Origin of the sequence: Parabacteroides chinchillae, assembly GCF_900108035.1 — a bacterium.
Classification (GTDB): domain Bacteria; phylum Bacteroidota; class Bacteroidia; order Bacteroidales; family Tannerellaceae; genus Parabacteroides; species Parabacteroides chinchillae.
Map to the genome: position 1 here is coordinate 57,672 of NZ_FNVS01000009.1, position 115,343 is coordinate 173,014.

Genomic DNA, 115,343 nt, shown 5'->3' on the forward strand with positions numbered 1-115,343 from the left:
TCTTCGGCGAAATCCTGGTGCCCGGGGGTATCCAGAATATTGATTTTATGATCATTATAATCGAAAGCCATTACAGAAGTCGCGACAGAAATACCACGTTGTTTTTCTATTTCCATCCAATCGGAAGTTGCTGTTTTTTTAATCTTATTAGATTTAACTGCACCGGCAACATGTATGGCACCTCCAAAAAGCAATAATTTCTCCGTTAACGTAGTCTTACCAGCATCCGGGTGGCTGATGATAGCAAATGTTCTTCTTCTCTTTATTTCTTCTGAATATTGACCCATTGTTATATCTTAAATTCGTTTTGTTATTTTCAATCTTACTAAAAAGGGAATTTTTCTATTTTACAAAAACAACCGCTCTAAACAATTCCGTAAACTTTCTTCCCAATGTGGAATAATAAGGCCATAAGTTTCTTTTATTTTCCGCTTATTCAACACGCTATAATGAGGGCGTGGGGCACGTACCGGATAATCTTTCGTTTCTATAGGAACTACACGGGGCGTTAAACCTGCCAATTGTATAATTTTTACTGTAAAATCATACCAACTGCATACGCCTTCTCCTGAAAAATGATAAATACCGGGACAATACGCATCATCTTCTCCCTGTTTTATGACCTCTAATATGGCAATAGCCAAATCTCCGGCATAAGTAGGCGAACCGATCTGATCAAATATAAAACGTAATTCATCACGCTCCTTACCTAAGCGAAGTACTGTCTTTACAAAGTTGTTTCCATATTCCGAATACAACCAGGCTGTACGGATAATTACTGCGTCTGTACAAACTTCCTGTAAAGCTATTTCACCCTCCAGTTTGGTACGGCCGTAAACAGATACCGGGCATGTCCTGTCTGTTTCTATATAAGGACGGAAATTTGTTCCGTCAAATACATAATCCGTAGAAATATGAATCACACGGGCACCAACAATACTGGCAGCTTCACCTAGATAACGTACGGCATCCCGATTAATACGGGTACATAAATCTATATCATCTTCAGCTTTATCAACAGCCGTATAAGCAGCACAATTCACAATATAATCGACAGCATGAGTCTGCACAAACGAACAAACAACCTCTTTATTACAGAGATCTAATGTATCGACATCCGTGAATAAAAAATTAAACCGGGGATATTTTCCAGAAAGTTGACGGAGTGAATTACCCAATTGACCATTGGCACCGGTTACTAAAACAGTCTTCATAACAATTTAATCTTCTAGTTTCAGTTCTCCGTTCATATCTTCACGATACTTTTCGGCAAGCAAAGCTAAAAAAGAACTGATTTGTTTTATAGCTTCCATCGTTTCCGCACCCACTTCTTTTCCTTGCATCTTCAGAAGCAGATAACCATAAACAGCAGCAAAACAAGTTTCAATCTCCGGTAAATCCTGTCCACCCGATTTTGCACGCAATTGTACAATATAAGGAAGGGTTTTATAATAAGCGCCATTATAAACCATCTCTTTCGGAGACTTCAACAACCGTAAATGCAGATCAGTAAGTGCTATAATGACATTTTTGTTTAATTGGATATGCCCATTTTCCATAACACCTTCCGAACGCATCATTTCGATCAATTCTTCATACCACTGTTCTATTTCTTTCTTCACTTCATCCGATTGGTCATAATGGGCTATCACCGTACGACGAATTGAATCCATATCAAACTTGTTTGCACGAATCAAATCTTCTACCTGCCACATATAAAGCAGATATTCGGCTATATTTTCTTTTCTTTTTTGTCTGGCTACAATCATAGCTGCAAAGATAAGCTATATTCGGATAATGCCTTATAAAAATCAGTATCTTTAACTCCTAACTGCCGGCAAGCCAAGCGTGCAGCATTCAGATTTATCAAAAAATATGTATCCGGAATATAAACGGGAAAATCTCCATAACGCGTACTGAGAAAAACCTGCCCGTCTTTTTCTATTACCTGATGGCTGTCATAAGGAATAGCCGTAATATCAGTTCGTACTTCTTCTGCCAACCGGGTTACTGCAGAATCTGCACTGTAATAGATTAGTTTTCCTTCCCTTTCAATAGAGGTAGTAAAAGCCTGATAGGTACCCAAATAATCTTCAGAGGTTGCATGTCCGGTCTTATCCGACCATGACAGATTGGTCAATACGGCTATATGAGGACGATAAAATTCAAGTTGGCCATGTTGATCCAGGACAGAAGTAACATGTTCATCACCCTCAACCAATGCTATACGCGACTCATAACTCAGATGCACGCGGCTGGGAAGCAATGGAACTTCACTGGTAAGAGCATAATCGAAAGCTAACTTTTGTTGCTTCAAGGCACTTACCATCATGGAAATAATTGTTTTTTTCCCTCGACTTCCAGCTACCACAACCCGGGTTTTAGAACGTGTACGCTGATAAATAAATTCCGGAACCGACTGAATAAGCAACCCTAATTCTTTTGCTCTTACCAGTTCTGGATTATTCTGTTCCACATTAGCCCCCAGTACTACAGTATAAATATCTTTTGTTAATCTCTCCGGAAACCATCCGTCTCCGTAGCAGGCACAACCAGATTCACTCAATTTTATAAAAGCAGTGTCTGATATTCCTGTTCCGGAAACTGTCACGTCATAACCTTTTTCACGAATTGCTAAAGCTAAGTCCAATATTATCGGTTCGGTTACGGAGATCAAATGAACTTTTCGCATCATATATAATTTGCGGCAAATGTACGATAAATTAACCGATATGCGATTTCAGGTTTTGTAAAAAGTTGTTCCATTTTGACAAAAACAGAACAACTCCTTATGAAAAAGATCGGGATGATTACAAAAAATGTTCCCGATGATTTTAAAAAAAGATCGGGATGATTTTATTACTTCCACACACATTATAGTATAACCCAAATTATCTTCAATAAATCCTTTTTATGTTTTTACCTTTTTTTATCAGTATAATGGACGTATCTTTGTAGTCGGAATTCAAGAGAAAAGCGTTAATTCAGAATGCTCGGAACGATAACAAAAGGTTTAATAATAGGCATATTAGTATCGGCACCAATGGGACCGATAGGTATGCTCTGCATACAAAGAACGCTAAACAAAGGACGATGGCATGGTTTTATTACAGGTTTGGGAGCTGCCCTTTCAGATGTATTATATGCGGCTTTCACATGTCTGGGAATGGGAGTTGTTGTAAACTTTGTTGAAGCCAATCAAGCTCCGTTACAAATTATAGGAAGTATTGTTCTGGGCATTTTCGGCTATTATATATATCAAAGCAACCCAGTAAAGAACATAAAGAAACAAAGAGAGAAAAAATTATCGTTTACGCAGGATTTCATTACAGCCTTCTTACTCACCTTTAGTAACGTCTTAATCGTATTATTATATATAGGTTTGTTTGCCCGTTTCGGTTTTGTTTTACCGGACTCTTCCATATGGATGTTGGCCGGAGGAATCGGTTGTATCGGAGTAGGCGCCATATTATGGTGGTTCGGCATAACGTATATAGTAGCAAAACTAAGAAAATGGTTTAACGTAAGAGGTATATGGATGTTAAACAGAATAGTAGGTACCATAATTATTGTATTATCGATTATAGGCGTATTATCCGTATTACTCACTTCCTATTTCCACGTGCCATTAATCCAAATCTATATTTAAAATGAAAAGTCTGAAAGTACCTTATTTGGAAATGCTGGATGTATTATCACCATCTTCCATTGATCCTGTATTGGAAAAATATGCACAACGCGAATATGTCGACGTGCTTAACTGGAAATCAGAATACGGTTACAAACCAATTGTCGCATTCGACATAGCCCGTTCCAAAACACATTTGTATATCCGCTATTTTGTAAAAGGCAATAGTCTCAAAGCGGAATACGGCATAAACAATTCTCCTGTCCACCAGGATAGTTGTGTAGAGTTTTTTATGCAGAAGGCTGGAGATTCCAACTATATGAACTTTGAATTCAATTGCATTGGGACTTGTGATGCAGCCCGGCGCGAATCCAGAGAAAATAAAAGCTCATTATCCCAGGAAGAATATGCATCTATCAAAACCTATTCTTCCTTAGGAACTAAACCTTTCCCGGAAAAAGAAGGTGTGTTTGCCTGGGAACTCACTGTTGTTATTCCTTTTACCTTAATGGGGCTAGACCCAAATAATCTTCCACAAAAGATCATGGGAAACTTCTACAAATGTGCAGATAACACACAATTCCCTCATTTTGTAAGTTGGAATCCGATTGATTTACCGGAACCCGATTTCCATTGTCCAAAATTTTTCGGAGAAATTTATTTATAACAAAAAAGCCCGCAGATCAATGATCTGCGGGCTTTTTTGTTCCATTTATCATTTCTTTCCCATCTTCAACTCTATAACAAAGGCTACTATTAATCCTATACCGCCAAAAAGAAGAACAGAAGCACCATAAGCAGTACCAGCCATTTCATTTCTGTACCAATCGTCTGTCCCATTTAACACGAATAAAGTATTCATTATAAATCCTACCAACATTCCCAGCCCAAGACCTGAGAGTAGACATCCTATCTTTAAGCTGCTGAATGAAAAACAAGGAGAATAAGCCGACAAATGCAATTTATCCTCTAAAGAAGACATACCCTGTTTGTCGCTTAATTTTTCAATAATGGCCATTCGTTCCTTACGGCGTAAAAACAATTCGGACAAGCCATATATCCCGGCAAACACAATACCAACGATCAGCGGAGTTGTAATAAAGTTCATCATACCTTTCTCTATTTTAGTAAATAATTTGTTTATCTATTTGACGCAAACAAATTGATTCGGTTACAATTTCTTCTTAAAATTCACTCCGAAACCAGCAAAAAACTATGACAGACAAAAATGTTACAGTTCCGGGGAAGTTCCTCCACAGGGATGAATAAGAACAAACCGGGCGCCATCAGTATAAGACGAATCAATAAAAATAGAACCACCTAACCGCTCAGCTATAATACTGCAAATAGATAACCCTAAGCCTGTTCCTGGTTTATAGTCATCTAATTTTTCAAACCGCTTAAATACGGCAGCTTGTTTATCTAAAGGAATACCACACCCCGTATCTGTTACAGTAATTCGGACATTCTGCCCGTCCGCCTCTTGTTTATATGAAAGGTTTATTTCTCCTTCGGTTGTAAATTTTGCGGCATTAGTCAATAAATTGGTTAACAACTGTTGCAAACGTAGAACATCAGTATATACCACAACACTATTTTGATCAGGAGTAAAAGTAAGCCGGACACCTTCAGGTATACGGTAACGTATACTATCAAGTGCTTTCCTGCAACATTCCAACAAAGAATAACGTTTCATCTTAAAAGCCATATCTCCTGTTTCCATCTGGGATAAATCCAAAACATCATTAATCAATGTCAATAACAGGTCCGTATTATTCCTGATCACCTTAGAATATTCTTCCTTTTCTTCAAAACTCGATTCTCCATCTATCAACAAACCCGAAAATCCTACAATTGCATTTAACGGAGTACGTATTTCATGACTCATATTCGCCACAAAAGTACTTTTCATCTGACTGGCTTCTTCTGCACTATTTCTCTCCTGAATTAACCGGTTTTCCGACTTTAACAATGATTTTTTTTCATGCAGCAATTCATTTTTAAGACGTTGGGCACGACGAATATAGACATATAACACATAGAGTAGCACCAACAAAATAATAATAACAGACAGTGACAACAGCAGTTGATCTTGTTTATGGCTCATCCGCTTGTTCGCGTACTCCAATTCGCGACTCTGCGACTCCCGCTCATTTATTTTATGCAAAGTCCGTAGCTGATTTACCTGGCGCAAAAAAGTTTCTGTATTCTTTGCCTGGTCATAACTATAAATCTCATCATACAAAAACATGACTTCCTTTAGTTTTCCCTGTTCTTTTAAGATATCAGCCTTCAATTGAAGTTCATCAGGAAGACGTTCTACTTCCAATATTTTGTCTATATAATAAAGGGCTAATACATGATCTTTTGTCGCTTTATAATAAGATGCCTTCGAAAACAAATAAACCAATTCTGCATAATCGCCGTCTGTAAATATATTTCCGGCATACACATTTGCGCTATCCAAAGCTTCTTTAGCCCGGTCAATTTTACCTTCACGCGTATATAAGTCCACACACAAACTATAATATAACCCATATTCCCGTTTAACCGGATATGTATCTCCGATCTCTTCATTCAACTTTTCCTGTTCTTTAATAAGGGCTAAATATTTATCCGCTATTTGTTCTGCCTGTTCAAACAGGCGAACCCGATAACAAGATTCTAATTGCAAACTAATCATACGTAATTGCATGTCTAATTTGTCACTTAATGAAAAATGCAATTGTTCACATTGTTTTTCAGTCATATTATTCAGTAAATCAATACCTTCCTGATATGCAACAACAGCATCGCTATCACGGGAAACAGCTCTGTAAATAAGTCCCAGACATTCGGAACTACAAATCAATCCATATTCTTTTTGCTTTTCACTAGCTATACGATATAGCTCCATAGCTTCTCCCATAGCTGTTTCGTAGTCTTTTTTCCAAATAAGATCTTTACAAGAAAAGCTTTTCGCAATAAACAAAGCCTTGGGATATTCATTATTTCTGTGTGCAACCGAATCAATCTTACGAATCCAAAACAAAAGGCTATCCCTCTGATCCATTCTATTATAATAATAATTCGATATATTCTCCAATGCATTATATATATCAGCTTTGGAATCTATTCGTACAGATAAATCATATTGCCGGAGCAGATATTGCAAACGTTCCGGTTTAAAATCATTCAGCTCGGCAAGCCTCTTCAATATAGGTATACGATTCTGCGGTTTTGATTCTCTTTCCAATATTCGATTCAAACTATCAATTTCCTGCTTAAATTTCTCATTAGCAAATACAGGCAATACAGAAAAAAAGCTGATACTTAAACACAGCCACAAATTTAACCAATTACGCCTATATATATTATTTGTTATCATACTCAGGAATTCATTATAACAGGGTGGACAAAAATAAAACGGGCACCTTCCGTGTAATCCGGATCAACATAAAGTTGTCCTCCTAATTTTGTGGCTATCAACCAACATATAGGCAACCCTAATCCGGTTCCCTGAGCAAAATCATTCAATTTTTCAAAACGCTCAAATACTAAACCTTGCTTCTCTATAGGTATTCCACATCCCGTATCAGTAACTATAAAACGAATTATTTGCTTTTCTTCTGATATTTCTATCGAAAGATTTATTTCTCCCTTAGTTGTAAACTTTGAAGCGTTAAGCAACAATTTATTCAATAGTTGACGAATGCGATTCATGTCAGTTTTTAATTCAAAGGACTCCACGGAGGAAGTAAACGTTAATTGCACCCCATCTGAAACTTTATCCTTTATATATTCAAATACTTCCCTGCAACAAGAAACTATGTCGCAAAAGGTAAATGAAAAACGGAAATTTGCAGATTCTAAGCAGGACAAATCAAGAACATCATTCACTAAATTCATTAATATTTCCGAATTCTTACCAATAATAGCTGCAAACTCCATCCGATCTCCTTCACTATAATTATTTTCAGCCATAAGCTCGGAAAAGCCAACTATCGCATTTAGCGGAGTACGTACCTCATGACTAATATTGGCAATAAACGCGCTTTTTTGCCGATTGGCTTTTTCAGCTTCTTCTTTAGCCATCTGTAATAATTTTTCAGAAGCCACCAAAGAATCTTTTTCACACAACAATTCATCCTTTAAGCGGCAAGTCCGCCGGTAATACCGGATAAGAAAATAAAGCACTAATAATAAAATGATAACAAACAAAACAGATATAAACAATAATCGTTGTTTTATCAAAATCTGTTCATTCTGATACAGCAAAGCACTCTCCTGTTCATTTTGATCGTTTAAATCATTTAAAATACGGAGTTGTTTTATCTGGCGATTAAATGCATCATTACTAATTACGGAATTGTTCTTTAGCAATTCTTCATAAACAGCCATTGCTTTTTTTATCTGACCATCAGCCCTCAAAACATCCACCTTTCTTTTCTGCATTTCCAAATCCAAATTCAGTGCCAAAGCATTGTCTATTGCTTTCAAAGCCAGGGCCGCGTTGTTTATTTTCTGATAATACATAGCCTTGGCTCTATAGTAGACATATCTCACCCATTCATCTGTTTCCGATTCGATAGTTTTTGTTGCTTCGCCTAATGCTTTTTCAGCTTTATTTAATTGACCGGAGACTGTATACAATTCGACATAATACGAATTGATTAATCCCGAATGCCAGCGCATCGGATATGTAATACCTATAGCTTTATATTTTTGTTGTTCATCTTTGTAGATGTTCTGATATTTTTTCAACAAATCCTCTGACTCTTCAATGTCATTCATACGCAAAGACGAGACGAGCATATCAGACAAATACTGCATAAAAAAGCCACGCTGAATACTTCTATTTTCCCATTGCAAACCCTCCCTAAAGACATTCACAGCCTCTCTATCACGCTTAACTGCCTGATATATCAGTCCTAAATTCTGTTTTGAGCACATAAAGCCAAATGCATACTTCTCTTTTTCGGCACGTGCAAACTGCAATAGGGCTTCGTTCATTGCTAACTCATAATTAGCCTCCGACAAATATTTCCTACATATAAGATTACCGACTTTGAAAAAGGCTTCAGGATATTTTTGTTTTGCCAAGCATAAAGAATCCAACTGCTTTTTCCAATATATCAAACTATCAGAAACAGATAAATTATAATAATAACGGCACATTCCGGCTATTGCATCATATACAATTCCTGTAGAATCTATCTTATTGGCAACATCTATAATCTGCTTCAAATAGGCAATCTCTTCAGGTTGCTGCCAATACTGATTAACTAATATTTTTAAAACCGGGATTTTTTCGGCATCAGTAACACAATTCTTTAGTGCCACATCAAGGCTATCCTTTGTTGTTTGACCAGGAATAACTTGCGCCTTCATCTGCGTGCCACAAAACAAATGGACAAATACAAAAATAAAGATATATATATAAACAAACGAACGCGTAGTTTTCATGCTTTCCTCTTAAAGCAAACAAACATACGAATTTATTCAGAATTGATTCAAACAAATGGTTATATTTTTTCACGAAACTTCGTAAAAATAAAGATGTTCCAGAATCACCTTCAAACTTGTCATTCTGGCCTGATACAACCCAACAGTACTCAATTTAATCTGCACACACTATAAAAATAGGACATTAGACATAAACTCATTCTTTTTTCATTCGAAAAACACTTGGGTATCAGAAAAAAGCATTACCTTTGCCCCGATTTTTTGAGAAATGACAACATAATGTCTAACTTACTAATTAAAACAAACTTAGTATTAACAATTAAAGAATGGAAAATTTAAAGAACATTCAGCCGGTTGACGATTTCAACTGGGATGCCTTTGAACAAGGTGAGTCTTACGGTGACGTAAGCAAGGACGATCTTGTAAAAACGTATGATGAGACCCTGAACACTGTAAAGGACAAAGAAGTGGTTATGGGTACTGTTACTGCAATGAACAAACGCGAAGTTGTAGTTAACATTGGCTTTAAATCTGACGGAGTTGTTCCAATGTCGGAATTCCGTTACAATCCGGATTTGAAGATCGGCGACGAAGTAGAAGTTTACATCGAAAGCCAGGAAGACAAAAAAGGACAATTAATCCTTTCACACAAGAAAGCACGTGCTACACGTTCTTGGGATCGTGTTAACGAAGCTCTTGAAAAAGACGAAATCATTAAGGGTTACATTAAGTGTCGTACAAAAGGCGGTATGATCGTTGATGTATTCGGTATCGAAGCATTCTTGCCGGGTTCTCAGATCGATGTTAAGCCTATCCGCGACTACGATGTATTTGTTGGTAAGACAATGGAATTCAAGATTGTTAAAATCAATCAGGAATTCAAGAATGTTGTTGTATCTCACAAAGCTCTTATCGAAGCAGAACTTGAACAACAGAAGAAAGACATTATCTCTAAACTGGAAAAAGGACAGGTATTGGAAGGTACCGTTAAAAACATCACTTCTTACGGTGTATTCATCGACTTGGGTGGCGTAGACGGTTTGATCCATATCACAGACCTTTCTTGGGGTCGTGTTTCTCATCCGGAAGAAATCGTACAGTTGGATCAGAAGATCAATGTTGTTATCTTGGATTTCGACGACGAAAAGAAACGTATTGCTTTAGGCTTGAAACAACTTACTCCACATCCTTGGGATGCTTTGGATGCTAACTTGAAGGTTGGCGACAAAGTAAAAGGTAAAGTTGTTGTTATGGCCGACTACGGTGCATTCATCGAAATTGCTCCGGGCGTAGAAGGTTTGATCCACGTATCTGAAATGTCTTGGACTCAGCACTTGCGTAGCGCTCAGGACTTCATGAAAGTTGGTGACGAAATCGAGGCTGTTATCTTAACACTAGACCGCGACGAACGCAAGATGTCTTTGGGTATCAAACAGCTTAAAGCTGATCCATGGGAAGATATCGAATCTCGTTTCCCTGTTGGTTCACGCCACACAGCTAAGGTTCGCAACTTCACTAACTTCGGCGTATTTGTTGAAATCGAAGAAGGTGTTGACGGCTTGATCCATATCTCCGACTTATCTTGGACTAAGAAAATCAAACATCCGTCTGAATTTACTCAGATCGGTTCAGAAATTGAAGTCCAGGTACTTGAAATCGACAAAGAAAACCGTCGTTTGAGCTTAGGTCATAAGCAATTGGAAGAAAATCCTTGGGATGTATTCGAAACTATCTTCACAGTAGGTTCAATCCACGAAGGTACAATTATCGAAGTTCTTGATAAGGGTGCTGTAGTTTCTTTACCTTACGGCGTAGAAGGTTTCGCAACTCCGAAACATTTGGTAAAAGAAGACGGTTCGCAGGCTGTAGTAGACGAAAAGCTCCAGTTCAAGGTAATCGAATTCAACAAGGAAGCTAAGCGTATCATTCTTTCTCACAGCCGCATCTTCGAAGATGAACAAAAGGGTGCAAAGAAAGAAGGAGCTGCTGACAAAAAATCATCAGCAAAACGCAACAAAAAAGAAGAAGATTCAGCAATGGTAACCGGTTCTGTTGAAAAGACAACACTGGGGGACATTGAAGAACTTGCAGCTTTGAAAGAAAAATTGTCTGGTAAATAATCGACAACTTTCAATATAAACAAGAGCGGCAGGTTAATTATAACCAGCCGCTCTTTCTTTATCTGGCATCTTTATCTTTCAATTCACGTCCTTGTTCCTTCTCTCCATAATAATCATAGCTTTCATCAATATGAAGCAAACGATTTATCTTATGCCGCTTATTTAAATCGACAAAATAAGATTCCACCACTTTATATAAATTAAAACCATCTGTAGAACCGGCAGCTAAACTCAGTTTCTCTATTAGCTCCTCTACGGCTTTATGAATTTCATTCTTGTTCACCAAATGAAACTCATTATTATGTACCAAAGGTTTGCTATTCATAAGGCTTATTTTTAAGTTATTCTATCTTTATAACCACCCATTCATGTGATATGTTTTAAAGATATCGATAATACCAAAAGAACAGCAAGAACAACTTGTGTGCAAGAAATTAGAGAAAACAAAAAAAGGAATTAAGTTTACCAACTTAATTCCTTTTACTCAGCAGGTCGGGATGACTGGATTCGAACCAGCGACCACACGCCCCCCAGACGCGTACTCTAACCGGGCTGAGCTACATCCCGCTTTATTTTTACGGGTGCAAAAATAGAGTATTATACGGGATTTTACAAGTTTTCCCCTCCATTTTTACAGAAATTTGTTCCCCATCATCTAGAATAAAGAATAAAACACTGGTTAATAAATACTTAACACATATAAAGGTCTCTATTCTATTATCCTCGCTATCACTTATTATTTTAGGAATGTTTTAGGAAAGAATTCATACGATTTCAAATTGTTAATAATTGCTAATCAAGAGTAAGAACTATAACCTACTTTTGGTGATAAAGACAAAGCATCCATCTATTTTTGTAATAAAAAAAAGTTTATGGCTTCATTTAAGTTAGTGCTTCATAAGCCAAATAAGAGAAAAGACGGTACTTATCCCATCTCTTTACGGATAATAAAAAATATGAGAACTAAATATTTTAATTTAGGTCTTTACACGACAATAGAAGAATGGGATGAACATGCTGAACGTTTCAAACAGGACAAAAAGATATGTCCTATGTATAAGGAGTATAATGCAAGATTATTAGAATTGCAAGCACGGGCACAAGCTCTTGAAATTAATTTTGACAGAGAAGGTATCGATTGGACTTTGGAACAATTCAAAAATGCCTTCTTTCATAAAACTAAACAAGGAAAGTTTATAGAATATACAAATAAATGTATTAATGATATGAAGGGAACAGGACATATTGGAAATGCGAAAGTATGGGAAAGCTCTATCTACAATTTAAGTTTATATGATAAACGATTAAAGTCAAGGTTACTATCCGAAATTGACATTAAATATGTGAATAACTACAATATTTTTATGGAAAAAAAGGGATGGTGTGGAAATACAAGAAAACATAATATAAAAACATTGAGAGCCATTTTAAACAAAGCGATACAAGAAAAAGAATGCTCACCTAATAATTATCCTTTTGGGAAAGGTGGGTTTTGTGTTTCAGCTTTAGGAGAAGAAACACGTAAAAGATTTTTATCCGAAGAATCTCTATCCAAATTAATGAATACACAATCAAAGTCAATATCCAAAGAAATAGCACGTAGGCTATTTATATTTTCTTATTTGTGTTATGGTATGAGTTTTATTGACATGGCTAATATCAAAAAAGAAAATATAATATTTGAAGGAGGTAAAGAGTATATAATGTATAAGCGACAGAAAACCGAACATTGTAAAGGTTCTAAGTATATTAAAATATTGATGAGTGACGATATTAAAGTATTAATAAAGTGGTTTACTGAAAACACCAATCTAATCGGGAAGTATTTATTACCAGTCGTAACTATTAACTATACAGGAGAGAAACTGTATGAGCATCAAAGAAGACGATTAGCCAAATATAATAGCAATTTAAAAAAATTAGGAGAAGAATTGGATATTCCGGAAAAGTTGACAAGTTATGTAAGCCGTCATTCTATGGCTATGAGTTTACAAAAGGATGGAACTCCTAGGGAAGTAATCAGTCAGATTATGGGACATAAAGATCTGAGCACAACTAATACATATTTAGACAGTTTCAGTAATGATGTAATTGAAAAAGCAACAAATAAATCACTATATAAAAATAAAATAGTATTATGAGAACAGCTGTTTATGAAAACTTCTTCACCAAACTAATTGCTACAACAAAATGTTTGGATATTAATGAAATAGAAAAGTATATTAGTAAAAGTACTGGTAATGATATTCTATTAGTTAACAAACAATTAGATAAAGCCAACAAACTATTAAATGAAAGGTACGGACGCTATGGGGTTATTTCGGAACAAGATAATGTGAAAGCGCTACAGAAAGGATACTATGATTTAAGTATGATTAAATTAAGTCTTAGTGACATTAGACGAAAAATAGATCAATATAACATTGAAGAAAGTTCACCGTTGGGACAACAAATAAGTAAAGATTGGGATAATGCTGCTTATTTATTACAAGATCTTTTACAGTTGGAGAATATGAATTTAATAAATTATTTAAGACTATTAGAAGATCGAAGTTCTGAATTATGTCAGAATAAGGAAACAGAGAAAAGAAAACGATGCAGCAATCAGAAACAACACAATTTAAAGCAAATCTCGAACAATAAAATTGCTACGGAAATGCCTTGCGACATCATAACAATAGAGGAAGTATGTAAAATAACAAGACTATCAAAAAGTAAAATTTACCATATGGTATGTAATCACGAAATACCGCACTACAAGCTCAATCCTAATAAAAAAGGACGCTTATTCTTTTTTTATTCTGAAATAGAAGTATGGCTGAAAAGGAATAGGATAGGCACTATAGAGGAATATCTTAATCAATTTGAAAATTAATAATAAAGTAAAAATTATAAATGTTTTATTGATATTAATAATATATAATTATGTATGATACCATCCATTTAATATTAAAGGAAAATGATTTAGACATTCCTATTTCATTTAAAGAAGAAGTAGCTTGTAATATAGAGATAGACGAAAAGAAAAGTACTATATCAAAGATTTATGGTCATATCGATAATATGAGTGTAATGATTACAGGGAAGACTTTATCTGTTATAGGGAGTTTAACTAGTTATACTAAGGGAAATAATATAAAAGGGATGGTTTTTTCCGAAGTAAAAAAGGCAATTGAAAGTTTAAGTAAAACATTAAACGTGCCATTAGAAAAGGCGAAAGTAAAAAGGATTGACATTGCACAGACTTTTACAATGCAATTTGAACCTAGACTTTATTTACCAAAATTATATTATTTAAGTGGATTTAGTAGGTCTAACATTAGTGGTACAAGTTTATATTTTGGAAAAGAAAGTAAAAGGAAGAGCGGTGAAAATTTGCAATTACTTTTTTATGACAAAAATGCTGAATTAAGAAATTCAGATGGATATCCATTAGTACAGAAATCACGCAATTTATTAAGGTATGAATTAAGAATAAAGAATGTAAAATATACTTTTAAGCGCAAAATTCGATGTTTAGAATTGTTTTCAGAGGATTTTTATCGTGAATTGATTAATTTATGGTATAGCATGTATAAAAGCATTGAAAAACGATTAGAATCACTTGAAGACTATTGTGAGATAAAATTAAACGGAAAAAAAGATTTATATGAGACTTGCCTGCGTTTATGTGTAATGGCTTTCAATATGGAAGAAGAAGTAGAAATTGCATCAAAAAAAGGAAAGGTCACAGCACAAAACAAGAGTAATGTTCTGAAAAAGATAAAAGAGATAAAGGAGGAATTAAGGAAGAAGCATCCGATTTTGTCTATGATTGATGAATTGAATAAGAAAATAAAGAAAGAATATGAAGAACAAATAAAAGGATTAGAAAAAGAAGCATAAGCTTTGCCAAGAAAACGATTATTTATACATTTGTTCTGTCCGTAAGGAACGGACAGGGCGTTTAGAAAATCCTTATTATTGAAATCTGGACAATTTCATACACACGAGGAGAACAATGTAACGTCCATGCTTTGTATGTACGTACTCTATAAAGAGTGTTGTAGATATAGGCGTGGACTGTTACGTTTATCCTGTGTGTAGAGCAGTCCAGAGCTTCAATAATAGGATAAACTAACAGTTTCACGCTTGAACCGAAGTGTGATTTATATCAGTTTGATATACAGTTACTATATATCAGATTTTATTATATTTGATACCACTAAGTTCCCGTTTATTATTTATTTTCTTCCAAATCAACCACAAGATTCCACAATCTGTTTTATCACTATCTCACGTCACAATGAGAGAATTTATATCGGCATTGATAGTCTCTAAGATGGGTATGATTGAACCCACCCCATAATAGTTTTGTAACTATTGTGCTGGGCTTATCAAAAAATAGATAAAACCCAGTAACAGGATGAAACTCATTTAACCACCAAATTATACTAAGCATACTGCATATCTGAAGATTGTAGTAGTTTAGCAGTTGTTGGTTGAAAGTAGATTCTCACGGAGTCGAAAATATTTTTGCCACATCCATTGCGGAATCAAATAAAAGTATTACCTTTGCACTTGATATGACCTCCCACGCTTCCCGTAGAACAGCGCACCCGGGGAGGTCTTCGAGTTTTTATATAGTAGCTTCTGATAAAATTGACTGACAAAACTGATTATACAAAGAAGCCGTTGACCCTCGCCGAGCAAGTTGCGAGACTAAAACAACGGGGACTTGTTTTCGATGATGAAAGCGAGGCATCCGCTTATTTGTTCAATATCAGCTACTACCGACTTCGTGCATACACTTATCCGTTCCAGGAGAACAGTGAAGATTCTGAACACAACTTTACTCGCAAAGATATTCACTTCAAAGACATAATAGACCTCTATTGTTTTGACCGCAGACTGCGTTCGCTTATTTTCAACGCCATTGAAAAGATAGAAGTGGCAGTACGCACAAAAATCGTACAGGTATATGCCGAAAGCACAGGTGATAGCCATTGGTACAATGATGAAAGTTTATATCGTTTCGGCTACGATGATTTAATGGATCATATTGAAGCTGATGTAAACCGCAGCAACGAAGATTTTATCAAGCATTACAAATCAAAATACAACAATCCTCCGATGCCGCCAAGTTGGATGGCACTCGAAGTAGTATCGTTTGCCACATTGAGCCGCTTGTTCCAATCCTTAAAGTTGGATAGTCGCAAAGAGTACATTACCGAACAATTTGGGTTGAAGAAAGTGGCCATATTGGAGAACTGGCTGCACGCTATTTCCAATCTCCGCAATTGTTGCGCTCACCACAGCCGTACTTGGAATCGCCGTTTTATGGTTAGCGTAACATTGCCATACAATACTCTTTATCCGTTCATGGATAGAGCAACAATCGGACAAATACGCACAAACAAACTGTTTGCTGCACTCTCTTGTATCGCGTATATCCTTGATATTATCAGTCCCGGAAGTGATTTCAAAAAGAATATCAAGGAATTGCTCAAATCCGATTGCCGTCTGCTAGATCTTAAAGATATGGGATTCCCAAAGTATTGGCAATCGCTTCCTGTTTGGAGAGAAAAATAGCAAACTCTACGTTTTTATTACGCTACTAATAGTTTATCAAGTGTCCCGGCAGCCCCTGATTCGTCAAGCTATCGGGTTTGTTGCCCTATATACCTTCATCCTTTGTTTTGAAGATTAAAATCAGCAAAACACAACTTTCCTTGCATGCATTGCTCGCACGCGCATACTAAATATTTCTGAAATACACAAGAATTTCCAATAAAAATCACTACCTTTGCACAGCGGTATACTATATATTGTATACCGCATTATTTATATGATTTTTAACCCTTAAAGATAAGATATTATTATGCCTCATTATGGTGTAGACATATTTTCAGGAGCTGGCGGTCTTAGCTTAGGAGCAGAGATGGCTGGTATTACTATGCGTTTTGCCATAGAGGTGAATGAAAGTGCAGCCAAGACATACAAAAGAAATCATAAACACACCGAAGTACTTTGTCAAAATATAAAAGAGGTCGATTTAAGAAGTCAATTCTCAAATGAACCGCCTTTTATAATTATGGGTGGACCGCCTTGCCAAGGCTTTTCCTTATCGAATACTCGGAATCGAAATATGGAAAATGAGAAGAATTTCCTCTTTCGTGAATTTGTGCGTATGGTTAAAGAGTTACATCCCAAATGGTTTCTTTTTGAAAACGTTTCAGGAATTGTTCATATGAACCATGGAGCAGTAGTTGAAATGATTGCCGATGAATTTAAATCATTGGGCTATAGCGTTAAATACACTGTCCTAAAAGCCTCTGATTATGGCGTTCCTCAAAATAGGGAACGCTTTTTCCTTGTTGGAAATTCGCTTGGAATTGACTTTCATTTTCCCTCACCTAATGACACTAAAATTTCAGTTCAAGAAGCTATTGGAGATTTACCTGCCTTAGAAAATGGAGACAATTACAATGAGTTAGATTATCTTATGCCAATCTGCGAAGCGTCTAAATACGCTCGCAGAATGAGAGAAAAGTCTAATAAATCTCTCCAGAACTTTGTGTCTCGGAATAATGATTTGGCTATTAAAAGATATTCCTATATTCCGCAAGGTGGTAATTGGCGAGATATACCTGAAGAATTAATGGATAATTATGCCGACAAATCAAGATGCCATAGCGGTATTTATAAACGATTGCGAGCAGACCAACCATCGGTAGTAATTTCCAATTACCGAAAAAGTATGTTGATACACCCCACGCAAAACAGAGGGTTATCTGTTAGAGAGGCTGCGCGTATTCAAAGTTTTCCTGACCATTTCGTTTTTGAAGGTCCTATATCTCATATTCAACAACAAATCGGAAATGCAGTTCCACCACTCTTAGCAAAAGCAGTTGTAAAACAAATATTAGCACTAACAAAATGAGTAAGTTCAAAGAAAACATACCACAAGCAGATATGCTCATGGGGTCAATGCGTTCAATGGGCTATTCTTTTGAAGCAGCTATCGCTGATGTTATTGACAATAGCATCAGTGCGCAATGCTCATTTGTAAAATTGTTATTCCCGACAACTTACACTGACGCTAAAGCCGTTGGTGTTCTCGATGATGGTGTGGGTATGGATGCAGAAACGTTATTTGAAGCCATGCGCTATGGAAGTTCTGATTCTTCGGACGAAAGAGACGAAAATGACCTCGGTAGGTTCGGACTTGGAATGAAATCCGCTTCTATGTCCCAATGTCGTATTCTTACAGTAGTCAGTAAACAAGGTAATGATTATTGTTGCTATACTTGGGACTATAACATAATCTGCGAGCAAAAGCGTTGGATTGTTATAGAGCATACTCACAAAGAAATAGAGGCATTGCCTTACATTGAAGAACTGGAGTCAATTGAAACCGGCACTTTAGTTATATGGCAAGATTTTGATGTTATCGAAAAATCCAATGATGGTAGAGTTTTTGATTTTCTCAATGACCAAAAAGATATACTGGATAAATATCTTGGGCTGATATACCACAGATTCCTTTCTGAAACCAAGAAAAGCAAATTGAAAATTTTCATAAATAACGGTCGAGTTAAGCCTCTTGATCCATTTCTTGAATCACACCCTAAAACGACAGCAAAAAAAGAAAGGACAATAGAGATAAACGATAGCAATGGTTTTGAACGACTTATTACAATCAAGCCGTTCATATTACCGTATGCAACAGACCTTTCAGATAAAGATAAACAGTTAGTAGGTGGAATCGAAAATTTGCGTTCAAAACAAGGCTTCTATATTTACAGAAATAGACGCCTTATTATTTGGGGTACTTGGTTCGGCATGAAGCCAAGAGCTGAACTTACAAAGAATGCAAGAATACGTGTTGATATACCCAATACTCTTGATGATATTTGGGGTATTAACATCATGAAACAAAAAGCCATCATACCCAAAAGCATACAGCACCGAATGAAGAAAACTGTGCTTGAAGCTATGGAAATCTCTGTTGCAAAGCAAACACATCGAGGTCGGAGAGAAAATGTTGAAGACCTTGACTATATATGGGATAGAATGGAAGGACGTAATAAGACCTACTTCTATCAAATCAACCGTGATAATAAGGTCTTTAAGATGATTCGAGAGAAAATGTCTGACGAAGATTTTATTTATCTTGATATGCTTATCAGTGAGATTGAGAAGAATATTCCAATCAATCAAATGTATATAGACAAGTCTAATGAAGCGATTTTCGTTGAAGAGGACAATGATCGATTCGATGAGGTATTTCAACTTGGTATAACTATGGTTGACTTAATCAAAGAAACTCGACCTTTTGCTGAAATAATAGAAGACCTTATGAAATCAGAGCCTTTTTGTAGATACCAAAAGGTTCAAACTGCATTACTAAAACATTATGAGAATGAGCCTAACTGAAGCACAATATGGAATGCTTTCCCAAATAGCGACTCAACTGATAAATGTTGAGAGAACGCAGGGAAAGTCAATTGACTTTGATAACTTGATGTCATATATCGACAGGGCTATTACCTTTTGTGGTTTTACTTGCGATGAAGATACCAAGAATAAACTTTTTGTGGAATTAGAATACCAATTTGCTATTAGACATACTTCATCAGAATGTATCTTTGATGACTATGACCTTAAACAATGGTATGACAATAAAAATATAAAAGATGCTTTTTTCTGGAATAGATACCGCCGTTATCTTTCTGAAAAAACTTCTATTGACCCCGTCAGCATAAATAAGCTGGACGAAGAAACATTACCGAACATTATGAACTGTTTGGGTGACCCGAATGAAATATTTGAGGGAAAAAGGCTTCGCCGTGGGTTAATTATCGGAGACGTTCAATCTGGGAAAACAGCTACTTATTCAGGCTTGATATGTAAGGCAGCTGATGCTGGTTACAAGGTCGTTATTCTCCTTGCCGGTATTACCGAAAGTTTGCGAGGACAAACTCAAGAACGAATTGATGATGGCATTGTTGGGTTTACATATCGCAAAGTTGATAAAATTGTTAAAAGTGGTCTTGTCGGAGTTGGACTTGATAACAAGCCTCGCCGTGCTACTTCATTCACTACTTGTATAAAAGACTTTGTAGGAGATTGCGATAAGATTGCCACTACATTGAACGAGCATAATTCTTTAGTTATATTTGTCGTGAAGAAAAACGTTTCGGTTCTAAACAAGATGTATAAATGGCTTAGCGATAATAATATGGATCCAGTTCTCCAATGTGTTAATCAGCCTATGCTTCTTATTGATGATGAAGCCGATAACGCTTCAGTCAATACAAAAAGGGACGAAACAGACCCAACGAAGACTAATAAAATAATTAGGCAGATTTGTAACCTATTTAAGAACGCTAACTATGTAGGGTTTACGGCAACCCCTTTTGCCAACGTCTTTATTGACCCGGATTCTGTGGATAGCATGAAGCATGCAGATTTGTTCCCTGAACATTTTATCTATGTGCTTCCAACTCCTTCTAACTATATTGGAGCAAAACAGTTATTCTTTGAAAACGAAAAATGTTTTTCACAATTAAGATATATTGTTGATATAGAAGAACCAGATTACGATTCTGACGAATATAAGGATTCTTCTAAAAATGATATTGACACACTTAACTCAGGACCATTTTATTCTCGGCATAGAAAAGAATGGGACGGAATACTTCCTAAATCGTTAAGAGAGGCTGTAATATCATTTTTTATTGCCAATATAATTCGAGACTTGCGTGGACAACAATCGACACCAAGAAGTATGCTTGTTAATATGTCGCGTTTTATAAAGGTTCAGAACATTATACGTGAACATATTCAAGCCATATATGATTCTGTGCGTAATGCAGTGGAACACGACTTTTCAGGAAAAATAAAGGAAGATTCTAACTTACCTCTATTCCAAGAAATCAAGTCCGTTTTCGAACGTCATTATAGTAATGTTAGCGATATAGCTTTTAGCCGAATTTGTGATAAACAAAACATATTGAAAGCCATTGATAAAATCAAAGTGATTGTTGTCAATGGCGGAAAGAGTAGTGCCAAATTAGACTATAAAACCAACAAATCGTTACGAGTAATTGCTGTCGGTGGTTTAGCTTTATCACGAGGACTTACGCTCGAAGGGCTTATCACGAGCTATTTTTATCGCAATACATCTACTTTTGACGTTTTAATGCAAATGGGACGTTGGTTCGGTTACCGAACTGGATATGAAGACATATTCCAAGTTTGGACGAGCCGATTAAGTGCTGATTGGTATGAAGAAATTGAATCAGCCACCATTGAATTGAAAGAAGATATTAAGCAAATGTTTGAGCAACATCTCACGCCTAAAGATTTTGGTATAAGAGTCAGAGACTATTGTGATGAGCTTAGTATAACATCAGCTAATAAAATGAGGTCAGCATTTGAATTATATGAAATGCAATCTTATTATGGTAACATTTGCGATACGCCATACCTTAGTACTAATGTAACACAAAATGCTCATAACAAAGAACAAGTTATTGCATTAACTAAGTATCTTTTTGACAACAATTTCGATTTTAGATTTGCGGACAGACCCAAACACGAGGGTGAATCTGTTCTTTCAGATGACCCTTCTTCAAGGTATTTCGCCAATGTTCCTAAAAATGTAATCATTGATTTTCTCTCTCGCATTAAATGCTCTATGGTTAATATGAGATTTAATACAGACAACATCCTTGATTTTATGCAAGATAGTAAAACAACTGGTATAGATAAATGGGATGTGGTTTTTGAGGGCGGTGATGGCACTATCTATTATGATGTTCCCGGATTAGAAAAAATAAGGTGCGCTAACCGTGCAATAGAAGAACATGGCAATGTTATTCAAATTAGTTCTCGCCGTAGAATGTTAGGTCTTCGCGAAGGTAAATTTGCTTTACAGAAAGAACAAATAAAGCTTGCGGAAGATTTATGTAGAGCGGCATGGAAAGAAGAAGATCCAGATGCCACCGATGAGAGCCTTAAAAATAGAAATGTACCTCTTAAAGCATACTTCCAGTATCTACCTAAGAGAAACCCTGTGCTAATCATATTTCTATTACAACCAAATCCTCCCGTTCCGAACAAGGAAGAAAAGCCAAAACTGAAAGCTTTTAGAAAAGAACTCGGTGAGGAAAGAATTGTTGCTTTTGCCATCGGATTCCCCGGAGTTAAAGAGGCTGAAAGCGCGAAGAAATATAAAGCTAATAAAATATACATGCAGTTACACATGCAAGACGAACCTGAAGAAGTTGACGATGAAGAACAAATTATTTGAAATATTCTCTCAGAATTTTCAGCCAAGTCACTTTATTAGATTTGGCGAGAATCGCGACCTAAATCTATATTTAGGTCGTGATGACAAGAATAATTTCGCTCTTGAATTTAGAGGGAAATATGTTCCTGTAAAGATAGTGGGTTCTGATGTTATATCCGTATATCAAGGTAAAAGTGCAGACCATTATGTACTCCGTTTTTCACTTGAAAATGCCGAACTTTTAGAGTATTTCTGCACATTTTGCCAAGACTTATTGGATTCTACCGTAAATTTAAAGATTGACGATATAGCATATAAAACACTTTGCTCTCGTTATTTTGCTTGGAAAAAGCTGTTTAAGCCGCACTCGGGTTCTTTATCCGATACTGAAATTATCGGACTTATTGGCGAGTTGCTGTTTATGAAAGAGTATATGATACCCCAATGGGGCATTACTAAATCTTTAGAAAGTTGGATGGGACCAGAACGCTCCCATAAAGATTTTTCTACAGAAAGCGAATGGTATGAAATAAAAGCAATAAACACCGGCAAAGAGACTGTTAGAATTTCCTCAATCGAACAGTTGGATGGAAATGAAGACGGTTGTCTTGCTGTATATTGTCTTGAAAAAATGAGTCCCTCATTTAGTGGCATAAAATTGAATACACTTGTCTCTGAACTCATGAACACTATGGGATCTCCTATAAACCGCGAAACCCTACTATCAAAACTATCGTTGTATAATTTTGACTTCTCTCCCGAATATGACAACTTTGTGTACTCAAAGGTAGGTTTCTCAATGTATAAAATCACAGAACATTTTCCTCGGCTTTGTCGGAGTAGCGTACCAATGTCTATTAGTAAAGTCCAATATGACATCGTTCTTTCTGAGATTGAGGAGTTTAAAGTATAAATCCGAACACTATGCAAATCGAAGAATTTAGAACCCAATTTATAGACCAACTTAGGTTTAATGCTGAGCATGATGGGACAGACCCGGAAACACAGTTTATAACTCGATTACTTGACGAGCTTGAAAGTATTGGAGAGTTAAACGACCCAATACCGATGTCAATAGAAATGCGAGGTAAAAACCGCCGCCTTATGGCATTTGACGCTTACGCTTACGATGAAGCAGACAGTGCTTTAATCTTAATCGCAAGCGATTTTGTCAATGAGCGAGACACCGTACCGACATTGACTAATACCCGAATAAATGATTTATACATTCATATGAGAAATTTTCTTGATGAATGTATAAATGGGCACATTCATGACTATTGTGATGATTCAGACCCTGCAATAAATCTTGCAAAAGAATTCCGTCACAAAATTGGCAAAGGAATGATTGAAACCGAAATACTTCGCTTCAAGTTCTATATCCTTTCCAACTCTGTACTTAGTAAGCAGGTAAAAAGTATTAGTCAAGAAGATTTTGAGGGTCGTCCAGTAGAACTTAATATTTGGACTTTAGAACGTATCTTCCAAACATTTACTTCCAATGTTAGCGAAATAATTGAGTTCGACACTAAAGACTTCGGGTGTGATGGTGTACAATGTCTCCAAGCTGATTTAGGTATTGATACTGATTATGATGCCTATTTAGGCATTGTCCCTGGAAATTTCTTGGCTAATCTTTATCTGAAATACGGAAGCAAGTTATTGCAGGGTAACGTACGCGCTTTTTTAAGTGTGAGAGGAAAAGTAAATAAAGGTATCAGAGATACGATTATTAACCACCCGGAAAATTTTTTCACATACAATAATGGTATAGCGATAGTAGCAAGAGCAGTTCGCTTTTCTGCGGACAAAACAAAAATCATACATTTCAAAGACCCGCAAATCATAAACGGCGGTCAAACGACAGCGTCTTTGGCTAATGCCATAATTAAAAAGGAAGACAAAAAAGGGATGGACACTTTGTTCGTTCCTATGAAATTGACTGTTCTTAATGTTGAAGATGATATGTCCGAGGAACAAGTTGACCGTTACAATGAGATAACCAAAACCATATCTCAATGCGCAAACTGTCAGAACCCAGTTTCCGATGCGGACTTTTTCTCCAACCACCCTTTCCATGTCGCTATGGAAAAACTTTCTCGTCAGGTAATGGCACCGCCAGTAGATGGGAAACCATATCAGACAACGTGGTTCTACGAACGTTCACGAGGTAAATGGGAGCAAGAGCAGATGAAAATGACGGTTGCCGAGAGAAAGAAGTTTGGTGAAATGCACCCCAAAAATCAAGTCATAAAAAAAGAAAAACTTGCCAAATGCCTTAATACGATATATATGAATCCTCATCAAGTTTGCCAAAGTTCTGCAATCAACTTTAGCAAATTTGCTTCTATCGTAGAGAAGATGTACGATGAATCAAGAGATAGCATTAATGAGGAATTTTTCAAGAAAGCGGTATGCTCTGTAATTATATTCGACACTCTTGATTCTCGAATAGGTAGGTCCTCTTGGTATCCTAAAGGTGGTAATAAGGCACAGATTACACCTTATACTATCGCCAAACTTATGACCCTTATTCCTAAAAATAAGGATTTAGATTGGAAGACCATATGGCAAAGGCAAACTTTATATCCGGCATTAGAGTACGAACTTCTACGACTTGCCGAATGTACTCACCATTTCCTTATGGAACAAGCAAACGGTGGTATTGTAAGAACTATTTCTCGTACCCAAGGTGTTTGGAATGCTTTTCAAGAATATAAGTTCCAGTTATCAGATGAGTTTATCCAAACACTTATCTCTATGGAAGAAACTAAGTCTATTGAAGCAGCTGCCAAACGAGCACATAAATTTAATTCTAACATTGATGCCTCCATTGAAATTTTCAATCTTGGAGCGACTTATTGGTTACAAGTCTATAATGACCTTTTGAAAGAAAAGGTTTTGTCTTATGGCGACCTTGATTTTATAAAGGGAGTAGCTTCTTATATTCAACGTGGCAACCTACCTTCTACCGCTCAATGTAAAAGACTTGTTAAGATTGTCGCTAAAGCAGAAGATAAGGGCTATATTATGCCATAAGTTTACCAGAAGTCGTATGCTGATATATATTCATACAAACCTGGCTACAAAGTCTGGCTTGTGTTTTCTTTTTTTAGGGAATGGGATATTTGCTTCGTGAAGCTTACTACTCAACATAGAGGCTACTTCTTCCATCGGACTTATTTGTTTGAGCATTGTGGCTTACAGATTGACATCATCGCCTTGTTGTTTGTTTCTTGGGGTATTTATCATTATCTCCCCACGGTAGTTCAGAAGACGAGCCATCGGAGCCAGTGCCGACATGCACTTGTGCCTGTCCACCTATGGCAAGTTCAAATGCAGCACCAAGCAGATTTGCTTGTACTTCGTTGACCTGCTCCCAAGGCTCGAATACAGCATTGGCAAGTTCATATATGGTAGCTTCACCTTTGGTAAAACTGCCCCAAATCGGATTGAGCCAGTCGACGGACTTTGAGTCGTCATACTCCTCATTACCGACCTTGGTCCAGATGTGCAGACTGGGATAGTTATAATTGGGAATGAAGTGATGGACGAGTTCTGCCCCGGATGACAGCCTATAGCGTTGGGGATTGGCTTTGCGGTCAAGTTGGTCAATGCATTGTTTCTGCCTGTCTATAACCGCATCTTTTTCTTTTGACTGTCGCTCCGCCGTTTCCGCCCGGCTGATAGCCTTGTCTATCTCTTTCTGATAACCGTTCCGTAATTGCTCGATGTCTGTTTTGTATTGTGCCTGTAATTGCGCTTTCTCTGCTTTGAGTGTCTGGATTCGAACTTTCAGTTTAGCTATCAGCTCGTCCTTTTCCGCAAGTTCCTTTTTGGCCTTGGCAAGATCGCCTTTGCCGAACCATGACAGAATGGTGCTCTTGCCTTCCTGTGCTTTCTCTATATCAGCTTGCAGTCTGGCAATGTCCTCCTCGTATCTGTTCACCTGTTGCTTATAGTATTCCGAATTCACCTGATGTTTGACGGTAGAGCCAACAATGCCACGTTGCAGCCCGAACGGTTTCATTGCCGCTGCATAGCTGTTCTGGTATTCATGCAACCTTGTGCGCCGCATCATGTCATCCGCTGACAAACGTGGACCGGATTTCGTTTCGTACTTCTTCTCTCCTTCCCGTTTCTTGCGAAGGCGTTCCGTGGTAACGATAGGCACAATGGTGGCGTGCAGATGCGGAGTTTTCTCGTCCATGTGCAGCACGCAGGAAACAAGGTTCTCGTTTCCGAAAGTCTCCCGAAGCCATTTCAGATTTGCATCTATCCAATTGTCCAGCTTGCCGTCTTCGACAATCTTCATCATCTGCTCGTGTGTCCCGGTTAGGATGATGCGAATGGCTTTCGTCTGGTTCTTGGCCACCTTGCGGTGCAGTCCTGCATTGTCGATACGGTACTGTATGGCATCCGTCCGGTTCTTCACTCCATCCGGTAATGTAATCAGCTCCCGGTTGAGCGGTGTCCGATTTGCATCGGCATTGTCAGGAACATAAACCTTTCCTTTGGCATCCTTTCTTTCTATATGGCATGACATTCCGCTGTCATTGCCACTGCCACGTTGCAGGTGGCAGACCGCATATTGTGTATTGCTCATATCTTTTGCGTTTTTGCGATTATTATTTCTCTGATATGGTTTGTAAAATCCCGTCCAAGTGCCACAGGCAGACATGGGTGTCGAGAGGGCGCCCCTCCGCTTATGGGCTTTTTGACTGCCGCTCGGGGAGTGAAGGCGGTGAAAATGCCCTAATAAGCTACGGGATTTTACAACCCCTTTTCACATAGACAGCAAGCTGTCCAATTCATATATGACATCATATTTTCTCTGCACTTACCAGTTCCAAATCCAATGTATCAATCAAGGTTTGCAAAGCTGGATTGCGCTGTATCATCTTCTGAAGAATCATCTGCGGTGTATCTTCCATCAGAAGGAAGTCGGCAATGTCCAGTCCTGCCTCACGCTGTCCATCAGTCGCCATTTCTTCCAACAGGTCGGAACAGGTGGCAGATTTACAAATGGATTGAAGCATTCCGGCTTTGCGTTGCCATTCATAAGTTGCCTTGAGGTCGGGAAAGAGAACGACATTACGCCCTCGCAGCACCTGTATGGCCTCGCTGTTGAAACTGCCGTGCATCCCTCCGGTGGCGAGCCATACCAAATCTGGAATGAACAATGCTGCAACCAGTGCCGTCTTCTCGCTTTCGACGATGGCGACTGTTCTTTCCGAGGATGAAATATCAGCCAACAGATGCTCACCGAACAGGCATTGCTTCATATGAAAATCCTGCATCTTTCTCACCGAATGTACCCAACTGACCTGATTGAAAGGCTGCTTGATACGATGCCCGGTCTTGGCATCATAGCCCATAATCTTGCCAGCCCGAACATTTCCGTCCCGGTCTATCTGCCAGAACACGGTCGCACCGTTCCACATCTTGGAAGTACCGACCTTGTAGAGATTGAACAGCCGATCCGTTTTCTCTTTGCCTGCCACGGTGGTAAGGTATTGATATAATGGGTTGATGTCAAACCTCTTTATGGACTGTTCCACCCAATCATAGGGAAGATAAGAAATCTGTGGCTGCGGCTTAGGTGATGGCTTTACTGTCGGTTTTATAACTGTTGATATGCCATTGCCATTTCCATCTTGCCCGGTCAAAGTCTCCTTGACAGTAGGGTTATCATTAAAATATTCTTTGGGAGTATAGTGGTAGCCGCAACTGTTGATGTGATCGCACTTGCCCACATTGTCGGGAAAAGAAATCTGTCCCTCCCCGTCAATGTATCGGGTAAAACAGGCTTTCCTGCCGCATTTAGGACAAGCGGTCTTGCTGCCCGTCCGATATTTCTGAAGGTGGAATCTGTATTCACTCATAACTGTCTCTTTATAATTCCTGCAAAGTGAAACACCATTTGCAGTCTGCAGTCCTTGCAGTTTTGCAGAAAAACATCGCTTCCAATGTCCCGAAACTGCAAGACTGAAGAAACTGCAAGCTGCAACAGAGGTCATTCTTTGCAGTCTTTGGTTGATTATTCTTTTTCGCTCATGGAAGATTTTCCGGTTTCATACACGATTTTCTCGTAATGCCCAGCCTTTGCTTTCCGCAGAAGCCGGCTGTGGCATAACTCTTTCAGGTAGTTCATTACTGTCCGCTCACTGATACCCTGCAGATCTTTGCCTATGGCAATGGCCGTCTTTGTATCGAATGTGTCGGGTAGCAATGACAACAACACCTTTGGAGGTTCTTCACAAGTGTCGTTCGCTACAAAGGAACGGATACGGATATAGGAATCCTCGAAATAGTCATTCAGGCGAATGGCTCCTTTCACCGACGTCATATCCACAAACTGCAGGTGGCTTTCATCGGAAGCATACCGTAGAACCTGAATTATCAAAGCCAACCGTGCCACATGAGCCGGATGTTTCATCTCCCGGCTGTCCACCTCAGCATCGTCCTCTATTTGGTTGATACGTTCTACCTTTCTGTTCCACCATGCGAAGAAGTATTCCTTGGCCTCCTTGTCCATGGACAATATATGGGGTATCCGCTCTTCCGCATCGGTATCATAGTCCAAGGCAAGCACCTTATTCAATATACGCTCCCACCGTGTTGCAGCCAAGGAAGTCATCTCCCCGTCATCGTCCCGATTTATCCACTTTGACATTTCGGGGGACTTGGGCATGACGAACAAGATGCGGTCAAGCAATCCGTTTTCCTCGAATCCTTTCCTGAGAAGCTCATGCACACGTTTGGTCTGTGTACTCCCGATGATGTTGATGCACGGATGCTCTATATGTACAGGAACGGCATTGCTTACCCTTGTCACGTCCAGAGCCCCACCGCTCCATGCGGTAAGCAACTGTTCTATAAGCTGTCCGTTCGTGTAGCGGTTGGCGGAATTGAACATGCCCATAATTTCATCAACTAAAATGACCACGCTTCTCGGATTGTTGTTATGCGTCAGCAGAAGGGATTCCGGAGTGAAGTCGGACACGATTGTACGTTTCAGAACAGGTCTCTTTCCATTTTCTCCTGCCGCTTTCCATGTTTCCATCTCTGCCGCATACGCCTTGAACAGGGCATAGTCATGTTTTCGGATCGGGCGGAATGCCGCCTCTAACGGTGGAGTCTTGCCCAGTCCGGGTCTGCCTACCAGAATGATGTATAAAGCACTGTTGCTCTGCCAGTCGCCCTTTATGCGGATGCGGTATGTGCCGCCCAAGGCAGCGGACACGGCCGACAGCATGGACGTTGCGATAAACTCAATTTTGTAGTTCTCGTATGTGGCCATGTCAAGTATGATTGACTGCACGGTCTGGGGAAACACATCCAAGGGGAATCCCGTGTCTCCGGTATGCTCCGCCTCCATGCGTATCCGGTTGCACAGTTCAAGCCGGGTGTTCTTCATTTCATCCATTTCTCTTCTTGCAATAGGATGTTACACTTTCTGACTTGCCTCCCGTCTGTACACGGCGCACATCGGACTTGGCATACATGTTCTTGTTACCCACCTTGACGGGAACGAGGTAGCCCCGCTTCGCCCACTGGTTGAGCGTACCCTCGCATACATTCAGCAGTTCACGGACTTGCTTCGTATTGAGATAGGATTCTTCCGCTTCACGTTGTATGGCAGCTTTCTGTTCTTCCTGCTGTGCCATGATGGTGCGCTGCACGATGGATTCCGCAAACATTTTAAGGTCTGTGGGAGTGACTTCCAGTTTCACATTCGCTCCCTGCTCGACCAGACTTTCTATGGTTATCATAAATATCAATTTTTGAAGTTTGTGACGACCATCTTCATAGAATTCCCTGATGCTCCGCTTCCGATGGCTTATAAAAGAGAAGCACCGCCGACCCTCGGGAAAGGATTGACGGTGCAAAGGTATATCGGAATTGAAAGTGATTGAAAGAAAATGAGTTGGCATATTTGTCATGACAGAAAAGACAATTATGACAACTCCAGACAACCTTATTTTACCCTGTTTCTCCTGATTCGTCCGGGTCGGGAAGAATTTCCATAAGGTCGGTTTTGAGTTCGTCCAGCAGGGTCTGGCAAATGTCGCCATTAATCATCACGCACATTCTGTTCACTCCGTCTTTTGCGACGTGCTGTGTTGTCGTCAGCGTGTGGATGGTCTGCCGGTAGGAACTTTCGCTTTTTATACCGCCCATGCCTTCAAACTGACAGGTAAGGGCTGCGGCAAATTCTTTTGCGCTACTCATACCGGTTAACAGCCCAAGCTCATTCAGGGCATAATAGGTCAGTGCCTGCTCTGTTGCCGTATCATATTTGGATATGAATTTCCGGATAACCCCGATGACAGCGCCTTTGTCGTTACAATCAAGATAATCTATAAGTGGCTGTACTTTCGCTTTCCTGCGTCCGCGTGTTTTTTGCGCATCATCAACAGTCCGGGTATTGTCAGATGTTTGCCCTGTTCCTGTATCATGTCCTTCCTCTGTTCCGCTGTCCATTTCCTCTGTCACGGACTGTAACGCCCACTCTCCGACATCGCCCTTTTCAATGGCTTCGTTCATGGAAAAGTACCTGTCCCAGTCGGTCTGGGTACGGAAACCGCTCTTGATGGACACATCTATAATCTGTCTGATGACAAAAGAACAGCTCATTTTGTCCGCCTTGTCTGCTTTCGGGTTCTTCATCTGCCTGTCTACCATGCCGACCATTGCCTCGAAGCTCTTGCCGTAATACAGCCAGCTCAACACAAGCGGTGCCGACAGGGTTATACCCGGATCTTTGGACTTACCGCTAAAAAAGGATTTCATTCTGCCCCAAAGTGTGGTAGGAGGTGTATCAGGCAGAGGGGAACTCTCTTCCCTCTGTTTCCTGTACAGCTCAACTATCTGTCCGGGCACTGCATTCTCCTTGAACTGCAGGTCTATATTGTCAAAACCTTCCGTGCTGTCATCGTTCCATGACAATTCCCATTCCCGCTTGATTCCGGGCAACTGCCTGAATATGGCCCGGCAGATGGCAAGGTACTGCTTTTCGTCACCGTTTGTCATCAGACGTGCGAAACGGCTGTATTCCTCCCTGTGCGTGTTCTTCCACCGGAGAATGTCCGCCTTGAACTGTTCGTAGGTCAGTTGTTGTTCATCCATATTCATGCTGTATTATCGGGTTATAAATATAAAAGGGGATAGAAATGAGGGAAACCGTCAATCCAACAGGTTGACCAGCTCTTTCTTCATCTCGTCGTCAATCTTGCGGTATCGGGCGAAAGCCCTGCTGCCTTCCGAGTGTCCCGACATGGAGGCAATCAGGTTCGGGTCCTTGACCTGTTTGTAGAGGTTGCCTATAAAGGTCTTCCGTGCCGTGTGAGTGGTCGCTACCTCGTATAGAGGCCGTGCCACATCCTCGCGCGTCTTCGGGTCAAGCACCCTGACCATGCGGTCGATGCCCACATACTTGAGAATCTCCTTTATCTTCTTGTTGTAGCCGAAGTGCGAGAACCTTGGAAGCAGTGCGTCTTCAAGATCCTTGTAACGCTCTAATATATCCAGCGCCTTCTGGTTAAGTGGTACACGTACAGTATTGGCGTGTTCCAGCTTGGTCTTCTGTGGGATGTACTCCACACAACCGTCAACGATATTCGCCTTGGTCAGTCTGTTCAAATCACTCACACGACAACCGATAAGGCACTGGAACATGAATATGTCACGATAGACCGGATAGGTGGCACCCATTCCGCTCAAATCGGCATAGTACACCTTGTCCCTCTCTTCAAGGGTGAGGTAGAACGGGTCGCCGTACATGGGCTGGGCAATCTGGTACTGGTCAAACGGATTGTTTTTTGTCAGTCCGCGCTTGATGCACCACTTTATGACGGTACGGATGCGGTAGAGGCTTCCCGACATGCTGTTCTCGGAGCGTTTCTGCTTGACATTGCGGCGTAGCTCGTTCCGATAGAATACCGGATACATGTCCACATACCTGTATTCCTCCTGCATCCAGAACTTGAAGTCCCTTATGTCGTCTGCCGTGATGGAGTCGATGCAGAGGCGGAATCCACGCTGGTGCATGACCTCGTGCTTGAACCGTTCGTAACGCAGTACCTTGTTGAGATTGTCCTGATGGTGCTTCATGCTGTCATGAGCAAGCGGAGTCTCGTAGATATATTTCTGAATCTGGTAGGACAGCAGGTATTCATCCGCCTTGTTACCGCCCCTTGCGTTGATGTTGGGGTGGTGGTATTCCTCTATCAGCCCTTTGAGCCAGTTGCCGTCCACGCCACGATGGTACTCTTTAGTTATAAGGTGGGTTATCTGCTGGATGTCCCTGTCGAAGTTCATCCGCTTCTCTTCCGATACCAAAGCCACACGGGGCTTGTACCCCTGTTTCTCCGCACTCCAGTGATTGGGATTGATGGACAACTCGCTTGCCGCTTTGATGTCCACTCCACCAACATCCCGGACACGAAAATAGACACGTGCCAGATCAGTCACGTTGTTCTTGGCCGATGTCTTTCTGATGAATGCCGTTACTTTCATATATGTATCCTTTTTGAGTTTCCTAATTTATCATTTCCACTAGCTTGCGCTTCATGTCGTCATCGATGGTGCGGTAGCGGTTGAATGCCCTGCTACCCTCCACATGTCCCGACATGGAGGCTATCAGATTCGGGTCGGGCACTTGCCTGTACAGGTTGCCTACAAAGGTCTTTCTTGCAGTATGGCTGCTGGCCACCTCATACAAGGGTCTTTGCACGGTGTTGTAGCCGTGCGTATCAAGAATGGTGACCATACGGTCTATGCCACAATGCTTCAGCAATTCCCTTATGCCGAGATTATAAGTATTTATAGGCTTGAACGGAAGTAATTTATCCGCATTTGCATCGTAGCGTTCCAGTATCTTCAATGCTTTTTCGTGCAAGGGTACTCTGACGGTCTTTGCCTGACACTTCTTTGTCTTCTGCGGCATATATTCTATAAAACCGTCCCTGATATTGTCCCTTGTTAGCCGGTAGAGGTCACTGACACGGCAACCGATATAGCAGTGGAACACGAAAATGTCCCGGATGACTGCCAGTTTAGGGGTGTCTCCCAAATCCGCATCGTACAAAATGTTCCGTTCCTCTGATGTAAGGTAGAAGGGATCGCCGTAGGTCGGTTCCTTGCATCCGTAGAGGATATAGACCTCGTTGTCGGAATACTTCATCCTCTTGCACCAGTGCAGGAACGTGCAGAAAAGGTTCATCGTATTAATGATTGTCGTATTGGAAAGCGGCTTGGGTTTGTGGTTGATGAGCATACGGGGAGCGTAGAAGTCGGGATGTTCCTGACGAAGTAAATGTTCATTGATAACATAATCCCGAAAATCATTCATCTGTTCCAGCGTGACGGTCTCCACAAAGAGGATGAAATCAGTGTTGCCCAGTATTTCCCGCTGGTAGTCGTGGTAGCGTGACATCTTGCGCTCAAAGTGTATGATATGTTCCTTGGTTCTCTCAGCACCGTCAAACTTCTCCAGATACTCACGGATGCGGCAGAGCAGGTTCGGGTGGTTGCGTTCGAAAGCGCGGGCAGGATACAGTACATCCTCAATGACCTGTTTCAGCCATTTGCTGTCCGCCTTGTCCGAAAAGGTCTTTTCCACTCTCTCGATGATGGCGGCTATCTGTTCGGGCAGGCGTTTCTGTTCTGTGGCAGGTACTATTGTCGTGCGTTTGTAACAGAGGGTGTCGGCATCCCAATACTTGTCATAAACTACAAGGGGCGAAACGACCTTTATGTCCACGTTCTTCTCCCTGACCCGGAAACAGATGTTCGAAGTCAAGGAACCGTTCTTTTTCAGATATACGGAAACTTTCATCGGCAATGCGTTTTTGATTCACTCTGCAAAGGTACAATAATTCCCGTATATGTTCCCATATATCCCGAAGAAACTTGAAACGGATTAAAACAAATTAAGATGACTATCCCGAATCTGATACCACATAAAGTATTGTATATTAGTGGTTATATTTGCAGTTGTTATGCTTTTGTTTTCATTTTCGACTTTCCCGGACACATATCAAAACACATATTGCAGTTCCACGCTTTTTTGTTAACCTTCCTCTTCGAAACTGGGTGGAATTTCTTTGTATTGATTGTAAATATCCAGTTTAGTAATCTTATAAAATCAAGTTTGTAGTATAGTAGTATAAAGGTCTGTCTTTTATGTGTAATTACCTACATTTAAAAGAGAAAAAATTATGTATGGTCAATACGCAGAAAAGTGATTATATTGATTTTATAAATTATCCAAACAATGATTTTACATATTAATACACTGATTAATAGTATAATAAAAATATGGAAAATCAAAAAGAAGAAAATGTAGGTATTGTTTACGCTCTCACCAACCCAGCCATGCCAGGTCTTGTAAAAATAGGTACGACTTCACGAATGGAAATAGCTCAAAGAATGAAAGAGTTATATAGTAGTACTGGAGTTCCATTACCTTTTGAATGTGTCTATGCTTGTGAAATAACAAATTTTGCTAGGACAGAGAAGGCTTTACATGTTGCTTTTGCTCCTGACCGTATTAATCCTAATAGAGAATTTTTTAAAATGGATATAGAACGAGTTATAGCGATTTTAGAATTATTAGGTCCAAACAACATAAAAAAAGAAATAAATAATGATTTGGATGCTGACATCAGTACAGAAGAAAAGGTTGCAAGAGAAACAATGAAGAAAAAGAGACCTGCTTTTAATTTTGAGAGAATGGGCATCCCTATTGGAGCAAAATTGACGTATAAAAACAATAATAATATAGAAATAGAAGTCATTGAAGGAAATAAGGTAAAATATAACAATGAGATTATGTCATTAAGTGCCGTAACACAACGGTTATCACCTAATATAACTCATCCGACTCCTTATTGGATTTATGAAGGAGAGACACTTTCCAATTTATGGGAAAAGTCTTTAGTAGAATGTTGATTAAATAAATAAAAGGTTAGACCTTTAGAATATTTAAATTAAAAGGATATGGAAACGACAGAAGAAAAAAATAGTAAAGAATTACAAAACCAAAAAATTTGTCCTAACTGTAAAATAATATATCATAAGGAGAGATCCGAGAATTGTTCCAATTGTGGATCAAAACTGATCCACTTATACAAAAATTGTCCACATTGTAAAAAAAGAATAGAAGAAAACGCTAAATTTTGTCCTAATTGCGGATATAAATTAATAAAAGAAACCGGAAAGAAACAAAATGTCAATTTACTATCTTTTATATGCATACTCATTTTAGGTATTCTCTTTTGGGGAATTATTCTATCGGATAATAAGGACACTAATAACACTACAACAAAGCAACAACCTGATAGTATTCAATTATCAATAATTAGTGATGCAAATATTTCATTTGAAGACTTAAATGCTCTTGAAGAAACTTTTCAATTAACAATTACAGAAATAAAAACAGGTATTATTCCTGTTAATCCCTTTCAAGAGGCACCAATGTTTGTCATATCATTCCAAAATAATAAGGACAAAGATGTCATTTGGAATAGTGATAAAGATTTTTGTAAATGGAGAGTAGTAATTGGAAACGAAGCATCTCCTTCATACCATATGTATCATGGGCCAAGTTTGGATGATCCTATTTCTCCAAACCGATCTACTTTTATTGATAATGCAGGATTACAGGTACGTATAGGATCTGAAAAAATAAAAAGGGAAGATGTTCTCATTGAAATTTTAAATCGCGACAGCAAGAAGGTTGCCTCTTTTCCCGCAAAAAAAGAGTTTATAAAGAATATGAAGTCTTTAGGATTATAATGATGGAAGAAAAGATAAAAGCAATAATAGACCACTTGAAAAAGGTTGGATTTGATGATGAACGAATAGAGAAGATTTTAAGTATAATCTCTATTGAAGAAGCATATGAGAATTTGCAAAGAAATAAAGTATTAAAGAATGTCATCAATATCATAGGTATTGATAGAGTTGACAAAGGTGCAAAGAATATGGGAGTAACAACCGATGTTTTTGCGAAAGAATTTGACCGTTGGAATGATAGTGGGAATGTCCAGATAATAGAAAGGGCTTCTAAACAAGAGCAGGAAAATCTCACAAACAAAATGTTTGACACGATGATTAAAAATGCGAATGAACTTAAAAGAAAAAATTAAAAATAGTATCAAAACATATATTGTATGAGATACATTAACGACTTTTTCACTTGCGACATTCTATTTATTAGTGTAAAGAAAGGGTTCTGAAAAATACAGAAAGGATTCATTCCAAAAAACAATACCTTTCAAAACAAAGGAAAACATCATAAATTCTACAGATATTCAAAAATCTGTAGAATATTTTGAAAAATATTTGCTCAGAAAGTCTCTAGAACAAGATTTGATGAAAGTTGAAGGAGGATTTTTTGAAAAAGGGAGAAAAGCAGAGATTGGTGAAATTAGAAGATTTGGAGATTCTGATTGGAAGAAGACTGCTGAAGGATGGGAATATCTTAGAAAGAACAAATTATATCAAATAAACGAAAGGTTTAATGAAGATCTTGAGAAACAAATAAAAGGAGAACTTCCAAAAGGGTATAAGTACAATATTGGTTATCCAGAAGATAAATTATTAAGTGCTGGATTTCCGAAGAGAGAAATTCATATGATGGCTACATCTTTATCTTTAAAATCGAGCGATAAATATAAGAATAAACATCCTTTCAATTTGAAAGACATAAAGAATTTACCTCTTGCTCTGAATAATCCTATATTTGTATTAAATAGCAAAACACAATCAACATCAAAAGTTGTTATTACTGATTTAACAAGTAATGGTATAAATATTTTGGTTGCATTACAAATAGATTTTAAAGAGAAAGATGCTATCGTTATTTCAATTAGGAGTATTTATCCTAAAGAAAGTCTTAATGCAATTAAAGATTGGGTTATGAATGGATTGCTTATATGGAGAGATAAAGAAAAGTCATTGAAATTTTCATCCAAACTGCAGTCCAATTCCGCAGAAGTTGGAGAAAACAACAATGACTTTCAACAGAAATTGAAGAGATTTATTAATCCTTCCTTTTCTGAGCATAAAGATATACTAAAAAAGTCGATGGAGCAACAGTTTGGTCCTGAATATTTTGAAAAGGCCAAGAAAGGAGCTGAAATTGGTACAATAAAGGAATTTGGAGGAAAGAAGTACATCAATGATTCTTTGATATTTTGTTGTCCCTATCAATAAAAGGTCTGACCTTTATACTAAAATAAAACAAAATATAAATATGGAAAAAGAAAAAATGAATTTGCATTCATTTGCAACAAAATATAGCAAATGTTTTATGAAAGTGGTAGGGAGAAATAAAAAAAGAGCTAAACAATCAAGTCTAACTCCTTATATATCAAAGCATAATAAGTTTTTTAAATTTATTTTTGCTCCCTTCCCCCAGACGCGTACTCTAACCGGGCTGAGCTACATCCCGCTTTATTTTTACGGGTGCAAAGGTAAACTATTTTAGTTACACTCCAAAACTTTCACGGTAGAAATCCAACGACTCGAGAATCTTTTCCTTCTCTACATCCTGGTTTATGCGGACATCACCAATATTTGCAAGCAAAGTAAAGTTGATAACACCGCCTTCATTCTTCTTATCATGCGTCATTAATTCGTATAAGCTTTCATAATCCTTACAATCAAACATAAAAGGCGGATAATACTCTTTGATATAATAAACGACCTGGCTTAATTTGTCCATAGGGAAGTTGCAAAATTTATGAGACAAATACAATTCGCTAACAATACCTGCAGCCACAGCATGGCCATGCAATAACGGCTTGTTCTTTTTAAACGACAAACTTTCGTAAGCATGGCCTATTGTATGCCCGAAGTTTAAGGCCTTCCGAATACCTTTTTCTTTCGGATCTTCCTCCACTATTTGTTCTTTAACAGCCACCGACTGAGCAACCATACGATTAAGGAATGTATAATCTAATTTCTGATCCAAATCAAAAAGCATAACAGATGCATACGTGTCCATGGAACTGATTAATCCATGTTTTATCATCTCTGCATATCCGGACAAAAGATTATTCCTGTCCAACGTACTCAAAAATCCGCAATCAATAAATACACATAACGGAGGATAAAAAGAACCTATCTCATTCTTCAATCCATTGAAATTAATCCCGGTCTTTCCTCCTACAGCCGCATCAACCGAAGCCATCAATGTAGTTGGAATATTAATAGTATGTATTCCACGTTTAAATGTCGCTCCGGCAAAGCCTCCCATATCCGTTATCATGCCTCCGCCTAAATTTATAAGTAATGAATTACGTGAGGCCCCTTCATTAGACAGCCGTGTCCAGATATAAGAAATTTGTTCCAAATTTTTATGCATATCTCCCGCCTCAACAGTTATAACCGGAGCATCTTGTATTGCCGGAACACTTTGTATTAAAGGGAAACATTTTTCCTGCGTATTTGTATCCGTCAGGATAAAAAGTTTATCATAATTCAGAGAAGACAGAAATTCCTGTAATTCAACTTTCAGATTTTCGCAAATTAAAACTTTTTGATCTGACATACTTATTCTTATTTAATTGTAGCTTTTACGACAAAGGTATTATTTGTATTCTTATTATCCAAAGAGGCATAAAAAAATCCTCCGGACGCAAACTGTAAATCAGAGGTGCATCCGAAGGATTTTTTATTTTCTTCCGAGAGAAATCTAAATTTCTTCCGAATAAAACTTCTTTTACATTAATCCAGCAGCTTCGATGACAGTATTTACTGCAATAGACAGGCCATTCAGATTCTTACCTCCTGCTGTTGCAAAGTGAGGTTGACCGCCACCGCCACCCTGGATATGTTTAGCTGCGTCTTTTACCATCTTTCCGGCATTCAAACCGTCAACAACCAAATCATCGCTAAGCATAACCATCAGTGTGCATTTGGCATCGTCTACGATTCCAGCAACAAAAAGGAAACTACCTTCTGTCTCACTTTTAATCTGAAACGCTACATCTTTCATCGCATCCGGGTTACCTTTGCCTATAAAAGTCATTAACTTCACACCATTACGTTCGATCGCTTTAGCTACAATATCCTTTTTCAATCCGGCAGCTTTTTCCTTGATATAATTGTCCAGCTGCTTCTTCATATCTAAATTTTCTTCGATAGATTTCCTGATAGCCAGTGAAATGTTTGGCATATTATTAAATAAGGCACGAACTTCATTAAGCAAATCCTGCTGTGCATATACATAATCTTCTGCACCTTCCGCCGTTACAGCTTCAATACGACGAACGCCTGCTGCAATAGAACTTTCGCCTATAATACGCAACGAACCTATCATACCTGTAGCAGGAATATGTGTACCACCACATAGTTCCACCGAGCTTCCATATTTTACAACACGAACCTCATCACCATATTTTTCTCCAAACAAAGCCATGGCGCCCATTGCTTTTGCATCGGCAATCGGCACATTCCGATGTTCTTCCAGCGGATAGTTTGCACGAATCTTTTCACTAACCAAACGTTCCACTTTACGAAGTTCTTCATCTGTTACTTTCTGGAAATGTGAAAAGTCGAAACGTAAAGACTGGGGAGACACATAGGAACCTTTCTGTTCGACATGCGTACCCAACACTTCACGCAATGCTTCATGCAACAAGTGAGTAGCCGAGTGGTTACATTCACACTGCACACGTTTCTTTTCATTGATCTTTGCCGTAAATGTTGCTGTTACATCGTTTGGCAATTTAGCGATCAAATGAACCGGTAGATTGTTCTCACGCTTCGTGTCAATTATTTCAATCTTCTCGTCATCCGAAATCAACCAACCGGTATCACCTACCTGACCACCCATTTCGGCATAAAAAGGCGTCTGATCCAAAACAATCTGATATAACGTCTTATTCTTTTGTTTGATCTGACGATAACGAAGAATTTCGGCTTCACACTCAAACAGATCATAACCAACAAATTTACTTTCTCCTTCTTTTATAGTGATCCAGTCGCCAGTCTCAATAGCAGCCGCGTTACGTGCACGTTCTTTCTGCTTCTGCATTTCAGCATTGAACTCATCTATATTGACTTCCATTCCGTTTTCACGCAAAATCAGTTCAGTCAAGTCCAACGGAAATCCGTAAGTATCATATAAAGTAAATGCGTCCACTCCGTTCAGGACATTTGTTCCGGCAGCTTTAGTATCTTCCATCTTCTTATCCAGCAAACGAATACCTGTTTCCAATGTACGTAAGAAAGATTCTTCTTCTTCCTTGACAACCTTTTCTATCAATGTCTTCTGTGCAATCAATTCAGGATAAGCATCACCCATTGTCTCAATCAAAACAGGCAACAATTTATACATAAATGCTTCGCGCCGTCCCAGGAAAGTATATCCGTAACGAACAGCACGGCGCAAAATACGACGAATTACATAACCGGCCTTGGCATTAGAAGGTAACTGTCCGTCAGTAATAGCAAAAGCAATCGTACGGATATGGTCGGCAATTACACGCATTGCCACATCTTGTTCCTTATCATTGCCATATACAGTTCCAGCCATTCCGGCAATTACCTTGATAATAGGCTGGAATACATCTGTATCATAATTAGACGTCTTGCCTTGAAGAGCCATGCACAGGCGTTCAAATCCCATTCCTGTATCAATCACCTTTGCCGGTAGTGGCTCCAGAGAAGCATCTGCCTTGCGGTTAAACTGCATAAAAACCAGATTCCATATCTCAATAACCTGAGGATGGTCTTTATTTACCATATCCTGGCCGGGAAGTACCTTGCGTTCTTCTTCCGGACGGAGGTCTATATGTATCTCAGAGCATGGACCGCAAGGACCCGTATCTCCCATTTCCCAGAAATTATCATGCTTGTTACCATTGATAATATGATCTTTCGGCAGATATTGTTCCCAATAGCCGGCTGCTTCATTATCACGTTCAAGCCCTTCGGCAGGGCTACCTTCAAATACAGTAGCATATAAACGTTCTGGATTCAGTTTCAACACATCCACCAAATACTCCCATGCCCAGTTGATGGCTTCTTTCTTGAAATAATCGCCAAAAGACCAGTTTCCCAACATCTCAAACATGGTATGGTGATAAGTATCATGGCCTACTTCTTCCAAATCGTTGTGCTTGCCACTTACACGAAGACATTTCTGTGAATCCGCGACACGAGGAGATTTACGAGGAACATTCCCCAGGATTATATCTTTAAACTGATTCATTCCTGCATTGGTAAACATCAATGTAGGGTCACCTTTTACCACCATCGGTGCAGACGGCACAATCTGGTGATCCTTTGAGGCAAAGAATGCTTTAAAGGACTCACGGGTTTCTTTTGCTGTCAACATATCTATTATATAGTTCTCGTTAATATTCTGAAAAACAATTTGCAAAAGTACTGCAAATTATTATTTTTGCACACATCCAAGTAATAAAAAAATCAATGGGACTATTTAAATCTCGTAAAACATACTATTTTTATAACCCAAACACCCTCAATTATGAGCGCGTTTATCCCTCTGGCAGAGACCGCTTTTTTACAGTAATCCGGCATTTAAGCACCGGCATTGTTTTTGGTGTGGCAACATTCTTTGCCATGATGTACTTAGTAGATTCACCCATGGAATCGCAACTAAGGAAAGAAAACAAGTTGATGCAAACGCAATATGAAGTACTTTCATTACGGCTAAGCAATGCATTGGAGACACTTGATGACATACAACAACGAGATGAAAATTTATACCGTGCTATCTTCCAGGCAGAATCAATTCCGGAATCGGTACGTAAATCCGGTTTTGGCGGCAGTAATCGATACGAGCATTTAATGAATTTATCCAATCCGGAGCTTATTGTTTCAACCACTCAAAAGATGGATATGTTGCGAAAACAACTATATATTGAATCCAACTCTTTGGAAGAACTCATCTCTATGGGCAAGAATCTGGAAGAACGGAGCAAATGCATCCCCGCTATCCAGCCTATATCAAACAAAGACCTTAGGCGTACAGCTTCGGGTTATGGCGTACGAATCGATCCGATTTATCGTACTCCGCGTTTCCATGCAGGTATGGACTTTTCCGCTAAAATCGGGACAGAAATTTATGCTACCGGCAATGGAGTTGTGACTTCTGCAGGATGGAAGCAAGGTTATGGTAACTGTTTGACTATAAATCATGGTTATGGATTTGAAACATTATATGGCCACATGAGCAAATTCAAAGCCCGTGTAGGACAAAAGGTTACTCGTGGAGAAGTTATAGGGGAAGTAGGCAATACAGGGAAATCCACCGGGCCTCACCTGCATTATGAGGTAATTGTACACGGTAAACACGACAATCCTTCCAAATATTACTATATGGATCTTACACCTGAAGAGTATGACCGTATGATTCAGATTGCAGAAAACCATGGTCAGGTTATGGATTAATTACTTGAAAGGCTATGGGACTAAAAAAAAATAAAAACCAAAAGCTATACTTTTCCATAAGCGAAGTGGCACAGATATTCGACGTCAATGAGTCTACGCTACGCTTCTGGGAAAAAGAGTTTGATATCATACGTCCGAGGAAAACCAGTAAAGGAACCCGTTTCTATAAGCAGGAAGATATCGATGCAATACGCCTTATTTATCACTTGGTAAAAGAACGGGGCATGACGCTTGCTGGTGCACGGCAGAAACTTAAAGATAACAAAGAAACAACCATAAACCAAGAAGAGATCGTAAACCGGCTCAAGCAAATAAAAGAAGAACTACTTACCCTAAAAGCCGCTTTTGATCTCCTTGACCCTATAGATATAGACCAGGTTGTTGATAAAAACGAACCAAACATCTAGCATGTTACAGGTAAAAAGGGTAACTTCGCAGTCAATTAATAAAACGATAAACATGGAAATTACTGGAAAGATTATTGCCGTACTGCCAGAGCAAGGCGGTATAAGCAAAACTGGAAACGAATGGAAAAAACAAGAGTATGTACTAGAGACACACGACCAATACCCTAAAAAGGTATGCTTCCAACTTTTTGGGGCCGACCGGATTGCACAGGCAGCCATACAGCCAGGAGAAGAACTGACTGTTTCTTTCGACATCGACAGCCGTGAGTACCAGGGACGTTGGTTCACCAACATCAGTGCATGGAAAATCGAACGTGCAGGAGCAGCTGTAACCCAAAACCCGGCGGAGACTATCACTCCGGATAATTTCGCTCCGGCAGCAGCACCGATCGCATCACCTGAACCTGATTTCGGACCAGCCAACCCGATAGACGATTTACCATTTTAAACTAATTGTATGAATATCGTCCTGCTTCTTGGCGGCTTAGTACTTATTCTCGTAGGAGCAAATGCTCTTACGGATGGTTCGGCTTCAATTGCTAAACGCTTCCGCATATCCAATTTGTTTATCGGGCTTACGATCGTTGCTTTCGGAACATCTGCGCCTGAGTTAACCGTAAGTGTCGTATCGTCTTTGAAGGGAAGCGCTGATATAGCAATAGGTAACGTAATAGGCAGTAACATTTTTAATACTTTAATGATCGTTGGCTGCACGGCAGCCATCGTCCCGATCAATATAACAAAAGGGACATTAAGCAAAGAAATCCCGTTGTGCATCCTTGCCTCCATAATTTTATTTATTTGCTCAAACGACATGCTCATAAATAAAGCCCCGGCAAATATCATAAGCAGTAGTGACGGGTTAATTTTACTTTGCTTCTTCCTTATTTTCTTAAGTTATACATTTGCCATTGCACATAATAGAAATGCAGAGACCGAGACATCTATTAAAGAATTGCCCGTCTGGAAATCTTCTTTATTCATTCTGGGAGGATTAGTCGGGCTTATCTATGGAGGACAATTTTTCGTAAACGGAGCGTCAGGCATTGCGCGCAGTTTGGGGGTAAGCGAATCTGTTATCGGACTTACATTAGTAGCCGGCGGAACTTCTCTGCCCGAACTGGCAACATCTATAGTAGCTGCCCTGAAAAAGAATCCGGAAATGGCGATTGGAAACGTTATTGGTTCCAACTTATTCAACATATTCTTTGTACTGGGATGCAGTGCAGCTATCAGCCCGATGAGCATACAAGGTATTACCAATATGGATTTAGGAATCTTGATTGGCTCCTGCATTTTACTTTACATCTTTGGGCTACTTTTCAAAAAACGGACAATAACACGGTGGGAAGGTATCTTCATGGCTATATGTTATGTGGCCTACACTGTCTACCTGATATACTAAATAAAAAAAGTAAGCATCCAGACCGATCCGAATGCTTACCTTTTTTTATTTGAATGCCTACCCTTTCTCATGTTCAATCGGCCACGCGTCCTACCGACTTGACATTATTGATTTTAGAAAGCGTAACACACATTTTCTGTATATCTTCCACATCGTGTACTTTCATTTTGATCTTACCTTCAAACACTCCGTCTTTTGCCTCTATCAGCAAACGCTGGATATTAACATTAAAATCATCGGAAATTATTTTAGTTATCGTATTAAGCACTCCCATCGAATCGATACCTTTTATTTCTAATGTGGCCTCAAAAGAAGCATTCTTATGACTACTCCACTCTGTATTCAGAATACGTTCACCAAAACTGCTCTTCAAACGCATTGCTATCGGACACGAACGCTTGTGTACAACAACGTTTCCGTCATCATTAATAAAACCCAGTGCTTCGTCACCCGGAATAGGTTTGCAACATTCTGCTATAACATAGTTACGTTCAAAAGCTTCTTCCCGAAGAATGTATGGCTTCGATTTATCAAATCGAGGTTTTTCTTTCGGTGTTTGTTCTATCTCGGCCTCTTTAGGTTTAGTGCCTACCCGCAAAGCCTGCTTTACATATTTAAACAGAACATTATCAGTCTTCTCCTTCAATAACTTCTTTATATTTTCAGGAAGAACCACATCACCTTTTTCCACAGCACAGAAAAATTCTTCACGCTTGGAAAAACCAAAATACATACAAAGTTTGTCCAGATTAGAAGTGTTCGGCTCCATATCTGCACGCTTAAATGCTGCAATAACCTTTATTTCTCCAGCCTTTGCTGCTTCTTTACGTACACGTTTCAGTACAGCGTCAATCTTAGCTCTTGCCTTCGCTGTTGTAACAAAATTCAACCATTCTGCCTGCGGTTCCTGAGATCGAGAAGTAAGTATTTCCACCTGATCTCCACTAGCCAATGGATGACTTAAAGGAACCAAACGATGGTTTACCTTTGCCCCTATACAATGATTGCCAACATCAGTATGAAGAGCATAAGCAAAATCCAAAGATGTAGCGCCTTGCGGCAAAGTTTTTATGTCGCCTTTCGGAGTAAATACAAATATTTCGGAAGTAAACAAGTTCAGCTTAATCGTATCAAGAAAATCCAAAGCATTCGGATCCGGACTTTCCAGTATTTCCGTAATTGTTTGAAGCCATTTATCCAATTCGGTATCTTCTTCAACATGATGCTCTTTATACTTCCAATGAGCAGCAAAACCTTTCTCTGCTATTTCATCCATACGACGGCTTCGTATCTGGATTTCCACCCATTCTCCATCCGGCCCCATCACTGTAAGATGCAGAGCCTGATATCCATTTGCTTTCGGACGGCTCACCCAATCACGGATACGATCCGGACGAATACGGTATATATCCGTAATAGCCGAATAAATATCCCAACACTGATTCTTTTCATCTACGCCGGGAAGCGGATCAAAAATGATACGAACAGCATAGATATCATAGATATCTTCAAAAGTCACCCCTTTACTTTCCATCTTATTCCATATAGAATAGATAGATTTAACCCGGGCACGCATCTCATAGCTAAGCCCCATAGCTTTTAGTTTCTTATCTACAGGCTCTGCAAAATGTTGAAACAAAGCATTACGGGCTGCTTCGGTAGATTTCAGCTTCTCTTTGATGAATTCGTACTCTTGGGGATGTTCATATTTAAAGCTCAGGTCTTCAAGTTCGGTCTTAATAGAAAAAAGTCCTAAACGATGAGCCATAGGTGCATAAAGGTAAAGTGTTTCGCCGGCAATCTTGAATTGCTTTGCCGGTAGCATGGAACCCAGTGTACGCATATTATGCAAACGGTCTGCTATTTTAATCAGAATCACCCTGATATCATCACTCATGGTAAGAAGCAACTTTCGGAAATTTTCGGCCTGCGCAGAAGCCTGTTCCCCAAATATACCGCCCGATATCTTTGTCAGGCCGTCTACAATCTGGGCGATTTTATCGCCAAACATATCGCGAATGTCATCTACAGTATATTCCGTATCTTCTACAACATCATGCAAGAGGGCGGAGCAAATAGAAGTAGATCCCAGCCCCATTTCCTTACATACAATATGGGCTACAGCTATCGGATGCATTATATAAGGTTCACCCGAACGACGTTTTACACCGGCATGTGCTTGATTAGCAAAATTGAATGCTTTTGTGATACGTTCCACCTTACGGCGGTGATTAGAAGCTAGATAATCTTTCAGAAGAGCATCGAATCCTTCTTGAATCATTTGCTCATCAGCCGATAAAGCAGGTTTCGCCTCGCCTGCACTCTGTATATCTTTTGTGTCCTTTGTATTATCCTCCATGATCACCTTTCCTCCTGTTTATAAAAACATCTCTAGCCACAAATATACAAATATTCAGAAGAAGGGCATCACAAAGCAAGGAAAATAGCAGGTCAGCCCACAGGAATTTTCAACACTTGTCCGGGGCGAATATCAGAACCAGACAACCCGTTAACCTTTTGCAACGACGATGCTGTAACACCTGGATACTTCTGTGAAATTGAATAAAGCGAATCTCCGGACTTCACCTTATAGGAAACGAAGTTTTTCCCCACAAGCGGCAAACTTGCCTGCTTTGAGTTAGAAGCATCTTTATCAACCATGGTCTTCCGTGCAGCAGTTGTTGCTGTATTTTTATTGTCTCTCTTTGAATTTTGGCTGGAAGCAATTGCTACGCCGCCATTATCTACAAACAATTTCAAACGCCTTCCTTTTGCAACTCTATTCGATTTCAGACCGTTCCATTTACGAATATCCCGAGCGGTCACTCCATAACGATTAGCAATCGTATACAAATTTTCTCCTGCACCTACAATATGAGTAATCTTTTCCTGAGTTACCGAACGTGATAAATTCTTGCTTGCACCGGTTACAGGAATACAATTTGCCAGTAAATCTTCTGCACGATGAGTATATACAGTGTCCTCTTTGTCTACAAAAGCATACGTTTCAGCAGCAGGAAGCTTCAATACTGAAGCTTTTGCATTCCCTGGAATAATATCTCTTTTATATTGCGGATTCAAGGCACGCAGTTCTTCTATACTCAGATGAAGCAAATCTGCAACCTGCTGTAAATGCAACATTTTATTAACCATTATCGTATCGGTAGCCAAAGGAAGACTTGTCTGCATCGGGCAGATATTATGATCACAATAATAATTCATTATATAGTTGGCTGCAATAAATAACGGCACATACGAACGGGTTTCTTTTGGCAAATATGGAAAAATATCCCAGAAATCCGTTTTTCCACCCGAACGTCGAATTGCTTTGTTCACATTACCCGGACCGCAATTGTAGGAAGCAAGCACCAGATTCCAGTCTCCGTAAATTGCGTACATATCCTTAAAGTATTGACAGGCTGCTTCGGTTGCTTTTAAAGGATCACGTCTTTCATCAACCAAACTATTAATCTCCAAGCCATAACTTTTGCCGGTTGGCAACATAAACTGCCATAGTCCGCAAGCTCCAACTCTCGACAAAGCCACCGGATTCAAGGCACTTTCTACAACAGCAAGATATTTTAATTCGATAGGCAAGCCATGTTTATCTAGCACTTGTTCTATAATAGGGAAATAAAAATCGGCCATACCCAACATATAGCGTACCAAATCTCGTTTACGATCTGCATATAAATCAATACAATCGCGCACGATCTTATTATATGGTAAAGAAATCACGCGGGGTAATCTATCCAAACGCTGAATATAGATAGAGTCTGGGAAATAAACATTTTCAACATCATCATGGCAATATTCATCTACCTTAGAAAAATATTGCACATGCCAGGTACGGAACAGACTGTCTACATTTGCATCCAGACTCTCCGGTATCAAGCCCACCTCCTCAGCAATAGAATCTGCTGACAAGGCCGAATATTTTTGTTCGCCGTCTGTCTGTGTTTGGGCATTCACAGGTCCAAAAGCACAAACTAAACATAACAGGGCAGTAAGCAGGTACGTTTTCATTTATAATTAATCAGAATGTTAAACTGCAATTCAAGCCATACGTCCGGGGACTATAATGTGTCTTCGGAGTAACAGTAGGTTCAAGATGCATTGACAAATCCGGGGATATGTCAAAATCAAACAATTGGGCATCAATATAAGCATCTATAATACTCAGGAAATAAATACCGACCGTAATAATAATGCTCAAATCACGATAACGCCGGTAAAAGTCCTTCCTGCTCTTCAACTGACTATGAAACTGTGTATTTTTCACATATTCAGCCGCATCACGCCCGTTAGGTAAAAGCAAAGTCCAACTATCATGCCAATCTTTCTCCGGCAACGGATTCCCATTATTATAGTCAATCAAAATATCTTTATAAGCCGCAGAATAATCCTGATAGTTCTTATTATTCCATGTTATAGCATAAAGACATCCCATGAAACCTCCATATACGATAGGCAGTTTCCAGTATTTACGATTATATATCTGTCCCAATCCGGGAACTAATGCTAAAAGTGTTGCTTTGGTAGGGCTCGGTTTAAATTCCATCTTCATTTTCGTAGCAGCCGGAACAACAATCGAGTCGGCACTTTTTAATACAGCCATGACAGACGAATCGGGAGCAGCTTCAGGCAGATTTTCCTGCGCACGCATCACACACGGGCAGCCTAACATGAATATTAAAAAGTATATGATTATATCTTTCATTTTAACTTATCCAATAAGCTTATCAACTTTTCCAGTTCTTCCTCCGAAGCAAAAGGAATAGTAATGCGCCCTTTACCTTTTTCATTACATGCTAACTGTACTTTTGTATTAAAGAAACGGGAAAGATGATCTTTCAGCAGATTAAATTCTTCCGGCAACATAGATTTCCGGGAGGGAGCAATCTCATTCTTCTCCCGTTTACCTCCTTCTGTTGCGTTACGAACCAAATCTTCTACATTACGAACAGAAAGCCCTTCGGCCAATATTTGTTCATATAACGCCAACTGAATCTCCGGATCTTCTACCGAAATCAGAGCCCGTGCATGTCCCATATCAATCTTTTTATCCTTCAGTCCCATTTGTATTTCTGCAGGAAGTTTCAAAAGACGCAGATAGTTAGCAATCGTCGCACGCTTCTTACCTACCCGTTCACTTAATTTTTCCTGAGTAAGCCCGTAATTATCTATCAATTTCTGATAAGCCAAAGCAATTTCAATGGAGTTCAGGTCTTCGCGTTGTATATTTTCTATCAACGCCATCTCGACAACATTCTCGTCGGCCGCCGTTTTAATATAAGCTGGTATTCTATCCAAACCAGCCTTCAAAGAAGCACGGTAACGACGTTCTCCGGAGATAATCATATACTTATCTGTCCCGGTTTCTTTTAAAGTAATCGGTTGAATAACGCCAAGGGCACGGATAGAAGTTGCTAATTCTTCTAAAGCTTCTTCTTCAAAAACAGAGCGAGGCTGGTTTGGATTAGGCTGTATTTTACTTAATTCTATTTCACTAATAGAAGAAGAACCACCTGTTTTCAGATCGTCCATCGTAATCAAAGCATCCAATCCGCGGCCTAAAGCCGATCGTTTCATTACTGCCATAAATCAAAATACTATTTGTTCTTATCTATCAATTCCTGGGCTAATTGCATATGGTTAACCGCTCCTTTGGATTCGGCATCATACAACAAAACGGGTTTACCATAACTAGACGCTTCGCTCAACTTTACATTCCTTTGTATTACCGTAGTAAACACCAAATCGCGGAACGGACGCTTTACCTCTTCATATATCTGGTTTGCCAGACGAAGGCGGGCATCATACATTGTAAGTAAGAAGCCTTCTATTTCCAACGCAGGATTCAGTTTAGATTTAATAATTTTAATCGTATTCAACAGTTTGCTGATTCCTTCCAGGGCAAAATACTCACATTGTACAGGAATCATTACGGAATCGGCAGCTGTAAGCGCATTCACTGTAATTAGTCCCAATGACGGCGAACAATCTATCAGAATAAAATCATACGAATCTTTCAGCGGAACTAATATCTGTTTCAATATCTGTTCCCTGTTTTCCATATTCAACATTTCAATCTCCGCACCTACCAGGTCTATATGAGAAGGAATAATATCCAGTCCTTCTACTTCCGTAGAAATTATTGCTCTTTTTGAACCCTCTCCATTCACCAAGCATTCATAGATAGAAAGTTGCACATTGCGTATATCCACGCCCAGTCCGGACGAAGCATTCGCCTGCGGATCGGCATCTACAACCAGCACTTTTTTCTCAAGAGCAGCCAGAGATGCAGCCAGATTAATCGTAGTAGTAGTCTTTCCAACACCACCTTTCTGATTTGCCAAAGCGATAATCTTTCCCATATTATATACAATTAATTCGGGGCAAAACTAAACATTAAAAACCGAACCAAATCATGTTCAATCAAAACAATGCCTGTTTTGTTGATAAGTCACCCTAACTGTTGATAACTTACAAAGATAACCAGAATTATTTGAATAAACAGTTACAAATTAAGCAACTGGGCGTTTTTTTGGAAATGATAACGAAGTTTTAGGAATAAGAAACGGGCAATAATGCGGATATTAAACTGAAATAATGAATATTGTTTATAATACAATCCAAAAAACAAACGATAAAAGAACGACTCTTACACACGATTTAAACCATTCATTATTAGCAATATTAACACACAAAACGCACTTAACCACCAACCATTATTAACATATCAAGACCTCTATTTTTACCTTTTTTGTGTAAATATTAAACTAAAACACGCGTTATTTGTTACATTATTAAGAGATATGATTTGATATGAGGAAGTCGACAATTTGGTTGCTTGCATTAGTAATGGCATTCGCCTTCACCGGCTTGCTTTATTTACAAATAAACTATGTAAGCATACTATTAAAGGCGCGTAGCGAGCAATTTAATGAAACTGTAAAAAGAAGCTTGCACCAAGTATCTAAAAATCTGGAATTGGATGAAACAAGAAAATATCTGGAAGAAGACGTAAGTAGGGACCAAAGCAGTTTTATGTATCAGAACGCACCCGATGTACAAAGTCTCGGACAGGTTATTAATCAGGAAAAATATCAATTACAGATTACGGAGTCCAACGGTGCAGTGCAACATATAGAATTACACAGCTTCAGTAGTCAGAAAATAAAACCGTTATCATCTTTATCCGGAAGGGAATCATCCAACAGTATTGTAAACACTTCGAAAGACTTACAACGGACACTAAAAAGACGTTATCAATACCAAGGCGGATTGATTGAAGAGGTGATTCTGAATATCTTATCTACTGCCAGTCTGAAACCAATAGAGGAACGTATAGATTTTAAAAAGCTGAATAATTACTTAAAAACAGAATTTATTAACAACGGATTGAACCTGCCGTTCGTTTTTTCTGTTATTAACAAAGACGGAAATACAGTATACCAAAGTGGTGAGATTCCGAAGGATCCAATTGCATCCGACATTTTTACAAGAGCTTTGTTTCCTAACGACCCACCATCCAAGCTAAATTATTTGAAAGTGTATTTCCCGACAAAGGGAGACTATATATCCAGTTCGGTCACATTCATTGTGCCATCGGTTATCTTCTCGCTGCTATTGCTGGTAACATTTATCTTTACCATATATATAGTATTCCGTCAGAAGAAACTATCGGAAATGAAAAACGACTTTATCAACAATATGACGCACGAACTGAAAACACCTGTTTCTACTATTTCACTCGCCGCTCAGATGTTGAAAGACACGGATATAACGAAAAGTCCGGATGTATTTAAACATATTTCCGGTGTCATTAACGATGAGACGAAACGATTAGGCTTCCTGGTTGAAAAGGTTCTGCAAATGTCATTGTTCGAAAGACAAAAAGCAGCCTTGAAACTAAAAGAAATAGATGCTAACGATCTGGTAGCAAACATAGCAAACACGTTTATTCTGAAAGTCGAAAAGTATGGTGGTACAATGGATATAGACTTGCAAGCTACCGAATCGGACATTTATGTGGATGAAATGCACATCACCAATGTACTGTTTAACCTAATGGACAACGCCGTTAAATACCGTCGTCCGGAAGTACCGCTTACATTGATGGCGCGCACATGGAACGAAGGCGGGAAACTGCTCATTTCCGTGGAAGACAATGGTATCGGAATAAAGAAAGAATACCTCAAAAAAGTATTCGACCGTTTCTTCCGTGTACCGACAGGAAACGTACACGACGTAAAAGGTTTCGGCCTGGGGCTCGCTTACGTACGTAAAATTATAGAGGACCATAAAGGCACGATACGCGCCGAAAGTGGACCCGGGAATATTGGTACAAAATTTATTATTACTTTACCTCTTATAAAAAGTTAGTTATGGAAGAAAAACTGAAGATCTTCTTTTGCGAAGACGACGAAAATTTAGGAATGCTGTTAAGAGAGTACTTACAAGCTAAAGGTTATGTTACGGATCTTTTCTCTGATGGAGAGGCCGGTTACAAAGGTTTCACAAAAGGCAAATACGACTTATGTGTACTGGATGTGATGATGCCTAAGAAAGACGGTTTTACGTTAGCTCAGGAAATTCGTTCCATTAATCCGGATATTCCTGTTATCTTCCTTACTGCCAAAACAATGAAGGAAGATATTCTGGAAGGATTTAAGATTGGTGCAGACGATTATCTGACAAAACCATTCAGTATGGAAGAGTTATTACTTCGTATTGAAGCAATCCTTCGCCGTGTGAAAGGCAAAAAAATGAAAGATATTCCTTTCTACAAGTTAGGGAACTTCTTATTCGATACTCAAAAACAAACATTGTCTATCGGAGATAAAGTGACCAAACTAACAACCAAGGAATGCGAATTGCTGAGCCTTCTTTGTGCCCATGCAAATGAAATACTGGAACGTAATTATGCACTGAAAACAATCTGGGTAGACGATAACTACTTCAACGCCCGTAGTATGGATGTGTACATCACTAAACTTCGTAAATTGCTGAAAGATGATCCGGGTATCGAAATCATCAACATCCACGGTAAAGGCTATAAGCTGATTACCCCTTCAGGAGAAGAACAAGCGCGCGAAGAAGGCATACAAGTATTGTAAGAACGTTTTCTACGCAATAGTATTACCTAACGCAGGTGCAACGGTTGATTTCTTTGCACCTGCGTTTTTTTAGTTGCCTACCCAAATACAGCCAATATCAGAATTTTACAATTGAGGGACAGCCCTCTGGTGACAAAGTGGAAAACATACCCCATCCGTATTTACGGAACATGGACGTCTCTTTATCTGGATACCCTGCGTTTCCAGACAAAGAACACAACAGTTACTATCAATGTAATACATATACCTATCAATTGAGATATATGAGGGGACATTCCCAATCCTTCTGGGGCTACGAAAATATATGTGGAACATACGGCCGTCATAAACAGGGCAGGAATAAGAGTAACCCAATATATTTTCTTGGCATTAACCAAGTAGACTGTCAGTGCCCAAAGCGTAAATACGGCCAATGTCTGGTTGCTCCATGCAAAATAACGCCATATCATATCAAACCCGTCTTTATCTTTCAGGCTATACAAAAGCAGACCGATGGCGATTAAGAACAATGGCAAGCAAATCAGCAAACGCTTTACCACAGTTTTCTGCTCCATATGTAAAAAATCAGCAACAATCAGGCGAGCAGAACGAAAAGCAGTATCGCCGGATGTTATTGGAGCCGCAATTACTCCTAATATAGCCAGAATTCCTCCAACCGTACCAAGCCATTCCTTTGTGATACTATCAACTATAACAGCCGCATTATTTTCAGACATACCGTTATTCTGATAAAAATAAGTGGCAGCAGCAGCCCAGATAAGAGCAACTATACCTTCTGTAATCATAGCTCCGTAAAAGACCGGTTTAGCATGCTTCTCATTCGTCAGGCAACGTGCCATCAGCGGGCTTTGTGTAGCATGAAAACCAGAAATAGCACCACAAGCAATACTCACAAACATGATCGGGAAGATAGGCAAACCCTGAGGATCCGTGTTATGCATTCCATCCGTTATTTCCGGCAGTGGAGGATAATGAACAAACAGCATTAACAGGATTCCCACGGCCATGAATAAAAGAGCAATGGCAAAAAGAGGATATATCTTACCTATAATCTTATCAATTGGCAATAAAGTAGCCAATACGTAATAAATAAAAACAACAATAATCCAGAAAGTAGTATCCAGGTGTTCCGGAGTAAGTTTTGCCAACAAGCCTGCGGGACCTGCAACAAACACGGATCCCACAAGTATCATCAATATTACCGTAAAAGCGCGCATAAACTGACCGAAATTATTTCCCAGATACCGGCCGATCATTTCAGGAAGGCTTTCTCCTTTATTCCGCAAAGACAACATACCTGCCATAAAATCGTGCGTTGCACCTGCGAAGATACTACCAAAAACGATCCATAGGAATGAGGCTGTACCGAACTTTGCCCCCATAATAGCTCCGAAAATCGGACCTAAACCGGCAATGTTCAAAAACTGAATCATAAAAACTTTCCACGTTGGCAACGGGATATAGTCTACTCCATCCTGTTGTGTGTAAGCGGGTGTTTTACGAGACGGATCAATTCCGATAATACGCTCAATGAAAGAGCCATAAACAAAATAGCCAACGATTAGGGCTACAAGGCAACAAATAAATGTAATCATGGTTTTTTTAATTGAAGATTGAGAAACAATAAAGCCAGATCAGATAAAGCTGGGTAAAAAAGAAAAAAGAAATATACCAAAAGCTATTACCGAACGCAAATGACACAAACAAAGCAAAGATAAACGCAGGCCTTATTGATTATTAATAGAAAAGTCTACGATACTCTACATATTCTGCGTCATTTGCGCCCCTTAATCCTGACTTTTGACACACCGGCTTTTATAATACTAATTTAATAAACGTTTTACTATATCGGAAATTAAGCGTCCTTCTGCTTTTCCTGCAAGAGCTTTTGAAGCAGTGCCCATAACTTTACCCATATCCTTTGCACTGGTAGCGCCAACCTGGGCAATTATAGTTTTAAGCTCAACCTCTAATTCTTCGGCAGACATTTGCTTAGGCAAATAAGCCTCGATCACATTTACCTGAGCTAATTCAGCATCAGCCAAATCCTGACGTCCCTGTTGTACATAAATAGTAGCAGAATCCTTGCCTTGTTTAACCAATTTCTGCATAATCTTTAATGCATCAGCATCTGTCAATGTATCATTGGCACCCGGAGCAGTTTTTGCTTCCAGAAAAAATTTCTTTACGTTCCGAAGCGTATCTAAAGCTACTTTGTCTTTCGCTTTCATTGCGTTTTTAATGTCTTCGCTGACTCTTTCAAACAAATCCATAATGACGATGTAAATATCTTATTAATTAATTATCTGAAACTAATTTTCGGCTTCCCGTTAGCAGATGTATTAGGACGTGCCGAAGAAGATGCCGGTTTTGAAGATGCACCGGATACCGTAATATCTTCTCCCGAAACTTTTGCCCGTACGCGGGCAACCACCTTCGGATCGCGATTATATGTCGGATTCTCCTCCATAAAGGCAATCAGCACATCATCATCCAATTCTTCCTGAGTAAGGACAATTGCAGACGCTCTGGAAATAAAACGCCCTACTTGTTTGGCCGAACTGCCATAATACTTACCGATAAGCTCCTGCTCTTTCTGCTCTTTCTGGATTCGTTCCTCTTCCTGACGAATCTGTTCTTCCGTCATCTGCTGATCTTCAAGACGACGTTTTTCAGCAATCTGAGGGATATCATCCATTGCAAATCCTGTAGCCAGAATTGTTATCTTGACTTTATCGCCTAGTGTATCATCAATTGCCGTACCCCAAATAACTTCTATATCCCGGTTAAATTCGGCCATAAAGTTATTTACGTAATTCATTTCCTCCATGCGAAGTTCACATTCTTTGCTGAAATAAACATTGAATAATATCTTCTTCGCATTCTTTACGTTATTATTGCTCAACAACGGAGAGTTTAATGCATCTTCGACCGCCTGATGAACACGATCTTCGCCTTCACCATAACCATTACTCATCAAAGCAACTCCACCATCTTTCATTGTTGTATTAACATCTGCAAAGTCCAGGTTTATTATACCGGGCAGAGTGATAATTTCGGCAATACTTTTCGCTGCAACCGTTAATGTGTCATCGGCTTTCCCGAACGCATTCATAACAGTAAGATCGGCATATATTTCACGCAAACGCTCATTGTTAATAACCAATAGAGCATCTACATTCTTAGCAATTTCTTCTACGCCATTCAGAGCCTGGATAATCTTACGTTCACCTTCAAACAAGAATGGAATAGTAACAATACCCACCGTAAGTATTCCCATATCTTTGGCAATACGCGCAAGAACCGGAGCAGCACCAGTCCCTGTACCTCCACCCATTCCAGCCGTGATGAAGACCATTTTCGTTCCATCACTTAACATCTTACGGATATCTTCCATACTTTCTTCGGCAGCCATCATGGCACGCTCAGGCTTGTTGCCCGCACCCAACCCTTGTGTGATTTCGCGCCCCAGCAATAATTTATCAGGCACATCCAAACGATTTAAAGCCTGCATATCCGTGTTACATAATACAAAGGCTACATCATGTATACCCTCTTTATACATATGATCAACGGCATTTCCACCACCACCGCCTACACCTATTACTTTAATGATTTTCGGTGTATTCGTAGGATAACCGAAGTTTAATATTTTATCGTCCATATCGTCCGGTTTTATTACGTTGCTGATTATCTTTCTTCATCGTCAAACAAATCACCCGTCATATTATCTATGTTCTTCTTCAAACGGTCGAAGATTGAGGGCTTCTTTATCTTTTTCACTTTTTTCTCTTCCGGTTTGACTTTAACCTCTTCTACAAAAGATTCCGGTTCAGGTTTAACTTCCGGTACAGGTTCCGGTTTCGGAGGAATATATGCAGCACAATTCTTGGTACCCTGCATCAGTAATCCTACAGCTGTAGCATACCCTGGATTGGAAGCTATCATTCCGCCACCTTCAACCAAGCCTTTCCTAACAGATGTATATCTGACATCCATTTGTAACCGGCTACTTATCACTTCCTGCAAATTCTTTAAAGCTGCCGCTCCGCCTGTAACGATAACACCTGCTGCTAAAGATCCCAATAAACCGGTATCTTCAATACGTGCATAAATATTTTCCAATATTTCTTTTATACGGGCTTCAACTACATTATTCAATTCGGACAACTTAATCTCACGAAGTCCCATACCATCAGCAGAGTTAATACTGATCATTTGGTCATTATCTTTATCCGTCATGGCACTACCATAGGTTAGTTTCACCCTCTCAGCCTCAGCTTCTACCAAATGTAGGCTCATTATATCTTTTGTAATCAGATTGCCCCCGAAAGGTACTACCGAAAGATTCACCAAGTTACCATTTTTATATACAGAGAGAGATGTCACACCTGCTCCAAAGTTAATCAAAGCGCAACCCAACATCTTCTCGTCTTCCGTCAAGATAACATCAGCAAGAGCTAACGGAGATACAACTATATCAGCAATCTCTACTTTAGCCCGTTCGGAAATACTGTTCATGATATGGCGCTTTAACGAAGGACGTCCCACTATCAATTGGTAATGGGCATCAATACGTTTGCAGGGTATGCCTTTCGGATTCGCTTCCGGTTTATCATCTAAAAAATAGGTAGGCGAAGTAATTGCCAGTACATCCAACATCTCCGGGTGATAGTTCTTACACTCTTGATAAAGAGCGTCCAGCATTTCCTCCGTAACTTCTCCATCCTCTGGTAGTACCTTCGGAACAGTATGTTCCAATGAACGAATAGATTGTCCTCCTATGCCAACATACACCTTCCCGATCTTAGCATCTCCCAATTTATTTTCTAACTTAAGAATGAGACGTTTTATCTTGTTAGCTGTTTCTTCCACATTATATACGCATCCTCTCCGTATACAATTAGCGGAATTTTCAACTTCGTAGGCAATGATCGAAAGAGTGCCGGCAGCATTCTTGGTCCCCACCATACCAACCATTTGGGAAGTCCCCAGGTCGATGGTTGCTATAAAGTCAGTGTACGCCATATTATCTATTTTTTAGTACAAACTATCTGGTTGTTATATTTTAAATTTATCACATTATACTTCTTCCAACCTACTTTAGGAATGGCTTGTTCATAGAAAAGTTGCAAATTATTAAGCTTCTCTTCAAAATTATCGAACGTACCCAGTATAATACGATGGTCTCCCACCCTCGGAATAAGCTCTATTTCATTATCCGGTTCCACATAGATTTGTTCTATCTGGTTATTCCAGAACTCATTCTTCTGCAAAAATAGTGCAAATTTATATAAGTCGGTTACCGCCAACTCTTTTTCCACATATCCACTTACAATTGGTACATGAGCTACATAACGGGAACTGACAGGCATAACGCTTCCCAAATTATCCACATAGTAATTCCCGGAAGTACCGATAATGCGCAAGATAGGAACTTTCTGCTTTACTTCCAACTTTATAATACCCGAAGGTGTTTTATAAGCCTCTACGGAAGCGATCATCTGATTTTTCAGCAATTCATTTTCTATCTGGTCGGTATTTACCGTGTTCATCTGCTTATCTATAGGGTTAAGATGGGCTTTTTTTAATAAGCCAATCAAATCACCTTCGCTCACAAAATGCTTATCCAGACTATCTTTTACTACAACCTGAAGATCATGGCAAACATAATCCCGTCTCATTTCCCGAAAGAAAAAAGTGATAAACACGATGTAACAAAACAACAGCGTAGCTACTACTATGGAGATAATCCGTATCACAATCTATTTCTTATCTAATATTTCTTTTACCGGTTCCACCAAACGATCAATATTGCCTGCACCAACCATTAACACAACCTCCAAAGATTCCTTTTCCGATTTTATCAAATCCAGTAATTCATCCTTGCAGATCAGCCTTTTTGCAGAAATAGTTACCTTATCTAAAATCACTTGAGAAGTAATACCAGAAATCGGTTTTTCGCGTGCCGGATATATATCCAGCAAAATCAATTCATCCAACAATGACAGGCTTGCCGCAAAATCAGCTGCAAAATCTCTTGTACGCGTATAAAGATGGGGTTGAAATATCCCGGTTACCTTTTTATCCGCATACAATTCCTTTACAGATAATATACTTGCTTTCAGCTCTTCAGGATGATGAGCATAATCATCTATTAATACAATATTATCTTTCTTCAAATGGTAATCAAAACGACGGACAGGGCCGGCAAAAGAGGCCATCCCTTTTTTTATTTCGTCTGCAGTAACTCCATTCAACCATGCAAGAGCAATAGCTGCTATACCATTTTCAATATTAACTTTAACAGGAACACCTAATTGGATATCGGCTATACGAACATCCGGTGCCACAAAATCAAAAAAGATTTCGCCATTTCCTATACGTATATTTTCCGCATGAAAATCTCCTCCGTCCGTAGCAGAATAAGTATACAGACGTACACCTTTTTGTAATCGGGGCGTTATACTTATTCCTTTTTTCATTATCAAAATACCATCCGGGCGGATCAGTGACGTGAATTTTTCAAAACTTTCATGATAAGCTTCCGGTGTTCCGTAAATATCCAAATGATCAGGATCGGCAGCCGTAATAACAGCCATATAAGGAGTAAGCCAATGAAACGAACGGTCAAATTCGTCAGCCTCGATTACAGTCAAATCACTTTTGTCCGACAACATCAGGTTGCTATTATAATTTTTCAGGATTCCTCCTAAAAAAGCATTACAATCCACTTGGGATTGTTTCAGCAAATGAGCCGTCATAGATGAGGTAGTCGTTTTACCATGTGTTCCGGCTACACAAAGTCCACGGGAACAATTCGTAACCTCTCCCAACACACGGGCTCGTTTCACCACTTCAAATCCATTTGTATGGAAGTAAACAAGCTCTGTATGCGACTCAGGCACAGCTGGTGTATATACAACCAATGTATCGGATAACGATTTACATACCTCCGGAATCAAATCAACATTATCTTCATAATGAATAGCAGCACCTTCTTTATTTAACTGTTCCGTTAAAGCAGAAGGAGTTTTGTCATAACCGGCTACAAACTTCCCCTTAGAAAGAAAATACCTGATCAGGGCGCTCATTCCTATACCGCCGGCACCCACAAAATAAACTGCTTTTACAGTGTTTATATTCATATTAAATCGTCTTCTGTTACGCTTTTTCTTTCTCTATAATCTTTACAATTTCATCTACAATCAACTCCGCACTTTGATGATGAGCCATACAAGTGATATTAGAACTTAACGCATGAAGTAAATCATCATTATGTATAGTTGCCAGTGCCGTCGTTACCAATGAATTTTCGGCCTCTTTATCTGTCACCATAATTGCAGCATTTTGATTTACCAGAGCTTGAGCATTTTTAGTCTGATGATCTTCCGCCACATTAGGAGAAGGCACCAGAATCACCGGTTTCTGCAACAAGCAGAGCTCCGATATGGAACTGGCTCCTGCACGGGAAATCACCAAATCTGCTGCCGCATAGGCATAATCCATACGGGTAATAAAATCAGAACACCATACCGGCATACCGCGATACGCCTTCAAATGTTTTAAAGCTTCATCCTGATAATAACGTCCCGTCTGCCAGATCACCTGCACATCCGATGCAAATAATTTATCAAGATCACCCATGATACTACGATTTATAGTTCGCGCACCAAGGCTTCCGCCCACAACCAATATTGTTTTTTTATCAGAAGAAAGACCGAAAAAATCCAACGCTTCTTTCTTCTTGTCCAAAGCCTCTTCCAAATCCTGACGCACCGGATTACCGGTTATAACAATCTTTTCTGCAGGGAAAAACTTATCCATACTTTGGTATGCTACACAGATACGGTCTGCACGCTTTGCCAGTAATTTATTTGTCACTCCCGCATACGAATTTTGCTCCTGAATCAATGTAGGTACACCCAAAGAAGAAGCCATCCATAGTGTCGGACCACTAGCATAACCGCCTACACCAACAGCAATATCCGGTTTGAATTCGCGGATAGTCCGTTTTGCCAGGCGAAGACTTCTAATCAGCCGTCCCATCACTTTTATATTATTTGCCAAATGAACACGATCGAAACCACTCACCGGCAAACCTATAATATTATACCCCGCAGACGGAACCTTCTCCATCTCCATACGGTCTTCAGCTCCAACAAACAATATCTCCGCCTCAGGGAAACGTTTCTTGAAAGTATTGGCTATAGAAATAGCCGGAAAGATATGCCCCCCCGTACCTCCGCCACTTATAATTATCCGATATTGTTTCATACTTTCGTTTCTGTTATAATTTCTACATTTTCTTGCACGGTAGCCATTGGAGACTCTTGTATTGCAATTTCCCCTTCTGGAAGTTCGGAAGAATTATTGTTTTCTTCATTTTCCAAAACTTCATCGTCTTCTTCCTCGCCCATATGTGCACCAAACCTGCTTACACTCAGGATTATTCCGAAATAGATGCAAGATATCACCGTAGAAGTACCACCACGGCTAACCAATGGCAAAGGCTGACCGGTAACAGGTATTAAATTAACAGCCACCGCCATATTGGCAAGAGCCTGAATACCAACCAGAAGCCCACACCCTATCACCAGGTATTTAGCATATACTTTATCACACTTCCGGGCTATAATACCAACCCGAACCAGCAACATTATATACAACATCAACACAAATACACCTCCGGCATATCCCATCTCCTCTATAATAATAGCATAAATAAAGTCGGAATATGCTTGCGGAAGAAAATCTCTTTGCTGCCCATGTCCCGGCATATTGCCTATAACGCCACCACGTGCTATAGCTATTTTCGCATGCGAAACCTGATAGTTTTTATCATTAATTTCATACGTTTCCGGATCTATTTTATCTTCTCCGTGCAAATGCTCCTGAATACGGTACTTCCATGTCAAACCGCGATCCAGATATTTATGCATCGTATCTTCAGGAGTAATAAATAATACAGCAAGAATAGTAGCACCGAACAGAACAACAATCCCCGCCAGTATCAATAACTTCTTTATTGCAACTTGCCCGATAAACATCATCAGGTAACAGAATCCAAAAAGCATTGCAGCAGTAGAAAAGTTTTCCGGAAAAATCAACACACAAGCCAACCCCACGCCACCTAATATCCACCAGAATATCTTATCAGGAGGAACCGTATCTTTCTTGCTCAACCAATAAGCCATATAGCCGATAGAGGCAAGCTTAGCAAGCTCCGAGGGTTGTATACCCCATAGCCATCGTCCGGCTCCGTTAATTTCTTGTCCCAGAATAGGAGTCAATATCAACAGGATAATAGAGATGGGAAAAAGCAACACTAAGAAACCGGCAATCTTCTTATACGGTACATGGTGCAGAAAGACAATCAAACAAACACCAAAAGCCAAAATCATAGCATGCCTGCGGATAGGTACCCACGGACTTGCCTGTTTATAGGCTAAAGTGCTGGTTGCACTAAACACCTCCACCAACGATATAACACAAAGGAACATAAAGATGATCCATATCACCATATCTCCTTTTAATAATTTATTTACCAGTTTCATCCTCTAGCAGACCTCGTTATTAAAGGTTACGTACACAAGCTTTAAACTGGTCGCCACGATCTTCATAACTTTTAAACAGATCGAAGCTGGCACAACAAGGGGATAATAATACAGTATCTCCTTTTTCCGCCAATTTATAGGCTTTTGTTACTGCTTCTTCCATAGAGCGGGCATCCTCGATCTTCTCTACTTTGCCATCAAAAAAAGCATGCAGTTTATTATTATCAACTCCCAAAAACAGTAAAGCACGGGCTTTTTGTTTTACCAACTCTTCTATTTCCGAATAATCATTGCCCTTGTCCGTACCACCTAATATGAGTACAACTTTAGTTGTCATACTCTGTAAAGCATACCAGCACGAGTTTACATTCGTAGCTTTAGAATCATTAATATAATCCACGCCTCGTATACGGGCAACTTTTTCCAGACGATGTTCAACTCCGGCAAAATCACTCAACGAAGCACGAATCTTCTCATCATGAATATCTACGACTTTAGCCGCAATACCCGATGCCAATGAATTGTACAAATTATGTGTACCTGTTAATGCCAATAAGTCTTGTTCCATTGTAAATGTTCCATTTGACGTTTCAATTTTCACTTGCTTATTATCAGTATATCCCTTCACACCTTTTTCATTTGTTTCGGCGAACGGGTAAAGAGTAGCTTTCGGATTACGCTTGGCAATCTCACGAGCTATGATAGGATCATCATTCCAGAAAATAAAGACATCTTCTTCGGTCTGATTCTGCAAAATACGTAATTTTGCATCCACGTAATTCTGCATTTCATAATTATAGCGGTCCAAGTGATCCGGTGTTATATTCAAAAGAATCGCAATATCCGCCTTAAAATCATACATATTATCCAATTGAAAACTGCTCAGCTCTATAACATATACTGCATGTGGACTTTCTGCCACCTGCAAAGCCAGGCTATTTCCTACATTTCCGGCTAATCCTACGTCTATACCTGCCTGTTTTAATATATGATAGGTAAGCATCGTTGTCGTAGTTTTGCCATTACTACCAGTAATACAAATCATTTTAGACTCGGTATATCTCCCCGCAAACTCTATTTCGGAGATGATATGCGTCCCCTGTTCTTTCAATTTCCTAATGACAGGAGCCTTATCAGGAATACCCGGACTCTTTATCACTTCGTCGGCATTCAGAATGTCGGCTTCGGTATGCTGTCCTTCTTCCCAACGAATACTATGGGCATCCAGCATCTCCTTATACTTAGGTTTGATAGACGAAAGATCGGAAACAAACACATCAAATCCTTTCGCCTTGGCTAGTACGGCAGCACCTGCTCCACTCTCACCAGCCCCTAATATAACCATTCTTTTCTTTTTATCCATTTTTATCTTTTAAATGTCAATTGTCCGTCATTTACCTCATCTTTAACGTTACAATTGTAATAACAGCCAGAATAATACCAATTAACCAGAAACGAACTACAATCTTTGATTCGGGAACCACATTATAAGGCTTCTGTATCAAAGCCTCGATTCCGGCATTACCCTGTTTCTGGAAATGATGATGAAGAGGTGCCATCTTAAAGACACGGCGTCCTTCGCCATATTTCTTTTTCGTATATTTAAAATAAAAACGCTGTATAAGTACAGATAAATTTTCCACCAGAAAGATACCGCAAAGGATCGGGATAAGCAATTCTTTTCTTATGATAATGGCAAAAACGGCTATCACACCACCTAACATAAGGCTTCCGGTATCCCCCATAAACACTTGCGCCGGATATGAATTATACCATAGAAAACCAACTGTCGCTCCAATAAAAGCCGCCGCAAATACGACTAGTTCTTCCGCTCCCGGAATGAACATAATATTAAGGAAAGACGCAAATTCAAAATGCGCCGACATATAAGCCAAGATACCTAACGCCACTCCTATTATTGCCGAGCTGCCTGCTGCCAATCCATCCAGCCCATCCGTCAGGTTAGCACCATTAGAAACGGCCGTTACCACAAAAATCACCATAATTACAAATATAAGCCAGGCCGCTTCTTCTTTATAATCGCCTGCCCAACTAACCAACTGTGCATAATCAAAATTATTATTCTTCACAAATGGAATTGTAGTTTTGGTTGACTTTTTCTCCACCGTATGATAACGCACTTCTTCAATCACATTATCATGCCGTACTTCCATATTTTCTTTAATCACCACATCCGGGCTTATAAAAAGAACCAAGCCTACAATCAGGCCAAGACCAACCTGTCCGATAATCTTGAATTTACCATGCATACCTTCTTTGTTCTTTTTGAACACCTTAATATAGTCGTCTGCAAAACCAAGGGCTCCCAGCCACAGAGTCGTAACCAGCATCAAAATTACATATATATTATTAAGGCGGGCAAATAGCAAAGTTGGTACCACTATTGCAATAATAATAATCAGTCCTCCCATTGTAGGCGTACCTTTCTTACTCATTTGTCCTTCCAGACCGAGATTACGTACAGTTTCCCCTATCTGAAGCAATTGCAGTTTGTCAATAATACGCCTGCCAATAGCGGTCGAAATAAACAATGATAAGATCAATGCCAGTGCCGAACGGAATGATACATATTTAAACATTCCCGCCCCCGGAAAGTCAAACTGATCCAAATAATTAAACAAATAATACAGCATGTCGTTTTCCTATGATTGTTGTGTTGCAAATATATCCTTTAATTTCTCGCGGTCATCAAAATGATGCTTTACACCTTGTACATCTTGATAATCTTCATGTCCTTTGCCTGCTACCAATATTACATCGCCTTTCTTAGCCAGCATAGTCGCCGTTTTAATTGCCTGGGCACGGTCGGTAATACAAAGCGTATCATGCATGTCATCCTTGGATAGTCCGGCTACCATATCCTTAATAATTTCGTCAGGATCTTCCAGCCGGGGATTATCCGAAGTAAGTATAAGCTGGTCGCTCAGCCTGGCAGCTTCTTTAGCCATAATAGGGCGTTTACCTTTATCACGGTTTCCTCCACAGCCAACAACGGTAATGACGCGTCCTTTTCCTTCCAATACTTCATGGATTGTATTTAATACATTCACTAAAGCATCCGGTGTATGCGCATAATCAACAATCGCAGTATAACCTAATGGAGACTGTATGGTCTGAAAACGTCCGGACACCGAATGTAACGTACTTAACACCACTAAAACCTCTTCCGGATTTTTACCCAACGAAACTGCAGCCCCGTAAACAGCCAACAAGTTATATGCATTGAAACGTCCGACAAAATGAACAAACACTTCTTTGTTATTTATCAGCATATCTGTCCCGTCAAAAAAGGACTCCAGTATTTTTCCCTTAAAATCGGCTAATGTACGTAACGAATAAGTCAATTTCTTCGCAGCCGTATTTTGCAACATAACTAAACCTGATTTGTCATCAACATTCGTAATCGCAAATGTGCCGGCAGGCAGATCATCAAAAAACTTTTTCTTAGCTTTCAGATAATTTTCTACCGTTTTATGATAATCCAGATGATCACGCGTCAAATTGGTAAAAATACCACCATTAAATGACAGGCCGCTAATGCGTCGCTGATCTATTGAATGTGAACTCACTTCCATAAATGCATATTCGCAACCAGCTTCCACCATGCGTGCCATCAAAGCATGGAGCGTAATCGGATCAGGAGTTGTATGCTCTGTGGGTATCGGTTCACCGTCTATATAATTACATACAGTAGAGAGCAAACCAACCTTATGTCCCATTTTACGGAACATTTCATATAATAAAGTTGCTATAGTAGTCTTACCATTTGTACCGGTAACACCCACTAACACCAATTTATCCGAAGGATTATCATACCATTGGGAAACCAGTTTGCCTAAAGCTTCGGCAGAATCTTTCACCCGGATGAAAATAGGATTCCTTCCGAGAGAAATTATAAATTCTTCCGGAAGAAAAGGAATTTCTTCACAAACTACGGCTACCGCACCTTTTTTCAAAGCGCCTTCAATATACGCATGGCCGTCTACTGCCGTACCCCGGACAGCAACAAACAAAAAGCCTGGTTCCACTTTACGTGAATCAGACTGGACACCTGCTATGTTTACAGCCACATCACCCATCACTTCCGGCGAATCCAACGAATAAAGCAGTTTCTTTAATTCCATATTCAATCGTACAATTTATTCCTTATCTCAATGTCAATAATATAGTCTGCCCTTTTACAATACGTTGACCAGGCAGAATACTTTGCGAGACAACACGCCCTGCTCCCGCTAAAGAAACTCTCAATCCAACTTTTTCGAGCAGATAAACAGCATCACGGGCACCCATTCCGGTTACACGTGGCACCAGGCCTTCCCGTATTGTTACATCTTTCAGATCAACTTTCTTTTCATCCTGGTTATCCGAAGCAAATACCCATTTGGTCTCCAGACTATCCGTATCCGTGTCTATATCCAATTCGTCTAAAACATCTTCTACAGCTTTCAAATTACCACCTTTCACCGAAGGGACTTTCACGGCCAAAGAATCAACCTCCATATCACGCACATCAAAAGACATGTGGCTCGCATATACCTTCTCTGCAATCGCTTTTACCACAGCGCCCGACATTGTACCTCCGGAAGGATAACCAATCCGGGGACGACGAATTACCACAATTGCCGAATATTTCGGATGATCGGCAGGAAAATAGCCACAGAAAGATACCTGATGCCCACTGGTACGATACACCCCGCCACTGGCAATCTGAGCCGTACCTGTCTTTCCTGCTATCGGAATAATATCCGAATGGACTGCTTTACCTGTGCCTTGCTCCACCACATTAACCAACATTTCTTTTATAAGAGATAACGTACGGCTAGAACAAATAGAAGATTTTATCACTTCCGTAGAAAAACTTTCGACAGTCTTTCCGTTATGCATAATTTCTTTTGTAAACATCGGACGTACCATCTTCCCATCATTGGCTATGGCGTTAAAAAAAGTCAACGTATAAATAGGAGGAACCTGAGTTTCATAACCAAACGACATCCACGGCAATGTTGTTTTAGACCAATAGCGTGTTGAATCGTCCGGACGGCGTATCTTTGACCGGCCAGCACCCGGAATTTCCAAACGCAGGTCTGCATTCATACCAACACGGTATAAGCCTTCCACGAATTTTGTCGGGTTATTAGAATATCCCTTCAGGATCGTTTTGGCGACACCTATATTAGAAGAATACCAGATAGACTGGGCAACCGATATACGCCCATATCCTCCATGATTCATATTATGGTCGGTCATCCGGGCACCTTTATACATATATATACCATTACCTACGTCTACTGTATCATTGGGAGTACATACCCCATCTTCAAGAGCAACCATTATAGAAGCAACTTTAAATGTAGACCCAGGTTCTGTTTCATCGGCTACAGCATGGTTTTTAGTTTCGCCATAAACACCCTCACGAATACGTCCCATATTAGTGATTGCCTTAATTTCTCCGGTTTTCACATCCATGACAACAGCTGTGCCCGATTCCGCATCAATTTCTTTCAGTTTATCTATCAAACTCTTTTCTGTAATATCCTGTATACTTATATCTATTGTAGTACGGATATCCAGACCATCCGTAGGCTCAAGTTCAACAACATTTGTCCAACCTCCACCGACACGGCGTACAGAACTTAGACCAGCCTGCCCACGTAATAAAGAGTCATATTGTAATTCAAGCCCGTTTTTACCTTTAGTTGTCCCGCTTGCTTCAATTTCCCCATAAATATCTCCAATTGTACGGGAAGCTAATGTTCCAAAAGGTTTCTGGCGCTGTACCATCTCTTTAGCATAAAATCCGCTTCTAAAACGACCTAAGCGCATAAACGGATACTTTTTTATCTCCTTATAATCAGAATAAGAAACTTTTCCTTCATAAAGAGGAAACTGCCGGCTTCCGCTTTTCAATCCACGTACCAAATAATCTTTATAACCACCTGGAGTGCGGTTTTTGAGCTTACGCGACAAGTAGATAGATAAGGAATCGAGCCCGTCACGTTTCGACTTCAGTAAAGTATCCCGGCTGTTCCACTTCTTTGAAGGATTTTTATAGCAGTCCGCCCCAAAATCGATATATAAATAATAACGAGGCACACTGGTTGCCATTAATTTGCCGTCTGCAGAATAAATATTACCACGCCCGGGCAATATTAGGCGGTTCGGCCGTTTTTGTTTCTCAGCTACTTTTTCCCATATTGCTTTTTCCACAAAAGCAGTATTAAAAGCACGTATTAATATGGCAACAGCTACGAGCCCTAGCACAACAACAACAAGGAAATAACAGAGTAAAATTCTATTATTGCCCGGCACCACTTCTTTTGGTTCGTTCTCTTCTGCCATAATTATTTATACAATTCATAAGGAGGCGTTTTTGCGCCTTCCAATTCAATACCTTGTTCTTCAATAAGTAATTCTATCTGTGACTGGCGGCTATTGCCTGTCAATTCCGACGAAATCGACAATGCTTCAAAGCGCACATCACGTAATTGTTGTTGCAAACGATCTATTTCGCGTAATTTCTGCATACACGTATAACGATTGCTAATGAAAAAGAATATCAATATCACAACAAGTATAATCATGCGCGTATGTTTGATAATGAAATCCTCCTTCAGGATACCACCACCCAACACATACAAAGGAGAAAAACGATTTTCTTTCCTTTTTGCCTTTTTACGCTGTTGTTTTTTCTCTTCTTCCATATTTCAGTTTACAATAACAACTCTGGTACTCATTATTTTTTCTCAGCAATCCGAAGTTTAGCACTTCTGGAACGGGGATTCCGTATGACCTCTTCTTCATCCGGAACGATAATTTTATTATTCACTAATTTAAACGGAGACTGAATATTTCCAAAAAAGTCCTGCTCGCTCTTTCCTTCAAAGTTGCCTGTTTTGAGGAAGTTTTTCACTAAACGATCTTCCAGCGAATGATAAGTAATAACCACTAACCGTCCACCCGGCTTCAATATTTTCAAAGTCTGCTGAAGCATATCGCGCAAAGCACGCATCTCGTCATTCACCTCTATACGAAGTGCCTGAAAAGCCTGTGCTAAAAACTTTTTTTCTTTATCCCTGCCGGCAAACGGCTTCAGTATTTCCAAAAAATCCCCAATAGTCCTTATTTCTTTGGTTTCACGTGCTTTTACCAACACAGTAGCCAACTTTCGCGCAACCTTCAATTCACCATACAAGTAGAACACATTAGCTAATGCCTCTGCCGTATAAGTATTTACGATGTCGGCAGCAGTCTTACCCGCACGGGTATTCATCCGCATATCCAATGCACCGTCAAACCGAAAAGAAAAACCGCGTTCTTTATCATCAAAATGATGGGACGATACACCCAGATCGGCTAGCAAAGCATCGACTTCCCCATCCACTCCGTAATAACGCATAAAATTATACAAGTAGCGGAAATTACTTCTAACGAATGTAAATCCCGGCTGATCCGGGATATTATTTTCCGCATCCGCATCCTGATCAAAGCCATATAAGTGCCCTTCGCTATCCAACCGTTTCAGTATCTCACGGGAATGCCCGCCACCACCAAATGTCACATCAACATAAATACCCGAAGGACTAATATTCATACCCTCCAGGCTTTGATGCAACATCACCGGAACATGATAGCAAATTTCTGTCTCTTCCATCTCCTGCATTTATGTTAAACTTCCTCTTAAAATAAGATGGCGTACTTCTTTGAGCAGCACATACATTAACCTATTAGAGGGTAAAAGTACATATTTCCGAAAATACCTGCCAAGAAATAGATAAGAAAAGTGCAAAAAAAGTTTTCAACAGCTCATCAAATAAACAGGAAAGCCAAAACGGACACAATCATAGTTATGATTCTTTTAATTCATAGTTATGTTTTTGAAAAGTCATAACGATGAATTTTTTCTTTTGTCCAACAGTATTGGTTATTCTGATTAGTATTCACTACATTTGTACATCTCAAAAAGAAAAACCATTTTATCATTATGAGAACACCATTTCTTATTATCGCTTCTATTTTTATTTCATTTTTTACACAAGCAAATGATTGGAAGATTTTAAAACCAACAAATGCACACCGCGCTTATGAAATTGCAGCAAATGAATTTCAGGCATTCTATCATGCCGTTACAGGGCAAAAGCTGGAAATTATAAACACTCCCCAAAAAGGCAATTTAATTGTCATAGGCTCAGATATTGTGAACCGTTTTACAAGAGATGCCATCGAAAAAAAAATCATATCACCTCTTAATATCGGAGCAGAAAGTGACTCTTATCGAATATTATCAGCAAAAGACGACGGTTGTAACTTTCTTTTTCTTGCAGGAGGAAACGGGCGGTCTACGCTATATGCCGTATATGATTTCTTCGAAAGAGAAGCAGGATGCCGCTATTTCTGGGATGGGGATATTATTCCAAAAGCCGACCATATCCAAATGACAGGACTTGATATTACGGAATCTCCCCGATTCATGTATAGAGGTCTTCGCTATTTTGCGCACCGCAGCCTGACCCGTTTTCAGGCAGAGCACTGGGGACCTGACGAATGGGAGAAAGAAATAAACTGGATCGTAAAAAAGCGCCTGAATCTATTCATGCTACGTATTGGCATGGATGATATTTTCCAGAAAGCATTTCCAGACATTGTTCCTTACCCTCCTACTGATAAAACTTTGCCGGAAGCACTCCCCCGTTCATTTTATGACAGAACGACAGCCTGGCCTTTACAATATCGCGGCGAATTACGAAAACACATCCTGAGCTATGCAAGAGACCGGGAACTAATACATCCTGAGGATATGGGGACTATGACCCACTGGTATAGTTGTACACCCAAAGCTTTCCTTAAAACCGTTCAACCCACATTTAACCCACAATCCGGAGGTGCCTATCTGGGAAATCCCACCAATGCCGTATGGGATATCCGCGACGATAAGAACCTAGATAACTATTGGAAACTAACGCAAGCCCACATTGATAATTACGGTAGTCCCGATATGTTTCACACGATTGGCATAGCAGAAAGAGAAACTTTTAACACACGGGAAGATAATCTGGAAATGAAACTATACGCATACCGCCGTATAATTAATAAACTACGCGAACACTATCCAACAGCACCGGTTTTAATAGCATCATGGGATTTTTATCTCCCAGGCTGGAAAGGCAGCGAAATAAAAAAACTATTAATGCAATTGAATCCTTCAAATACAATTATTCTTGATTATACATCAGATTTACCTTCCAACAAAACAAACACGCATTTTGAGAACTGGGGTGTGGTAAATAAATTTCCATACACATTTGGCATTTTCCACGCATACGAATGGGAAAATGAATTGCGGGGAAATTACGACTTGATCAAGCAGCGTATGCCCATCGCTATTGCAGACCCAATGTGTAAAGGTTTTGTTTTCTGGCCTGAAACATCACATAGCGATCCCTTAATGTTGGAATTTTTCACACATAATTCCTGGAAGCCCGACATGTTAACCCCGGAAGAAATTTTACCTGTATTCTGCAATGACCGCTATGAAGAAAATGCAAAAATTATGCTGGAAGGCTGGAAAGCTGCAATGCCTGTTATCGAGCTAGAAGATGAACTTCCTGCACAATACAAAAACATATGGGCTTTTGCCAAAAAGGAGATCACAGACGAATCTGTAAAAGAATTCCGGGACAATGACACAAAAATAGCTACAACCTTAAATAAAGTACCTGAAATACTTCACATATTAGCACGCTTGCCCTATGGCAAAGGAAATAAGTTCATAGACCGGGACGCTATTGATTTGGCACGCACTATTGCAGGTCGTCAATTCACAGCCGAATTGTACCGCTATGCTATTGCACAAGCAGACTACCGGGCAGGAAGATGTAAAATAAATCACATCAAGACAGCCGAGAGGCGGGCCAAAGCAACATTATATGCTTTAAGAGACATACTGGCTTTACATGATGATTATTCAATGAATGCTTCCTTAAAACAGATCGAATCAGTAAAGCAACCTGTCAATCCAGCATTTGAACAAGCTTTAAAAGGCAATTCCGAAAACGATTATTGCCGTAGTTATATCAGCGAGTTCTTTGATTATTATTATCTACCCCAATTTGAACACTATGTGAAAGAAATAAACAAAGAATTAGCCGTCAAGCATATAAAAAAATTCCCCGACGCTGACAAAATGGATATGCAATATATAATCAATGCATTCTATAATAAACCATTAAAAGAAATGAGACCTTTAAATCCAAAGCCCAGAACAAATAAGACATATCATAGTATTTTGGAAGATTTAGCCAAAGATTTAGAGAAATATAATTAAAAACATCCTATAAAAAAGGTCTGATTTAATTATTCGCTATATCTTTGCCACGAGTGAATGCAAGAATGACACAGGCAAATAGCATAAAACAGATTGACATAAGGCAGGTACTACAAGAAAAAGCACCTGCTGCTAAAAAGATACCGGGGTTTGTTGTCAATTATCTGACACGTACCATTCATCAAGAAGAATTAAATGACATCCTCACCCGTTACCACGACAAAGACGGAGTGGACTTCATGAATGAACTTATAGGATATTTCGATCTTACCCTAAATTTAGTAGACGTAGAAAATCTCCCCTCAGAAGGACGATATATATTCGCATCCAATCATCCGTTAGGAGGACTGGACGGAATTTGCCTGTCGGCCGTTATCGGAACACACTATAATGGAAAAATCCGTTATCTGGTAAACGACCTGCTCCTTTATTTATCTAATTTAAAATCGATATTTGTCCCTATTAATAAACATGGCGCCCAAGGTAAAGAAAATGCCAGATTGATAGAAGAAGCTTATACATCTGACAACCAAATTATTACCTTTCCAGCAGGACTTTGTTCGCGCAAGCAAAACGGACATATTACCGATCTAGAATGGAAAAAATCATTCATCCAAAAAGCTGTAGAATATAAACGAAACGTTATACCCGTTTACTTTGAAGGAAAAAACTCCAATTTTTTCTATCGTTTGGCAAATATCCGCAAAGCATTCGGTATAAAAATGAATTACGAAATGATATACCTGCCGGATGAAATGTTCCGGTGCAAGCATAAAACATTCCACATTTATTTTGGCAAACCCATTCCCTGGCAAACATTCGACAATAGCAAAAAGCCGGCTGAATGGGCTGAATGGGTAAAAGGAATTGTTTATAATTTAAAGAAAAAATAGACTCACTATATGCAAGACATCATTAAACCTGTTGACCGGACTCTTTTGAAAGCTGAACTCACAAAAGATAAATTACTCCGGAGAACAAATAAATCGAACAACGAAATTTACATCATTACAGCCCATGATGCCCCCAACGTCATGCGTGAGATAGGACGTCTCCGCGAAATAGCTTTCCGGTATTATGGAGGCGGCACTGGCTTAGATTGCGATATTGACATGTTCGACACTATGGAAGATGCATACAGACAACTAATCGTATGGAGTCCTGAAGACGAACAAATATTGGGAGGGTATCGCTTTTTATGCGGTACAGATGTAAAATTCGATAAGACAGGAAAGCCGATACTTGCGACAGCACATCTGTTTAATTTTTCAGAGCAGTTCATAAAAGAAGTGCTTCCTTACACCGTAGAGCTAGGACGCTCGTTCGTTACATTGGAATACCAATCAACAAGGACTTCTGCAAAGAGCTTATTCGTACTTGACAATTTATGGGACGGGCTAGGCGCATTATCCGTAGTAGACCCAAGTTTAAAATATTACTTCGGTAAAGTTACGATGTATAACACTTACAATACCGAAGCCCGAAATATGATTCTTTACTTCCTGGGACTCCATTTTCCTGATGCAGAAAAACTGATAACACCTGTTTATCCGCTACAAACAAACACTGACTTAGAAAAAATGAAAGCACTTTTCCACCATGACAATTTCAAAGACAATTATAAGGTATTAAACCAGGAAGTAAGAAAATTCGGAATCAATGTTCCGCCGCTTGTAAATGCGTATATGAGCCTTTCCCCAAAGATGCGTGTATTCGGAACTGCTATCAACCACGAGTTCGGAGAAGTAGAAGAAACCGGAATACTTATCGCTATCAACGAAATTCTGGAAGACAAGAAAAAGCGTCATATCGAAACATACCTTAAAGAGGAATGCCAATCGGCAGAACTGATCCGGAAAGGCTGATTACTTCTGCGCTTTCAGCCAGGCAGCATAGTCTGTATAAAATTTATCTGCTTTCGGCTGTCCGAGAGTTGCTATTGAACCCGGTTTACTCATAAGTCCGCTATACTGGTAAATTAATATTTTCTCAACAAAAGGAGAAACATCTTCCATCTGCACAAGAAGACGATCGAATGTAGACGGTATGGCCGGACTTGTATATACTTTCCCTTCAAAATCAAATATCTCCAAGTCTGCCCAGATTTTAGCACGACCAGCTTTATTATGGGCACGAGACAAAGCCTCGAAGTATTTTCCAACTTCACCGGCCTTAGACTTTTGCACACCGACTTCATCTTGATATGCAATAATATCCACATCTAATCTCTCCAATTGTTTTGCATAATAATCATCAGCTTTTACAGTACGTGTCCCGTAAGGGGCAATCATCGTTTTACAATGAGGAGTCAATTCGTGCGCCAATTTTGAACTGCCATTGACATAAGCGATTGTCATTTCATCCATCGTTTCCGTCAAATTGGTTTCATTCGGATAATACCAACCGTAAAAACTTTTATGATGAGAATATTTTGTGGCTACTTCTTCCATTCCTTTAGCACGCAGAGCAGCTATTTCCCGGCTAGTCATCATTTTATCCACTTCCCGGAAATCTCCCCAATAATCATTACTAATAAAGAACTTGATTCCATATTCATCCGCTGCGCTAAGCACAGTTTCTAACGGATCAGGTGAAGCCATATCATATCGTGGTTGCAAGTTTGACGGATAAAAAGTCTTTCCATTGTCTGCAACAGATAGCAATACCAGATACTCCATACCCAATTCATGGATATCTTTGATCATTGCCCGCCATTGTTCATCCGTATATTTATATAAAATAGGATTCCAATACTTCGCTCCCACACGCGAATGGTGATAGAATTCGAACCAGGAACCCACAACCGGCTTTATTTTCGGATTATGTTTAAAATCCATAGCCTTTAAATCACTTGACATCAATGCTGCAGTAGCAGCCAATCCACCTAACTGTAAAAATCTACGTCTATCCATACTAGTATTAATTTAAGGAATTACAAATTTACATATTCTTTTGCTTCGACCACTCTTGGGCACACTGTTCTAAAGCATCATACCATTCTTTACCAAACTTACGGATCAGCGGTTCTTTCAAGAACTTATAAACCGGAAGTTTCTCTTTCTTCCCTAATATTTCGGCAGCTTTACACACATCCCACCGATGAAGGTTTACAGCACGGAAATCACGGTATTGTGTAACCCGGATCGGATATAAATGGCAAGATACCGGTTTATAAAAATCGACGCGGCCTTCACGGTATGCTTTTTCGATAGCACATTTACAAGTTCCATCCCCATCGTAACAGGTAAACACACAGTCCTTCCCATTCACAATAGAAGTTACCGTATCTCCTTCTTCGTCGATATAAGCCACTCCCTGTCTATCTATCACTTCCTGTGCTTTAGGAGACAAATCATTCCATACATATGGAAGTACCTTCTGAAGTTTTGCCAATTCGGAATCTTCCAAAGGAGCACCAGAGTCACCTTCTATGCAACAAGCCCCTTTACAATGAGAAAGGTCGCAAATGAAATAGCGTTCTATTACATCCAAGCTAACCAATGTGTCATCTATCTGTATCATAAATAAGAAAAATAAACATACAAAAAACCCTGTAAAAGCAAACAACATTTGTTAGTCCCTTACAGGGTTTAAAGATCATATTAATATATTATTATTATTTAATCAACACCTTCCCAGTCATTTCTTTTGGCTGTTCCATGCCCATAATCCGGAGAAGAGAAGGTGCTACATCTGCTAAAATACCATCTTCCACTTTTGCATCTTTATTTGCCGTTACATACACAAACGGAACCGGATTTAAAGAGTGGGCAGTATTAGGAGTACCATCTTCATTCAATGCATGGTCTGCATTTCCATGGTCTGCAATAATGATTACTTCATAATCATTCGCTTTTGCAGCCTCAACCGTATCATGCAGGCAAGCGTCTACTGCAACAACTGCTTTTTCAATTGCATCGTAGATTCCGGTATGGCCTACCATATCGCCATTAGCATAATTACAAACAATGAAATCATATTTCTTCGTATTGATTGCCTCAACCAATTTATCTTTTACTTCATATGCACTCATTTCAGGCTTCAGGTCGTACGTTGCCACTTTCGGAGACGGAACCAAGATACGTTCTTCTGCATCATAAGGAGTTTCGCGTCCGCCATTGAAAAAGAATGTTACGTGAGCATATTTTTCAGTTTCTGCAATATGCAACTGGGTCTTACCTTCAGCTGCAAGATATTCTCCCAATGTATTTTCTACATTTTCCTTATCAAACAAGATATGCACTCCTTTAAAACTTGCATCATACGGAGTCATACAGAAATATTGCAAATTAGGGATAGTACGCATACCGGCTTCGGGCATGTCTTGTTGTGTCAATACAACCGTTAATTCTTTAGCACGGTCGTTACGATAGTTGAAAAATATAATAACATCGCCTTCTTCGATAGTAGCTACCGGTTTGCCGTTTTCAACATGTACAATCGGCTTAATAAACTCGTCAGTTACACCTTCTGCATATGATTCCTCCATTGCAGTCACCATACAAGCAGCTTCTTTACCTTTGCCATTTACAAGCAAGTCATAAGCTTCTTTTATGCGTTCCCAACGTTTATCACGGTCCATTGCATAATAACGGCCAATAATAGAAGCAATCTTGCCTCCTGTCGTTTTCAAATGATTTTCCAGCTGTTCTATAAAGCCCTTTCCGCTCTTCGGGTCTGTATCACGACCATCCATAAAGCAATGAACATAAGCTTTACTGATACCGTATTCCTTAGCAATATCTGTTAGTTTGAACAAATGCTCCATAGAACTATGCACACCTCCGTCCGAAACCAATCCCATGAAATGAATCTGCTTATTATTTTCTTTTGCATAACTATAAGCACGTTTGATTTCCGGGTTATCCATAATTGTATTCTGGCGGCATGCTATATTAATTTTCACCAAATCCTGATATACAACACGTCCTGCACCAATATTCAGGTGACCTACTTCCGAGTTACCCATCTGTCCGTCAGGTAGACCGACATTTTCACCAGAAGCCTGCAACTGAGAGTTCGGGTATGTTTTCAACAGATAATCCCAATAAGGAGTAGAAGTGTTATAGATTACGTCATCTTTCTGATGGTCTCCGATACCCCAACCATCACAGATTAATAATAGTGCTTTTTTGCTCATGATCTGTAATATTATATTTATTTATACTATTTCTGGAATCTGGCTGCAAAGATACATATTTCTACGGTATTATTCCCCCGCAAAGTATTACTTTTGCATACGTTATGGAAAAGATGATACCCGACAGTGAATTAGGAATTATAAAGTTGCGTACACATCCCCGCGCTATCCGATACTCTCTAAAAGTAGTAAACGGAGAAATAGTCGGAACCATGCCTGTGAACGGAAATGAAGACTTCATGTTACGCCTTATCCGGGAAAACAAAGAACGTTTGTTACAACATTTGCAGAACCGCCCTCTGGTTTTATTGGATGAGAACACCCAACTTCAAACCTATTCATTCCATCTCCGCATTTTGCGCCATAAACATAAAAAATTCGTAATGGCTTTGAAAGATGGCTATCTTAATATAGCTTGTCCTGAAGACATTCTTTTTGAGAATAAGGAAACCCAGAAAGTCTTACATAAAATGCTGGAAACCGCTCTCCGGCACGAAGCCAAGCGCTTACTTCCTCCACGCATTAAACTATTAGCCGAACGCCACAAGTTTTCTTATAAAAGTCTTAAAATACAAAACAGCAAAAGCAGATGGGGCAGTTGTTCTTCCGGTAAAAACATAAACCTGTCACTTAGCCTGATGCTTTTACCGGAACATCTGATAGATTACGTATTACTACATGAATTATGCCATACGGTAGAAATGAATCACAACGAGCGGTTCTGGAATATCATGAACAGAGTAACCGAAAACAAAGCTTTATCCTTACGGAAAGAATTAAAAAATTTCCATCCTTTATAAGCCAAACATTTAATTGCAGATAAAATTAACAGTTTGATTAATGGCGAAACCAAGCCGGCTCCGCCTCAATTATCAGAAATGCTCTAAAACGTAGTATTCAATTGCATAATAAACGTCCGGGGTACGCCAACATCCATCGGGCGTACACTATACTCTTTATTCCAAAGGTTATTTATAATACCCTGAAAATGAATATTTTTTGTTATTTTCACTCCTAGACGAATATCCATAGTGAAATATCCTTTATTATTATTCGTCCAGTAATCATGAAGGTCTCCGAACATCAAACCACGAACATAGTCCATCAAATCGGGATATACTTTTTCCCGTTCATCTACCATAAAGTAATCAACAGCTAAAGTCTTGCTTTTCCAGGCCAGGTTTGTACCTATGTTTACACGCTTCCATTCCAGATCGAACATACCTTTCAAGGAATGCTTTTGACGGTATTTCAAATACCTCGAAGTATTCGATTTAGATTTCATAGAAAACACATCCGTATTCGCCTCCTCTTTTGCATTTATATCATCCGCTTCCAGATCGATGGGCTGAGTATAGACATAACCCAAATTAAAGGTCAGTTTTGTATGCGAATTAAAATTATACATACCGTTAACAGAAGCATCAATACCGGAAATACGGGCTTTTCCCACATTTGTAAACTGAGCGCCTATACCCGGGACTTTCCCATTTATCAACAAGGAGATTATATCCTTCAGATTATCGAGGTATTCAAATGATTCTTTATCAAACAAGCCGATCTGAAACTCGATCATATCTTTATACTGAGTGTAAAAGCCGGCAACATCCACAAAACCTTTTAGACCTCCCAGTTTATATCCTTGCTTAAAGCCTATTTCCGCATTGAACCCTTGTTCTGCTTTCAGATTGGCATTCGGAAACGCACCAACTCCACCAATGTCTTTCAAAACGAATTTTTCTACGATAGATGGATAACGATACCCTTGCCCGAAAGAAGCACGTATGAAGCTATACTCTCCTAATTCATAATTCAGACCGCCACGGAAGACAGGCTTAAACGGAATGTCAGATCCAAATAGTTTTGTCTCGGCTTCTCTATAATGATCGTCCACACGATAATATTCCATCCGCATTCCTAACGATAGATTCAACTTATCGAAGAATTTCCGGTCATATTGAACAAACAGGGCAATATTATCGCTTTTATGTGTACCTGTCACCTTCGAATCGGCATAAACACGCTCGTAAGTAGCGCCTGTCGTCAATAAAGAATTATCATATTTCTTGCTAAACTGGTAATCCAAATAATACGAAGCAGTCAGATCTGCACCCGGTTTCTTTTTCTCTACCGGTTCCAATGCATTTTCCAGCCAAGGCAGAAGTTCTTCTTCATTGGTTGGTAGTGGAGTACGCCCCATTACCCAAGAAACCAAATCCATATAATCGGCAGGTTTTGCCGTCGGAAAGAAATGATTACCTAATTTTTCTACCTCCCCGGCTAATCCTGTAAAATTGCCGTTTAATACATCTCCCAGGTGTGGAATAACTATAGGCATCAACGTTTCCATCGGATTTTTTGCTATATTCACTATCTCAGGAATGGAGTTAGAATCAAATCCCATGTTGTTGGCAATCTCTGAAATGGACTTGTCCGTTGTACCCGATACAATCTGATCTTTGCGGCGATAAATGCGTCCTTTAATACGATGCACCGTATTATTATCAGGATTGGAATAATTGATAAAAGGATCAACATAAAAACTATGTCCTTCGCGTCCCATATTCGCTAACGGAGATTGTGTATACACTTCCTCCGGAGAACGCCACAAAAAGAATCCAGCATAATCATTTGAAAGGAAATTACCATTCACACCATAATTTAATCCTTTCACTCGCGGATCATGGTACGTCAGGTTTCCTCCGGCGCGGAAACGTTTTGTGTAATTACCTTTACGATAACCTTCGTCGGAAAAAAGATTCAGACCAGCCGACAAATCGAAATTGCCTATACGACGGCTATGCGACAAATCAACCCCATTATACATCGGATTTGAACCGGGAAGAATATTACGCAACAAAGGCTTCGTGCCATATCCTCCATTCTTCCAGAAATCACGATCCCACCAAATATTACTTTTATTTTCAGGATCCCCATAAATACCCATATACGCATTTGCATGTGTTACCGGATCCAAGCTCGGACGTTTAGTACGCACATTAATCAAACCATTTAATGCAGAAGAACCATAAAGCACAGAAGAGGCTCCCTTCAGCACTTCCACCTGCTCCACATTTTCCATTGGAACAATATTCCAGTTTATTTCTCCCGATCCCGGTGAAAGAACGGACATCCCATCTACCAGAATAAGACAACGGCTACCTACTCCATACGTCCAGCCGCTTCCACCACGAATTGATGGTTGGCGATCCGTAATTTCTACGCCCGGTAGATTCTTTAATACGGAAGTCAGATCCACAGGGTCTTGTTTAACAATATCGGATGCTTTAAGAAGCTCCATCGAAACAGTCACATCGCTTAATTTTTGTTCGTAACGGCTCACACTAACAACCACCTCATCCATCAAGTTCGTCTGAACCTTCATTTGCGCATTTAAAGTATAACTCTGTCCGCGAGCAAGGATTAACGGGTAGGACTGGTTCTCATATCCTAAATAGCTGAACATTAATATGACACTTCCTGCAGGAACCGGCAATTCATAATGTCCGTCTATATCTGATACGGTTCCTCTTGTTCCAGACTTATCTTTATAATATATACTGACACCGGTCAAAGGGTCATTGTTTGCTGCATCATAAACATATCCTTCTACTTTTTGACCAAAAATCTGGCCAAAAAGCAATAAGAAAAGGCCAAACAGAATGTAAACTCTTTTCATACACTAACCTGTTTATTATTGATATTTCGAATTATTGTGCCAATGAAAAACGGACACTTAATCCATAGTTTGAGTTTGAAGTCGGATATGATGCACTCGATACTAATGGTTTATTTACCTGCAAATCATAAAAAGCCCTTAAAGTAAGTGCACGGCTTAAACCATAGTCGGCAGAGAACTGGATTGTTCTTGCAATATTGCCACTGGTAGCTTGTGTAAAACCATCCTCTATCTTACGGATCAATGATTGCATTTTGCGAAATGAAAAATCCATACGAACCGTAAGGTCATTACTAAAGTCTCTTGTCTTTTTCATCTTCAATACCTTGTTGAATTCCGTCATTTTATATCCCAAACCTATAACAAACTCATTAGATAAAGCTTCCACTAACTGATAAGATGAAATATTCAAACTCAGATTCCGGGTAGTGCGGTATTCGGCACGCGCCGTTACATTATTCAGCATGGTTGCATCAACTCCCAATAAAGGACTAAATCCTTCAGATATGCTTACTGCTGCAATTTCATAAGGAGAAGAAGGTGTTGGATTGCCAGTTAACACATCCCGGATATAACCAAGACCATCCTGCCCCGTATCGACCCAGTTCAGAAATGAAGAGAATGTTCCTACACTATAAGAACAACGATATTGATGGCTCAACATCACACTTTTAAAATATTTCTTTATTGTCGGAATCTTTATCAACCCGTCATAGGTAATACGCCAGTTTGGCAACAAACTGGCTATTGAAGGGAAAGCGGAAAGTCCAACATTATTAGGATTCCTCCCGGTATAGGCAGCCAAAAATGCCGGAATTAATACATCCGTTGAATTTAAACTAACACCTCCGCGTTTATACGGACGCCCTGCATTTGGCGTACCCGCAATAAAACCGGCATTCGGATAAACGGTACCGGAATACATATTTTCCAGACGTTCTGCTATGATACTGCGATTGGACAGGAACTTATCAAATGCTTTAGACGAGTACCCATTTCCAGCATTGCCACTTCCTCCCAAAGCACTCCCCAAAGCAATAGTTGTCATAGTAAAACTACCGCCTTGAATTTCCGGCATACCATCATACATATATTGAATCTCCGTACTACGGGTATCAACACGATTTGCATTCAAATCAATTTTCAATCCGGGAATAGGTTCCAGATTTGCACGGATTGTCAGATTCTTCGCATTATTGATCATGGCCGGAGTTACATTAGAGGAATCCATTACCAGCCAGCCTCTGTCTGCCGCCTCATTAATATAATTACGGTCTACGGAACCAAAAGCAAAGCCCAGCCCCGGAGCCAATATGCCACTATTTCTTTTCTGTCCGAATATATCTCCAATTTGCGGACGAAAGCCTGGCAACATCATACCTGCCGTTGTAGAATACTGAACATTAATACGACGAACCATCATCAAGAAACGACTAGCATATTCTGCTGATTTATAAAAGAAATCTTCAGTTGGTTTAGGTCCGGGATAAATCGTCAATTTTAAATGTGCCGTATCTTTATTCAGAATCATTACCTGTGCGTAGTTAAGAGGTTTGTATTTAACTGAATATAATTTTCCATCAGCACCGCGGGCTTTAATACGAACTTTTTTCGTAAACATACCATGCTGGACAATAGTACCACTATCCGGATTCAATTGAATTTCTTTTTCCAGTTTCACCTCCTTTTTCTTCTTCTCTTGTTCACGGGAAGCTGTAGAACGAGTGGTGCTAAATTTCTGATTAACCTTCTTCAAAAATTTATTTTTGTTATACAATGACTGCATATTAAAACTACCCTGCCAATCAAATTGACGTTGGTTTTTAATGATATTTCCTATTTCAGTCTCAGCATCTACTTCTGCCCCACGATCCCAATTATAAGCAGCATTATATGATAATGAACTATTAACCCAATTAAGGGCAGGTACAAATTGTAATGGCATATTCCACGTCACAGACAGAGATTGGTCATATTTCATCGGCGTACCTAAGTCTGCAATACTTTGTTTTACCGAATCTTTCCAGACCTTATATGCATCCGGATTCAGCTCCTTGTTCACTTGAACATGAGGTTCCTCAATCCGGGCATTCGTTCCTGAAGTGAACGTTGCACTTAAATTATTAGTAAAATCCCAACGTAAACTAAATGCACGATCCCAATAAAAATTCTGGCTGAATGACACAGGTACTTTATCCCCTCCACTACTCTGACTCGTCAAGTCACGCAATTGAATTTCATAATAATTACGCATCATTGCCGTTTGGAAACTTATGTTAGAAGGTACATAATTCAAGCTTAATTGTTTAATATAGCTCGTATATCCATTACTCTTCTTTATCTTTCCAAACGGGCGGAAAGGTTTTACATAGGGTGTATAATTATACGCTAAATTTCCTCTGTAATCTTTGGTTGTTTCGTATTCCGTATCAGGATTCCGTTTACTGTTTTCGCTATATGAATATCCGAAAGAGAAATTCGCCGGATCATATGGCATCGGATTTTTGCTCTGTATGTTAACCCGCACGTTATTAAATGAAATACTTTTAATAATATTACGGTCCTGTGCAAAGTTTTTGATAGAGTCTTTTTCCGCTTTTGTTTCCATTTCATCCAAAGCATCCGACAGTTTTATATCCTGATCCAACGGATTATATTTTGGATTTGTAACTTCTTTCGAATAAGCATAATATAATGGTACGCTCACCTTTGCTTTTTCAGGAAATAATTTTCCTAATTCAATAGAGGTTGCTACACTATACTGAGAATAATCATCTAAACGACGTTCATTCAAAGACTGATCTAAAGCACCGAAACCTGCCGTTTCAATCCGTCCCGCAAGGTTTACCGTTCCCAGATCTGATAAAGCAACATTCAAATTTGCATTAGCAGCCCAACCTCCCGATTCATTAAAGTCGGTCAAACGAAGTTCATTAACCCAGACTTCCGCACTTTTTATTTCCCTGGAATTATTACGAACACCAATCATAATTGTTTTAACCTCAGACAAAGAAGGATTACCCACAATACTGATTTTATTCAACGGATGTTCAGAATCATTTCTGGAGTACACGGTCTGAAACGTAACATCGCCTGCTCCCATACGTTTTGCACGATTACGCTCCATCTTAATATTCGTCAGTTCTTCCAAGCTAAAATCCAACTTATTCGAAGTAGGCCAAACAGCTTCCCTGTCATCCGAATTATTCGAATTATACTGATCACTATGAGGTGTCAAACGCAATGGTACTTCATATTCATAATAATTGTTCTTATAATCAGATCCTAAACGAATGAAAACCGACAATTCATTACTTTTAAGTTCTGAAACGTTCGGGCTGAAAGCCTCCGCATGTGTAAACAGTTGCAAACGTTTATATTGACGTAAATCATAATACGTATTTTTATAAACAGCCCTTGCATCCTGAGGAGCCAGATTAGTTACTTTCAACGAAAGAGACTGTTCATTCTGTTGCACTAACTGAGGCTGACCAGGATCAAGCATACGGCTGATTCCCGGAGGAAGCACATAATTGACAGGTTGGCGATCGCTATTTTCTTCAATATTTACGGTAGAAACCTCCAAAGTACCTTTAATCGTAGGAGGTACTTTTGGATTGGATAAATCCTGTTCATACGAACGCCAGTCGCCTCTTACCAATTGGAATGTTCCAAAACGGAAAAATGTAGAATCACGAAAATCTGTCAAATACATACGCATAAAACGTATCGTCTTAAAGTTACTGATACCACCAACTGCACGATCGTATTTCTTTACCGGTATTTTAAACTGATACCAGGTTACTTTATCTGTTGTACCATCTACCAAGTTTACAGAAGATTCGCGCTTATCTACGATAAAATTACTTCCTACCACTAAATCTTTCGGACGGACAGAAACCCTATATTCATAATATTTTTCATTTTTATTCAGCGTATTGTCCTGATTTATATCTTCCACATCCGGTAAATTCTTTGCAGATGTATTATACCGGCCTGTTGATTCTTCTGAATTTCCCTCTGTTCCATTATAACGTTTGTAACGTTCCAAAATACTCTTTTCCTGTTCATCATAGTCCTCACCACGGAAATAATGGTAATTGTCACTGGCAGGATCATTAAACACAGAAAAAGGATCATTTTGCATATTGGCAACCGTAGAAGCCGGCAACTTACGCTTCAGTTTCTCCAAAAATTCCACATATGTATCGAAACCTAACTCTTCGGCAGTTGATAAGCCATTCAAACCTACATCCTGCAATTTTCTAGCTCCGGCTGTATTATCAAAAGCATATACTGTACTTTGCTGACGAGGGACTTTACCCCAGACAGTAGTATCTACCTTTGACACATCCCCATCTATAGGCAAACCATTTTCAAAAAACTTTTTCTCATCTTTCAGAATATCTTCCGAAATTTCCCCAAGGTTAAAATACAGATCGCCGCCTTTCACATCACGGTCATAAATAAAAGGATCCATCAACCAAAATTCTATATATTCGATATTGGCCGTCTCAAAATCACTTTGATCGATCTTACGCATAATTCCGCCCCATCTCTTTTCAGGTGCAGCCAGCGTTCCATCCGGATTTACATTGTCTGCATCCAGATTATAAGGTCCTCGTTGGTTCGGATAGTAAGCCAGGTTCAAAACAGAAAGAGTATTATTCTCATTATATCCCAAATCTTTGTTCGGAAACAATTCTTGTGAATAAACAGCACGCACATAATGATTAGACAATTGCTTTTTATCTTCCTTTAAATGTCTGGGTAAAGCGGATGAATTTTTACGCGTAAAAATACCGTCTATATAATACCAAGCTAATAAAGCCCTGTTTTTTCCGTATTCTATATTATTTACGAACTTCCCTTCCGGGAATAAAGCAGATGAACCCTCATCAGTTGGAGTGCTAGCTAAATTCCAGGGATATGGATTCAACAAATCAAAACCACTCTGAGTAGATTCAAAATCATCCAGATAAGAATATCCTCCGGTATTTTTATTTTCATAATGCCCGGCTATCAAATGGGCAAATTCTGCATTGAAAGATATCTGACTTGGTTTAGTCAATGTCAACAAAGGTAGCTTGTCAAGCATATTGGTCAACCATTGACTTTCGCCTTTATAAGAGGCATTCACGCCCCATAATGTATTTTTAATAGATTCATCACCAAATGCAGTTTTAGTAGTCAGCGGCATTTCGGACATGTGCATAATTGTTGCACCCAGATTAAAGTCTTTACTGAACTGATAATTCAAATCGAGCCCCATCATTGTCTTTCGCTGCATATTATACATCGACTGGTTTTCAAGAGAAACACTGACAGGAGTTCCGGCAGAAATAATACTTTCATTCAAAATTGTTACCGTACCGGAAGTATAATCTACAGTATAATCTACATTTTCTGTAAGAATCGCTCCACCTGCTGTTACTTTTACCGATCCCCGTGCTACATTAGTAGCCCCGAGTTGAATTTCAGAACCTGATGAAGCTTTATACTCCCCACGCATAATAAACTTATTCTTCTCTGCAATTTGTCGCGCAACAGTCAATGTAGAATCATATAATTCCTGATACACATATTTTTTAGAAATAGCATCATTACCTATTTTATTTTTCAGGTTTGAGCCAAACGGTTCAATTACCGGAAAAATAATTTTACCATTTTCCGATTGAACAGTATAACCATCAACATAGTCAAAAAAGCCGTCAGCATAAGGTTCATTCTTTGAATCCAAACGATCTAAATTCATCAACTTCAACCATATCTGATTTTTAAGTGAAGGCTCCGGAATATAATTTACATATGTACCGGCAGAATCGCTCTGATACATAATATCCAACTTAAACTTTTCTTTCTGTACAGAATAAGCGCCTAAAGAATAGACATTTTTCATCATCAAGTCCCAGAAAGGCATATTAGGTGCCATTGTAACACCTTTCAGCAATTTCACAAACAGACAATTGGCAGTATTATTGGAATTGTCAGTAGAAAATTCCCCCACTTGATATACCTGCCCGTTGGAAGTGTATTCAAATGCTACGGCCAATACTTCATCCTGTTGCAATTGTGTTTTCAATGAGATATATCCCAACTGTTTACTATAAGTATATTCGGATTCATCCAGTCTGCGGGCACTTTCTATTTCTTCAAAATCCTTTCCCCCATCCAGACTTCCCTGTAAGGCCTGCCCCACTCTGCTAATTTCACGGGCACCATCAATCGTTTGTAGCTTACTATATAAATTATTAGCTCCGTTTGCAGGTAAATTACTAGATCCGGCAGGCTGAATAAAAGAAGTATTACTTATATGTTTATGTTCCGCTAAATCAGAGAAAGCAACAATATTACGGGATTGATCATAATTACTTCTTTTATTTGTAATCCAGACCTCAATACGGTTAATCGTAATGGAAGAAGAAATATAAGGCAATTTTTTCATTGCATCATCATACGTATCCCTAAAATACTGAGCAAGGAAAAAGTGTCGGTTTTCATCATATTGATCAATTGTTATTTCAAAGGGCTTTGTTTGTACTCCGCCTTTAGAATTAACAGTTTTCGATTCCGACTCCTGCTGGGCAAACAATGCATTTACACGAAGTTTTCCAAACTGCAAATCGGTCTTAATACCAAACAAAGCTGCACCTCCGTTAATCAGCGAGTTATTAGTAGTCATACTTACATTTCCCGCTTCCAAAGATTTTATTATTTCATCTTCTTCTCCGGTATATGCCAGTTTCAGTTTTTTAGAATCAAAATCAAAAGATGTTTCAGTATTATAATTCATACCAAAATTCACTTTCGTTCCAACAGAAGCCTGAACATTTAATTGTACACTCTCATCGAAATTAAAGAATGTCCGATTCCGGGAACGCTCCGGCAAAGAAGGGTTTTGTACTTTATTATTCTTCAATCCCATCGTAAGTTCGGCAGAACCCTGTGTTTTAACCCGTACTCCACCCGGACCGAATATACGATCTGCAGCACCAATATTAAATTGCATATCTGTCAGGTTGAACTGCTTATTTGCCTCCTTTTGGAATTCTTCTTCATTTTTCTGGCGGAAATAAGAACGCAACGACTGTTGCATACTATAATCCTGATACTCTTCCGGCGTTAAAGTCATAGGTGTTCCCAATTCCATATCGCCTAGTTTGGTTCGAACAATGTAAGTGCCTGTTTTTAAGTCATATTCCACAGCGGTTTTTACATTTTCAGGATTACGGAGATCGGCAGGAGACTGTTTCACAATATCTTCATATTCCTGAGGAGAAGTCTTGGCTACAGGAAAACGGGGTGGAATTGTATCTTCGGGAGCACTTATTACTTCAAGTTCAGGCAAAGAGGCAGTATAAGTCAAGTAGTCGGCATTCAAAGAATACATACCGACCCCAAACAATAAAACAACAATCCACAGAATATATTTCAGTATCCGTTTTCTCATTATTTCCAACCCGAAAATTAAAGCATTCTGAGTGCAGTTTTTATAACTTGCTCAACAGCCAACATGGGTGACCCTTTTAATATTGTATTCACGGCTTTTTGAGAAGCAGCTTTCTGAAAACCAAGCATTACCAACGCTGCTACCGCTTCTTCAACTATTGCCGTATTACCCGGAACCGGAGATGTAGAAGAAACAGCAATTCCTTCTACCGGTTTCACTTTACTCTTTAAATCGACCAATATACGCTGTGCTGTTTTCGCCCCAATCCCTTTCACAGCTGTTAAAGCCGTCTCATTTTTTGTCGAAATAACCTGTATTAATTCGGAAGGAGGAAGGGAAGAAAGAATCATTCGTGCCGTATTGGGACCAACTCCCGATACTGAAGTTAAAAGCAAAAATAACTCCCTTTCTATTTTTTCGGCAAAACCAAACAACAGGTGGGCATCCTCCCTTATAACTTCATATACATAAATTTTCCCCGCAGACTTCCCATTATAAGCACTATATGTATTTAAAGATATATTGAACTCATAACCAATGCCACTACATTCCAGGATCATACGTGCAGGCGTAAGTTCTACAATTTCGCCCTTTATATATTCTATCATTTATGTGTCAACTTAATGATTCGTATCTTTTATAACGTAAAATTAAACGAAAACGTATATTACGAATCGTAAAAATTACTGCTTCCAAAATCCGGGAAGCAATATTGTAATTACAGTAAATATCTCCAAACGTCCAGTCATCATCAGGAATGAAAGCACCCATTTCGAAAAGTCAGGTAATGCAGAAAAATTATCAACAGGCCCTACGCTCCCCAAACCGGGTCCTGTATTACTCACTGCTGATACAGCAGAACCAATCGATTCCTCAAAACCTACTCCATCAACCATCAGCAGCAGACAACCCACCACTATCAGGCTAATATAAATAAAAGCAAACGACAAAACCCGATATACAACCTCATCGGACAAAGCATGACCATTTACACGTACCGGCACTACTGCATGGGGATGTGTCCGTTTCTTAAATTCATTCAGTAAGTTTTTTGTCAGAATCATAAAACGTCCCATCTTAAAACCTCCGCAGGTGGAACCGGCACATCCACAGATTATCATCAGAATGATAGCTATTAACCAGAAAAAAGGCCCCCAAGGGATATAGTTGGCTGTCGCAAATCCACAAGTAGAAACCAAGGTTGCAACCTGAAACGATGCCAAACGAAATGCCTCCCCAAAACTACCGGCAAATCCTTTTTGCATCAGGTAAAAAGTAACAATCAGCATTGTCCCCGCTACAAATATATAGAACCAGTGGGTTTCTTCGTCTTTCAGAAGCTTTCCATATTTTCCATTAAAAAAGAAATAAATCAACGCCATATTAGTAGCTCCAATGCACATAAAGAACGTAATCACATAATCAATATATGCAGAATTCCAATAAGCAATACTAGCATTTTTAGTAGAATATCCCCCTGTTGCCATCGTTGTCATAGCATGGTTAACGGCATCATACAAATCCATCGGTCCTGCCCACAAAAAACAACAAAGAATAATAGTCAGAATCATATACACACCCCACAAGCGTTTGGCAACCTGAGCAATACGCGGGCGAAAACGTTCGTGCGTAATACCAGGCGTCTCCGCATCAAACATCTGCGCCGCTCCTCCACCAAAAATCGGCAACAATGCCACAGTAAAAACCACCATTCCGATCCCTCCTTGCCATTGTGTCAAACTCCGCCAAAATAAAACACCTTTAGGCAATGATTCAATATCTGTCAGGATAGTAGATCCGGTGGTTGTGAATCCCGACATCGTTTCAAAGAAAGCATCGGTCACAGTATTAATATATCCGCCTATATAAAAAGGAAGCATTCCCAGCAAAGAACAAAATATCCACGTCAATGTAACGATTAACATACCTTCCCGTCGTCCTACATTATATTCGTTTGCCCGAAAACCAATCATGTAACAAACCAGGCCGGTACCAAACATAATCCCACAAGACTGCAATAAAGGGATTACATCGTCCCCTTTATAAATAAATGCCACAGCCGTAGCAGCAAGGAGAAATAATGTCTCAAGGATAAACATTCCTCCCAGCATTTTAATTATAAAACGAATATTCAACAACATATCTTATAAATTGCCAACTGCCAACTAATTAAAATAGTCTTCTATTTTACGCATTGCCGTATCCAGACAAAATACAACAACATGGTCGTAAGCTTGTATCTGCGTATCACCTTTAATCATCATAGGTTCTCCATCCCGGATAAGTCCCCCCAAAGTCATATCACGAGGAAGGCGCAAATCCTTAACCTGCTTTTTTGTGATTTTCGAATTAGGGCGTGCCACCAATTCAGCAACATCAGCGTTGGCAAATGTCAGGCATTTCACATTAGAGACATCCGCATCCAATAAAAATTGATAAATATGACTGGCAGCAATCAATTTTTTGTTGATAACAGAACCAATATCCATACTTTCGGCTAATGATATATAATCAATATTTTCAATTTTAGCAATTGTCTTAAATACTCCGAAACGCTTAGCAGCAAGGCATGCCAATATATTTGTACTCGAATTTTCAGTCAAAGCTATAAAAGCCTGTGCATCTTTGATTCCTTCTTGCATCAACAAATCCGTATCTCTCCCGTCACCATTAATTATAAGCACATTACCGGGTACGACTTCCGCTATCCGATGGCTTTTTTCTTTATTGGTTTCCAAAACTTTCACGCGGATATTATTCGGCAGATACTGGCAAGCGCGAATTGCAATACGACTCCCCCCCATAATAAAGACCTTTTTCACTTCCGGGTCTTTCTTACCTGCATGCATGCGCACATCTTCTATATGTGCTTTAGTAGTTGTAAAAAACAAAATGTCTCCAGGTTCAATCCTGTCTGTACCCCGAGGAATAATCGTTTCATTCTGGCGCTTAATAGCTACAATATGATAAAGTTTCTGTTCATTCAACAACTCCGACAATTGACGATTAACAATACGGGCATTATCGCGTACTTTCACTCCAATCAGAATAAGTGCCCCGCCAAACAACTCCCAATATTGACGGGCCCACGGACGACGTACGGCAGTTACAATCTCTTTTGCTGCCAACATCTCCGGATAGATCATAGAGCCAATGCCCAACTTCTCAAATAATTCTTTATTTTTAGGCAACAGATATTCATAGTTATTGATTCGTGCAAATGTTTTATGAGCACCTAACCGGTGAGCCAGAATACAAGCAGTCACATTTGTCGTCTCTTCAGGAGTGACACTTACAAACAAATCCGTATGCCTGATACCGGCTTCCTCCAAATCCCGCAAAGAAGTAGGATTTCCTACAATAGGAAGTATCTCCATGCCCGAATTGGGAAAATTCAAACGCTCCTCATTAGGATCCATCAATATAATGTCCTGGTTCTCCTGAGACAACATTTTTGCTAAATGTGTTCCCACTTCACCTGCTCCAGCAATGATAATCTTCATAATACGCTAAATAGTCTAAAATACATACACTACGCACTCTTTATCAAAAAGAACTTATTAAACCAGCAATACTTTCCGCATCCATATTGCACAATTTATATAGTTCGGGAATGGAACCGTGTTCTATAAATTCATCAGGAACACCAACACGTTTTACTAAAGGAGTATATCCTTTATCTGCCATAAATTCAAGGACAGCACTACCTAGTCCCCCTTTTATCACACCATTTTCAACCGTAATAATACGAGTAAACTTTTGGCCTACTTCATGCAACAGTTCTTCATCTATCGGTTTCAAATAGACCATATCATAATGAGCAACAGATATGCCTTTACTTTCAACCATCTGTATTGCTTTTATCACTTCATTACCTATAGATCCCAGCGAAAGCACAGCAATATCTTTTCCTTCACGTAACTTTCTGCCTTTGCCTACCGGCAATATCGTCATTTCATTGCGCCAATCCTTTTTTTCACCCTTACCACGCGGATAACGAATTACAAAAGGACCATTTGCCGTTTTGTATCCGGTAAACATAAGGTTTCGTAAGTCCAGTTCATTCAGGGGAGATGAAATTACCAAATTCGGTACAGGTCTGAGATAAGCCATATCAAAAACACCATGATGCGTTGCTCCATCCTCACCAACTAAACCTGCACGATCCAAACAAATAACCATGTGCAACTTTTGTATGGCAACATCATGAATAAGCATATCATAAGCTCTCTGCATAAACGATGAATATACATTACAAAAAGGAATCATACCTTCTTTTGCCAAACCCGCTGAAAAAGTAACAGCATGTCCTTCTGCAATACCTACATCGAAAGCCCGGTCGGGAAAGGCTTTCATCATATAAGTCATCGAACATCCGGTTGGCATTGCAGGAGTAACCCCTACTATCCGATCATCTTTTTCTGCTAATTCTACCAGTGTATGGCCAAACACATCCTGATAAAGCTGAGGTTCTTCCAAACTATGCACAACTATGCGTTGTCCTGTCTCTTTATTAAAACGTCCCGGAGCATGCCATTCTGTTGCCGACTCTTCTGCAGGTTTAAATCCTTTTCCTTTTTTTGTTTTGATATGCAATAATTTAGGTCCTTGCATATCTTTTATATCATTCAGTATTTTTATTAAATAATTTACATCATGACCATCAATAGGTCCGAAGTAACGAATACTGAATCCCTCGAAAAGATTATGCTGTTGAGTAAGCAACGCTTTCAGGCTATTATTAAACCTGAGTATATTTTCACGACGATCGTCGTTAATCAATTTCATCTTACGCAGTCCGCGATACACATCATACCGCATTTTATTGTAAGTCTGGCTTGTTGTAATATCTACAAGATACTGGCTAAGTCCACCTACACTGTGGTCAATAGCCATATCGTTATCATTCAGTATAATAAGCAAATTATTAGGATTTGCAGAAGCGTTGTTCAGCCCTTCAAAAGCCAATCCGCCTGTCATGGCACCATCACCAATAACCGCAATTACATGACGATCTTGTTCATTTTTCAAAGCAAAAGCAACAGACATACCCATTGCAGCTGATATGGATGTAGAAGCATGTCCGGCAATAAACGCGTCATACTCGCTCTCTTTCGGATTAGGAAAGCCACCTATTCCTTTAAAACGGCGCAATGTATGAAATTCATCACGGCGTCCGGTTAATATCTTATGTCCATAAGCTTGATGCCCCACATCCCAAACAATCCGGTCATAGGGGGTATTAAAAACATAATGGAGTGCAACTGTCAATTCAACAGTACCCAGACTGGCTCCAAGGTGGCCCGGATTTTCAGATAAGACATCTATAATATACTGACGTAAATCAGCACACACATCTACCAGCTTATCTTGCGACACCCCTCTCAGGTCTGCAGGATTATTTATGCTGCTCAATATATGCTTATTTTTGCATTCCGCCATTTCTATTACTTTTTGTGGCAAAAGTAAAGAATTAACGGCATATATAATAGTTTTAGCCGGTCAATTATTCTATATACTCCATTGCAGGCTTAGTTTGTTGACATAAATACAAAAGCCTTATCAGTCTATTTAACTGATAAAGCTTGTCTTGTAGCTGTCGTTCTTCTTCACAGAAGTATTGACAGTTAGAACTTTATTTTTTACTTAGTAATAATGCTACTTGTTCGCTTTTCACAAGTTACTAAATGGCTCTCCCGAAAGAGAGCCATTACGTAGCATTCAAAATATTTGATTATAAATTCGTTTGCTTAATTACTTAACCATTGCTTTTACAGCAGCCTCACCATCAACAGCTACTATAACTGCACCCTGAGGTACCACAATAGTTTCATTATCAGATGTAGCTACAGCTGTTGCAACTGTCTGGCCTAAGATATTAGTGATAACGACTTTCTTACCAGCGGCACCAGTAACTGTTACATTACCTTCACCTGCAATAATTGATATGCCAGAATTAGTAATCACTTCATTATCTGTAGCAATTTCGTCGTTAGCAACATGCTTAACATCAAAGATCAAAGCATCATCACCACCAGTCATTTCTTTGAATTCAGAAGTTGCCTTATCTGACAATACCAAGCAACCATTCTGCATCTTCAACCATGCTGCATATTCAGGAGCAATATCCTTATCACTAGCTTTCTTCATTGATTCAATCAAGAAAGTCTTGTTATCAGTACCCGGTTTAACATAACGCATTGACCATGTTATAAGTTTGTGCTTATCAGTTGTCAAGTTTACAATATAACCCTTACGGCTATCGGTAACAGCATCATTAGCTTTGATAATCTTAGCAAGCAAAGCAGGATTTACATCCTTCTTTGTTACACCTGCAAATTCATCTTTCAATATATACAAGCTATCACCATATTGGATTGCTTTTACGAAACCTGCACGGTCATATTCTTTCCAGTTATAACCTTTCTTTGTAGAACCAATTTCTTTTCCTAAAGCAACTGAATCTGCGAAGTTTACAAGATATTTACCGAAACGCATATCAGGAGTAGCCTGGATGTCATGTTTACAATCTTTGATAGGCTCTTTACCTGCATCGATCAGTCTCTGACATTCTGCACATCTCTGGAACGGAGTACCCTTAACATCATCACGTTCGATTGAGATCAGGTATTGAGGTTTGATATAACCCAAACCACGGTTAACCCAAGCTGTATCAACAATGAATGACAATCCGGAAGGAGCAGCACCTTCAGTATAAATACCTAAGAAGTCTACGCCAGGAACTTTAAAGTTCTTGTTTCCTTCAATCTGCAATACTTCACCACGATATTGTTCTACAAATCTTAATGTATCAGATGCATCGCCTTCGTTTCCTTCTAACTCAGCATTATTGAAACGTCTGTAAAGAGGAGCGTCTATTTCTTCCACAGTGAAAGCAGAAGTTCTTGATTCTGCAGTCAGGTTCTGAACTTTCAGAGGAGTTGTAAGACCGTCATCGGCAACACCTACCTTATTTGCATCATCAGCAATCTGGCAATAGCCGTTATTTTCTACAAATGCATAGTAATGCTTACCATCATAATGGTTGTTTTCTTTGAAGTAGAAGGTATCTACAGGAACAACCGAACTTACAGAGTATTTATCTCCGGCAGCTGTTTCTTTCAAAGATTTGCTTCCGTTATAAATAACATAGTGAACTCTGCGTAGTTGAGCCAGACCCGGGATCTTTTTCAAAAGATCTGCTGTTACGTCAACACCATACACACTATCACGTCCTTCTTTCATTGTGAACGGAGCGTAATCATCCTGTACATACAGAACTGAATCTGCAGAACTGTTCAAGCCAATCCACTTGTTGTGATTGAATGCATGCAAATAATTGAATTTAAACTTAGTAACATCCAAATCTGCAGCTTTTACACGCTTGTAACCTAAATATGCATCTTTAATGAAAGCAGAGTCACCTTCCTGGCTTCCGATCTTGTCAAATATCAAAGCACCTCCATTCAAACCTAAAGAAGCATCAGCAGTAACAATGTTATCATTTTTATCTCTAGTTAATTGCAAAGATGCTACGTTCTGAGCTTTAAACTCACGGTTAATAACCTTAATAGTAGATGTTTTAGGCAGAGCCTCTTGATTCTGAACGATTACCCATTGATAAGCAGGCATATGTCTCGGTTCCTGAGCATCCAATTTTACCCATTCGATAGAAGTTCCATTCTTATGGATAGGAGCAGCTAGCACTTCACCCTTAGCATTCTTGATAATATACAAACCGCTAGGTACAGAAGTTCTATCACTTTCAACTTCAGCGCAACCGGCATAACCCAAAGAAATATGAACATTCTGGTCCAAACTATCTATTGTCAAAACCTTTTCTGTACCCAAATCCTGAGCAAATACTCTGGCATTTTCAAATCCAACAGTATCAGTAGGTGCAGACCAAGTTTTAGCAGTTTCGCTTGTCTTAAATGTAGCACGGTGAACATAGATATTAACGCTATCAACAGAAGGTCTATATGTGAACAAGAACTGGTGTTGAGCTTTCAATGCCGAATTGTTCAAAGAATCAGTAGCAGAAATCTTATTTGTAGTTTCCTTCAATCCAGTCCAGCCATAAGCCAAATAACCATGACCAATTGTATTAGCATAAGAAGTATCTACGCGTAAATACGAAGAGTCTGCTTTCAATACATAAACATAACTCGTAGAATCTCCACTGCCATTATCAACCTGTTTTGCAAAGAATTTATTGCTCTTGTCGTTAAATGGATTGTTCTTCGCTACTTCCGGTTTAAATTTCAAATTAACACCAGCATCGGCTTTCTGTTGGCCGAAAATAGTATTGATCTGATTTGCATTCAAAATAATTTCAGGAGCAGTCTGAATAGTCAGTTTAGTAAAGAAAAGACCATCAACAGCATCTTTAATTGCAGCTTCTGTAGCATCTGCTTTTACTGCATAAAAATATCCGTTACTCGGATTATAACCAAGACCAACAACAGAGTCTGTTTTATAATAAGAATACAAAGGCTTTCCTTTTTCAAGTGATCCTTCATAAGACTTAGAGAAAGCCCATCCATAGACTTCACCACCAACTATTACAGAATCCTTAAGAGCAGGCCATTCCATTGTGCCCAAACCTTCGAGGCCGGTCATTGTAATATCCAAGCGCTGGCCTGTACCTTTGTTGATAAAGTCAAATGTAGGATTTTGACCCAACTTTTCAGGAGCAGCCACATTGACACACCACAATGTATTTGCCAAACTGTCGGCATTAGCAGGAGTCGGCACAAATTGCAAAGCTCCATCTTTACTCATATAGACAACACTGTCCGCATAAGTTCCGGTAAAGGAGCCATTTCCCAACTGATACAAGCCATTGTCGCTAGCAGGCAATTTTTCAATAGCTCTAGCTCCCGCAAAATTCACATTGGCGAAGTCAGCAGCCCCCACTGTCAATGAACTAAGTAAAGCCAAGCCACCTACAAGAGTAGAAAACTTTTTGTTCATAATCTAAAAATTTAATATTAATACTAAAGTGTAATAAGTTCATTATCAACGATCGTCCTTATAAAAAATGACTAGGGAAAACGATCATTTTCCCTAGTCATTTTATTGACCATTTTTGGCCTGTTTGTAACAGGAATCGTTTGTTTTGTATGCTATAGGTTATATTGTTGATAAGAAAGAAGATAGAGAAGAAAAAAAAGAATATAAAACCGTTGCAAGAATGAAAGAAAGATGTACCTTTGCAATGACGAATCTAAACGATCGTTTTCCCTAGTCGCTTCAGACATCTATAATCAATTATATAACAACATATTACAAACAGAACAAGTATATTATATATTTAATGTACGCGTACATTCTTGTAATTACTGTTTATCATATGAACAACCGCTTAACCAAAACATTCGCACGCCATATTTCAATTCATCCCGATGTTATTAAAAATTCATCCCGATGATTTTACAAAAACATCCCGATCATTTCTTTTTTCGTGCATAGCTAGACGGCATTCAAATATTTTATACATTTGTCTATAAAAAAGATGTATAAATGGAGTTTTCAACACACATAGTAATACCCAAATGCAAATTCTCATTTGAATACGGAGAACAAATCATATTACTAGGCTCCTGTTTTGCCGAAAACATAGGAAATAAGCTACAGGAAAATAAATTCGATGTAGATATCAATCCATTTGGTACACTATACAATCCGGCTTCTATAGCTTCTGCATTACGGATGCTTTTACGACCTGAACAATTCACGAAAGATGATCTGTTTCTACACGAAGGCACTTATCATAGTTTTACGCATCATAGTAGGTTTTCGTCTATCTCAGAAACAGAATGTCTGGAAAATATGAATCAACGGCTTTTAAAATCTGCCGAATATTTGCGAAAGACCAAATGTCTGGTCATTACATTTGGAACAGCATATGTTTATAAATTAAAAAGTAACGGACAAATCGTCTCCAACTGCCATAAACTACCGGACAAGATGTTTTTGCGCGAAATACTTTCTGTCCAAAGTATTATTGATGATTGGAATTGCTTGCTATTATCTCTGTGGGAACAAAATCCGGAACTTAAAATTCTGTTTACCGTTAGCCCTATCCGTCACTGGAAGGACGGAGCACATGGCAACCAGCTCAGCAAAGCATCTTTATTACTGGCTATTGATCAAATACAAACCAATTTCCCAACACAAACAGCCTATTTTCCAGCATACGAAATCATGATGGATGAACTCAGAGATTATCGATTTTATGCAGATGACATGCTACACCCATCGTCTTTGGCAGTAGAATATATTTGGCAAAGATTTGTCGAGAATTGTCTATCTTCAAAAAGTCTAACAATATTTAAAGAATGGAATGAAATAAAAAAAGCGCTTAATCACAAGCCCTTTCAACCGGAAAGTGAAGCCTATAAACAATTTATGTCGCAAACTTTGTTAAAGATGGAACGTATTAGCAATAAAATACCTTCCTTTGATATCTCAACAGAGTGTGAATTAATAAAGTCTAAACTAAAGTAAGGAATGGAATACGCTATTAAAGAAGTTGCCGGAATTATAGGAACAAAAACAGACAAACTACATGACAACACTATAAGCATTTTGCTTACCGATAGCCGCCGCCTCTCTTTTCCGGAACAAAGTCTTTTCTTTGCCCTTAAAACAAAAACAAATGACGGGCACAAATATATCGCAGAATTGTACAAACTTCGTGTTCGCAATTTTGTTGTAAGCACAATCTTACCGGAGTTTGACGCAATGGCAGATGCGAACTTTCTTGTGGTAAAAGATGTACAAAAAGCCCTTCAAAAATTAGCGACCAATCATCGCAAACGATTTAATATACCCGTAATAGGTATAACCGGGAGTAACGGAAAAACAATAGTAAAAGAGTTTCTATATCAATTACTTCATAACGAATTTAATATCGTTCGTTCGCCCCGGAGCTATAATTCGCAACTGGGAGTACCGCTTTCTGTCTGGCAAATAAATGAAAAACACACACTGGGTATTTTTGAAGCAGGAATTTCGCAACCGGATGAAATGGAGCGTTTACAGCCCATTATTGCTCCCACCATTGGAATTATCACGAATATAGGGGAAGCACATCAGGAAAATTTTGTTTCAACAACACAAAAATGTTTGGAAAAGCTGAGTTTATTCAATGATTGCGAAGCTATCATATATGACGGAGATAACGCATTCATCGCAAATTGCATAGAATCGGCATGTCTGTCACATAAAGCAATTGCGTGGAGCCGTACAGATTCGGAAGCCCCTTTATTCATTGAATCGATCCGGAAAAAAGAAAATAAGACAACTATCCATTGCACGTTATTAGGATTTAATCGCGTCTATACGATTCCGTTTACAGACGATGCTTCTATCGAAAACGTGATACATTGTATGGCTGCCATGCTTTACCTAAAGCCAACCAGTGTAAATGACGAAGAAAAATTCTCGCATCTGGAACCCGTCGCGATGAGACTGGACGTAAAACAAGGAATAAATAACTGCCTGTTAATCAACGACACATATAATTCGGACATCAACTCGCTGGATATAGCTCTAGACTTTCAACAAAGTCGGCGTGTCGAGAAAAAACTGAAAAGCACATTGATACTTTCCGATATCCTGCAATCCGGCACATTGCCTAAATCCCTTTACAAAAAAGTAGCAGATCTGGTTCGCAGAAAGAAAGTAGACCGTATAATAGGCATTGGCCGCGATTTATGTGAATATGGAAATGTCTTCGAAATGGAGAAAGAGTTTTACCTAAAAACAGAAGACTTTATCAAATCCCCCTCTTTCCGTAAATTCAAAGACGAACTTATACTCATAAAAGGCTCCCGCCATTTTCATTTTGAACAAATTTCAGAATTACTGGAAAAGAAGGTGCACGAAACCATCCTGGAAGTAAATCTGGATGCCATTGTTCATAACTTCAACTATTACCGGTCTAAGCTAAAACCGGAAACAAAAATGGTCTGTATGGTTAAAGCTTTTGCTTATGGGGCAGGCTCGTATGAATTAGCTAAGACTCTGCAAGAACATCGATGTGATTATCTGGCTGTTGCCGTTGCTGATGAAGGAGCCGAATTACGTAAAGAAGGTATCTCTATCCCTATCATTGTGATGAATCCGGAATTTAGCAGTTTCAATGTTTTACTTGAAAATCATCTGGAACCGGAAGTTTATAGCTTCCGCCTTTTAGAGGCCATGATTCATGAGACAGAACGCCGGGGCATTACTTCTTACCCCATTCACATCAAGATCGATACAGGAATGCACCGGTTGGGCTTCCAGCCCGAAGATATTCCGGCTGTATGCGAACGGATAAAAAAACAATCTGGTGTAGCAGTTCGTTCCGTATTCTCTCATTTAGCAGGAAGCGATTCATACATATTCGATGATTTCACCCAGCAACAATTGGATAAGTTCGCAAAAGCCTCTGCCGAACTGGAAACCGGTTTGGAGTATAACGTTATCAAACATATCCTTAATTCTGCCGGAATAGAACGATTTGCAAAATACCAAATGGATATGGTTCGTTTGGGTATCGGTTTATACGGTGTAAGCGCATCCGGACAAAAAGGACTAAGAAATGTAAGTACACTCAAAACAACCATATTACAAATTCAAAACGTCCCCAATGGAGATTCTATCGGATACAGCCGGATGAGCTTTGTTAAACGGGACTCACGCATAGCCATCATCCCGATTGGATATGCGGACGGCCTGAACAGGCACTTTAGTAATGGTGGCGGAGAAGTTCTGATCAATGGACATCGTTGTCCCATAATAGGGAATATATGTATGGATGCCTGCATGATAGACGTAACAGACATTGATGCCCACGAAGGCGATTCCGTTATTATTTTCGGAGAAGATCTTCCGGTTAGCGAACTGTCGGACAAACTTAAAACCATCCCTTACGAAATACTTACATCCGTATCGCCAAGGGTCAAAAGGGTATACTACAGAGAATAGTAAAAAGTAGAATATAGATATTGCCAATGCAGATATTCGGGCTATGACAAAACAATGGCAACAATTGCATTGTTTTGATAAAGAGAGCTAAAATATATAAGTTAATCATCGGCTTCACAAAATTAATCAAATGTATATGAAAGGTTTCCTTCCGTGCGGAAAACCTTTCGGTTTGTACATATCGCACATTTTGTGTACTTTTGTGCCGAAATAAACATAATTAAGTATGAGTCATAATTTATTGAAAGGCAAACGCGGCATTATTTTCGGTGCACTGAATGAAATGTCTATTGCCTGGAAAGTGGCAGAAAGAGCCGTAGAAGAAGGAGCAACCATTACTTTAAGTAATACTCCCATAGCAGTTCGTATGGGTCAGATAGATGACTTGGCGCAAAAACTAAATGCAGAAGTAATACCGGCAGATGCAACCAGCGTGGAAGATCTTGAAATGGTATTCTCAAAATCCGTTGAAATACTTGGTGGCAAAATAGATTTCATATTACATTCAATCGGCATGAGTCCTAATGTCCGTAAGAAACGTACGTATGACGATCTGGATTATGATATGCTGGAAAAGACACTGGACATTTCCGCTATTTCTTTCCACAAGATGTTGCAGGTTGCTAAAAAACAGGACGCTATTGCAGAATATGGTTCTGTTATAGCCCTTTCTTATGTGGCAGCCCAACGTACATTCTTTGGCTACAACGATATGGCCGATGCAAAAAGCCTGCTGGAATCTATCGCCCGCAGTTTCGGTTATATCTACGGTCGCGAAAAAGGAGTCCGTATCAACACCATTTCACAATCGCCAACATTAACAACAGCAGGTAGTGGTGTAAAAGGAATGGATCATCTGATGGACTTTGCAAATAAGATGAGCCCTCTGGGTAATGCTAATGCCGACGAATGTGCCGACTACTGCATCATGATGTTCTCCGACCTTACACGCAAAGTAACTATGCAGAATCTTTTCCACGACGGAGGCTTCTCAAGCATGGGTATGAGCCTTCGTGCTATGCACCAGTATAGCAAGTGCCTGGACGATTACGCGGATAAAGACGGACATATCATTTACGGCTAATATGCTTATAAAGATTTACCCTGAAAATCCGAATCAAAGAGAAATAGACAAGGTAATCTCCGTCTTACAAGACGGGGGTCTTGTTATTTATCCTACCGATACTGTCTATGCTATTGGTTGCGATGCTCTTAATGTACGTGCAGTAGAAAAGATCTGTCAAATGAAAAACATCAACCCGCAGAAGAGCAACCTCTCTATTATCTGCTATGATCTTTCAAACCTGAGCGAATATGCAAAAGTAAGCAATGCGGTATTCAAACTGATGAAGAAAAACTTACCAGGTCCTTTCACTTTCATCCTTCCAACAAGCAGCGAACTGCCTAAGATTTACAAAAACCGCAAAGAAGTAGGAATCCGTATCCCCGACAACAATATCATCCGTACTTTGGTAAAAGAACTGGGTAACCCCATCCTTACCACTTCCGTGCACGACGAAGACGATATGATTGAATACACGACCGACCCGGAACTCATTCATGAGAAATATGAGAACCAGGTCGATATTGTCATTGACGGAGGTTACGGAGGCATCGAAGCATCTACTATTGTAGACTGTACAACCAACGATTTTGAAATACTCCGCCAGGGAAAAGGTGAACTGATATAGCAAAATACCTATTGAGGACAAACCATACGATCGGCAGTCCAACTATCCACTACTATCTCAATCCTTTCTTTAGGAACAGAAGTAGTAAAATCCAGTTTTACCTGTTGTCTGTCTCCCGGCATCAATGTGATATAGTTATCGGAGTAGTGAACAGGCAGTATGCGCTTTCCGGTTTCTTTATCAAACACTTTAATACGATTGAAGAAAGATATTTTCTTATCAGCCTCCAATTCAACAACTCCTGAGTAAGTAGTACCTCCACCGTTAACCAATCTGGCTTGCAAACGGGGTGTTGTTCTTGGCAACTGATATAAAGTAGTATAATCCTTTGGCGAAGTAGTCAACCAATAAATATTGGACGTAATCTGCTCTTTACTCTCATTATCTGCAAGCGTCAGTTTCAGAAAATAAACACCGCTCACGCTTTGTGGTTCGGTAACGGTAAACAATTCTTTCACCGTATTAGCATCCATATCGGCTATAGTTTCCTTTTCCCAAACACGTTTTCCTTCCCGATCATAAATCTCGGCCTTTACTAAAAGATTTTTACAATCGTAGATATTCGTATTCAACAGTTCTACTTGTTTTTCAACCGGATTATAGAAGGGGTGCAAAGGTTCGCATCCTTTTTTCGTACCATATAAAGAAGCATTTACATCCAATGTCCAGTCATACATCTGACCACGCAAAGAAGTCCACGGATTCTGGGTCTTCCATATCAATATACCGGTATACCATTTCCACATATTAGAAGCCCATCCTTCCATAAAACTACGGTATTGATCATAATTTACTACTTGCGCATGCTTACAATACGTCTCAATATCCTTCACCTCACCCAAACGCTCCAACTGATCCAGATAGCCCAAATCCTTATGATAGCGCCACACGTAATTACGCGTCCGGCCTCTACGTGGAAATTCCGCCAAGTCCTGCTCCGTCATCATCTCGCGCATACTTTCGATTTCCGGCGAACCAACCGACCCGGCCTCGGGATTAAACGGATGAGAACGAAAAGTAAAAAACCACTCTACCTCTTGGATACCGTAAGGACCATCTCCATTATCACCTAACAAATTGCGGGTAAATACCGTATCTGTAGAAAAACTGGCAAAAAGACGTTCAGGGTCGAGCTTAGGGAATACTTCCGTTTTCAACTTTTCATCTATATCTTTTGCCAAAGGCCATTCATTCGCGCCACACCAGAAACAAAGGCTTGGATGATTTCGCACCATCTTTACCTGATCTTCAACAGAAGCTATGAACAAATCATGATTATCCGGATATTCCCAACGACGTTCCTGCGATTCCAGTTTCGTAGGATCTTCCCAGGCGCCGTTGCAATCTCCACTACCCCATAAATCCTGAAAAACCAGAATACCGTATTCGTCACATGCATCATAAAATTCAGGGCGTTCAAGCAAAGCCCCACCCCATATGCGCATCATACGCAAATTCATTTCGGCATGGAAACGTACCTCATCCCGGTAACGCTCGGGAGAAAGACGAAGCAACCAATCGGAGTTGATATAATTTCCGCCTGTAATATAAATTTTCTGTCCATTAACAAAGAACATACGTCCACCCGTAACCGGATCTTTTTCGGTCGCGATTTCGCGTATACCATAATGAAGATTTTCGCTATCGCTGACCTGTCCATTCTGCTCGAAGCGAATGTCCATTCTATAAAGGGGATGTTTACCTATGCCGTTAGGCCACCAAAGTTCCGGATTTCTTATACTCAAATCTTTAAACGCAATGCATTTCTTTTCTTTCGGCTGCAAAGAAACAGACTGCTTCAATGTTTGCCCGTTTGTTTCACAGACCAGCATACCCTGCTGTGGCACGTTTGTAGTGTTTTCCAGTTCCACAGAGGTTTTTACAAACGCATCCTTCTGTTGTTTATCTTTAGGACTGCGTATACCGGGCACTTTAGTTATTACGTAAGGATGTTCCACTTTAACCGCACCTGTTGTCGTAATAGAAACCTCATCCCAAATGCCGGTATTACGGTCACGCACCGGCTGAATCCAATCCCAGCCCGGGGTATATTGCATTGTATTATTGCGGGCAATCATTCCGTCGCCACCTTGTCCGCCATTCGGGTTTCCGGGATAAGTAGGAGGAAATACAATAACAGCAAGAATATTGGCTTTATCGGAATGAAGATAAGGAGTTATGTCAAAACTTTTCCGAAGAAACATTCCTTCATGTGTAGTCGCATTGATACGTTTTCCGTTCAGAAAGATATCCGCTTTATAATTTATTCCCCTGAAGTTAAGCCATACATTTTTATTCTGAGGTAAGTCGGGCGTTTTAAATTCTTTCACAAACCAGAAAGTATAAAAACCGGAACCTGTTTCATAAATATCGGGTATCAGGTTATTATTCACCCCAAACTCCGGAGCGGGGAATAATTTATTCTCCAACATTGTAGTCAGTACCGTACCGGGAACACGGGCAGATAGCCATCCTGCCTTATCAAAAGGGACTGCCGAGAGTGTGTTGCCATCTACTTTTACCTCATTTGCCCTTCGGGCAATCCAGCCGGAGTTCAACAACACTTTTTGACCCGGCTCAAGCAACTTAATGACTTCTATTGCCTTAATATGAACCGGAACAAGTAAGCACAAAAGGCATAACCATACAGTGAAAAAGTTACAATTATATTTTTTCATAACACTAATTAGTTTAGAGTATAAATATAAGAATAAAATTATACCCTCCATCGTTCCACATTTACCAAATGCTTACCAAATATAATCCCGATGCCTATCCTTTTCGGTTTAGTTGCCTATCTGAATATATTTACATTACAGCCCCATAAAACAAAAAAGCCCGTCCGACTCTTTTTGTCAGACAGGCTTTTTCCGTTATAATAAATTACTAACCAAATGCTGGTTAGAAATTCCTACCAGTATCCCACCAAAGACGAGTAGCTTCATTATCCGGACCGTTCAACAAAGCTTTGGCCTTTTCAACTTCAGCAGCATTAGCATTCTTGTCATTACGCGGGAAAGGAAGACGTTTGATAAAATCGCCATTTGCAATGTTTGCGCTAAAGTTATTCACTACCGGGAATAATTTAGGGTAGCCTGTACGACGGAATTCGCTCCATGCTTCCTGGCCTTCAGGATACATAGCTAACCATTTCTGGTTAATTATCTTATGAAGTTTGTCTTCTTTTGAAGCCGCTTCGTCCCATTTAACAGTACACTTATCAAGCCCTTTAATATTGTTTACTGTATTATGAGGATCTTCATAATCAGCACCCACACCTGTATTATTCTCAATATACTTTGCATATTCCGAAGCAGGAATACCATATTCGTCGAACGATACTTTTATTCCTTGTTCGTATAATTCTTTTGCAGAACCACCCATGTTCCAACCACGCAAAGCACCTTCTGCACGCAAGAAATAAGCTTCTGCAACTTTCATCCACGGCAAATGATTAGACAATTGAACATTATTTCCCGTATAATCAGCCATTCTTGTTGTTAAAGACATATTTACAGTAGAATATACCTGATAAATATCCTTATCTACCAGAGTTCCCTGACGAATACCAACATATTGGCCAATCTTATTCGTTTTTTTACCCTGGCTATCTTTTATATCCTGACTTACACCTTTGTCTTTAAACCATCCAACTTGTGTAACATAGATTGGTAAACGCGGATCGCTATACCCTTGCAAAAGACTTACCAAAGATGCACCTGCACGCATATCATTGTAACCAATATTACATTCAGCCAAAGGATTCATTAATGTTGCATCTATCACTTCCACATTTTTATTGCCAGCTACCAATACGCCATATTTATGGCCGACGGCAGCCTCTGCTGTTTTTTGTGCTATTTCCGGAGCAACAACAGAAAGACGCATAGCAAGACGTAAACGTAATGTATTAGCAAAGCGAATCCACTGCTTATGATCCGAACCACACACTATGTCAAAGTCTGACAAACGGTTAGATTCTGCATTACCTCCATCAACAAAAGTAGTTAAGTCATTTACACTCTCTTCCAGTTCTGTAAGGAAAGTTTTATAAAGCGTTTCTACATCGTCGTAAGGCACAGATGAACCTCCCTGCATAGCCTTTGTATATGGAATAGGTCCATAACAATCTACAACCCGGTGCATAGCTTCTACGCGAATAATCTTAGCAATAGAAGTATAATCCAAAGCTTCGGTTGATTTCAGAATATCACTGATAGGTTTCATTACATAAAGCTCACCAGCTTTGAATGGGGTCTCATTCCAACCCTCCTGTAGTGCATAAGTTGAATTATTCTTATTTCCGTTAAAAGGCGTCGGATTAGCCATATAGCCAGAATACAGATCTGCATTCAGATTTTGCTGTAGTTGGAATTCATAGTTTCTATTTTGATAATTCAAATATACAGAAACTATCGGTTGGTTGAAACGGGATGCGATTTTCACCTGTGAAGGCTTCAGACCGTTTGGATTTGTATTGATATTTTCAAAACTATCCGTGCAAGCCGTTGCTCCCATTATAAGAGCAATTCCCCAAAACGGCAATGTGTTTTTTATTTGTTTAAATATATTCTTTTTCATAATGATAGACGTTTTTAGAATGTAACCTTCAAATTAATACCATAGCTACGTGTTGCAGGAAGGCCGAATGAATCATATCCTTTCCATGCATTATTAGTAGAAACAGATAAGTCCGGATCATTAGGAGAGTCTTTATAAATAAAGAATAGGTTACGAGCCACAAATGACAAGTTTAGATTCTTGGAAGCTCCCAACAAATTACGGAATGTATATCCTAAAGACAATTCACGCAGACGGAAATTTGTTGCAGAATATACATAATTACCTTTTGCACCTTCTTTACCAGAAGTTGAAGAATAATATTTCTGGGCATCCATTTTCTGGCCGTTACCTATATCAACACCACCATTATCACGAGCATCGGCTGTCTCTTCTGTTACGCCAAAGCTATCCAGGTAACTCTGTGTCATACTAATTGTATTACCTCCAATCTTTCCATCAATTAAAAAGTAGAGCGAGAAATCTTTATAAGTAAATGTATTACCCCAACCCATTTGCCATTTAGGGTTCACATTACCCAGATAAACTTCATTTTCGGTCAACATTATCTCACCTTTATCTGATAAGGCTATAGAACCATCTTCGTTACGTCTCAGATCTTTACCATAAATATCACCATAAGATCCGCCTTCTTTCAACATAAAGCGATAACCGGCACCACTACCAACTTGTACGCCATCAGCTAAACGGTCGTCCAATTTCTTAACCTTATTATCGTTATATGAAATATTGAACTCAGGTCTCCAGCTCCAATCCTTAGCAAAATCCCAACGATAACTTACAGAAGCTTCAAAACCCTGGTTCTGGATATCTCCGGCATTTATGTAATATTGCTCATAACCAGAAGCCAACGGAGCATCAATAGTAAAATATTGGTTCTTATTATTCGTCTTATAATATGTAACATCAAAGTTAAAACGATTATCGAACATCGTCAGATCAAGACCAAACTCCATAGAATGCATCTTTTCCGGCTTCATTTCAGAGAATGGCTCCTTTGTATTCGGTTCTAGTTGCCCTAAGTTAATACCATCCATTGGATAAGTAATATAAGCAGGAACATCATTACCTACAACAGAATAAGAACCACGCAACTTCAACAGATTAATCTTTTCAGACATCGGAATTATTTCATTCAACAAAGCAGTTAAACCCACTGAAGGATAAAAATAAGAATAGTTCTGTGTATATGCTAAAGCGGAAGCCCAGTCATTACGTCCTGTCACATCCAAATAAATCATACCATTAAAGCCGAATTGTATTGTTCCAAACACAGAATTCAATCGTTTATGAGGATTACTCATGCGTTGGTTACCATTCCCATTAATATTTTCAGGCACAAAGAAATTTGCCTCGATAAGACCCAGTTTATCACTATCCAATAATGTATTTTGAACTTTAGATTCCATGAAACTAGTTCCTAAAGAAGCATTTAATTCCCATTTTTCATTCCAGGTTTTATTAAAGTTAATCAAGAAATCCCCATAGAATTGCTTTGCATCAAAACGTTCCTGACGGTAACGTCCATTAGCATGAGCCGCCCAGTTGATATTGGTAGTGGCATGCCATTTACGTTCAAATTTATCAAATGTATTATCAACACTCAAACGACCCTGAACATTCAAATAATCAGTAATCTTCAATTTAGCTGTCGCCGAAGCCATCACACGATCACGCTTTTCTTTAGCCTGAACACGTTCTAGCAACCAATATGGGTTAGCTGTAAAGTCGTCTAATGAAGTATACCAGTTTTGAGCCATCAGGTTACGTGAGTCATCAAACGTTTCGAAATTCTTTTTATAATAACCGAAATCTCCATTTTGAGGGAATGTATACAAACCTGTCAATGGGTTAATATACGTACCTCCATGAGGACGGTTTGTTGCTTTTTGTGTAATATATGAAAGAGAAGCATCAACAGTCAAACGATTGTTAAACAAGTTGAATGTTTCACGCATTGACATATTATGCCGTTGAAAATCATTAGTAGGCATAATGCCCAGCGCAGTTGTATTTGCATAAGAAAGAAAACTCTGGATTTTCTCGGTACCACCATTAATTGTAACAGAGTTAATGTAGGTAGAACCTGTACGGTAAAAGTCATTTACATTATCCATTGCTTTCTTATCATTATCAGCAATCTTTTCTCCCCAGCTCATCAAACTCAACTGGTCTCCTGTTTTAACAGCACCATAACGACCTTGTAGTTTGGGGAGTGACAGTGGGGTCTCTAACGTTATATTAGAAGAAAAATCTACGCGTGCAGCACCATCACGGCCTTTCTTAGTTGTAATCATGATAACACCATTGGCAGCCATGCTACCGTATAATGCAGCAGCAGAAGCACCTTTCAACACGTTCATGCTGGCAATATCGTCAGGGTTCAGGTTACCTAAAGCGTCACCTCCGTCACGTCCTTCATATTCGCCAGACAACTGAGTCGTTTCAGGATTATTCATCGGAATACCATCAATAACGATCAAAGGTTGGTTGTTTCCATAAACAGACTTATTACCACGAAGTATAATTTTTGAAGATCCACCGGCACCGGTAGCATTCGGGGTAATTACCATACCGGCTGCTTTACCTTGCAATGCATTAATCAAGTTAGCATCTTTTGCACGTGTCAGTTCCTGGCCGGCAAGCTGTTGGGTTGCATATGTCAGCGATTTGGCTTTTCGCTGAATACCCATAGCAGTAACAACAACTTCGTCGATCTTCTGAGAATCGGAGTACATGTCTACGTTAATTACGGAACGGCCATTAATAGGTTCTGTAATGGTTTCCATTCCTAAATAAGAGAATTCGAGGATGGCATTAGCACCTACCTCTAATACATACTTACCATCTAAATCGGTAACCGTGCCGTTTGTTGTTCCCTTTTCAACAACGTTACAACCGATCAACGGCATGTTGGCATCTTTGTCCATTACGACGCCACTCACTTTGTTTTGTGCCCATAGCACACTTGTACATGCCCCTATACAGAACAGCACAAATAAAATTAAGCTCTTTCTCATAAAGCTAGATTGTTTAGGCGAGTTAATAAATATAGTTCTCTTCATATTAATTTTTAGACCAAAGTCCTATTTTAATTTACATTTTGAGCGCCAAGTCTTCTTAGAACTATGGTTGATTTTAATTTTAGCTGATGCAAATATACATATAAAATAAGATTTACTAACATTCTTCTCATAAATATTATAATAATCTTATAATTTTAACTTGAAGTCAGGTGCATTTCAGGTATATCTATTAACATATTTAAAAGAACAAATCTTTTTATGATTTAGTTCTAAGAAAACTAAAAAAAATCACATTTAATATATCTTTCACATTACAACTTCTTGTCTTTACGATTAATTCATACATTTGTGTATCGAAAAAATAATCAGAAAATTATGAATTGGACGCAACTACTTTCCGGAAAACGTTTCGGGATGGAAGAATATCACGAACGAAAACATGAGCGTACAGACTTCCAAAGAGATTATGACCGTTTAATTTTTTCTTCCCCTTTTCGCCGGCTACAAAATAAAACACAAGTTTTCCCCCTGCCCGGAAGTATCTTTGTCCATAACAGACTTACACATAGCCTGGAAGTATCGTGCGTAGGACGTTCCCTGGGTAATAATGTAGCTAAAGGATTAATGCAAAAGTATCCCAACGGGAGTATTAACTTTCCGGAAATAGGCTCCATTGTCTCTGCAGCATGTTTAGCCCATGATATGGGAAATCCCCCCTTCGGACATTCGGGCGAACGTGCTATTTCTGCCTATTTTTCGGAAGGAAACGGTAGAAAATTAGAGGAAAAAGTTCGCAAAGAGGGTAATCGTTGGGAAGATTTCGTCCATTTTGAAGGAAATGCAAATGCTATGCGGTTGCTAACTCATCAGTTTATAGGAAGACGAAAAGGAGGATTTGCTTTAACCTACAGTACACTTGCATCAATTATTAAATATCCATACGCATCTACTCAATCAGGCTCAAAAGGCAAATTTGGTTTTTTCCAGTCTGAAGAAGATACTTATATGCAAATTGCAAACGAACTCGGCATTTGTAAAAGTAAAGAAAACAACAATAGGTTTGTCCGTTATCCCCTGGTATACCTGGTTGAGGCGGCCGACGATATTTGTTATCAAATTATGGATATAGAAGATGCCTGCAAATTACATATCCTGACAAAAGAAGAAGCTATCAATCTACTACTTAATTTTTTTGAAGGAGAGCGTCTTGAACATATTGTAAAAATAATGAAAATGGTAGATGATACCAACGAACAGATAGCTTACTTGCGTTCATGTATCATCGGATTGCTGGTAGACGAATGTTCACGGGTGTTCCTTGAAAATGAAAATGGCTTACTGGATGGCTCTTATCATACGCCTTTAATCGAACAAATATCAGGGAAAGCGCAGGAAGCATATCAAACATGTTCCGCCACAGCCTACAAAAAGATATATAAAGCAAAAGAAGTACTTGACATAGAATTAGCGGGGTATCATATTTTCAGCCACCTGATAGACAGCCTCACGGAAGCAGTCATGAATCAGGATCATGCTTATAGCAAATTGCTTCTGCAGCGTATACCTGAACAATATAACACAAATGCACCCAGCACTTATGGCAAAATACAATGTGTGTTAGATTATATTTCCGGTATGACTGATGTATACGCACTAGATTTGTACCGTAAAATCACAGGAATGAGTTTACCGGCTGTATAGAGCATTAATATTCTTCGCGATATTTACTTTCTTCCTTGTCGTCAAGAATGTTAAGATAGCTCTTATAGCGGGATTCACTGATGCGATGGTTTTCCACTGCTTTAAGCACAGCGCAACCCGGCTCATGCCGATGCGAACAATTACTAAATTTACATTCGGAAGAAAAACTGAAAATCTCCGGAAAATAATGGGACACTTCTGCACCTTCCATCTCTATTGTTCCAAAACCTTTAATGCCCGGAGTGTCGATAATATAGCCACCATCCGGTAAGGGAATCATTTCAGAGAATGTTGTAGTATGCATTCCTTTATTATGGTATTCGGAAATCGTACCTGTCCGTAAATTCACCCCCGGAACCATTGTATTAATTATAGTAGATTTACCCACTCCCGAATGTCCAGACAGAAGTGTAATCTTATCCTTCAGTTCAGCCTTTAGCTCATCCAATCCTTCCCCTGTACGAGCACACAATTTAGAACAGGGATAACCAATTTTTGTATAAAGCTTAATAAGTTCTTCCAGGCATTCACGATCTTCGCCACGATAACGATCCACTTTATTAAATACCAGTTTCACGGGGACGCGGTAAGCCTCGGCTGTTGCTAAAAAACGATCAATGAATATAGTAGTTGTAATAGGATAGTTTACTGTAACGATCAGCATTGCCTGATCCAGATTTGCAGCAATGATATGAGATTGCTTGGAAAGATTGGATGCTCGGCGTATAATATAGTTCTTACGGTCTTCAATTTCAGAAATAAAAGCGGTTCCCTCCTGGTTTATATCTATCACCACACGGTCGCCCACAGCTATAGGGTTGGTACTGCGAATATCTTTCAAACGAAAGTTTCCCTTGATCTTACTCTCGATATCGCGTCCGTCTTCCGTACGAACAGTGTACCAACTACCTGTGTTTTTTATTACTAACCCTCTCATATCAGTTGACAAGTGACAGTTGACAAGTGACAGGTAAATATAAAACGTTGTCAACTGTCAACTGCCAGCTTATTTATACGGTCATTATTTCTTTTTCTTTTGCGGCGTAGATTTCTTCCACTTTCTTGATATATTTATCATGTATCTTTTGCACTTCCCCTTCTGCATCTTTTTCTACATCTTCAGGTACACCATCAGATTTAACGCTCTTTTTCAAAGCTTCAATTGCATCACGACGTGCATTACGTATACTGATTTTTGCACTCTCAGCTTCCTGTTTTGATTGTTTTGCCAACTGACGGCGACGTTCCTCTGTCAGAGGAGGAATTCCCAAACGAATAATCTCTCCGTTATTATCCGGCGTAATACCTACTTCAGAATCTAAAATAGCCTTCTCTATATCACGAATAATCTTTT

Annotated in this window: 83 protein-coding genes and 1 tRNA gene (2 of these 84 cut by a window edge); 32 read left to right on the forward strand and 52 right to left on the reverse strand. The window is 39.3% G+C overall.

The features are described from left to right. The 4 genes in view from C4S38_RS08680 to C4S38_RS08695 are tightly spaced (at most 60 nt apart) and all read right to left on the reverse strand, a layout consistent with a single transcriptional unit that may run on beyond the window. Window positions 1-287 carry the beginning of a peptide chain release factor 3 gene (locus C4S38_RS08680; RefSeq protein ID WP_099463667.1) on the reverse strand. 1,294 nt of this gene lie to the left of the window's left edge, so only the first 287 of its 1,581 coding nucleotides appear in the window; it begins with the start codon at window positions 285-287; its stop codon lies off the left edge, out of view. Between the two features lie 60 nt (window positions 288-347). Further along, the gene (rfbD, locus tag C4S38_RS08685; protein ID WP_103983411.1) at window positions 348-1,214 is read right to left on the reverse strand and encodes a dTDP-4-dehydrorhamnose reductase; all 867 of its coding nucleotides are present in this window, start codon (window positions 1,212-1,214) and stop codon (window positions 348-350) included. Window positions 1,215-1,220: 6 nt separating this feature from the next. Further along, window positions 1,221-1,769, reverse strand: coding sequence for a DUF4924 family protein (locus C4S38_RS08690; RefSeq protein ID WP_099463669.1), 549 nt, complete (start codon window positions 1,767-1,769; stop codon window positions 1,221-1,223). Next, window positions 1,766-2,692, reverse strand: a complete 927-nt coding sequence (locus C4S38_RS08695) for a Mur ligase family protein (protein WP_103983412.1) — start codon at window positions 2,690-2,692, stop codon at window positions 1,766-1,768. The genes C4S38_RS08690 and C4S38_RS08695 overlap by 4 nt, the downstream gene beginning before the upstream one ends. A gap of 297 nt (window positions 2,693-2,989) precedes the next feature. On the opposite strand from C4S38_RS08695, the gene C4S38_RS08700 reads away from it, so the two are divergent. Together C4S38_RS08700 and C4S38_RS08705 are read left to right on the forward strand one after the other, a co-directional pair. Then, window positions 2,990-3,649 (forward strand): LysE family translocator, encoded by a 660-nt coding sequence (locus C4S38_RS08700; protein ID WP_099463670.1) that lies wholly within the window; start codon window positions 2,990-2,992, stop codon window positions 3,647-3,649. Between the two features lies 1 nt (window position 3,650). Further along, window positions 3,651-4,295, forward strand: a complete 645-nt coding sequence (locus C4S38_RS08705; RefSeq protein WP_103983413.1) for a carbohydrate-binding family 9-like protein — start codon at window positions 3,651-3,653, stop codon at window positions 4,293-4,295. Window positions 4,296-4,343: 48 nt separating this feature from the next. On the opposite strand, the gene C4S38_RS08710 is transcribed toward C4S38_RS08705, so the two are convergent. The 3 genes from C4S38_RS08710 to C4S38_RS08720 all read right to left on the reverse strand — a co-directional run bounded on the left by C4S38_RS08710 (window position 4,344) and on the right by C4S38_RS08720 (window position 9,073). Beyond that, a complete protein-coding gene (locus tag C4S38_RS08710; protein ID WP_103983414.1) occupies window positions 4,344-4,739 on the reverse strand; it encodes a DUF6249 domain-containing protein in 396 nt (131 codons plus the stop codon). Between the two features lie 120 nt (window positions 4,740-4,859). Continuing rightward, complete coding sequence (locus C4S38_RS08715) at window positions 4,860-6,995, reverse strand: sensor histidine kinase (RefSeq protein WP_103983415.1); 2,136 nt, start codon at window positions 6,993-6,995, stop codon at window positions 4,860-4,862. A 2-nt stretch (window positions 6,996-6,997) separates the two neighbouring features. Continuing rightward, complete coding sequence (locus C4S38_RS08720; protein ID WP_103983416.1) at window positions 6,998-9,073, reverse strand: ATP-binding protein; 2,076 nt, start codon at window positions 9,071-9,073, stop codon at window positions 6,998-7,000. A 326-nt stretch (window positions 9,074-9,399) separates the two neighbouring features. Here C4S38_RS08720 and rpsA point away from each other — a divergent pair, with 326 nt between their 5' ends. After that, window positions 9,400-11,193: a 30S ribosomal protein S1 gene (rpsA, locus tag C4S38_RS08725; RefSeq protein ID WP_099463674.1), complete on the forward strand. Its 1,794-nt coding sequence runs from the start codon at window positions 9,400-9,402 to the stop codon at window positions 11,191-11,193. A 58-nt stretch (window positions 11,194-11,251) separates the two neighbouring features. Here rpsA and C4S38_RS08730 read toward each other — a convergent pair whose 3' ends face one another. Together C4S38_RS08730 and C4S38_RS08735 are read right to left on the reverse strand one after the other, a co-directional pair. Next, entirely contained in the window at window positions 11,252-11,518 is a 267-nt protein-coding gene (locus C4S38_RS08730; protein ID WP_099463675.1) for a hypothetical protein, read from the reverse strand. A gap of 167 nt (window positions 11,519-11,685) precedes the next feature. Beyond that, window positions 11,686-11,760, reverse strand: a tRNA-Pro gene (locus tag C4S38_RS08735). Window positions 11,761-12,065: 305 nt separating this feature from the next. Here C4S38_RS08735 and C4S38_RS08740 point away from each other — a divergent pair. The 9 genes from C4S38_RS08740 to C4S38_RS08780 all read left to right on the forward strand — a co-directional run bounded on the left by C4S38_RS08740 (window position 12,066) and on the right by C4S38_RS08780 (window position 25,510). Next, window positions 12,066-13,334: a site-specific integrase gene (locus C4S38_RS08740; protein WP_103983417.1), complete on the forward strand. Its 1,269-nt coding sequence runs from the start codon at window positions 12,066-12,068 to the stop codon at window positions 13,332-13,334. Next, a complete protein-coding gene (locus tag C4S38_RS08745; RefSeq protein ID WP_103983418.1) occupies window positions 13,331-14,068 on the forward strand; it encodes a helix-turn-helix domain-containing protein in 738 nt (245 codons plus the stop codon). Before C4S38_RS08740 ends, C4S38_RS08745 begins: the two co-directional genes overlap by 4 nt. Window positions 14,069-14,118: 50 nt before the next feature. Then, window positions 14,119-15,078 (forward strand): phage/plasmid replication domain-containing protein, encoded by a 960-nt coding sequence (locus C4S38_RS08750; protein WP_103983419.1) that lies wholly within the window; start codon window positions 14,119-14,121, stop codon window positions 15,076-15,078. Window positions 15,079-15,834: 756 nt separating this feature from the next. Then, window positions 15,835-16,764 (forward strand): Abi family protein, encoded by a 930-nt coding sequence (locus C4S38_RS08755; RefSeq protein WP_103983420.1) that lies wholly within the window; start codon window positions 15,835-15,837, stop codon window positions 16,762-16,764. Window positions 16,765-17,053: 289 nt separating this feature from the next. Beyond that, complete coding sequence (locus C4S38_RS08760; protein WP_103983421.1) at window positions 17,054-18,115, forward strand: DNA cytosine methyltransferase; 1,062 nt, start codon at window positions 17,054-17,056, stop codon at window positions 18,113-18,115. After that, a complete protein-coding gene (locus tag C4S38_RS08765; protein WP_103983422.1) occupies window positions 18,112-19,611 on the forward strand; it encodes an ATP-binding protein in 1,500 nt (499 codons plus the stop codon). The genes C4S38_RS08760 and C4S38_RS08765 overlap by 4 nt, the downstream gene beginning before the upstream one ends. Continuing rightward, window positions 19,598-22,492: a Z1 domain-containing protein gene (locus C4S38_RS08770; protein ID WP_103983423.1), complete on the forward strand. Its 2,895-nt coding sequence runs from the start codon at window positions 19,598-19,600 to the stop codon at window positions 22,490-22,492. The genes C4S38_RS08765 and C4S38_RS08770 overlap by 14 nt, the downstream gene beginning before the upstream one ends. Further along, entirely contained in the window at window positions 22,473-23,384 is a 912-nt protein-coding gene (locus C4S38_RS08775) for a PD-(D/E)XK motif protein (RefSeq protein ID WP_103983424.1), read from the forward strand. The genes C4S38_RS08770 and C4S38_RS08775 overlap by 20 nt, the downstream gene beginning before the upstream one ends. An 11-nt stretch (window positions 23,385-23,395) precedes the next feature. Continuing rightward, entirely contained in the window at window positions 23,396-25,510 is a 2,115-nt protein-coding gene (locus tag C4S38_RS08780) for an AIPR family protein (protein ID WP_103983425.1), read from the forward strand. A 175-nt stretch (window positions 25,511-25,685) separates the two neighbouring features. On the opposite strand, the gene mobV is transcribed toward C4S38_RS08780, so the two are convergent. The 7 genes from mobV to C4S38_RS08815 form a co-directional block, all read right to left on the reverse strand. Continuing rightward, window positions 25,686-27,077 (reverse strand): MobV family relaxase, encoded by a 1,392-nt coding sequence (gene mobV / locus C4S38_RS08785; RefSeq protein WP_103983477.1) that lies wholly within the window; start codon window positions 27,075-27,077, stop codon window positions 25,686-25,688. A gap of 217 nt (window positions 27,078-27,294) precedes the next feature. After that, window positions 27,295-28,356, reverse strand: coding sequence for a DUF6371 domain-containing protein (locus tag C4S38_RS08790; protein ID WP_103983426.1), 1,062 nt, complete (start codon window positions 28,354-28,356; stop codon window positions 27,295-27,297). A 155-nt stretch (window positions 28,357-28,511) separates the two neighbouring features. Then, complete coding sequence (locus C4S38_RS08795; protein ID WP_103983427.1) at window positions 28,512-29,900, reverse strand: DUF3987 domain-containing protein; 1,389 nt, start codon at window positions 29,898-29,900, stop codon at window positions 28,512-28,514. Then, window positions 29,893-30,417 (reverse strand): helix-turn-helix domain-containing protein, encoded by a 525-nt coding sequence (locus C4S38_RS08800; protein WP_234999331.1) that lies wholly within the window; start codon window positions 30,415-30,417, stop codon window positions 29,893-29,895. The genes C4S38_RS08795 and C4S38_RS08800 overlap by 8 nt, the downstream gene beginning before the upstream one ends. A gap of 40 nt (window positions 30,418-30,457) precedes the next feature. Continuing rightward, window positions 30,458-31,609, reverse strand: coding sequence for a DUF6043 family protein (locus C4S38_RS08805; RefSeq protein ID WP_103983429.1), 1,152 nt, complete (start codon window positions 31,607-31,609; stop codon window positions 30,458-30,460). 51 nt (window positions 31,610-31,660) lie between these two features. Beyond that, window positions 31,661-32,992, reverse strand: coding sequence for a site-specific integrase (locus C4S38_RS08810; RefSeq protein WP_103983430.1), 1,332 nt, complete (start codon window positions 32,990-32,992; stop codon window positions 31,661-31,663). A gap of 22 nt (window positions 32,993-33,014) precedes the next feature. Then, the gene (locus C4S38_RS08815; protein ID WP_103983431.1) at window positions 33,015-34,313 is read right to left on the reverse strand and encodes a site-specific integrase; all 1,299 of its coding nucleotides are present in this window, start codon (window positions 34,311-34,313) and stop codon (window positions 33,015-33,017) included. 482 nt (window positions 34,314-34,795) lie between these two features. Here C4S38_RS08815 and C4S38_RS08820 point away from each other — a divergent pair, with 482 nt between their 5' ends. From C4S38_RS08820 to C4S38_RS16050, 5 genes are all read left to right on the forward strand, one after another. Beyond that, window positions 34,796-35,428, forward strand: a complete 633-nt coding sequence (locus C4S38_RS08820) for a GIY-YIG nuclease family protein (RefSeq protein ID WP_103983432.1) — start codon at window positions 34,796-34,798, stop codon at window positions 35,426-35,428. A 48-nt stretch (window positions 35,429-35,476) separates the two neighbouring features. Further along, window positions 35,477-36,274 carry a zinc ribbon domain-containing protein gene (locus tag C4S38_RS08825; protein ID WP_103983433.1) on the forward strand — a complete coding sequence of 266 codons (798 nt, stop codon included), beginning with the start codon at window positions 35,477-35,479 and terminating at the stop codon, window positions 36,272-36,274. Window positions 36,275-36,276: 2 nt separating this feature from the next. Further along, on the forward strand, window positions 36,277-36,627 hold the full coding sequence (locus C4S38_RS08830) for a hypothetical protein (RefSeq protein ID WP_143813338.1): 351 nt from the start codon (window positions 36,277-36,279) through the stop codon (window positions 36,625-36,627). A 226-nt stretch (window positions 36,628-36,853) separates the two neighbouring features. Beyond that, the gene (locus C4S38_RS08835) at window positions 36,854-37,696 is read left to right on the forward strand and encodes a MuF-C-terminal domain-containing protein (protein ID WP_103983434.1); all 843 of its coding nucleotides are present in this window, start codon (window positions 36,854-36,856) and stop codon (window positions 37,694-37,696) included. A gap of 40 nt (window positions 37,697-37,736) precedes the next feature. Beyond that, window positions 37,737-37,970 (forward strand): hypothetical protein, encoded by a 234-nt coding sequence (locus tag C4S38_RS16050; protein WP_099463683.1) that lies wholly within the window; start codon window positions 37,737-37,739, stop codon window positions 37,968-37,970. Here C4S38_RS16050 and aroB read toward each other — a convergent pair whose 3' ends face one another. Both aroB and alaS read right to left on the reverse strand, forming a co-directional pair. Beyond that, a complete protein-coding gene (gene aroB, locus C4S38_RS08845) occupies window positions 37,971-39,035 on the reverse strand; it encodes a 3-dehydroquinate synthase (RefSeq protein WP_103983435.1) in 1,065 nt (354 codons plus the stop codon). It lies immediately after the preceding gene. 171 nt (window positions 39,036-39,206) lie between these two features. Further along, on the reverse strand, window positions 39,207-41,828 hold the full coding sequence (gene alaS, locus C4S38_RS08850; protein WP_103983478.1) for an alanine--tRNA ligase: 2,622 nt from the start codon (window positions 41,826-41,828) through the stop codon (window positions 39,207-39,209). Window positions 41,829-41,923: 95 nt separating this feature from the next. On the opposite strand from alaS, the gene C4S38_RS08855 reads away from it, so the two are divergent. Genes C4S38_RS08855 through C4S38_RS08870 form a run of 4 tightly spaced genes read left to right on the forward strand, consistent with a single transcriptional unit; the run spans window position 41,924 to window position 44,719 of the window. Then, on the forward strand, window positions 41,924-42,907 hold the full coding sequence (locus C4S38_RS08855) for a M23 family metallopeptidase (protein WP_103983436.1): 984 nt from the start codon (window positions 41,924-41,926) through the stop codon (window positions 42,905-42,907). Between the two features lie 14 nt (window positions 42,908-42,921). Next, window positions 42,922-43,314, forward strand: coding sequence for a MerR family transcriptional regulator (locus C4S38_RS08860; protein WP_099463686.1), 393 nt, complete (start codon window positions 42,922-42,924; stop codon window positions 43,312-43,314). 52 nt (window positions 43,315-43,366) lie between these two features. Continuing rightward, on the forward strand, window positions 43,367-43,762 hold the full coding sequence (locus C4S38_RS08865) for a DUF3127 domain-containing protein (RefSeq protein ID WP_099463687.1): 396 nt from the start codon (window positions 43,367-43,369) through the stop codon (window positions 43,760-43,762). 9 nt (window positions 43,763-43,771) lie between these two features. Continuing rightward, complete coding sequence (locus tag C4S38_RS08870; protein WP_103983437.1) at window positions 43,772-44,719, forward strand: calcium/sodium antiporter; 948 nt, start codon at window positions 43,772-43,774, stop codon at window positions 44,717-44,719. A 73-nt stretch (window positions 44,720-44,792) separates the two neighbouring features. Here the strand turns inward: C4S38_RS08870 and C4S38_RS08875 are convergent, their stop codons facing one another. The 5 genes from C4S38_RS08875 to C4S38_RS08895 all read right to left on the reverse strand — a co-directional run bounded on the left by C4S38_RS08875 (window position 44,793) and on the right by C4S38_RS08895 (window position 51,096). Beyond that, window positions 44,793-47,078 (reverse strand): RelA/SpoT family protein, encoded by a 2,286-nt coding sequence (locus C4S38_RS08875; RefSeq protein ID WP_103983438.1) that lies wholly within the window; start codon window positions 47,076-47,078, stop codon window positions 44,793-44,795. Window positions 47,079-47,170: 92 nt separating this feature from the next. Further along, window positions 47,171-48,745 carry a lytic transglycosylase domain-containing protein gene (locus C4S38_RS08880; RefSeq protein ID WP_103983439.1) on the reverse strand — a complete coding sequence of 525 codons (1,575 nt, stop codon included), beginning with the start codon at window positions 48,743-48,745 and terminating at the stop codon, window positions 47,171-47,173. Window positions 48,746-48,755: 10 nt separating this feature from the next. After that, window positions 48,756-49,439 (reverse strand): DUF5683 domain-containing protein, encoded by a 684-nt coding sequence (locus C4S38_RS08885; protein ID WP_103983440.1) that lies wholly within the window; start codon window positions 49,437-49,439, stop codon window positions 48,756-48,758. Beyond that, on the reverse strand, window positions 49,436-50,320 hold the full coding sequence (locus C4S38_RS08890; protein ID WP_099463692.1) for a ParB/RepB/Spo0J family partition protein: 885 nt from the start codon (window positions 50,318-50,320) through the stop codon (window positions 49,436-49,438). Before C4S38_RS08890 ends, C4S38_RS08885 begins: the two co-directional genes overlap by 4 nt. 11 nt (window positions 50,321-50,331) lie before the next feature. Further along, window positions 50,332-51,096 carry a ParA family protein gene (locus tag C4S38_RS08895; protein ID WP_103983441.1) on the reverse strand — a complete coding sequence of 255 codons (765 nt, stop codon included), beginning with the start codon at window positions 51,094-51,096 and terminating at the stop codon, window positions 50,332-50,334. A 451-nt stretch (window positions 51,097-51,547) separates the two neighbouring features. Here C4S38_RS08895 and C4S38_RS08900 point away from each other — a divergent pair, with 451 nt between their 5' ends. Both C4S38_RS08900 and rprY read left to right on the forward strand, forming a co-directional pair. Then, window positions 51,548-53,107: a sensor histidine kinase gene (locus tag C4S38_RS08900; RefSeq protein ID WP_103983442.1), complete on the forward strand. Its 1,560-nt coding sequence runs from the start codon at window positions 51,548-51,550 to the stop codon at window positions 53,105-53,107. Window positions 53,108-53,109: 2 nt separating this feature from the next. Then, complete coding sequence (rprY, locus tag C4S38_RS08905) at window positions 53,110-53,841, forward strand: response regulator transcription factor RprY (protein ID WP_102407161.1); 732 nt, start codon at window positions 53,110-53,112, stop codon at window positions 53,839-53,841. Window positions 53,842-54,023: 182 nt separating this feature from the next. Here rprY and C4S38_RS08910 read toward each other — a convergent pair whose 3' ends face one another. From C4S38_RS08910 to rsmH, 14 genes are all read right to left on the reverse strand, one after another. Next, window positions 54,024-55,436 carry a carbon starvation CstA family protein gene (locus C4S38_RS08910; protein WP_103983443.1) on the reverse strand — a complete coding sequence of 471 codons (1,413 nt, stop codon included), beginning with the start codon at window positions 55,434-55,436 and terminating at the stop codon, window positions 54,024-54,026. A gap of 228 nt (window positions 55,437-55,664) precedes the next feature. After that, window positions 55,665-56,114, reverse strand: a complete 450-nt coding sequence (locus C4S38_RS08915; protein WP_099463697.1) for a GatB/YqeY domain-containing protein — start codon at window positions 56,112-56,114, stop codon at window positions 55,665-55,667. Between the two features lie 29 nt (window positions 56,115-56,143). Next, window positions 56,144-57,505, reverse strand: coding sequence for a cell division protein FtsZ (ftsZ, locus tag C4S38_RS08920; protein ID WP_103983444.1), 1,362 nt, complete (start codon window positions 57,503-57,505; stop codon window positions 56,144-56,146). Window positions 57,506-57,531: 26 nt separating this feature from the next. Next, window positions 57,532-58,869, reverse strand: a complete 1,338-nt coding sequence (ftsA, locus tag C4S38_RS08925; RefSeq protein WP_103983445.1) for a cell division protein FtsA — start codon at window positions 58,867-58,869, stop codon at window positions 57,532-57,534. 5 nt (window positions 58,870-58,874) lie between these two features. Further along, window positions 58,875-59,603 (reverse strand): cell division protein FtsQ/DivIB, encoded by a 729-nt coding sequence (locus C4S38_RS08930; RefSeq protein WP_103983446.1) that lies wholly within the window; start codon window positions 59,601-59,603, stop codon window positions 58,875-58,877. A 3-nt stretch (window positions 59,604-59,606) separates the two neighbouring features. Next, window positions 59,607-60,989 carry a UDP-N-acetylmuramate--L-alanine ligase gene (gene murC / locus C4S38_RS08935; protein ID WP_103983447.1) on the reverse strand — a complete coding sequence of 461 codons (1,383 nt, stop codon included), beginning with the start codon at window positions 60,987-60,989 and terminating at the stop codon, window positions 59,607-59,609. A 16-nt stretch (window positions 60,990-61,005) separates the two neighbouring features. Continuing rightward, window positions 61,006-62,118 carry an undecaprenyldiphospho-muramoylpentapeptide beta-N-acetylglucosaminyltransferase gene (gene murG, locus C4S38_RS08940; RefSeq protein ID WP_103983448.1) on the reverse strand — a complete coding sequence of 371 codons (1,113 nt, stop codon included), beginning with the start codon at window positions 62,116-62,118 and terminating at the stop codon, window positions 61,006-61,008. Beyond that, a complete protein-coding gene (locus C4S38_RS08945) occupies window positions 62,115-63,398 on the reverse strand; it encodes an FtsW/RodA/SpoVE family cell cycle protein (protein ID WP_103983449.1) in 1,284 nt (427 codons plus the stop codon). Before C4S38_RS08945 ends, murG begins: the two co-directional genes overlap by 4 nt. Before the next feature lie 19 nt (window positions 63,399-63,417). Continuing rightward, window positions 63,418-64,761, reverse strand: a complete 1,344-nt coding sequence (murD, locus tag C4S38_RS08950; protein ID WP_103983450.1) for a UDP-N-acetylmuramoyl-L-alanine--D-glutamate ligase — start codon at window positions 64,759-64,761, stop codon at window positions 63,418-63,420. A 31-nt stretch (window positions 64,762-64,792) separates the two neighbouring features. Further along, a complete protein-coding gene (mraY, locus tag C4S38_RS08955; protein ID WP_099463705.1) occupies window positions 64,793-66,052 on the reverse strand; it encodes a phospho-N-acetylmuramoyl-pentapeptide-transferase in 1,260 nt (419 codons plus the stop codon). 9 nt (window positions 66,053-66,061) lie between these two features. After that, window positions 66,062-67,543 (reverse strand): UDP-N-acetylmuramoyl-L-alanyl-D-glutamate--2,6-diaminopimelate ligase, encoded by a 1,482-nt coding sequence (locus tag C4S38_RS08960; RefSeq protein ID WP_103983451.1) that lies wholly within the window; start codon window positions 67,541-67,543, stop codon window positions 66,062-66,064. 22 nt (window positions 67,544-67,565) lie between these two features. Beyond that, complete coding sequence (locus tag C4S38_RS08965) at window positions 67,566-69,758, reverse strand: penicillin-binding protein (protein ID WP_103983452.1); 2,193 nt, start codon at window positions 69,756-69,758, stop codon at window positions 67,566-67,568. Window positions 69,759-69,760: 2 nt separating this feature from the next. Further along, window positions 69,761-70,120, reverse strand: coding sequence for an FtsL-like putative cell division protein (locus C4S38_RS08970; RefSeq protein WP_099463708.1), 360 nt, complete (start codon window positions 70,118-70,120; stop codon window positions 69,761-69,763). Between the two features lie 32 nt (window positions 70,121-70,152). Further along, complete coding sequence (rsmH, locus tag C4S38_RS08975; RefSeq protein ID WP_103983479.1) at window positions 70,153-71,070, reverse strand: 16S rRNA (cytosine(1402)-N(4))-methyltransferase RsmH; 918 nt, start codon at window positions 71,068-71,070, stop codon at window positions 70,153-70,155. 330 nt (window positions 71,071-71,400) lie between these two features. On the opposite strand from rsmH, the gene C4S38_RS08980 reads away from it, so the two are divergent. The 3 genes from C4S38_RS08980 (at window position 71,401) to C4S38_RS08990 (ending at window position 75,605) form a co-directional block, all read left to right on the forward strand. After that, a complete protein-coding gene (locus C4S38_RS08980; RefSeq protein ID WP_103983453.1) occupies window positions 71,401-73,740 on the forward strand; it encodes an alpha-N-acetylglucosaminidase TIM-barrel domain-containing protein in 2,340 nt (779 codons plus the stop codon). Window positions 73,741-73,805: 65 nt separating this feature from the next. After that, a complete protein-coding gene (locus tag C4S38_RS08985) occupies window positions 73,806-74,633 on the forward strand; it encodes a 1-acyl-sn-glycerol-3-phosphate acyltransferase (RefSeq protein WP_103983454.1) in 828 nt (275 codons plus the stop codon). A gap of 9 nt (window positions 74,634-74,642) precedes the next feature. Then, window positions 74,643-75,605, forward strand: coding sequence for a GNAT family N-acetyltransferase (locus tag C4S38_RS08990; protein WP_099463711.1), 963 nt, complete (start codon window positions 74,643-74,645; stop codon window positions 75,603-75,605). Here C4S38_RS08990 and C4S38_RS08995 read toward each other — a convergent pair whose 3' ends face one another. The 3 genes from C4S38_RS08995 to gpmI form a co-directional block, all read right to left on the reverse strand. Further along, window positions 75,606-76,652: a DUF4434 domain-containing protein gene (locus C4S38_RS08995; protein WP_103983455.1), complete on the reverse strand. Its 1,047-nt coding sequence runs from the start codon at window positions 76,650-76,652 to the stop codon at window positions 75,606-75,608. Window positions 76,653-76,680: 28 nt separating this feature from the next. Then, the gene (locus tag C4S38_RS09000) at window positions 76,681-77,262 is read right to left on the reverse strand and encodes a DUF3109 family protein (RefSeq protein WP_103983480.1); all 582 of its coding nucleotides are present in this window, start codon (window positions 77,260-77,262) and stop codon (window positions 76,681-76,683) included. 94 nt (window positions 77,263-77,356) lie between these two features. Further along, window positions 77,357-78,880, reverse strand: a complete 1,524-nt coding sequence (gpmI, locus tag C4S38_RS09005) for a 2,3-bisphosphoglycerate-independent phosphoglycerate mutase (RefSeq protein WP_103983456.1) — start codon at window positions 78,878-78,880, stop codon at window positions 77,357-77,359. A gap of 104 nt (window positions 78,881-78,984) precedes the next feature. Between gpmI and C4S38_RS09010 the strand changes: the two genes are divergently transcribed. Continuing rightward, complete coding sequence (locus C4S38_RS09010; RefSeq protein ID WP_103983457.1) at window positions 78,985-79,680, forward strand: M48 family metallopeptidase; 696 nt, start codon at window positions 78,985-78,987, stop codon at window positions 79,678-79,680. Between the two features lie 83 nt (window positions 79,681-79,763). Here the strand turns inward: C4S38_RS09010 and C4S38_RS09015 are convergent, their stop codons facing one another. The 7 genes from C4S38_RS09015 to C4S38_RS09045 all read right to left on the reverse strand — a co-directional run bounded on the left by C4S38_RS09015 (window position 79,764) and on the right by C4S38_RS09045 (window position 98,985). Next, the gene (locus tag C4S38_RS09015; protein ID WP_103983458.1) at window positions 79,764-82,559 is read right to left on the reverse strand and encodes a TonB-dependent receptor; all 2,796 of its coding nucleotides are present in this window, start codon (window positions 82,557-82,559) and stop codon (window positions 79,764-79,766) included. Between the two features lie 31 nt (window positions 82,560-82,590). Beyond that, complete coding sequence (gene sov / locus C4S38_RS09020) at window positions 82,591-90,009, reverse strand: T9SS outer membrane translocon Sov/SprA (RefSeq protein ID WP_103983459.1); 7,419 nt, start codon at window positions 90,007-90,009, stop codon at window positions 82,591-82,593. 17 nt (window positions 90,010-90,026) lie between these two features. Next, complete coding sequence (gene ruvA / locus C4S38_RS09025; RefSeq protein ID WP_103983460.1) at window positions 90,027-90,617, reverse strand: Holliday junction branch migration protein RuvA; 591 nt, start codon at window positions 90,615-90,617, stop codon at window positions 90,027-90,029. Between the two features lie 75 nt (window positions 90,618-90,692). Beyond that, a complete protein-coding gene (locus tag C4S38_RS09030; RefSeq protein ID WP_103983481.1) occupies window positions 90,693-92,147 on the reverse strand; it encodes a TrkH family potassium uptake protein in 1,455 nt (484 codons plus the stop codon). Window positions 92,148-92,174: 27 nt separating this feature from the next. After that, window positions 92,175-93,512, reverse strand: coding sequence for a Trk system potassium transporter TrkA (gene trkA / locus C4S38_RS09035; protein WP_103983461.1), 1,338 nt, complete (start codon window positions 93,510-93,512; stop codon window positions 92,175-92,177). A gap of 43 nt (window positions 93,513-93,555) precedes the next feature. Beyond that, window positions 93,556-95,451 (reverse strand): 1-deoxy-D-xylulose-5-phosphate synthase, encoded by a 1,896-nt coding sequence (gene dxs / locus C4S38_RS09040; protein WP_103983462.1) that lies wholly within the window; start codon window positions 95,449-95,451, stop codon window positions 93,556-93,558. A gap of 312 nt (window positions 95,452-95,763) precedes the next feature. Beyond that, window positions 95,764-98,985, reverse strand: coding sequence for a DUF6383 domain-containing protein (locus C4S38_RS09045; protein ID WP_103983463.1), 3,222 nt, complete (start codon window positions 98,983-98,985; stop codon window positions 95,764-95,766). 549 nt (window positions 98,986-99,534) lie between these two features. Between C4S38_RS09045 and C4S38_RS09050 the strand changes: the two genes are divergently transcribed. The 4 genes from C4S38_RS09050 (at window position 99,535) to C4S38_RS09065 (ending at window position 104,681) form a co-directional block, all read left to right on the forward strand. Continuing rightward, window positions 99,535-100,521 carry a GSCFA domain-containing protein gene (locus C4S38_RS09050; protein ID WP_103983464.1) on the forward strand — a complete coding sequence of 329 codons (987 nt, stop codon included), beginning with the start codon at window positions 99,535-99,537 and terminating at the stop codon, window positions 100,519-100,521. Between the two features lie 3 nt (window positions 100,522-100,524). Next, window positions 100,525-102,990 (forward strand): bifunctional UDP-N-acetylmuramoyl-tripeptide:D-alanyl-D-alanine ligase/alanine racemase, encoded by a 2,466-nt coding sequence (locus C4S38_RS09055; RefSeq protein WP_103983465.1) that lies wholly within the window; start codon window positions 100,525-100,527, stop codon window positions 102,988-102,990. A 226-nt stretch (window positions 102,991-103,216) separates the two neighbouring features. Next, complete coding sequence (locus C4S38_RS09060; RefSeq protein ID WP_103983466.1) at window positions 103,217-104,074, forward strand: enoyl-ACP reductase FabI; 858 nt, start codon at window positions 103,217-103,219, stop codon at window positions 104,072-104,074. 1 nt (window position 104,075) lies between these two features. Next, window positions 104,076-104,681, forward strand: a complete 606-nt coding sequence (locus C4S38_RS09065) for an L-threonylcarbamoyladenylate synthase (RefSeq protein ID WP_103983467.1) — start codon at window positions 104,076-104,078, stop codon at window positions 104,679-104,681. Window positions 104,682-104,689: 8 nt separating this feature from the next. On the opposite strand, the gene C4S38_RS09070 is transcribed toward C4S38_RS09065, so the two are convergent. From C4S38_RS09070 to C4S38_RS09080, 3 genes are all read right to left on the reverse strand, one after another. Next, the gene (locus C4S38_RS09070) at window positions 104,690-107,359 is read right to left on the reverse strand and encodes a glycoside hydrolase family 2 protein (protein ID WP_103983468.1); all 2,670 of its coding nucleotides are present in this window, start codon (window positions 107,357-107,359) and stop codon (window positions 104,690-104,692) included. A gap of 223 nt (window positions 107,360-107,582) precedes the next feature. Further along, the gene (locus tag C4S38_RS09075; protein WP_103983469.1) at window positions 107,583-109,262 is read right to left on the reverse strand and encodes a SusD/RagB family nutrient-binding outer membrane lipoprotein; all 1,680 of its coding nucleotides are present in this window, start codon (window positions 109,260-109,262) and stop codon (window positions 107,583-107,585) included. Between the two features lie 14 nt (window positions 109,263-109,276). Beyond that, window positions 109,277-112,282 carry a SusC/RagA family TonB-linked outer membrane protein gene (locus C4S38_RS09080; RefSeq protein WP_160034684.1) on the reverse strand — a complete coding sequence of 1,002 codons (3,006 nt, stop codon included), beginning with the start codon at window positions 112,280-112,282 and terminating at the stop codon, window positions 109,277-109,279. Window positions 112,283-112,663: 381 nt separating this feature from the next. On the opposite strand from C4S38_RS09080, the gene dgt reads away from it, so the two are divergent. Continuing rightward, window positions 112,664-113,989, forward strand: a complete 1,326-nt coding sequence (gene dgt / locus C4S38_RS09085; RefSeq protein WP_099463729.1) for a dGTP triphosphohydrolase — start codon at window positions 112,664-112,666, stop codon at window positions 113,987-113,989. Between the two features lie 4 nt (window positions 113,990-113,993). Here dgt and rsgA read toward each other — a convergent pair whose 3' ends face one another. Both rsgA and frr read right to left on the reverse strand, forming a co-directional pair. Then, a complete protein-coding gene (rsgA, locus tag C4S38_RS09090) occupies window positions 113,994-114,926 on the reverse strand; it encodes a ribosome small subunit-dependent GTPase A (RefSeq protein WP_103983471.1) in 933 nt (310 codons plus the stop codon). A gap of 73 nt (window positions 114,927-114,999) precedes the next feature. Continuing rightward, window positions 115,000-115,343, reverse strand: the 3' portion of a protein-coding gene (gene frr, locus C4S38_RS09095; RefSeq protein ID WP_099463731.1) for a ribosome recycling factor. The gene runs 220 nt beyond the window's last position; the window shows 344 of its 564 coding nt (coding positions 221-564); its start codon lies beyond the right edge, outside the window; its stop codon occupies window positions 115,000-115,002.

Excerpts from the sequence above, each read along its gene's own strand:
- C4S38_RS08990 (WP_099463711.1), top strand. The coding sequence starts at position 74,643 with ATGCAAGACATCATTAAACCTGTTGACCGGACTCTTTTGAAAGCTGAA.
- C4S38_RS09045 (WP_103983463.1), bottom strand. The coding sequence starts at position 98,985 with ATGAACAAAAAGTTTTCTACTCTTGTAGGTGGCTTGGCTTTACTTAGT.
- C4S38_RS08705 (WP_103983413.1), top strand. The coding sequence starts at position 3,651 with ATGAAAAGTCTGAAAGTACCTTATTTGGAAATGCTGGATGTATTATCA.
- C4S38_RS08945 (WP_103983449.1), bottom strand. The coding sequence starts at position 63,398 with ATGAAACTGGTAAATAAATTATTAAAAGGAGATATGGTGATATGGATC.
- C4S38_RS08820 (WP_103983432.1), top strand. The coding sequence starts at position 34,796 with ATGGAAAATCAAAAAGAAGAAAATGTAGGTATTGTTTACGCTCTCACC.
- mobV (WP_103983477.1), bottom strand. The coding sequence starts at position 27,077 with ATGAGCAATACACAATATGCGGTCTGCCACCTGCAACGTGGCAGTGGC.
- C4S38_RS08980 (WP_103983453.1), top strand. The coding sequence starts at position 71,401 with ATGAGAACACCATTTCTTATTATCGCTTCTATTTTTATTTCATTTTTT.
- C4S38_RS08865 (WP_099463687.1), top strand. The coding sequence starts at position 43,367 with ATGGAAATTACTGGAAAGATTATTGCCGTACTGCCAGAGCAAGGCGGT.
- aroB (WP_103983435.1), bottom strand. The coding sequence starts at position 39,035 with ATGTCAGATCAAAAAGTTTTAATTTGCGAAAATCTGAAAGTTGAATTA.
- C4S38_RS08790 (WP_103983426.1), bottom strand. The coding sequence starts at position 28,356 with ATGAGTGAATACAGATTCCACCTTCAGAAATATCGGACGGGCAGCAAG.
- C4S38_RS08810 (WP_103983430.1), bottom strand. The coding sequence starts at position 32,992 with ATGAAAGTAACGGCATTCATCAGAAAGACATCGGCCAAGAACAACGTG.
- C4S38_RS08795 (WP_103983427.1), bottom strand. The coding sequence starts at position 29,900 with ATGGATGAAATGAAGAACACCCGGCTTGAACTGTGCAACCGGATACGC.
- C4S38_RS08815 (WP_103983431.1), bottom strand. The coding sequence starts at position 34,313 with ATGAAAGTTTCCGTATATCTGAAAAAGAACGGTTCCTTGACTTCGAAC.
- C4S38_RS08880 (WP_103983439.1), bottom strand. The coding sequence starts at position 48,745 with ATGAAAACGTACCTGCTTACTGCCCTGTTATGTTTAGTTTGTGCTTTT.
- C4S38_RS08960 (WP_103983451.1), bottom strand. The coding sequence starts at position 67,543 with ATGGAATTAAAGAAACTGCTTTATTCGTTGGATTCGCCGGAAGTGATG.
- rsgA (WP_103983471.1), bottom strand. The coding sequence starts at position 114,926 with ATGAGAGGGTTAGTAATAAAAAACACAGGTAGTTGGTACACTGTTCGT.
- C4S38_RS09050 (WP_103983464.1), top strand. The coding sequence starts at position 99,535 with ATGGAGTTTTCAACACACATAGTAATACCCAAATGCAAATTCTCATTT.
- C4S38_RS08760 (WP_103983421.1), top strand. The coding sequence starts at position 17,054 with ATGCCTCATTATGGTGTAGACATATTTTCAGGAGCTGGCGGTCTTAGC.
- C4S38_RS08910 (WP_103983443.1), bottom strand. The coding sequence starts at position 55,436 with ATGATTACATTTATTTGTTGCCTTGTAGCCCTAATCGTTGGCTATTTT.
- C4S38_RS08765 (WP_103983422.1), top strand. The coding sequence starts at position 18,112 with ATGAGTAAGTTCAAAGAAAACATACCACAAGCAGATATGCTCATGGGG.
- C4S38_RS08750 (WP_103983419.1), top strand. The coding sequence starts at position 14,119 with ATGTATGATACCATCCATTTAATATTAAAGGAAAATGATTTAGACATT.
- C4S38_RS08985 (WP_103983454.1), top strand. The coding sequence starts at position 73,806 with ATGACACAGGCAAATAGCATAAAACAGATTGACATAAGGCAGGTACTA.
- C4S38_RS08830 (WP_143813338.1), top strand. The coding sequence starts at position 36,277 with ATGGAAGAAAAGATAAAAGCAATAATAGACCACTTGAAAAAGGTTGGA.
- ruvA (WP_103983460.1), bottom strand. The coding sequence starts at position 90,617 with ATGATAGAATATATAAAGGGCGAAATTGTAGAACTTACGCCTGCACGT.
- C4S38_RS09000 (WP_103983480.1), bottom strand. The coding sequence starts at position 77,262 with ATGATACAGATAGATGACACATTGGTTAGCTTGGATGTAATAGAACGC.
- C4S38_RS08800 (WP_234999331.1), bottom strand. The coding sequence starts at position 30,417 with ATGACAAATATGCCAACTCATTTTCTTTCAATCACTTTCAATTCCGAT.
- C4S38_RS08770 (WP_103983423.1), top strand. The coding sequence starts at position 19,598 with ATGAGCCTAACTGAAGCACAATATGGAATGCTTTCCCAAATAGCGACT.
- rfbD (WP_103983411.1), bottom strand. The coding sequence starts at position 1,214 with ATGAAGACTGTTTTAGTAACCGGTGCCAATGGTCAATTGGGTAATTCA.
- C4S38_RS08780 (WP_103983425.1), top strand. The coding sequence starts at position 23,396 with ATGCAAATCGAAGAATTTAGAACCCAATTTATAGACCAACTTAGGTTT.
- murC (WP_103983447.1), bottom strand. The coding sequence starts at position 60,989 with ATGAATATAAACACTGTAAAAGCAGTTTATTTTGTGGGTGCCGGCGGT.
- C4S38_RS08895 (WP_103983441.1), bottom strand. The coding sequence starts at position 51,096 with ATGGGAAAGATTATCGCTTTGGCAAATCAGAAAGGTGGTGTTGGAAAG.
- C4S38_RS08885 (WP_103983440.1), bottom strand. The coding sequence starts at position 49,439 with ATGAAAGATATAATCATATACTTTTTAATATTCATGTTAGGCTGCCCG.
- C4S38_RS09070 (WP_103983468.1), bottom strand. The coding sequence starts at position 107,359 with ATGAAAAAATATAATTGTAACTTTTTCACTGTATGGTTATGCCTTTTG.
- C4S38_RS08805 (WP_103983429.1), bottom strand. The coding sequence starts at position 31,609 with ATGAATATGGATGAACAACAACTGACCTACGAACAGTTCAAGGCGGAC.
- C4S38_RS08710 (WP_103983414.1), bottom strand. The coding sequence starts at position 4,739 with ATGATGAACTTTATTACAACTCCGCTGATCGTTGGTATTGTGTTTGCC.
- rprY (WP_102407161.1), top strand. The coding sequence starts at position 53,110 with ATGGAAGAAAAACTGAAGATCTTCTTTTGCGAAGACGACGAAAATTTA.
- C4S38_RS09055 (WP_103983465.1), top strand. The coding sequence starts at position 100,525 with ATGGAATACGCTATTAAAGAAGTTGCCGGAATTATAGGAACAAAAACA.
- C4S38_RS09075 (WP_103983469.1), bottom strand. The coding sequence starts at position 109,262 with ATGAAAAAGAATATATTTAAACAAATAAAAAACACATTGCCGTTTTGG.
- C4S38_RS09060 (WP_103983466.1), top strand. The coding sequence starts at position 103,217 with ATGAGTCATAATTTATTGAAAGGCAAACGCGGCATTATTTTCGGTGCA.
- C4S38_RS09065 (WP_103983467.1), top strand. The coding sequence starts at position 104,076 with ATGCTTATAAAGATTTACCCTGAAAATCCGAATCAAAGAGAAATAGAC.
- dxs (WP_103983462.1), bottom strand. The coding sequence starts at position 95,451 with ATGGCGGAATGCAAAAATAAGCATATATTGAGCAGCATAAATAATCCT.
- C4S38_RS08860 (WP_099463686.1), top strand. The coding sequence starts at position 42,922 with ATGGGACTAAAAAAAAATAAAAACCAAAAGCTATACTTTTCCATAAGC.
- C4S38_RS08915 (WP_099463697.1), bottom strand. The coding sequence starts at position 56,114 with ATGGATTTGTTTGAAAGAGTCAGCGAAGACATTAAAAACGCAATGAAA.
- C4S38_RS08835 (WP_103983434.1), top strand. The coding sequence starts at position 36,854 with ATGAAAGTTGAAGGAGGATTTTTTGAAAAAGGGAGAAAAGCAGAGATT.
- ftsZ (WP_103983444.1), bottom strand. The coding sequence starts at position 57,505 with ATGGACGATAAAATATTAAACTTCGGTTATCCTACGAATACACCGAAA.
- C4S38_RS08740 (WP_103983417.1), top strand. The coding sequence starts at position 12,066 with ATGGCTTCATTTAAGTTAGTGCTTCATAAGCCAAATAAGAGAAAAGAC.
- murD (WP_103983450.1), bottom strand. The coding sequence starts at position 64,761 with ATGGATAAAAAGAAAAGAATGGTTATATTAGGGGCTGGTGAGAGTGGA.
- C4S38_RS08730 (WP_099463675.1), bottom strand. The coding sequence starts at position 11,518 with ATGAATAGCAAACCTTTGGTACATAATAATGAGTTTCATTTGGTGAAC.
- murG (WP_103983448.1), bottom strand. The coding sequence starts at position 62,118 with ATGAAACAATATCGGATAATTATAAGTGGCGGAGGTACGGGGGGGCAT.
- sov (WP_103983459.1), bottom strand. The coding sequence starts at position 90,009 with ATGAGAAAACGGATACTGAAATATATTCTGTGGATTGTTGTTTTATTG.
- C4S38_RS08995 (WP_103983455.1), bottom strand. The coding sequence starts at position 76,652 with ATGGATAGACGTAGATTTTTACAGTTAGGTGGATTGGCTGCTACTGCA.
- C4S38_RS08875 (WP_103983438.1), bottom strand. The coding sequence starts at position 47,078 with ATGGAGGATAATACAAAGGACACAAAAGATATACAGAGTGCAGGCGAG.
- C4S38_RS09010 (WP_103983457.1), top strand. The coding sequence starts at position 78,985 with ATGGAAAAGATGATACCCGACAGTGAATTAGGAATTATAAAGTTGCGT.
- C4S38_RS09015 (WP_103983458.1), bottom strand. The coding sequence starts at position 82,559 with ATGAAAAGAGTTTACATTCTGTTTGGCCTTTTCTTATTGCTTTTTGGC.
- gpmI (WP_103983456.1), bottom strand. The coding sequence starts at position 78,880 with ATGAGCAAAAAAGCACTATTATTAATCTGTGATGGTTGGGGTATCGGA.
- C4S38_RS08720 (WP_103983416.1), bottom strand. The coding sequence starts at position 9,073 with ATGAAAACTACGCGTTCGTTTGTTTATATATATATCTTTATTTTTGTA.
- rpsA (WP_099463674.1), top strand. The coding sequence starts at position 9,400 with ATGGAAAATTTAAAGAACATTCAGCCGGTTGACGATTTCAACTGGGAT.
- C4S38_RS08695 (WP_103983412.1), bottom strand. The coding sequence starts at position 2,692 with ATGCGAAAAGTTCATTTGATCTCCGTAACCGAACCGATAATATTGGAC.
- C4S38_RS16050 (WP_099463683.1), top strand. The coding sequence starts at position 37,737 with ATGGAAAAAGAAAAAATGAATTTGCATTCATTTGCAACAAAATATAGC.
- C4S38_RS08890 (WP_099463692.1), bottom strand. The coding sequence starts at position 50,320 with ATGGCAGTAATGAAACGATCGGCTTTAGGCCGCGGATTGGATGCTTTG.
- C4S38_RS08825 (WP_103983433.1), top strand. The coding sequence starts at position 35,477 with ATGGAAACGACAGAAGAAAAAAATAGTAAAGAATTACAAAACCAAAAA.
- C4S38_RS08900 (WP_103983442.1), top strand. The coding sequence starts at position 51,548 with ATGAGGAAGTCGACAATTTGGTTGCTTGCATTAGTAATGGCATTCGCC.
- C4S38_RS08775 (WP_103983424.1), top strand. The coding sequence starts at position 22,473 with ATGAAGAACAAATTATTTGAAATATTCTCTCAGAATTTTCAGCCAAGT.
- C4S38_RS08690 (WP_099463669.1), bottom strand. The coding sequence starts at position 1,769 with ATGATTGTAGCCAGACAAAAAAGAAAAGAAAATATAGCCGAATATCTG.
- ftsA (WP_103983445.1), bottom strand. The coding sequence starts at position 58,869 with ATGGCGTACACTGACTTTATAGCAACCATCGACCTGGGGACTTCCCAA.
- mraY (WP_099463705.1), bottom strand. The coding sequence starts at position 66,052 with ATGCTGTATTATTTGTTTAATTATTTGGATCAGTTTGACTTTCCGGGG.
- C4S38_RS08855 (WP_103983436.1), top strand. The coding sequence starts at position 41,924 with ATGGGACTATTTAAATCTCGTAAAACATACTATTTTTATAACCCAAAC.
- C4S38_RS08965 (WP_103983452.1), bottom strand. The coding sequence starts at position 69,758 with ATGGCAGAAGAGAACGAACCAAAAGAAGTGGTGCCGGGCAATAATAGA.
- rsmH (WP_103983479.1), bottom strand. The coding sequence starts at position 71,070 with ATGGAAGAGACAGAAATTTGCTATCATGTTCCGGTGATGTTGCATCAA.
- alaS (WP_103983478.1), bottom strand. The coding sequence starts at position 41,828 with ATGTTGACAGCAAAAGAAACCCGTGAGTCCTTTAAAGCATTCTTTGCC.
- C4S38_RS09080 (WP_160034684.1), bottom strand. The coding sequence starts at position 112,282 with ATGAGAAAGAGCTTAATTTTATTTGTGCTGTTCTGTATAGGGGCATGT.
- C4S38_RS08870 (WP_103983437.1), top strand. The coding sequence starts at position 43,772 with ATGAATATCGTCCTGCTTCTTGGCGGCTTAGTACTTATTCTCGTAGGA.
- trkA (WP_103983461.1), bottom strand. The coding sequence starts at position 93,512 with ATGAAGATTATCATTGCTGGAGCAGGTGAAGTGGGAACACATTTAGCA.
- C4S38_RS08970 (WP_099463708.1), bottom strand. The coding sequence starts at position 70,120 with ATGGAAGAAGAGAAAAAACAACAGCGTAAAAAGGCAAAAAGGAAAGAA.
- C4S38_RS08715 (WP_103983415.1), bottom strand. The coding sequence starts at position 6,995 with ATGATAACAAATAATATATATAGGCGTAATTGGTTAAATTTGTGGCTG.
- C4S38_RS08745 (WP_103983418.1), top strand. The coding sequence starts at position 13,331 with ATGAGAACAGCTGTTTATGAAAACTTCTTCACCAAACTAATTGCTACA.
- dgt (WP_099463729.1), top strand. The coding sequence starts at position 112,664 with ATGAATTGGACGCAACTACTTTCCGGAAAACGTTTCGGGATGGAAGAA.
- C4S38_RS08700 (WP_099463670.1), top strand. The coding sequence starts at position 2,990 with ATGCTCGGAACGATAACAAAAGGTTTAATAATAGGCATATTAGTATCG.